Origin of the sequence: Mesorhizobium sp. B3-2-1, assembly GCF_006439515.1 — a bacterium.
GTDB lineage: Bacteria > Pseudomonadota > Alphaproteobacteria > Rhizobiales > Rhizobiaceae > Mesorhizobium.
The window spans coordinates 57,672-149,703 of sequence record NZ_VFTI01000017.1 but is presented as its reverse complement, the minus strand read 5'-3'; the positions used below and the strand labels follow the sequence as shown (position 1 = coordinate 149,703).

Annotated in this window: 74 protein-coding genes and 11 pseudogenes (1 of these 85 running past the window's edge); 27 read left to right on the top strand and 58 right to left on the bottom strand. The window is 61.9% G+C overall.

Going from position 1 to position 92,032, the window contains the following annotated elements; all coding sequences use genetic code 11:
- Positions 1 to 715: 715 nt before the first annotated feature.
- From FJW08_RS18955 to FJW08_RS18945, 3 genes are all read left to right on the top strand, one after another.
- Positions 716 to 889, top strand: a complete 174-nt coding sequence (locus FJW08_RS18955; protein ID WP_318013033.1) for a hypothetical protein — start codon at positions 716 to 718, stop codon at positions 887 to 889.
- Between the two features lie 1,270 nt (positions 890 to 2,159).
- Positions 2,160 to 2,294: a hypothetical protein gene (locus FJW08_RS33285; protein WP_263489404.1), complete on the top strand. Its 135-nt coding sequence runs from the start codon at positions 2,160 to 2,162 to the stop codon at positions 2,292 to 2,294.
- Positions 2,295 to 2,759: 465 nt separating this feature from the next.
- Complete coding sequence (locus FJW08_RS18945) at positions 2,760 to 4,790, top strand: HWE histidine kinase domain-containing protein (protein ID WP_140762613.1); 2,031 nt, start codon at positions 2,760 to 2,762, stop codon at positions 4,788 to 4,790.
- A gap of 1,075 nt (positions 4,791 to 5,865) precedes the next feature.
- Here the strand turns inward: FJW08_RS18945 and FJW08_RS18935 are convergent.
- On the bottom strand, positions 5,866 to 6,660 hold the full coding sequence (locus FJW08_RS18935; RefSeq protein WP_181182972.1) for a DUF2066 domain-containing protein: 795 nt from the start codon (positions 6,658 to 6,660) through the stop codon (positions 5,866 to 5,868).
- A gap of 107 nt (positions 6,661 to 6,767) precedes the next feature.
- On the opposite strand from FJW08_RS18935, the gene FJW08_RS32685 reads away from it, so the two are divergent.
- Positions 6,768 to 7,385 (top strand): CGNR zinc finger domain-containing protein, encoded by a 618-nt coding sequence (locus FJW08_RS32685; protein ID WP_210241199.1) that lies wholly within the window; start codon positions 6,768 to 6,770, stop codon positions 7,383 to 7,385.
- 724 nt (positions 7,386 to 8,109) lie between these two features.
- On the top strand, positions 8,110 to 8,328 hold the full coding sequence (locus FJW08_RS18925) for a hypothetical protein (protein ID WP_140762605.1): 219 nt from the start codon (positions 8,110 to 8,112) through the stop codon (positions 8,326 to 8,328).
- A gap of 325 nt (positions 8,329 to 8,653) precedes the next feature.
- Here the strand turns inward: FJW08_RS18925 and FJW08_RS32435 are convergent, their stop codons facing one another.
- A complete protein-coding gene (locus FJW08_RS32435) occupies positions 8,654 to 8,917 on the bottom strand; it encodes a hypothetical protein (protein WP_181182971.1) in 264 nt (87 codons plus the stop codon).
- A 904-nt stretch (positions 8,918 to 9,821) separates the two neighbouring features.
- Here FJW08_RS32435 and FJW08_RS33375 point away from each other — a divergent pair.
- Positions 9,822 to 10,151 carry a hypothetical protein gene (locus FJW08_RS33375; RefSeq protein ID WP_318013034.1) on the top strand — a complete coding sequence of 110 codons (330 nt, stop codon included), beginning with the start codon at positions 9,822 to 9,824 and terminating at the stop codon, positions 10,149 to 10,151.
- A gap of 555 nt (positions 10,152 to 10,706) precedes the next feature.
- Here FJW08_RS33375 and FJW08_RS18910 read toward each other — a convergent pair.
- The 3 genes and pseudogenes from FJW08_RS18910 to FJW08_RS18895 form a co-directional block, all read right to left on the bottom strand.
- Positions 10,707 to 11,183 carry a hypothetical protein gene (locus tag FJW08_RS18910; RefSeq protein ID WP_140811838.1) on the bottom strand — a complete coding sequence of 159 codons (477 nt, stop codon included), beginning with the start codon at positions 11,181 to 11,183 and terminating at the stop codon, positions 10,707 to 10,709.
- Between the two features lie 9 nt (positions 11,184 to 11,192).
- Positions 11,193 to 11,599: pseudogene (locus FJW08_RS18905) on the bottom strand (YidB family protein).
- A gap of 1,102 nt (positions 11,600 to 12,701) precedes the next feature.
- Positions 12,702 to 12,955, bottom strand: a pseudogene (locus FJW08_RS18895) (transposase); the annotation flags it as partial.
- 75 nt (positions 12,956 to 13,030) lie between these two features.
- Here FJW08_RS18895 and FJW08_RS18890 point away from each other — a divergent pair.
- Positions 13,031 to 14,053 (top strand): IS110 family transposase, encoded by a 1,023-nt coding sequence (locus FJW08_RS18890; protein ID WP_140811836.1) that lies wholly within the window; start codon positions 13,031 to 13,033, stop codon positions 14,051 to 14,053.
- Positions 14,054 to 14,313: 260 nt separating this feature from the next.
- On the opposite strand, the pseudogene FJW08_RS18885 reads toward FJW08_RS18890, so the two are convergent.
- From FJW08_RS18885 to FJW08_RS18875, 3 genes and pseudogenes are all read right to left on the bottom strand, one after another.
- Positions 14,314 to 15,000, bottom strand: a pseudogene (locus tag FJW08_RS18885) (IS630 family transposase); the annotation flags it as partial.
- Between the two features lie 88 nt (positions 15,001 to 15,088).
- Positions 15,089 to 16,240, bottom strand: a complete 1,152-nt coding sequence (locus FJW08_RS18880) for a PHB depolymerase family esterase (RefSeq protein ID WP_140811834.1) — start codon at positions 16,238 to 16,240, stop codon at positions 15,089 to 15,091.
- 213 nt (positions 16,241 to 16,453) lie between these two features.
- Complete coding sequence (locus FJW08_RS18875) at positions 16,454 to 18,346, bottom strand: AI-2E family transporter (protein WP_246682428.1); 1,893 nt, start codon at positions 18,344 to 18,346, stop codon at positions 16,454 to 16,456.
- Positions 18,347 to 18,743: 397 nt separating this feature from the next.
- On the opposite strand from FJW08_RS18875, the gene FJW08_RS18870 reads away from it, so the two are divergent.
- Positions 18,744 to 19,826 (top strand): histidine kinase dimerization/phosphoacceptor domain -containing protein, encoded by a 1,083-nt coding sequence (locus FJW08_RS18870; RefSeq protein WP_140762590.1) that lies wholly within the window; start codon positions 18,744 to 18,746, stop codon positions 19,824 to 19,826.
- A gap of 47 nt (positions 19,827 to 19,873) precedes the next feature.
- Here FJW08_RS18870 and FJW08_RS18865 read toward each other — a convergent pair whose 3' ends face one another.
- The 7 genes and pseudogenes from FJW08_RS18865 to FJW08_RS18840 form a co-directional block, all read right to left on the bottom strand.
- A complete protein-coding gene (locus FJW08_RS18865; RefSeq protein ID WP_140811832.1) occupies positions 19,874 to 20,710 on the bottom strand; it encodes a DUF3618 domain-containing protein in 837 nt (278 codons plus the stop codon).
- Positions 20,707 to 21,099: a phage holin family protein gene (locus tag FJW08_RS18860; RefSeq protein WP_140762585.1), complete on the bottom strand. Its 393-nt coding sequence runs from the start codon at positions 21,097 to 21,099 to the stop codon at positions 20,707 to 20,709. Before FJW08_RS18860 ends, FJW08_RS18865 begins: the two co-directional genes overlap by 4 nt.
- The gene (locus FJW08_RS18855; protein WP_140811831.1) at positions 21,096 to 21,707 is read right to left on the bottom strand and encodes a hypothetical protein; all 612 of its coding nucleotides are present in this window, start codon (positions 21,705 to 21,707) and stop codon (positions 21,096 to 21,098) included. Before FJW08_RS18855 ends, FJW08_RS18860 begins: the two co-directional genes overlap by 4 nt.
- A gap of 7 nt (positions 21,708 to 21,714) precedes the next feature.
- Positions 21,715 to 21,960, bottom strand: a complete 246-nt coding sequence (locus tag FJW08_RS18850; RefSeq protein ID WP_140811830.1) for a hypothetical protein — start codon at positions 21,958 to 21,960, stop codon at positions 21,715 to 21,717.
- Positions 21,961 to 22,087: 127 nt separating this feature from the next.
- Positions 22,088 to 22,297: a hypothetical protein gene (locus FJW08_RS32430; protein ID WP_181182968.1), complete on the bottom strand. Its 210-nt coding sequence runs from the start codon at positions 22,295 to 22,297 to the stop codon at positions 22,088 to 22,090.
- Between the two features lie 50 nt (positions 22,298 to 22,347).
- Positions 22,348 to 22,443: pseudogene (locus FJW08_RS32980) on the bottom strand (catalase); the annotation flags it as partial.
- A gap of 176 nt (positions 22,444 to 22,619) precedes the next feature.
- Entirely contained in the window at positions 22,620 to 23,606 is a 987-nt protein-coding gene (locus tag FJW08_RS18840) for a hypothetical protein (RefSeq protein WP_224616671.1), read from the bottom strand.
- Between the two features lie 277 nt (positions 23,607 to 23,883).
- Here FJW08_RS18840 and FJW08_RS18835 point away from each other — a divergent pair, with 277 nt between their 5' ends.
- Positions 23,884 to 25,056: a glycosyltransferase gene (locus FJW08_RS18835; protein WP_140811829.1), complete on the top strand. Its 1,173-nt coding sequence runs from the start codon at positions 23,884 to 23,886 to the stop codon at positions 25,054 to 25,056.
- A 2-nt stretch (positions 25,057 to 25,058) separates the two neighbouring features.
- Entirely contained in the window at positions 25,059 to 26,219 is a 1,161-nt protein-coding gene (gene glf, locus FJW08_RS18830; RefSeq protein WP_140811828.1) for a UDP-galactopyranose mutase, read from the top strand.
- 82 nt (positions 26,220 to 26,301) lie between these two features.
- Here glf and FJW08_RS18825 read toward each other — a convergent pair whose 3' ends face one another.
- Entirely contained in the window at positions 26,302 to 27,471 is a 1,170-nt protein-coding gene (locus FJW08_RS18825; protein ID WP_140762570.1) for a beta-glucosidase, read from the bottom strand.
- Between the two features lie 306 nt (positions 27,472 to 27,777).
- Between FJW08_RS18825 and FJW08_RS18820 the strand changes: the two are divergent.
- Positions 27,778 to 28,663, top strand: a pseudogene (locus FJW08_RS18820) (MBL fold metallo-hydrolase).
- A gap of 239 nt (positions 28,664 to 28,902) precedes the next feature.
- Complete coding sequence (locus FJW08_RS32975) at positions 28,903 to 29,352, top strand: YidB family protein (protein ID WP_318013020.1); 450 nt, start codon at positions 28,903 to 28,905, stop codon at positions 29,350 to 29,352.
- Between the two features lie 20 nt (positions 29,353 to 29,372).
- Here the strand turns inward: FJW08_RS32975 and FJW08_RS18810 are convergent.
- The 11 genes and pseudogenes from FJW08_RS18810 to FJW08_RS18765 form a co-directional block, all read right to left on the bottom strand.
- Positions 29,373 to 30,170: pseudogene (locus FJW08_RS18810) on the bottom strand (Tn3 family transposase); the annotation flags it as partial.
- A gap of 91 nt (positions 30,171 to 30,261) precedes the next feature.
- Positions 30,262 to 30,390 carry a hypothetical protein gene (locus tag FJW08_RS33280; RefSeq protein WP_263498875.1) on the bottom strand — a complete coding sequence of 43 codons (129 nt, stop codon included), beginning with the start codon at positions 30,388 to 30,390 and terminating at the stop codon, positions 30,262 to 30,264.
- Between the two features lie 193 nt (positions 30,391 to 30,583).
- A complete protein-coding gene (locus FJW08_RS18805; RefSeq protein ID WP_140811826.1) occupies positions 30,584 to 31,381 on the bottom strand; it encodes an ABC transporter permease subunit in 798 nt (265 codons plus the stop codon).
- Positions 31,382 to 31,384: 3 nt separating this feature from the next.
- Positions 31,385 to 32,245, bottom strand: coding sequence for a 2-aminoethylphosphonate ABC transporter permease subunit (locus FJW08_RS18800; protein WP_140811825.1), 861 nt, complete (start codon positions 32,243 to 32,245; stop codon positions 31,385 to 31,387).
- Positions 32,238 to 33,383 carry an ATP-binding cassette domain-containing protein gene (locus tag FJW08_RS18795; protein ID WP_140811824.1) on the bottom strand — a complete coding sequence of 382 codons (1,146 nt, stop codon included), beginning with the start codon at positions 33,381 to 33,383 and terminating at the stop codon, positions 32,238 to 32,240. The genes FJW08_RS18800 and FJW08_RS18795 overlap by 8 nt, the downstream gene beginning before the upstream one ends.
- A gap of 32 nt (positions 33,384 to 33,415) precedes the next feature.
- On the bottom strand, positions 33,416 to 34,444 hold the full coding sequence (locus tag FJW08_RS18790; protein WP_140811823.1) for a 2-aminoethylphosphonate ABC transporter substrate-binding protein: 1,029 nt from the start codon (positions 34,442 to 34,444) through the stop codon (positions 33,416 to 33,418).
- A 261-nt stretch (positions 34,445 to 34,705) separates the two neighbouring features.
- On the bottom strand, positions 34,706 to 35,716 hold the full coding sequence (locus FJW08_RS18785) for a C-terminal binding protein (RefSeq protein ID WP_140811822.1): 1,011 nt from the start codon (positions 35,714 to 35,716) through the stop codon (positions 34,706 to 34,708).
- 2 nt (positions 35,717 to 35,718) lie between these two features.
- Positions 35,719 to 37,077, bottom strand: a complete 1,359-nt coding sequence (locus FJW08_RS18780) for an aspartate aminotransferase family protein (protein WP_140811821.1) — start codon at positions 37,075 to 37,077, stop codon at positions 35,719 to 35,721.
- 71 nt (positions 37,078 to 37,148) lie between these two features.
- Positions 37,149 to 38,606 (bottom strand): phosphonoacetaldehyde dehydrogenase, encoded by a 1,458-nt coding sequence (gene phnY / locus FJW08_RS18775; RefSeq protein WP_140811820.1) that lies wholly within the window; start codon positions 38,604 to 38,606, stop codon positions 37,149 to 37,151.
- Between the two features lie 185 nt (positions 38,607 to 38,791).
- A complete protein-coding gene (gene phnA, locus FJW08_RS18770; protein WP_140811819.1) occupies positions 38,792 to 40,048 on the bottom strand; it encodes a phosphonoacetate hydrolase in 1,257 nt (418 codons plus the stop codon).
- A 24-nt stretch (positions 40,049 to 40,072) separates the two neighbouring features.
- Complete coding sequence (locus FJW08_RS18765) at positions 40,073 to 41,272, bottom strand: 2-aminoethylphosphonate--pyruvate transaminase (protein ID WP_140811818.1); 1,200 nt, start codon at positions 41,270 to 41,272, stop codon at positions 40,073 to 40,075.
- Positions 41,273 to 41,530: 258 nt separating this feature from the next.
- Between FJW08_RS18765 and FJW08_RS18760 the strand changes: the two genes are divergently transcribed.
- The gene (locus tag FJW08_RS18760; protein WP_140811817.1) at positions 41,531 to 42,400 is read left to right on the top strand and encodes a LysR substrate-binding domain-containing protein; all 870 of its coding nucleotides are present in this window, start codon (positions 41,531 to 41,533) and stop codon (positions 42,398 to 42,400) included.
- A gap of 48 nt (positions 42,401 to 42,448) precedes the next feature.
- Here the strand turns inward: FJW08_RS18760 and FJW08_RS18755 are convergent, their stop codons facing one another.
- Positions 42,449 to 44,923, bottom strand: a complete 2,475-nt coding sequence (locus FJW08_RS18755) for an FAD-dependent oxidoreductase (protein WP_140811816.1) — start codon at positions 44,921 to 44,923, stop codon at positions 42,449 to 42,451.
- An 84-nt stretch (positions 44,924 to 45,007) separates the two neighbouring features.
- Positions 45,008 to 45,796, bottom strand: coding sequence for a DeoR/GlpR family DNA-binding transcription regulator (locus tag FJW08_RS18750; RefSeq protein ID WP_140811815.1), 789 nt, complete (start codon positions 45,794 to 45,796; stop codon positions 45,008 to 45,010).
- A 1,373-nt stretch (positions 45,797 to 47,169) separates the two neighbouring features.
- Here FJW08_RS18750 and FJW08_RS18735 point away from each other — a divergent pair.
- Entirely contained in the window at positions 47,170 to 47,424 is a 255-nt protein-coding gene (locus FJW08_RS18735) for a helix-turn-helix domain-containing protein (RefSeq protein ID WP_140765258.1), read from the top strand.
- A complete protein-coding gene (locus FJW08_RS18730; RefSeq protein ID WP_140811813.1) occupies positions 47,424 to 48,734 on the top strand; it encodes a type II toxin-antitoxin system HipA family toxin in 1,311 nt (436 codons plus the stop codon). The genes FJW08_RS18735 and FJW08_RS18730 overlap by 1 nt, the downstream gene beginning before the upstream one ends.
- A gap of 205 nt (positions 48,735 to 48,939) precedes the next feature.
- Here FJW08_RS18730 and FJW08_RS18725 read toward each other — a convergent pair whose 3' ends face one another.
- The 12 genes and pseudogenes from FJW08_RS18725 to FJW08_RS18670 form a co-directional block, all read right to left on the bottom strand.
- Positions 48,940 to 49,380, bottom strand: coding sequence for a CopG family transcriptional regulator (locus FJW08_RS18725; protein ID WP_140811812.1), 441 nt, complete (start codon positions 49,378 to 49,380; stop codon positions 48,940 to 48,942).
- 5 nt (positions 49,381 to 49,385) lie between these two features.
- Complete coding sequence (locus FJW08_RS18720; protein ID WP_140811811.1) at positions 49,386 to 51,371, bottom strand: conjugal transfer protein TraG; 1,986 nt, start codon at positions 51,369 to 51,371, stop codon at positions 49,386 to 49,388.
- Positions 51,372 to 51,394: 23 nt separating this feature from the next.
- Positions 51,395 to 53,135 (bottom strand): annotated as a pseudogene (locus FJW08_RS18715) (DUF3363 domain-containing protein).
- Positions 53,136 to 53,378: 243 nt separating this feature from the next.
- The gene (locus tag FJW08_RS18710) at positions 53,379 to 54,074 is read right to left on the bottom strand and encodes a lytic transglycosylase domain-containing protein (RefSeq protein ID WP_246682426.1); all 696 of its coding nucleotides are present in this window, start codon (positions 54,072 to 54,074) and stop codon (positions 53,379 to 53,381) included.
- Between the two features lie 81 nt (positions 54,075 to 54,155).
- Positions 54,156 to 54,491, bottom strand: coding sequence for a DUF736 domain-containing protein (locus FJW08_RS18705; RefSeq protein ID WP_140765246.1), 336 nt, complete (start codon positions 54,489 to 54,491; stop codon positions 54,156 to 54,158).
- 68 nt (positions 54,492 to 54,559) lie between these two features.
- On the bottom strand, positions 54,560 to 55,105 hold the full coding sequence (locus FJW08_RS18700; RefSeq protein ID WP_140811809.1) for a S26 family signal peptidase: 546 nt from the start codon (positions 55,103 to 55,105) through the stop codon (positions 54,560 to 54,562).
- Positions 55,102 to 55,620: a DUF2840 domain-containing protein gene (locus FJW08_RS18695; RefSeq protein WP_140811808.1), complete on the bottom strand. Its 519-nt coding sequence runs from the start codon at positions 55,618 to 55,620 to the stop codon at positions 55,102 to 55,104. Before FJW08_RS18695 ends, FJW08_RS18700 begins: the two co-directional genes overlap by 4 nt.
- Before the next feature lie 97 nt (positions 55,621 to 55,717).
- A complete protein-coding gene (locus FJW08_RS18690) occupies positions 55,718 to 55,999 on the bottom strand; it encodes a helix-turn-helix domain-containing protein (protein WP_140811807.1) in 282 nt (93 codons plus the stop codon).
- Between the two features lie 129 nt (positions 56,000 to 56,128).
- A complete protein-coding gene (locus FJW08_RS18685; RefSeq protein ID WP_140811806.1) occupies positions 56,129 to 56,671 on the bottom strand; it encodes a DUF2285 domain-containing protein in 543 nt (180 codons plus the stop codon).
- Positions 56,553 to 56,894: a DUF6499 domain-containing protein gene (locus FJW08_RS32970; protein ID WP_224616667.1), complete on the bottom strand. Its 342-nt coding sequence runs from the start codon at positions 56,892 to 56,894 to the stop codon at positions 56,553 to 56,555. Before FJW08_RS32970 ends, FJW08_RS18685 begins: the two co-directional genes overlap by 119 nt.
- Positions 56,895 to 57,034: 140 nt before the next feature.
- The gene (locus FJW08_RS18675; protein ID WP_181182966.1) at positions 57,035 to 57,295 is read right to left on the bottom strand and encodes a DUF2285 domain-containing protein; all 261 of its coding nucleotides are present in this window, start codon (positions 57,293 to 57,295) and stop codon (positions 57,035 to 57,037) included.
- Between the two features lie 186 nt (positions 57,296 to 57,481).
- Positions 57,482 to 57,808, bottom strand: coding sequence for a DUF736 domain-containing protein (locus FJW08_RS18670; protein WP_140811804.1), 327 nt, complete (start codon positions 57,806 to 57,808; stop codon positions 57,482 to 57,484).
- Here FJW08_RS18670 and FJW08_RS32420 point away from each other — a divergent pair.
- The gene (locus FJW08_RS32420; RefSeq protein WP_181178824.1) at positions 57,807 to 57,956 is read left to right on the top strand and encodes a hypothetical protein; all 150 of its coding nucleotides are present in this window, start codon (positions 57,807 to 57,809) and stop codon (positions 57,954 to 57,956) included. The two genes, FJW08_RS18670 and FJW08_RS32420, sit on opposite strands and share 2 nt — an antisense overlap.
- A gap of 411 nt (positions 57,957 to 58,367) precedes the next feature.
- On the opposite strand, the pseudogene FJW08_RS33370 reads toward FJW08_RS32420, so the two are convergent.
- Positions 58,368 to 58,532: pseudogene (locus FJW08_RS33370) on the bottom strand (ornithine cyclodeaminase); the annotation flags it as partial.
- A gap of 28 nt (positions 58,533 to 58,560) precedes the next feature.
- A pseudogene (locus FJW08_RS18655) lies at positions 58,561 to 59,457 on the bottom strand (zincin-like metallopeptidase domain-containing protein); the annotation flags it as partial.
- Between the two features lie 688 nt (positions 59,458 to 60,145).
- Here FJW08_RS18655 and FJW08_RS32415 point away from each other — a divergent pair.
- The 5 genes from FJW08_RS32415 to FJW08_RS18630 all read left to right on the top strand — a co-directional run bounded on the left by FJW08_RS32415 (position 60,146) and on the right by FJW08_RS18630 (position 63,551).
- A complete protein-coding gene (locus FJW08_RS32415) occupies positions 60,146 to 60,799 on the top strand; it encodes a hypothetical protein (protein WP_181182965.1) in 654 nt (217 codons plus the stop codon).
- 1,079 nt (positions 60,800 to 61,878) lie between these two features.
- Complete coding sequence (locus tag FJW08_RS18645; RefSeq protein WP_140762970.1) at positions 61,879 to 62,160, top strand: hypothetical protein; 282 nt, start codon at positions 61,879 to 61,881, stop codon at positions 62,158 to 62,160.
- A gap of 248 nt (positions 62,161 to 62,408) precedes the next feature.
- Positions 62,409 to 62,627, top strand: a complete 219-nt coding sequence (locus FJW08_RS18640; RefSeq protein ID WP_181178760.1) for a hypothetical protein — start codon at positions 62,409 to 62,411, stop codon at positions 62,625 to 62,627.
- Between the two features lie 65 nt (positions 62,628 to 62,692).
- Positions 62,693 to 63,073 carry a hypothetical protein gene (locus tag FJW08_RS18635; RefSeq protein WP_246682425.1) on the top strand — a complete coding sequence of 127 codons (381 nt, stop codon included), beginning with the start codon at positions 62,693 to 62,695 and terminating at the stop codon, positions 63,071 to 63,073.
- 214 nt (positions 63,074 to 63,287) lie between these two features.
- Positions 63,288 to 63,551 carry a hypothetical protein gene (locus FJW08_RS18630; RefSeq protein ID WP_318013008.1) on the top strand — a complete coding sequence of 88 codons (264 nt, stop codon included), beginning with the start codon at positions 63,288 to 63,290 and terminating at the stop codon, positions 63,549 to 63,551.
- A gap of 28 nt (positions 63,552 to 63,579) precedes the next feature.
- On the opposite strand, the gene FJW08_RS18625 is transcribed toward FJW08_RS18630, so the two are convergent.
- The 4 genes from FJW08_RS18625 to FJW08_RS18610 form a co-directional block, all read right to left on the bottom strand.
- Positions 63,580 to 65,199, bottom strand: coding sequence for an ABC transporter ATP-binding protein (locus FJW08_RS18625; RefSeq protein ID WP_140811802.1), 1,620 nt, complete (start codon positions 65,197 to 65,199; stop codon positions 63,580 to 63,582).
- 17 nt (positions 65,200 to 65,216) lie between these two features.
- A complete protein-coding gene (locus FJW08_RS18620; RefSeq protein WP_140762982.1) occupies positions 65,217 to 66,338 on the bottom strand; it encodes an ABC transporter permease subunit in 1,122 nt (373 codons plus the stop codon).
- Positions 66,331 to 67,254: an ABC transporter permease subunit gene (locus FJW08_RS18615; RefSeq protein WP_140762985.1), complete on the bottom strand. Its 924-nt coding sequence runs from the start codon at positions 67,252 to 67,254 to the stop codon at positions 66,331 to 66,333. The genes FJW08_RS18620 and FJW08_RS18615 overlap by 8 nt, the downstream gene beginning before the upstream one ends.
- A 163-nt stretch (positions 67,255 to 67,417) precedes the next feature.
- Positions 67,418 to 69,010 carry a peptide ABC transporter substrate-binding protein gene (locus FJW08_RS18610; RefSeq protein WP_140762988.1) on the bottom strand — a complete coding sequence of 531 codons (1,593 nt, stop codon included), beginning with the start codon at positions 69,008 to 69,010 and terminating at the stop codon, positions 67,418 to 67,420.
- 281 nt (positions 69,011 to 69,291) lie between these two features.
- Here FJW08_RS18610 and FJW08_RS18605 point away from each other — a divergent pair.
- Positions 69,292 to 69,738 (top strand): annotated as a pseudogene (locus FJW08_RS18605) (TadE/TadG family type IV pilus assembly protein).
- Positions 69,739 to 71,492: pseudogene (locus tag FJW08_RS18600) on the top strand (hypothetical protein).
- 28 nt (positions 71,493 to 71,520) lie between these two features.
- Here FJW08_RS18600 and FJW08_RS18595 read toward each other — a convergent pair.
- The 10 genes from FJW08_RS18595 to FJW08_RS18550 form a co-directional block, all read right to left on the bottom strand.
- Positions 71,521 to 73,155, bottom strand: a complete 1,635-nt coding sequence (locus tag FJW08_RS18595) for an alpha-glucosidase family protein (protein ID WP_140811801.1) — start codon at positions 73,153 to 73,155, stop codon at positions 71,521 to 71,523.
- Positions 73,145 to 75,148 (bottom strand): glycogen debranching protein GlgX, encoded by a 2,004-nt coding sequence (glgX, locus tag FJW08_RS18590; protein WP_140811800.1) that lies wholly within the window; start codon positions 75,146 to 75,148, stop codon positions 73,145 to 73,147. Before glgX ends, FJW08_RS18595 begins: the two co-directional genes overlap by 11 nt.
- Before the next feature lie 55 nt (positions 75,149 to 75,203).
- A complete protein-coding gene (locus FJW08_RS18585; RefSeq protein ID WP_140811799.1) occupies positions 75,204 to 76,832 on the bottom strand; it encodes an alpha-D-glucose phosphate-specific phosphoglucomutase in 1,629 nt (542 codons plus the stop codon).
- A 3-nt stretch (positions 76,833 to 76,835) separates the two neighbouring features.
- Positions 76,836 to 78,281: a glycogen synthase GlgA gene (gene glgA, locus FJW08_RS18580; RefSeq protein WP_140811846.1), complete on the bottom strand. Its 1,446-nt coding sequence runs from the start codon at positions 78,279 to 78,281 to the stop codon at positions 76,836 to 76,838.
- Positions 78,282 to 78,359: 78 nt separating this feature from the next.
- The gene (gene glgC / locus FJW08_RS18575) at positions 78,360 to 79,625 is read right to left on the bottom strand and encodes a glucose-1-phosphate adenylyltransferase (protein WP_140763000.1); all 1,266 of its coding nucleotides are present in this window, start codon (positions 79,623 to 79,625) and stop codon (positions 78,360 to 78,362) included.
- A 51-nt stretch (positions 79,626 to 79,676) separates the two neighbouring features.
- The gene (glgB, locus tag FJW08_RS18570; RefSeq protein ID WP_140811798.1) at positions 79,677 to 81,890 is read right to left on the bottom strand and encodes a 1,4-alpha-glucan branching protein GlgB; all 2,214 of its coding nucleotides are present in this window, start codon (positions 81,888 to 81,890) and stop codon (positions 79,677 to 79,679) included.
- A gap of 69 nt (positions 81,891 to 81,959) precedes the next feature.
- Positions 81,960 to 84,422: a glycogen/starch/alpha-glucan phosphorylase gene (locus FJW08_RS18565; protein ID WP_140811797.1), complete on the bottom strand. Its 2,463-nt coding sequence runs from the start codon at positions 84,420 to 84,422 to the stop codon at positions 81,960 to 81,962.
- 132 nt (positions 84,423 to 84,554) lie between these two features.
- Positions 84,555 to 85,337, bottom strand: coding sequence for an ATP-binding cassette domain-containing protein (locus FJW08_RS18560; protein WP_015318692.1), 783 nt, complete (start codon positions 85,335 to 85,337; stop codon positions 84,555 to 84,557).
- Positions 85,334 to 86,395 (bottom strand): ABC transporter permease, encoded by a 1,062-nt coding sequence (locus FJW08_RS18555; RefSeq protein ID WP_140763009.1) that lies wholly within the window; start codon positions 86,393 to 86,395, stop codon positions 85,334 to 85,336. Before FJW08_RS18555 ends, FJW08_RS18560 begins: the two co-directional genes overlap by 4 nt.
- 155 nt (positions 86,396 to 86,550) lie before the next feature.
- Positions 86,551 to 87,567 carry a sugar ABC transporter substrate-binding protein gene (locus FJW08_RS18550; RefSeq protein WP_181178761.1) on the bottom strand — a complete coding sequence of 339 codons (1,017 nt, stop codon included), beginning with the start codon at positions 87,565 to 87,567 and terminating at the stop codon, positions 86,551 to 86,553.
- Positions 87,568 to 87,796: 229 nt separating this feature from the next.
- On the opposite strand from FJW08_RS18550, the gene FJW08_RS18545 reads away from it, so the two are divergent.
- The 4 genes from FJW08_RS18545 to FJW08_RS18530 all read left to right on the top strand — a co-directional run bounded on the left by FJW08_RS18545 (position 87,797) and on the right by FJW08_RS18530 (position 91,763).
- A complete protein-coding gene (locus tag FJW08_RS18545; RefSeq protein ID WP_140763015.1) occupies positions 87,797 to 89,023 on the top strand; it encodes an ROK family transcriptional regulator in 1,227 nt (408 codons plus the stop codon).
- Between the two features lies 1 nt (position 89,024).
- Entirely contained in the window at positions 89,025 to 89,471 is a 447-nt protein-coding gene (locus FJW08_RS18540) for an RbsD/FucU domain-containing protein (RefSeq protein WP_140763018.1), read from the top strand.
- A complete protein-coding gene (locus FJW08_RS18535) occupies positions 89,468 to 90,391 on the top strand; it encodes a carbohydrate kinase (protein ID WP_140811796.1) in 924 nt (307 codons plus the stop codon). Before FJW08_RS18540 ends, FJW08_RS18535 begins: the two co-directional genes overlap by 4 nt.
- Positions 90,392 to 90,620: 229 nt before the next feature.
- The gene (locus FJW08_RS18530; RefSeq protein WP_140811795.1) at positions 90,621 to 91,763 is read left to right on the top strand and encodes a DegT/DnrJ/EryC1/StrS aminotransferase family protein; all 1,143 of its coding nucleotides are present in this window, start codon (positions 90,621 to 90,623) and stop codon (positions 91,761 to 91,763) included.
- 71 nt (positions 91,764 to 91,834) lie between these two features.
- Here FJW08_RS18530 and FJW08_RS18525 read toward each other — a convergent pair whose 3' ends face one another.
- Positions 91,835 to 92,032: the 3' portion of an O-antigen ligase family protein gene (locus FJW08_RS18525; protein ID WP_140763027.1), read on the bottom strand. The gene runs 1,065 nt beyond the window's last position; 198 of the gene's 1,263 nt are visible here — the last part of the coding sequence; its start codon lies beyond the right edge, outside the window; the stop codon is at positions 91,835 to 91,837.

The following is a 92,032-nucleotide window of genomic DNA, read 5'->3' as shown; positions in this document are numbered from 1 at the left end:
TCTCCCTTGTTGAGATCTGCAACGACCTCATTCTGGCACATTGCGATGCCGTCGGGGGCCGTCCACCCCAACACGTAGGAGGGCATCAAGAGAACTGCTTGCCAGAGGCCGTCGCCAAAGGCGTAGAGTAGACGGCGCTGTTTCGTTAGCGTTGAGCGATGGTAGCCTTTCCGATTAGATCGTTGGGTGTGTTGGAACGGCCTCAGGCTTTAGCCTTTCGCTTCGTTAATCGGACTTTGGTCCCGGTTGCTTCCGACCGAAGCCCAGCATCCGGAACCTTCGATTTTGCGTGGAGTTGGGTCGCGGCCCGTAATTTCGTCACGTGTGATGCTGGTGGAAGATGGCACTCTCCCGACGATTGCTGATGTGCAAAATGACCCTCGACTGTCCCCATTGCGGTTTCGCTTTGAAGAGGGCAGGCAGTTGGTTTCAGGTCATTTCCTCGCATCGATGCGAGGGGTGCCAACGCCAGTTTCGGATCACCTATCCCGACAAACTCAGACTCTTCGCCAAGCATGAGCAACTGCCAGCACTCGAAGAGGCTCAGCGCTTAGCCCAGATTCCAGCAGAGTGATCTCGATCAAATCGCGGGCGTCCAGATCACAACTTCCGCCCCCCACACTGGCCTGCCAATCCAACGGATTATCGAACAATGCTAGATCGAACTGTCACATCCCGTGCCTTGGGTATGCGCGTCGCCAGCCTTCGAGCCAGAATGCAGGCGGCCGAGATCACTGAAGGCGAATTGATGACCTTCCAGAAGGTCGTCGCGATCATGGAGGACGGACTAGGTCGTATCGATGGCGACTATCTTATCGCGGCCTCCTTCGTCAACGACCTGGCGCCGGACAACGTGGCCGACCAGGCCGACACTCAGCAGACTTTTTGACTCCCGTGCCGAAGCAGCCAAAGCCGCAGGCGACCTTGTGGGAGCGGGAATTGCCCGCGTTCGGATCGCCGCTATCGGACCCTATCGCGACGAGTTGGCCGGCTTGGGGATCGCTCCAGCCGCCATTCTTACCGCGATGTTCAGCGGAAGCGCGCTTCTGGCCTTTGTGATCAACCCTCATGGCGCAGGGCTCTCGCCGACAGCCCTGGCGGGGCTCGCTTACGCCAGCTTGCTGGCGGGCTGATCGGATCGATGGCAGCTGCCGCGGTGAGGCCCGTGGATTTGGATCCGGTCGAAGGGATCGTCTTGGTGACCGCGCATGTCAATGACGCCGAACTGAGATCGCGCTGGCAGTGCTCGGCGTTCCCGCGACCTCATGCATGGCCGAAGCGGCATGATCCTGCCACCAGGCTGATAGCCCGCCCCGGCGTTTCCCGGCCCGGGCTTCCTCATCCGGTGCTGCATTGGATAATCGACGGATGCTCTTCAAGAGCGGTGATCGTACGGCGCTAGGGTGCGCTCCGCCGGAACAATTTACCTCCGCTAATGTTCAGGGGAAAACTTAGCGGAGCCTAATGTGAGATTCTTGCCCATTCAGGAACCATGCGACACGTGGGCGGTATTCGACACCGCGATCGACGAGCCGGCCGAGTTTGCAGGTGAGTGCCTCATTGGCCTCACAAAGGCTGCCGCTATTTTGCTCGCTGCCAGAGCTAACGAGGACGAAAGAAAAAACCGTTGCCGGTGTGAATCGAGCGTCAACGCAGGGGCTCCCGTTGGGGGTCTTCAGCAGCAATTGCGTGTCCAGTCGTGGGGATGATGAGTGACGAGGCCATGGCTGCTGTATTGGCTTCACGGGATTACGAAGTGCAGGTGCTCGGTATATTCGACGCGGCGAATAAGAAAGAAGTTGCCGTTGAACTTTGCCGTTTAGGGGAGGCAGTTCAGTTTAGCGCAAATGCGTCAGTGTTGGGCTCGGACGCCAGATCTTTGGATGCGGTCGACAGTGAGAGGTACGTGCTCTTGCCCGTGGGGGAGAAGAGTCATGCCTCAATCCACCGTTCGCAACTGTGTATTGAAAACTCTGACTCATGAAGATTTCGCCCTTCTACGGCTATGGATGCGTCGCGTCGCCCATCACGCCAGCTGGAGATCGTATCTCAGCCAATCGAGCTGATATATTTTCCTGAGATGGGAATCGCATCCGTGGTCGCCGCTATGCCCGGAGGGCGGCAAAGCGAAGTCGGCATCATCGACCACCGCTCTCCAAATGCTCGAATATCGGGGGCTGGTTCATGCCAAGCGCGGCGAGATCACGATTGGTGACCGCGCCGGAATGATCGCAATCACGAATGGTGCCTATGGCGAGGAGGAGCAACGTCACTTCGACATCACCACCGGCTGATTGTTCGGAATCGGACAGATTTGGGACGCTGATGACCGAAGCTACAATCCGGCGACAGCTTCAGGGTTCGCTACGCCGCGAGTGGTCCGATCAAGGGGTAAGGATCGTAGCTGAAGTGCCCAACGTCACGGTCTCGCGATGAAGAAACCCGCATAGCGCAAGGCGTCCTACACCGGGCAATGTGTCAGAGCCTGATCAACGGCACCGCCCTTCCTTCCGGCCTGCAGGATGACTGGTTCGGCAGCGACAACCCGACTACCGCAATCCGGGCTTGCCGAAATGGAGAGCACAGGCCGAGCTATTCCGGGCTGGCCCTGAAGGCCCGCGCAAGAGGGCAAGCGAGCCGGCAGCGCCCGCTTCGCCGACGAGGTGAACAAGGTACAACGGCACTATATTCACTTGAACTAACGCTTGCTGTTCCTGGCCCGCTGACTATGGTTGAGCATTCCTGAGGCGGCACGGGATATGGACTTGCCTCGTCGATCAGTTCGATCGCACCTGCTTGGTTTGATCGCCGCCGCGGTTATCCCGGTATGGCTGTTTGCCGGCTATTTGCTGGGCCAATATGCCCTGCATGAACGATATCGTTTCGAACAGGATGCCGTGCAAACGGCTCGACAGGTGTCGCTCGTTGTAGAAGGCGAGCTCGCAAATCTCCAAACCATCCTCGACGGCCTTTCCAAGTCCGCCGCGCTCGCCAATGGTGATCTACAAGCCTTCCACCACGAGGCACTTGATCTTGTCCAAGGGACGGACCGGATCATTGTCCTGCGCGACCTTGGCCGCAATCAGCTGGTGAACACCGAAATCGGCTACGGCGCCGCTTTGCCGTCCGTCGAACCGATAGCTGTAGCTGACCGCGAGAAACTCAACCGTTCCGGTGTTTTCCTCAGCGATGTCTTCGCCAAACGGTCAGGCGAATACCGGGTTGCTGTCGCCATTCGGGTGCCCGCCCCGAAGGGGGAGGACCTGCTTCTTTCGCTTTCTGTACCGACTGCCCGGATCCGCGATGTTTTGATGCCGGCCGTACCGGAAGGATGGATCGTGGGCGTCGGGGATCGCGACGGAAATTACGTGGCACGTTCCAAGTTGCACGACGAATGGACCGGAAAGCGCGGATTGCCGGGATACGTGGAAAAGATAGTTGGGCGCTCCGGCTCGTTTACGTCCCGCAACTTCGAAGGGGTGACGCTGCTGGCAGGCTACTATAGATCCCCGTACTCTGACTGGTTCTACACCGCAAACGTGCCTCTTTCAACTGCGCAGGCGCCGCTCTGGCGCTCGCTTGCCGCCATTTGCGGGATAGGTCTCCTGTCGCTCCTTGTTTCCGTTGCTCTCGGATATGTCGTCGGCAAGAGATTTACCCAGGCCGCCGCAGAACTGGCGACACGCGCCGAGGCGCTCGGTCATGGCCGCAGCGTCGAACCCCTGTCGACTTCGGTTACGGAGTTCGCCGCCATTGCCCAGGCGATGGTGGACGCAGAGCGTGCGATCGCCGAACGGCGGTACGAGCTGGAAGCGGTGTTGGAGACAGCGCCGGCGGCGGTCTGGTTTACATACGATCCGAAAGCCCTTCAGGTGATCCGCAATCGCTTCGCCGCCGAACTCATGGGCCTGCCAACGGATGCGCACAAGTCCTTCGGCAGGCCCGATCTGGTCATCGACACCGTGGCCGTCAAGGACGGCCACGTAGTGAGCCGCCAAGACCGCCCTCTTAGCCGCGCCATGCGCGGACAGCTGACCGATCATGAAGAGTTCGCCTACACGCTGCCTTCAGGTGTCGAGCGCTTTCTACTTTCCAGCGCACGTCCAATTCGCAATCCGGCCGGCGGCATTATAGGCGCCGTACAAATCAGTCTCGACATCACGGACCGCAAACGCGGTGAGGAGCAGCTCAAATTGTTGACCAATGAGCTGAACCATCGCGTGAAGAATATCCTTGCTGTGGTTCGGTCCATTGCCTCCCAGACACTGCGCAACGCCACAAGTTTGCCCGAGGCAGGGCGCACGCTCTCCAGCCGTCTCGTCTCGCTGGCCAAGGCAAACGACCTGTTGACCCAGCAGAACTGGAGTGGCGCCGACGTCAAGGATCTGATTGCCACATCAGTCAGCTCACACGCACCGATCGACCGCTTTAAGATTAGCGGCGAGTCGGTCTGGCTACCACCGAACGTCGCTCTTTCGGCCGCTCTGGCTTTTCATGAGCTTACGACGAATGCGCTGAAGTATGGAGCACTGTCAAACGAAACAGGCACGGTGTCGATTCGATGGAAGCTTCTCGGTCAAAAACAGCATCGCTGGCTCAACCTGGAATGGCGCGAACGGGGAGGTCCACCTGTTGAACCGATCGAGCGAAAGGGCTTCGGCACGCAGCTCCTCGAGCGCGTGTTTGCGTCCGGCACGTCAGGACGCGTCACTCTGAAGTTCCAGAAATCGGGACTGGTCTGCACCATGCGAGTGAATTTTGCGGCGGGCGATAGCAATTTAAGGCATTGAGCGCGCGGGCAAACCCGGTCTGTGTCCGGAGTGAGCGCGGACCTATGACCGCGGCGCCGGCTGGTCGAGGTTGGCAGATCGCAGGGGCTTTGCGGTGCTCTTTCCAGAACAGCAGCGCAGTGACAATGCCAATCTTTGTTTCAACTGGTTCATTCCAGATGACACCCGACGAGGCTCGGGTGAGGCACTTTCGATTCGTCAAATGATAGAGGCAGTGATGGTCGCTCAGGATTCGGACCGCACCAGGATCTTCGTTACCGGACTTTCCGCCGGCGGGGCAATGCCCGCCGCGATGCTGGCCACTTACCCGGAAGTCTTTGCGGGCGGGGCCATCCTAGCTGGTCTACCCTATGGCAGCGCCACTACCCTGCCGCAGGCATTCGACCGTATGTCATGGCGGCCCAACGGCGAAGCAATTTGGCTTCGGCAGTCAAGCAAGCAACCGGTTACTCCGGACCATGGCCGAAGCTCTTTGTCTGGCATGGAAGCGCCGACACGACGGTCAGCCCCGTCAATTCCAATCAACTCGTCGGGCAGTGGCTTGCACTTCATGGACAAAGTGAAGCTCGAGCCGACACCGAGGAGCGCCAGGCCTATCGCCGCGACGTTTGGAAGACTGCTGCGAATGAGGAGTCGTCGAATCCTACCTCATCTCAGGCATGGCGCACGGAACAGCTGTGGACTCGGCAGACGGCTTGAGTGACGGCGGACCTTTTATGATCGACACCGGCATATCGTCCACTTCGCTTATCTCCCGGTTTTGGGGACTAGCCGGCAACAGTCGCCGACCAGATTGGGGCGACATTCGTCTTTGGCGGTCGCGCACCCGCCGTTCGAACTGGCGGGCCGTAGGAAGTCCGGTGGCGAATGGATGGCTTCAGCCTTGTTGAGATCGGCACCGGTTTCGACCTCAATCCTGGGCCGCAACCTCACGCCCAAAAATCGGCCGGCTCTGGTTGGCTCGCTCTCTCCGTGGCCCAGGGGTTCATCTGTATAAGAATGGACGACAATTGCCGCGTCGCTCGAGTTAGGTGAGCGACGATGCAATCTCCCGCGCAATGTCATGGACCCCGCACTAATTGCTCGGCCGCATGCGCTTGGCTGCACCTCCGATCGCGTTGCGGAAGGCAGCATCGAAATTTACGCCGGCAACCTCCCACCTGGTGTCTTCTGTACTAAGCGGCATGCGCCAAACCGCATGCCAGCCCGGCTCGTTGGTTTCCCAATCGAGGTGCCCGACCAAGATCGCGTCAGCGCCCAATCTGGATTTCAGTCTGGCCAGGCTCTCATGAGACATAGCATCAAGCTGTTCCTGCGCGATCGCCGACAGATCGGCCTCTTTCGCGAATATGATCGGTATCGCAAAGCGCGCCGAAGCATCTTCAAAGCTTGCGCGCAGCTCCGATCCGTGGGCGCCGTCGGCGGCCAGCACATAGCTGCGCGCCATGTCGGTCACTTCGACGACGAGCGCCAGCTTTGGGCGCGCGCCTAGCCACGGCCTCTCTCCCAACACCCCCATTGCATGGTCCATCCGCTTCCGGTCAAACTGGAACGTGAGATCGAAAGGACGATCACGTGTGCCCTGCTCATCGTGAATTGGAGTGCCGAACATACGGTCATGGTAGGTGTAGGACCAAACCATGCCAGGTGCCCCGGTCGCCAGTGAAGAGAAGGCAGGATTTTGCCCGATGTCGGGATTTCCGGTCAGCTTTTGCGCTGCCAGTTCGAAACCCTGCGGGATGGCGGGGACGCGCGTTTCCTCGCGATCTCCGGTGACAATCATCTTTGAGCGATAAAGTACATCGTCGTCTGCATGCGCCGCGACCGCAAACGCAAACCAGGACAGGAACGTCAACAGTGCCTTCTTCATTGACCCGCCCTGCCCTCTTGAGTAACTGTTTATGAGGTTACATACTGGTGGTGATGGAATCAACCGAATCTGTCCGGACCTACCTCTCCCCGCATGGACACATGCGCATGCTGGGTGGCGCGCCCGCACTTGACATTGCCAACACATTGCACTGGCGAGATGGGGCCGAGATCGATTTCATTCCAACCTACCAAGACCTGCTGGACTTTTGCATTCCGGCCCTGTTGCTGTCGGAAAATGAAGGGCGGGTCCTCAAGCGTCTCTCCCTAAATCACCAAGGCGTCGCCCGCGATGTGCATCTCGAGGTGCTAAAGTTACGCGCAGCACTCAAATCGTGGCTCGATGCGACGGTGCAAAACCTTGACGGTGGTCTCGTCTCGAAACGCACCGCCTTGCGCGGCATTCATAAAGCGATAGCGCAAGCGGGCGGATCGGCAGGCCTTGGCGAAATCCTGAACCTCACATCCGCGTCGACACATCAAGCGATTTACCTGCCCCTGCGCCGGTCGGCCGCAGCCGCCGTCATGCTAGTCCTGTTCCCGTCAGGAAACGATATCCGGCAATGTGAGGCTGACAAATGCGGCGGCTTCTTCGTCAACGATAGCCGCTCAAAACCGAGACGCTGGTGCTCGATGAACAGTTGCGGCAACCGCGCCAAGGCGGCGCGCTATCGCCAGGCACATCGGAAAATGTTCCGGACCCGAATGGGTGACAAAGGAGTGTAAGCGCGGCAGGCCCCAAGCACAGTGCTGCCGTCGCCAGCCTCCTTCTCCGCCGATTTAAAGCTGACTAGACCTGCGACCGACGGCGCTTGTCGCCCAGCCGACCTCTGGGCCTCGCTGATAGCTTGCGCCTCGCCTTCCTCGGCCACCGCCTCCCAACTCTGACATTGAGCTGACGCGCCGCTATATGGGCTTGTCCAGTCATGCGCGTTTCACATACCTAAGGTTTGATTGGGTTCCAGATGAAGGAAAGCTGCGAGTGGCAGACCAGCAGCGTTGTAAGCCGGCTGGTGGGGGGCCTGGGCGAATTCCGCCAATGCGTGCTCGACACCACCTGACCGCAGCTCTTGTAAGCTCCATCTGCTGCAGAACCTGGTGGGTAAGCATTGCAAGCCTGGCGTCGCGGTATAACGCGCTGTGCTTCACAGTTCCGGTATAAGTCTCCGATCAGTGGCCCCTCCCGGGTCGTAGTTTCTCTGCGCCAATCTCCGGAGGCACGGTTAGTTCCGGCGGCCCAGACGACACGCGTGACGTAGATTGTTGGCCGGTTGAAAGACCGGACTTGATCTGAAGCTCGACCGACCTGGTGTTGTCTACCTGCTGATAGCAAGCGCGCCTCCCCTGTGGACATATAGCTAACCCTCCGACGGGAGGAACATTGGCCCGTACATGAAGTTCGGGAGCCGATTGGGATCCGATGTTTGATTGGATCCCGGAAGGAAATCCAATGACCGAAGATCTCTCACGCAGGCAGGAACGGCGTGGTACAGCTCGGATCTCCAGTTGGGCGGTGGCTCTGGCCGCCCTCATTTTTCTGGGCCTGCTCGCCTTTTTTATGTTCGCGCCGTTGTCAAACTCTTCGCGGCAAGCAACGCCGCTTAAGGTTGCCCCCGAGCAGAACCAAGGGGCCAACGCACGCGCGAACACTTCGCCTCCCCCAGACTGAAGCACCAGGCAGGGACGCGCCGTATCGACCCGAGTCCGAAGTTCGGGAGCCTCCCTGGCAAACGTCTTTCCCTCCTTGTGAGCTGCCGGCTGGCTCCATCCGGCAGGCGCTTGGTGAAACTGTTGAGGGAGTGCAAACTCAGAGGAGCCGCTGTCGATCCCCCGTCGAGGCGCCGGGTCGGTGTGGGAACAGCTTTCATGTCGAGCCCGCCGCCGTTCGCTGTCCGACGAACCGGAGGACGGCCAGCCAGCCACCCTCGATCGTGGTCGTGACCATCAAGATGCTTCCACATTGCTTCGTCGGGCGGCGGCCGAATGCCTGTCGATCATTGCCTGGCAAACACGCCCTGGTAGCTCTGGCCCGCGAGAGTGTAAGTTGCTGCCAAGGTCCCATCGGGCAGCATCAGGAAGCTGACGTCCGAGCCGTTCGGAAGGCGCCCGAGCTTCAACGTGGTCCCGAGGATTTTTCCCGTGCCCGCGGCCTCTCCCGGATTGTTGTCGCCCAGAATTCCCCATGCGTAGTTGACCGTGACCTTCCCGTTGGCCGAAACGGATTGAACATCGAGCCTGCCTTGGGATGTTCCCTGCAATTGCCCAATCCAAGTGCCCGTAAATGCAGCGTACCTTGGAGGGACGTCCTTCCCAGGAGGGACTATCGTGAGCGACTGATCCCCTGCTGCCGAGCCGGCTGGCACCGCGGCAGCACTCAAGGCGGGTTGGGGAGCAATGAAGGCGGGCGCGGCATGCCCCGCAGCGGCGGGTTGGTGCACTTCTTGGGCGGATTGGCATGCAACCAGGGCAAATGCTGCCAAAGCTGGCGTAAGGTTCCGCATCAAATCGTCCACTTCTCTAGGGAATGCCCAACAACGAACTTCCTCCACACGTTCGCGCCTCGAAGCGCCCTTCCCGGCGGATCAGCCTAAGCTTACCTCAGCAACAGCCCATCGAGGCATTATCAGTTCGCAATTAACTATGACAACCCCAGAACAAGCAGCGATGCTTCGCGTTGCTAGCGGGCGGCAGGCATTGTCAATGCCGGAACTGCGGAGTGGGCGGGACGTTGACCTGCGTCTGGCGCGCCCTTGTCCTTGAGACCATCGATGTTCACTTTCTCTTCGCCACCGGGATCGAGAACAGCGCTCCTACGATCAAGGAGGCCGGGAGCGGGTCGACGAAATGGAGAAATGCCGCTTCTACGAGCGATGGCGGACCGACTTCGAACTCGTCCAGGATCTGGGGCTTCGCTTCCTCCACTACGGCCCCCAATTCACAAGAGTGGTTGGGTGATGGGCACTACGACTGGACCTTCGCCGATGAGACCTTCGCTGACCTGAAGGCCAAGGACATTCTTCCGATCGTCGACCTCTGCCATTTCGGCGTCCCGGACTGGGTCGGCAATTTCAGAACCCGGACTTTCCGCGGCTATTCGAACGCTACGCTCACGACTGCGCAACCCGCTTTCCGTGGATCCAGCTCTATACGCCGGTCAATGAGATGTTCATCTGCGCCACCTTTTCCGCCCGCTGGGGATGGTGGAACGAGCAACTGAGCACCGACACTGCCTTCGTCACCGCCCTCAAGCACATCGTGAAGGCCAATGTGGTGGCTATGCGAGCGATCCTGCAGGCGCGGCCGGACGCGATCTTTATTCAGAGCGAATCCTCGGAGTACTTCCACGCCGACTCTCCCGAGGCGATCGGCAAGGCGGACCGCTTGAACAGCCAGCGTCTCCTATCGCTTGACCTCAACTGCGGACATTGGCGTCGATGCGCGCACTTATTGCTACCTGCTCTTTTGCATGTGGACCGGATGGGGCGGCTCTAGACCAAGGCAATGGCACTAGTCTAGCTCAGGTTCCGTTCGCGCCAATGCCGCTCTATGCGCGCCGGTGCCTGGGCCTCCGGTGCGCACCAAGCCGATGGTCAATGTCGGCAGGTCCTCTATTGTCGCGATCTCGCCATGACACGCGGCTTGACGGCAGCTTTAAGATGGCCGTCAGCGACCGGGCCGGACGTGGGCGCCTTCCCTCCACGATCCCGCCGCGCGTTCCAATCGCCCGTCCGGCGATCTAGGGTTAGCGGACGTCCGGCCAGACGCCTTAAACATGGCATGTCCCTGTCCGGTTTCAGAGATGTAATCGAAAAAGGTTCCAGCTCGGCAAATCTGGATTCCGGCCTTCGGGCGGCATCCGTCGCAAGCCGATAGTCTCTGGCAAGCAGTTCCCGCGACGCTACAGACTACGGCGTGTGTCTCCTCGTCCCGAGCACACGAGCGCGTGGCGGATGCTCCCATGCGGACAGAGCCGACTATAAGTCGATGAGGTGCCCTACGAGCAGGGCTGCAAGCTGCGCGATCTAGCCGGGTCGTATGCTGCCATGGTTAACAACCATCGGCCCTTAGCGATCTTACCATGCGAATGACAATCGGATCGTAGGGGATTTTTTCGTCGCGGCTATAACTGACCGTAAACAATGCAGCGCGGTCGCCGCAGACTTTGATGGCGCGAACATACAGGACCTGGCCGTCTTTCAGTCCTGAATAGCTGGCCCACTGCGGCGTCACTCGCTTATAAGTCAACTTCCAGCCGTCCTTCTCATTCACTGCCATGCGATGTTCAATCTCGGTGCGAAAACTTGGATTGCCGAGTTGCGCTCCCCAGACGGCAAGAAACGCCTTGTTTTTGCCCTCGAAGGCCGCCCCTTGATCGGAATGCTGAGTCAGCACAAACCCAGGTGGAACATCGAACACAAAGCCGAAGTGCCTGATTCCGAAGGCTTGCCATCCCTGAGCACCGAGCGGTGATGTGGGCATAATCCCGACAACCAAACTCAGCAGAATATGGGGAACATGCCTCATGAGTTGGTCCTATCGCGCCGGCACCCCGCGCCAGCTCTGTGGCACCACGTCGAGCAGCATCGGCTCGACCCAGACGTTGGTTTGGTGATCAGTTGGCAGGTTGCCGTTTGGGGTCTTCCGGTCAATGGCATCCGGCAGATCCCTGGTGATCCTTGCAATTAGCTCCTCGCGCGAAAGGCCGGTTGCCTGGAAAGCGCTTCCAGGATCTGCGCGTCTATAGCCGTTTCCACCTCGTGTGGCTTGATCGGCTCGTTCGGCCCAGCGCCAACCCAAGAGTCCGCCTTCGAGCCTGCACCTGCATTTCTGAAGCGGTCGAGAATATCGCCGAGCGCGGTGCCGGAAACGCCCTTGGTGACTTGGTCCAGAATCCCACCGTGGGGATTGTTTGAATCGCGCTCTCCCGCTCCACGGATCATCTCTGCGATGCCGCGGTTTTGATAGGCTAGGACCCCCAGCATAGCGATCGCAAGTCTTCCAAAATTGGCCACTCGTTCCTCCTCTGGTGTCGACTATGGAGAAGGTCGCGGCCTGCCAAAAGTTCCGCAATTGGCGAAGCAAATATTAGGCTGGCTTGGAAACTGACGACCCGTGGGTCATGACCATCACCTCATTGAACACCGGGAAGCCGGGCTGCGCGAGACCGCCAATCAGCGGGTGACGGTTGGTGAGGACGTCAGCGGCGTCGCGGCGTATCGCCGAGACCGAACCCGACGCAATGCTGGAAAGAGCCACAATCGGCCAGGACCGATCTAAAAATGGCTAGGAGACGCGCTGCGACTCGCTGTTGGACACGAGCCCTGGCGCGCAGGCGGCTGCTTCAAGGCGTCGACGTGAGCTTGCCTTTTCATGCGGTTTCGCTCGGCGCTTAGCAGCTCTTCCTCGCCCGTAAGGCCGTTCAAGAAAAGCTTGAGGACATGGGAAGCGAGTGTCTGTGCCTGGCGGCTGTTAAGCGGAACAGCCTCCTCTTTGCAGGCGGTCCGGCACACGCGGGCGAGCATCTCCAGTTCGTCGGGCATGACGACTTGACCAGGAAACAACATGGCTTCCTTTTCCTTCAGATGTGTATTTGATGGCAGAGCATGACTCCGCCGGCATATTGAGTCATTAAGAAATGACAGAGCAGCCGACTTAGTCCGAAATGGTACGGATTCTTGGCGGACGTTTGTGGGCTCGTGGACATTCGAAAGGCGAAACGACCAGTGGCGACCGAGCCCGCGCTGTTGCGACAAAGCGACTTGCCTTCACGAGCCTTGGCATCTCCGCCTTGTCAGCGCGACCGGACAGCGATTGCAGCAATGTTCCAATCGGTCAATCCAGTTTGAAAGGGCCTCGGAAGCTGAGCGGCAATGTCGCTGACCCGTGCGCCAATCGTTCGCCTGGCGCCGCTAAGCGCGTGGCGGCAATTTTTCTGATTTGATCAATCGCGTGGCTGGCTTGGGCCGGCTCCGCGCTGCTGCCGACCCGAATTCGGTTCCAGGCTTAAGCCTGCGATTGCCGTGCGCCTAGAGCGGGATGAGATTAGCTTTGGTCATAGCCTGAGTTTTCGAAGTAGTGTGAGCACTCTGTCGGTGTGACGCGGTCGAGGGTGTGGCCGATGGCGTCGCAAACGGCTTCGACGGTTCGGCTTGCTGCCTTTCTCAGCCAGTGCTTGAGCTTTGAGAAGAGCTGTTCGATCGGGTTGAGATCGGGTGAGTATTTCGGCAGGAAGAAGAGCCTAGCGCCGGCGGCGCGTATGACGCGGCGCACCGCCTGCCTTTGTGCGAGCCGAGATTGATGGGGTGGACGCCCCCTCACGGCATCGCTGTGCCAAAGTGGTGTCGTTGATCATCACTTGAACGGAGGCGTCCATGTTGGAAGTTAACACAATCGGATTGGACCTGGCGAAGAACGTGTTCCAAGCGCACGGCGCAGATGCATCGGGAACTGTGCTGTTTCGGAAGAAGCTTCGCCGCGACTACGTACTTCGGTTTCTTGCCGATCAGCCGGCCTGTACGGTTGCCATGGAAGCATGCGCCGGCGGCCACTATTGGGCGCGGGAGATTGCGAAGCTCGGGCATGAGGTCCGGCTGATAGCTCCAGGATACGTCAAGCCTTTTGTGAAGCGTCAGAAGAACGATGCGGCTGACGCCGAAGCGATCTGCGAAGCGCAGAGGCCGACCATGCGGTTCGTCACGGCGAAGAGCGAAGAGCAGCAGGCTGCGGCTATGGTGTTCCGCGTTCGCGATCTCGTGGTTCGTCAGCGGACCCAGACGATCAATGCGATACGGGGCCATCTTGCCGAATTCGGTCTTGTATCCGCACAGGGCCTCTTTCATGTTGCCAAGCTTGTCGCGGCGATTGAGAACAAAGATGCCGCCATCCCCGAAGCAGCCCGTCCGATCCTGTCTCTGCTGGTTGCGCAGTTGCGGTCGCTGGATGAGAGGGTGGCCGTGCTCGACCGCGAGATCGCCCGGCGCGCCCGGGAGGATGCAGAGGCCCGGCGCTTGATGACCATTCCCGGCATAGGTCCGATTACCGCAACGGCACTTGCTGCCCTGGCTCCATCGGCGTCAACCTTCAAGAGAGGCCGCGACTTCGCCGCATGGCTCGGCCTGACGCCGCTGCAAAGGTCTTCAGGCGGAAAGCAAAAGCTCGGCGAGACATCCCGCATGGGCGAACGAACCCTACGTCGCCTGCTGATCATTGGAGCGAGCGCGACCGTGCGCTGGGCCATGCGTAGAGGATCGGCGGCGGATCCCTGGCTTTCGCGGATGCTTGAGCGCAAGCCACCCATGCTGGTGATCGTCGCGCTAGCCAACAAGACGGCGCGCATCGTGTGGGCATTGATGGCCAACGGCGGAACCTATCGAACGCCGGCCATAGCAGGATAGTCCGCTCCCTGAGCGGGCTGCCATGGTGTGAGAAGGTCAAACGGAGAGTATGGCGCTACGGTCAAGAGACAGGATCGGGAAAACCAGATCATGGATACGCGCCTTGAGCGCGCCAGATTGTTTTGGACCCGCTCCGCGAACTCCCATACGGGCCCGCGGCATGTGATAGCCGCAACAGAGGCCGGACACATGTCAGCACCCGACCACACTCCGAGCTCTTCGAAAAGATTCTTCTTGCATCAACGGGGGCGTCCACACATGTCCATGACAACGATGTCGCCGGGGTGCAGGGTCGGGGCGAGAACTTTCTCGATATAGAGGAGGAACCTTTCGCCGTTGATCGGTCCATCGATCAGCCAAGGTGCCTCGACGCGATCATGGCGCAGCGCGGCCAGGAAGGTCATGGTCTTCCAGTGGCCATGCGGCACTTTGGCCTTGATGCGCTGTCCAACCGGCGCCCAGCCCCTGAGCGGCGCCATGTTGGTCTTGGTCCAGGTCTCGTCGATGAAGACCAGCCGCGCGGGATCGATCCGACCCCGATACTTCGTCCACTGCGCGCGTCGGCGCGCTACATCGGGGCGGTCCTGCTCGGCGGCGATCAGCGTCTTTTTTGTAACTGAGCTTCTCGGCGTGCACGAATTCCACACCGAGCGGTAATCGACTTTCAGGCCACGCTCGCCCAGTTCGGTCACAAGGCCACGCAAGGTGAAATCCTGGTCGCGGCAGCGCTCGATCAGCCAGTCGTGCCACGCGCCCGATAGCTTCTTCGGTTTGTAACCACCTATTTGGCCAGGCTCTACGCTGCCGGTCTCTTCCAGCCGCTTCAGCCACTCAATCGCCGCGCTGTAGCTTACCCCAAATCGCTTCGCAGCCCCGCGTCGCGAAAGTCCTTCAACCTTGACCGCGGCAACAACCCGATCGCGAAGATCCATCGAATAGACTGCCATCCATGCTGGCCTCCTGCTCCAGCATGAAGGTTGAATCAGAACCGCAGTGATTTGGGAATCCCACGAGTCCCATAAATCTCATCCCGCTCTAACGCATCAATCCCGCAGCCCGGAGGGCGTCCTCGATGATCGTCATCACCCCCGGTGCAGCCGGCTTCGTATGACGCGGGAACTGCTTGACGGCATTTGGGTCCGGAGACTGCTCCATATCTGGCAACGGTGTACGGATTAGCAGCCTCTCGCCGTCGACCACTTTCTGCCGCGATCTCGTGGACACGCTCTTTTCCGTTGCCACGATCCCCCAGAACCGAGCGGTCTCCCGTGTGGAAGAGATGCCGCTATCGAGCATGAATGGCCCTGGCGCGCTGAAACCGTCATTGGCCAGCGGGACTCCGTGGCCCATGCCGGCAATACTATTTATCTCAAGGGCCACTTCTCCCGCGGGGTCGAGCCAAAGACGCCTTGCATGCCGCCCTGACACCTCTGATCTTGTAGGTGTCTTTTCGAGGCCATGAACGCCTTGCCACTGCGCCGCGACTGCTTCCGCGTTGGAATGCGCAACCGTGCGGTCGGCGGTCCCGTGCCAGATCGATATCCTTGGCCAAGGTCCTCGATGATCGGATGCGCTGCGGAGAGCGCCTTGCAGATCCTTATCCGACCGGCCGCCATGGCCGCGCATGCGATCGAACGCCTCCGGAATGGTCGTCGCGCTGCCGTAGGGAAGCCCCGCAATGATCGCGCCGCCGGCGAACACGTCCGGATAGGTCGCGAGCATGGCAGCCGCCATTGCCCCTCCGGCCGAGAGACCCGTGATGAAGATGCGTTTTCGGTCGAGACCTTGGATGACCACCATCGTCTCGATCATCTGGCGGATCGAAAGCACCTCGCCCGAACCGCGCCTGACATCGGCAGGGAGAAACCAGTTGAAACAAAGGTTAGGATTGTTGGCGCGTTGCTGCTCGGGAAAGAGCAGCGCGAAGCCGGCTTCATCGGCGAGGCGGGACCAGCCGGAATGGTGGTCGTAGGCAGCCGCGTTCTGGGTGCAGCCGTGCAGCACGACGACGAGCGGCGCACCTTTTGGCAGACCCTTTGGAAGGTAGATCCTGGCGTTCAACGCGCCCGGGTTGGACCCGAAACCGGTGAGGTTCGAGAGGCGGTCGGAACGGAAATCCGGGAGAGGAGAAGGTTGCCGGGCGCGAATCGCCGCGCTGCGCGCAATCGTATCTGACACTTTCCGCATGAGGCCGTCCCTTGTTTTTGACGTCCGGGTTTAGACGGCACAGCGTGTAACGTCTTTGCAGCGATATCGTTGCTGTGATAACGCAGAAGCGAAGAGACGCTTGGCTGGTCACCGCCGCCGTGGCTGATGGACAGGTCTTGAGCACCCTTCTGCGACAGTCAGAGGGCTGATGGACAGGTAAAGATCGCCCGCGTCATGGCAATATTGTGGAGATCACTCGGTCGGAGTGGCCGAGAGGGCCCTCTTCCGACGAGGCGGAGGGCGACGGCGTTTCGCCGTTGATTTGAGCCCGACTGGCGCGGATTTGGAAAGCGCACCAAGCACAGCACTGATCATGCCATCCGCAACGAAATCGGCGTTGATGCCAGTGGCAAGCTTCTCGCATGCGTCGTTGTCGTCATTGCCTGGCCCGGACCACAACACCACGCCTACCCGTAGCGCCGCCTTTGCGCGCTTCAGGCGACGAACAAGGAAGCGAGCGTGTTTGACCGAATCCTGGTTGAGGAAATTGACGACAACGGTGTCGAAGCTGCCAAGTTCGAGGCGGCGAAGAGCGTTTGGCTCCAAATCGGCAAAGCTGGCCATTGATGCTTCCGCACCCTGGACTTCCAGCACCTGCATCAGCATGGCGGCCGCAGCGTCATCGAGTTCGCCACGCCCGCCTGCACACAGCACGGTGATATCGGTGCCATCAGGCAGTTCGATCTCATCCTCGCCGCCCTTGGTGTCGCTCGGTTCGGCGTCGTCGGCCAAGGCCGGTTGCTCTTCCTCGCTGGCCTCCTGCTGCGCGCTATCCACCAAGTTTGCCACCAGAGTCTGGGCGCTTGCCGCCACCTGACGTCTTTGCGGTTCGCCCATTACGCCGCGAACACGATCCTGCTCGCCTAGCAGCAAGGCTGGAATGGCCACTTTGTCGTAGAATTCGACCAGATAGCCCTCTTCAAGAAACTCCTCAGCATGGTCTGTGGCCTCTTCTGGGTCGCCGGCGAGCAGACGCTGATAAAGCCGCGCGTGGGGTTCAAGCATCGGCTCGTTGCCGAACAGCACGTCGAGGAACTCAAACTGCGGAACGTGCCGACCGAGCACGACTAGACAGACAGTTAGGGGCGTTGACAGGACCAGCCCGAGTGGCCCCCATAACCAGGTCCAGAAGATTGCAGCGACTATGATCGCCAGCGGCGACAAGCCTGTGCGCGACCCGTAAAGCCAAGGCTCTATGACATTGCCGGTGATCAGCTCCATCACGACGAACAGCGCCGCTGTCCACAACAGGAGCGACCATCCGGGAGCCACGGCGAGCGCTAGGAATAAAGGTAGGGAAGCACCGATGATCGGGCCGATATAGGGCACAAAGCGAAGTGCAAGTGCTAGCAAGCCCCAGAGCAAGGCGTTAGGGATGCCGAGTATCCAGAGCCCAATTGCAATTGGCACTGCATAGGCGACGTTGACCACCATCTGCATCAGCAGATAGCGACCGACTCGCCTTCCGGCATCCTGCAGTGCCTGAGTCGTTCGATGAAGGTCGCCGTAGCCCACGAGCCGGATGAAACGATCCCGTAGATCTTCCCGTTCTAAGAGCATGAAGACGACAACGACTATGATCAGACCGGCAGATGCCAGGGGACTGATCAAAGGGCCGACGATGCTCTGGAGCACCTCGAGCGGCCTTTCGCGCGCGACGATTTCGACTGGCACCGGTTCGCGCTTTGGCGTGTCTGCCGCTGAGGGCAGCGCAGGTTCCTGTCTATCAATCTCCTGGCCGACACGCTCGACCACATCGCTCAACCTGGCAATGATCCCTCCCCCCACGCCTCTTTCCTTCAGCAAGCGAACCTTGGTTAGAATGTTTGCCTGATAAAGCGATACATTGTGCGCCAATTCGTTGACCTGCGAGGCGACAATGAAGCTGAACAGAGCCAGCGCTGCGAAGGCGCCAAGGACGCTCAATACGACAGCCGCGACCCTGGGCACGCCGGCCCGTTTTAGCGCGGAAACCATCGGGGCGAGTGCGAAGGTCAACAGCAGGGCAATCGCTATCGGCAGGAAAACCTCGCGCCCGAAATACAGAGCGGCCACGGTGACTACGACCGTCGCGACGGTCGGCAACGCGGTGCGCCGATGTGCTACCGAAAGGGTACTTTGCAGTCCGGAGAAGGGATATCTGCCGTTACGATCAATCCCCACAATAACCCCTCCACCTTGCCCTTCAGTGATAGGGGCGCCTGGTCAGTTGGCCTGCAACGTTAGCAGAGACTAATGGTTGCAGTGGGTTTTTGCGAATGATGCAATCAGGACATCTTCTGCATCTGGTGGCCGGCAATGCAATGCCAGAATCAAGCTGAACTATCTTCGCGATGGCCTGCATTTCACCATGGCGCTGCCGTTGCGCGAGACCAGGCTGGTACCGGCCTACTCCTGATGCCGCTGAAAGTGCCGCTTTGGCGATAGCTCGCGCATCGCTTCACTGATATTGGTGCAGTCTAGAAAACTCTGGACGCAGCAGATGACATCGGATTCAGATATGGCGGAAACGGTCGGGCAGCTGCTGGAAACGCCGGACCTTGCCAGCGCGCTGGAAAGTGAACAGTTCAAGAAGTTTCTCGACCAAGTGCCGATTGCAATCGCCGTTTCGGATCTCGGTGGGCTGGAACGTGTGGTCTATGCCAATCCGGAGTTCGAGAAGCTCTCCGGCCTGAAGGCGGCCGCGCTCGCCCAGAAGCATTGGGCGGCACTTTCCGGTATTGGCCTCCACCAGCAGAAGGACCGCGCGCTGTCCGGTGCGGTGGTCGAAGAGACCGATTTCGTCGGTACGTTCCGGCTTGAGCGGGCCGAGGACAACCCCGCAATCGTCGACGTCTATTCCAACGTCATTGAGGATGACGGCGGCAAAGCCTGCTTCCGGCTGGTCGCACTGGTCGACGTCTCGGTCCATGGCGAGGCCGAAAGTGCGCGGACGATCGAAGAGCGCGTCCGCGAGAAGGACACGCTACTGCGGGAATTGCAGCACCGGGTGAAGAACAATCTGCAGATGATTACCGCCCTGATACGCCTCGAAACGCGCAATGCGACCGAGCCGGACCGCGAGCGCTTCGAAAGACTGGCCGGCCGCGTCGACGCCCTGGCTATTCTTTATAAGACGCTGTCGGGCGAGGAGCACAAGGAGGAAGTCGATCTCGGCGTCTATCTGAGCCAGATCGCGTCCGCCGTAATGGCGTCGCATGCTGTCGAGGGCATTCGCCTCGACATGAAGGTTGATACCTACCCGGTTTCGGTCAACGTTGCCATGCCTGCTGGCCTGGTGGTCAACGAACTGCTGACCAACGCGCTCAAACATGCATTTCGCGGGCGTGACAGCGGCACGATCACCCTGCACAGCGTCGTTAACGACGATGGCTGCCGTGTCGTCGTCGCCGATGACGGCATCGGGTTGCCGGAAGGCGAGAGCTGGCCCAAGCAGGGCAAGCTCGGCGCGCTCATCGCCCAATCGCTGACAGAGAACGCCAAGGCTGAGTTCGACGTGACTTCCAGCGCTGACGCGGGCACCCGAGTCACCATTGTGTTCAAGCGCTCTGCCGCGGCAGCATAGATTGCAACCCAAATGGTTCGTCTGCTCCCACGTGGGAACTAGAACACCTAGGATTTTTGCTCTGACGGAGAAATCCGTTCACGTACGGACCGCTCCGCCGAGTCAGCCGCGGATTGGACGACATCTCCAATTTGGTCGGCCACCGTGCCTGCTTGTGTGTCCTGCCGTCCAGCTTCCTGCTTGATCGTCTCGTAGGCCTCTGCGGCAACTTGCTTGGCCTGATCGAGGCCTTGCTCGAGCATGCCCTCCGAGGTGTCGCGAAGCTTCTCGCGATATCCGCCCAGTTGCTCATCCTCGATTGCGGTATGGGGCAACATGGCGCCTATCGCGGCGCCGATGGCGAGACCGACCGCCGCAACGGCCAGGGGCTGATCATTCAATAGCTCATGCGCCGAGCGGCTGGCTTTCGCAGCCATGTCGCCAGCCGCCGATCCTGCATCAGCGGCGTTGCTCGTCAGTCCCTCCGCGATGCCCTTTGCCCCGCTCGATATGGTGCTCCCAACGCTGCTTGCGGCTGACGAGACCGATCCAGCAGCGTCGGAGAGCGGGCTGCCCAAGCCGCCGCCCTCCGCCTCGTAGCGCCCACTGGGCGGTGTAGGCGTCGCATAACTGGCCGGGCGGTTGCTGCCGTTCGACGGACCACTGCCCAGCATCAGCCAAGCCAGGCCGGCGCCCACCATGGTCACGGGCAAAGGATTGTCCCGGACCTGGGTTCTCAGGTTGTTGAGCATGGCCGAACTCTCTCCTCCGGAGAAGATCCCGGTGAATTCATCCAGCAATTGTCCCGGTGTCATCTTGCCTCGAATGGATTCGGCGGTTTCCACCACCCTGGCGCGCGCGGCCTCCGCCTCGCGTTCAAGTTCGGCTGCGGATTTCTCGGTCATCTCACTTGTTCCTTGATCACATTCGCGTCGCGCCTGAGCTGTTCCTGCGTCCGGTCGGGAGTAAGTTCGGAAGGCGCCATGCTTGCCGTCCCCGTGCGCAGCAGGATAACGCCAAGAATCGCTACCACCACGCCGACCAGCAGTGAGGACCACCCGGCGCCCAGCCCTGCCCGAGTCAATGCGATGACCAGTGCTTGCAGCAGCACGATCAGAGCCGCGAGCAGGCAGATTGCTCCGCCCAGCACCTCGGCGGCGCCAGCTCCCGTCTTGGTGAGCTTTTCTGAAAGCTCCGCCCGCAGAAGCCTGGCTTCGGTTTGCACCAGCGTGGTGACGTTTTGGGCCAAGTCGGTCACCAGGGTCGCGAGGCTGGGATTGTCCTGCGTGTTCATCTGTCTTGCTCCGCGTGCTGCGTGGCCAGATCGTCATCGGGGCGGCCATATCCTCGGGAGCCGTCTGTCGACCGATCAGCAGATCGAACGGTCTGCGAGTTGGCTTCTCCCGAGGCACTCCGAGATGCCTCGGGGCTTGTCGGTGGGGAGGCTTTGATGAACCGTCCAAGCGCCAATCCAGCCAATACGGAGCCAGCGAGCAGGACACCGGGGTTTTGCCGGCCGAAGGACTGCACATCCTCAAGCACCTGCCCCAACGGTTTTTGTTTCAACGAGGAGGAAAGCCGCTCCAGTCCGCCAGCGGCCTCCAAGGCAAATTTCGATGCTGTCCTTTCATCATGGTTGGCTAGGTGATCGCTGGCCGCCCGTAGCGCGCCGCCCAACGCCGCCAAGCTCGACCCGATGTCGCGCTGCGTTTCCTCTGCCTTGTCCGACATGACCTGCGTGGCTTCTTTTGCGTAGCCGCCAGTCTTGCGGGTCAGTTCGTCGCGCGCATCGTGAAGCAACTCGCTCGCGCGCTCTTTTTCCCGGCCAACCCTGTCGGAAACGTCACTTGTCGCCTTGTCGAAATCTGCGGGTTTACGGCCCTGGCCGTCATTGCGTTGCATGGATCACCTAGTGAAAACCGAGGAAGGAGAGGACCGCGAGCACGACAACGACGAGGCCGATAAGATAGATGACACTGTTCATTGCACGTTCCTCCGTGCTGCCCAACTTCATGGAACCTGCGATGTTCCGTTGACGAAGAGCTTTTTGCGATTCAAGGGCGATGCAGGGGAAGCTTGGTCCGGACACCGCAGGCAAGAGCGGCGTTGCCGCGGGGCCTCGGTCCAGTTCTCCAGCACAGCTGCCGATCGCCAAGTAGATGAATCCTCGCTCGACATCGTCGCCGGCAGCACGCCATCGCGGAAAGACAGCGTGCGCTGGCTTCTCCAGCGAGCACTGGCCAACATACCGACCATCAACATCGATCCCTTGGGACGCATTATCACACGCCGCTCGAGTGACGCACGTCGGCTACTCGTTCGACGTCCTGCCGCAGCTCATTCGCGATGTCTTCGCCGGGCTTCGTCAGCCGGAGGCGTCTTGACGGGAGGCCGCCACCCTCGAGTGCGAACGGGACAAAGCGGAAGCGGTGGCTTTCGCCGCCGCTTCCTGCCTGCGATTTTACCCATTCGGCTGCCTTCCTGTCGAACATCTGCCCAATTTGCGCACCAGGGCTTGGCCGGGGCGGCGAGAGCATCGGCGCACTCCGTCTATGGCCTGCCGTAAGGCGGGAGCAAAGAGTGGGTTCGACGCCTCGACTCGAACCGGGAACTGCAATTTCTTGTCGGTGTGATACATGGCCGACTGTTTGTTTGCAGCTAGCCGAACCTCAGCCTGGACGCATTCCGCCCGGGCAGCCGTTTAATTCCGAAAGAACTGGCAGCGGATCGCCCCCCTGTCAGCAGAGCTCAATTGCCACGACGCGGGGCCGTGCCGGCCGGTCGAACGCGGTGGCGCTGACCGTCGGCCCGGGATTAGGCAACCTTGGAAAACAGAGCGACGTCACATCTGGCCAAGCCGTAACGCCACCGGTGATCGGTCGCGGCAACCCGGCTTTGGTAGAACAGTGAAAGTTGGCTGCCTTCTATCATCACTGTCGAATGACCATTCTCTCCGGGCTGGCCTGGTTCGAGCACCGGGCCGATCGACACGTAGGGTCCGGCGACGTCATCCGCGATGGCGAAAAATACGCGCTGACGGTTCCCACGAAGGCCATTTGGGAGAAAGCAAGTGGCGTTCAGAAGCACGCGGCCATCTGGTAACTCGACCAGCTGCGCACCCTCTATGCCCCATTCATAGTCGGGATCCTCTCTCGTATTGTGATGAGGAACATCAGCATGATCGAGTATCTTGCCTATCCGCTTCCAGGGACCGAACCACGAGTCGGACTGGCTGCGTGCGAGATAGATGTCGGGCTGCGGCACCCTGTTGAATTTTGGCATGGCAGAGTAAGCGAGATAGCGCTTGCCGCCGATGACCGCGGGGTGTGGATCGTAGATTCCATCCTCCTCCGTGTCGGGGATGGCGAGAATGGCCGGGGTGAGAACCACCCAATGGAAGCCGTCGTTGGAAACCGCATGCTCGCAACGGCCGCCGGATTTCATGAACTCGGTCTGGATGAACATGTGGAAGACGCCACTTTCGTGGATGACGCCCGGAGCCGCGACCCCCGTCCCGTTGATGGGAAGCTCGATCGCTTCGTGCTCGGTCCAAGGCCCATAAAGGTCGGGCGCCGTCGCGTGCAGGATTCTCCACGTCTCGGTCGTTACCGTCCCGCTTGAACCGAAGACATGCCACAGCCTGCCATCGAAGACGGGGCATGGGTCCTTGAGGTCATCCACGCTCTGCGGATGAAACAGCGGAAACACGTTGGTATCGAAGGTGATCTTCATCTCAGTCCCGGAATTTGCCTTGCCCTGGATCCCCAGCGATGCAGGCGAATCAATTTGGATGTCCCGCATATTTTATAGCCAGCGAGTTCAACACAAATACGGCAAGGGCGGTTCTCTACCAGCAAACCTGATCGGGAGCCTTCCGATGGCCCGTCCCCTCCGGCTGCCATTCTCCCCCGCGCAGCCAGCGCCCATCCAAAGCAGCGACCGAGGCTGTTTGTTTCAACTTGGAACAACTCACCTGCACGAAAGTTAGGAGCTGAAACCGAAGTTTAATTCTTCGTCATTCACGATTAACAAATGTTAGTCGCAACATAAACGACCGTCTATAAAAAGGAATATCTCAATGGAAGCAGCCTTGAGCAGGGCAACCGCTAGTAAACATGCTGGCAGGCAAAATCTTCTGGTTTGCTTCTCCCATTTAAGGTGGAATTTCGTTCATCAAAGACCGCAGCATATCCTCACTCTCGCGTCCATGCAGCAGAGAGTGGTCTACTTTGAAGAACCCCTTTTCGAAGAACTGCCGCAGCCGGTGATACGGAAAAGCGAGGCCTCGCCAAACATTCTGATTGTCACACCAGTGCTCCCGCTCGGCACGTCCGCCACGAAAGCAGATGCCGTGCAGCGGAGATTTGTTCAGCAGACAATCGCTTCTATGCCGCACAGCCGGCTTATCGCTTGGTATTACACACCAATGGCTCTTCGCTTCACGGAATACCTTGTGCCGGACGTATGCGTCTATGACTGCATGGACGAACTCTCCGCGTTCAAGAATGCACCACCCGAACTCGGCCAACTGGAAAAGGCACTTCTGCGCCGCGCCGATCGCGTTTTTACAGGCGGCCTAAGCCTGTTCGAGAACAAACGTCATCTGCATCATGCGATCTATCCCTTCCCGAGCAGCATCGATGTGAGCCACTTTCATAAGGCAAGGAAGCCGGGCAAGGACCCAGCCGATCAGACCGGAATCCCTCACCCGAGGGTAGGGTATTTCGGCGTAATCGACGAGCGGCTGGATGTCGATCTCGTGGCTCAAGCGGCGGAGACCATGCCGGACGTGCATTTCGTCATGCTCGGCCCGGTGGTCAAGATCGACCCCGCAGACCTGCCCCAGGCCGAGAATCTTCACTGGCTGGGCGGGAAAGGTTACCGCGATCTGCCCGACTACCTGCGCCATTGGGATGCGGGCTGGATGCCGTTCGCACTCAATGAAGCGACCCGGTTCATCAGCCCTACCAAGACGCCGGAGTTCCTGGCGGCGGGCCTGCCGGTGATCTCGACGGCGATCGTCGACGTGGTGCGCAGCTACGGCGCCGCTGGACTGGTGGAAATCGCCGACCCCGATGATCTGGAAATCAAGCTGCGCTCCGTTCTTTTACGGCCGCGTGAAATGCTTATGCAGCAAGTCGACGCCTACCTTGCGAACACCTCGTGGGAGCGAACATGGAACGCCATGGCAGCTCACATTGAGCGCGCCTATCAAGGCAAAAAGGTCGTCCCTCTTCGCAGGAGTGCTTAGCCATGTTCGATTGGCTGGTCGTCGGGGCGGGTTTTGCCGGCAGCGTGCTTGCCGAAAGAATAGCCTCGCAGCGTCACGAGAGCGTTCTGCTGGTCGATCGCCGCGGCCATGTCGGCGGCAACGCCTACGATTGCTACAACGAAGCCGGCATCCTCATCCACCGCTATGGTCCGCATATCTTTCACACGAACAGTCAGGCGATCGTGGGGTATCTGTCGCAGTTCACCGAATGGCGGTCATACGAGCACAGGGTGTTGGCGGCGGTGGACGGGAAGCTCGTTCCGATCCCGATCAATCTCGACACGATCAACCGCCTTTACGGTCTGGACCTGACCTCGGCACAGTTGGAGGATTTCTTTGCGTCCCGACGCGAGACTGTGGAGGATGTTCGCACGGCGGAGGACGTCGTCGTCAGTACCGTCGGACGCGAGCTCTACGAAAAATTCTTCCGTGGCTACACAAGGAAGCAATGGGGCGTCGATCCCAGCCAACTGAGTAAATCTGTGACAGCACGAGTGCCGACCAGGACCAACCATGACGACCGCTATTTCAGCGACAGCTTCCAGAAAATGCCGGCCGGCGGATACACAAGGATGTTCGAACGCATGCTCGATCACCCGAACATCAAGATCATGCTGCATGCCGATTTCCGCGAAATTCGTGAGAAGATTCCGTTCAGGCGCCTGATCTATACCGGACCAATCGATGAATATTTCGGGTGGCAGCTCGGGCATCTTCCCTATCGCTCGCTGCGTTTCGAGCACGTTACACTGGACTGCGAACAGTTTCAGCCGGTTGCCGTCGTCAATTATCCGCAGACGCAAGACTACACTCGCATCACGGAGTACAAACATCTCACCGGCCAGCAGAACTCGCGGACCAGCCTGACCTACGAATACCCCACGGATATCGGAGATCCGTACTACCCGGTGCCGCGGGCCGAAAACGAAGCGCTGTACAAGCGCTATGAAGCACTCTCCGCAACCTGTTCGGACGTGTGGTTTGTCGGACGCCTGGCAACATACCGCTACTACAACATGGATCAGGTGGTCGGACAGGCTCTGGCTACTTTCGATCGCATCCAAAAAAGCGTCCCGGAATGGGCAAGCCCGGGAAAGACGTTGGCGGACTTGGCAATAAGTTCCCCTGCACATAAGGGCTAAAGGCGGCTGGGGAACCGCAAAGAACTCATCCAGCACCGCGGGGCGGGCAGGCGCCCTCCCCTTGGTGTTGCCGGCCACACCTTCAGCGCGTCAGATTCGGCGCGAACAGATATTGCTGACGGACCAGTTCGTCCGCGATTGGCTGGCACAGACGTCGCGTGCCATCCGCCTGGATGACCGAAAACAGCCCCACCTCCGCATGTCGGGAATTATCCCACCCGGGGTAGGCGGTTATCGGGTACAGGCAAATACCCTCGATCGGCGCTTGGAGGCTCATCGCCGCACGCACCTCGTCGCAGACATAGTGGAGCCAGGCCGGCCCGCCGGATCCCTCCGACCCGGTCTCTGCGATGAACATCGGCTTGCCGTATCGATGAGCGGCCTCCATCAACATTTCCGACAGAGCACGGTACTCGTGGTGCCCCATCGGAATAGTCGGCCCATTTATGTACCATTGATTGTGCGGGTAGAAATTCAGGCCAACGGCGTCGACAACATCTTCGCTCCCGCCCAACTCAGGTTCGACGCGGCCCAGCAACATGTCGTAAGCCTCGAACTGTCCCAATCGGGCGTTTTCGGCCCGGCGCCTTTCGCCTCGGGTCCGGTCGCGTGGCGCGATATGGATGAGCGGCTCGGCCCAGACAAATCTGCATGCCGGGTCGACTTCCCGCATTGCACGAACACCCGCGATGGCGGCCTTGACGAGATGCCGCTTGAACCATCCCCGTTTGTTCGGCCCCACGCGCGGGAAATAGCTGACCTCAACAGCCCAGGCAAAGAAGGAGATCTCGTTGATTGGACACAACAGAGGCGATGTTCCGGTAATCGAGCGGTGCACCCTCACGGCCTCGGCCGCAAATGAGGCATAGGCATCGATGAAATGCTGCGACCCCTGATCGACGTGGTCTGGGGATCCGTAGTGGAAGATGTCCCAGATGACCTGGACACCTGCCGTTTGGGCTGCCTCGACCATAGGCGCCCAACTTGACCAGTCATAAGTTCCGGGAGCGGTTTCGATCAGGTGCCAGCGCAACCCGTCGCGGATGGTGCGAAGGCCGAGTTCGGCGCAGCCGCGGTAGTCGCCCAGGGCATGCAAATTATGCGAGGTCGCACGAATAAGGTCGAGGCGAACGCCGTCCTTGCGCCGATGCGAGGAGCATTCAAAGCCCGCCATGAAAAAACTGGCAAAGCGCCAAGCACCGGAAACCGAAGCATCCACCTCCTGGCCCTTCGTGCGTGCCGCCTCGTTCATTCGAAGTCTCCTTTGGTCAGTCGGCTTCGCACTCGGCCGGATTGTTCGGAGCGAGAACTGCCTTGGCGAAAACGCATCCGATCGGGCAAGCAGCATCCCCCTGCTCAGTTCGGCATACCCGTCATTCTTACATGACCGAGTAGTGCCGAACCGATTGGTCGTGTCTTTGTTCCGGTGGTCCACCGTCCGGTAGCTGAGTGGCGAAGGCAAATCAGGAACAAGGCGGCCGGAGCCAAGTTCGGGGATGTACCACCGGCATCGATCAGCTCGGCCGGATGCTCGCAAACAACAGAGGCACGGGATCATATGACCGTTCAAATTCGACTTTCCGATATCGACCGCGCCAGGCGGGAGGATCGTGGCGACGGCGCTTGGAGTATCGCACCAGATCTGGGCCATTTGCGATTGGCAATCGTCAATGTCGTGTTCTTCGGCGCACCGGGCAGCGGAGATCGCAAATGGGTGCTGCTCGATACAGGGTTGCCGACGTCCCGGAGCAGCATCCTTGCGGTCGCGGAAAGCGCTTTGGGACTGACACGCGGCCGGCCGCGATCATCTTGACTCACGGCCATTTCGACCATGTGGGAACGGTTCTGGACCTGCGAATACGTGGGACGTGCCTGTCTTCGCACACCCGCTCGAGCGTTATCTGGACGGAACCATGTTCTATCCGCCACCGGACCCCTGTGGGGGGTTGGACTGATGGCATTGCTTTCGCCGCTCTTTCCATGCGGCCCGATCCGATCTTGGCGACCGCTTGGTGTCCTTGCCTGCCGACGGATGGATCCCCGGGATGCCCGGATGGCAATGGCTGCACACGCCGGGACACGCCTCGGGGCATATCTCGCTCTGGCGGGAGGAAGACCGCTCGCTGATCGTGGGGGACGCTTTCATCACCACGGGTCAGGAGTCGGTCTATGAGGTCGCCGTTCAGGATCTCGAGATGCACGGTCCGCCACGCTATTTCACGCCCGACTGGGATGCGGCGGAAAGATCGGTGAAGCACATGGCCGCACTGAAGCCGCAGATGGTCATCAGCGGACACGGGACGGCGGCTGCGGGCGTGGGCATGCGTCAAGCTCTCGACAGCCTGGCTGATCGGTTCAGGCAGTTGGCCGTGCCGCCGAAAATGAAATTCGTGCGCGAGCCAGCGTCCCAGATAGCTAGGGCAACCGATCCGCCATCGTTCTGAAAATAGGTCAGATTGGGCCGACTCTATCTCTCGACCGGTAGAGTTTCCCGTCGAGTCGGGCGCCCCTGCATCGTTCACCGACAAACTCCGACAAGCGGAACAAACCCGGGAGGCGCCGGTTAGGAGGTTCGATCGACGCAGGGCGGCAGCCAAGCGCCGGAAGGACGCGTCCTCTCCGGCGGCGAGCCGACCGGCAGTTATTCGAGCCCGAACGCGTCGGCATTCGCCAAGACTCGCTCATGCCAAACCGCGGAGGAGACCAAATGGCAAATCTGGGAAGACTGGCGATCGCGATGCTTCGCGTTTTGGCATACCGAAGTCGCGACAAAGTCTGTGAATTGATTCCGGGAGCGGGGTATCTTAACCCAAACGATCCGCAACGCAGAATTCTGGCTCAGATAACTAATGGCGTGTCGAGGGCTGACCTTGGTCAGATCCTCGACCGATTCAGGGAGCTGGGCGCAGGATCTAAAGTCGACTCGTGGGTTGGCAACGGCCCAAACCAACCAATCGAGCCAAGGCTCGTCGAAGCGGCGATGGACGAAGGTACACTGATGTCCATGTCGGTGCAGACGGGTCTTTCGCGCGAGGAGCTAATCAGAAGGATTACGCGGGACCTACCCGAGACAGTCAACGAAATGACGCCGAATGGTGAATGGCTGCCTGAATCAACACAAGGCTTGGGATAAGTCGACCTTGCTCGACAATGTGTCCTAGGATGCGTGAATTGGTCGGCAAAACCAGTCCGATCGTGCACTTCCCTCAGGAGATCCGGCACCTCAACCATTGGATACATATCGCTGATCTCGGCATTCAGTTCCTCGGCGGCGGCAGGAACTTCGCCAGCGGTCGGTGTGACGATCAACGTCCCGGCTTCAAGGCGAACACCTTCGAGCTTCCCTGACCGTGCTCTGTGCGCCAGGCGCTTCAGATTGAAGTCGAGCATCTGCCGCGCTTCGGCGAGCCAAGCCGCGCCATCACGCTGGACGCCCAATCCGAGCCGATCCTCTTCCTTCATTGTGGTGAATGCCGACCGCGGCATCAGGGGCTCATCGATCGGCCGGAAGGATCGGCTGCCGTCGACCCAAATGTCTGCAGATCTAAGCCTGTCTCGCAAAGCCGCGAGCGTTGCAATCTCGTAGACACGGCGATCAGGCTTTCCCTGTTCGAAGATGAGCCGTAGATCGGCTTGGCTGAGGTGGGTGACTGGGACGCGATCCGGGAGCGTCCGACGCCTCTCGGCATACAGGCGTTTCAGCAGCGAAATTGCCGCAAGAAGCGGATCGTGTCGCCGCGCCGATTGGAATGTGAGCGTCCGCAGAAAAGCACCGGCATACTTGTGCACGGTTGCATACTGTTCGGCCGCCAGGGCCAAAGGTGCCGCCTCGTTGTCCTCGACCATCGACTCAAGCTCAGGCTTCATCCGCAGCAACCGGTGCCGTCCGACTTCCTGATCGAGTACCTCCAATGCGTTCTGGCCATAGTCATTGGCAGACTGCAGGGCGGTGAAGCGGCCGCGCTGCGCCTGCGCGATGTACATGTTCATGCGAACGTGGTGCTGGCCGGGGACCATTTCGGCCGGACCGCCGGCCCCTCGCCTATCCGGGTATGATCGAGCGCCCCGATGACCGCGTCGCGCGCTCGATCGTGCCGGCCTCGTTCACCGCCGCTTCCCACATCCTGATCGCCCGGTAATGGCCGGTGCAGCCGCTGCCTGCCGTCAACATCGCGCTGCCGGGGAACCGGTCGCTGTATCGCCGCAGGAGCGCGCGGCCAAACGGATCGTCGTCGAGGCACCTGTACAGGCCCTCGATCTGCTCGAACGGGGCAAGATTGAAGAAAATTCTCGTCGAAATAGGTGCAGATAGTCCGCTTCGACGGTTTGCTTCTCCCGATCGCAATCTCGCTGAATTCAATTTGCTACGAACCGGTGGCGCGTGCGGTGACGCGCTCGAGTCCGAGGAGCAGGACCAGCGTTGCCACCACCAGGATCATGGTCAGCGCCGCTCCGGCAAAGATGTCGCCGCGATCTGTGAGCGAGAAAATCGACACCGGCAGCGTCACCCAGCCTGGCGGATAGACCATCACGGTCGCGCCAAGCTCGCCCATGGAGAGCGCGAAGCTCAGCCCGAAGGCGGCGACAAGGTAAGGCGCGAGCAGAGGCAGCGTGACGTGCCAGAGCCGGTAGGCCGGCCGCGCGCCAAGGCTCGAGGCCACCTGTTCGAAGTCGGGCGATAGCCGTGCCAGACCGGCCGAGACATTGCCGAAGGTGAAGGCCGAGATCAGCACGAAATGGGCGATCATGACGATCGCGATCGTGCCGTTGAGCAGCAGCGGCGGATGACTGAAGGCAACCAGCAGGCCCAGCCCGACCGACACCGAAGGCACGGCGCTGGGGATGAAAAACAGCAGGCCGAGCAGCCGTTTCAAGGAGTGCCCCTGGAGGCGAAGCGACAGTGCCGCCCATGTGCCGCTGACCAATGCCAGCGCACCGGCCAGGAAGCCGGTGATCAGACTGGCCTTGACCGAGTTCCAGGCCGACCCTTTGACCACATCGGTGTAATGCTCCGTCGTCAGGCCATTGGGCAGCACGCCGTTCCACTGGTCGGCGAGACTGGACAGGAGGATGATCGCCAGCGGCGCCAGGAACAGCACGCCGAAGATCAGCGCGAAGAGCATCCACAGCACGATGCGACCAGGGCGCGACCAGACCAGCATTGGCTAGACCCCCAACCGGGCGGCGGCGAAACGGTAAAGGCCGAACAGGCCGAGCGACAGCGCGATGTTGACCACGGCGATGATGCAGGCGACTTGGTAGGCCGACTCCTGGATCGCCTTGCCGTAGATCAGCAACGGCAGCGTGATGACGCCCTTGGCGCCGATGAACAGCACGATGCCGAATTCGTTGACGGTCAACAGCAGGCACAGGCTGCCGCCGGCGATGAGCGCCGGAACCGCGGCCGGTAGGATGACCTGGTGCACGATGCGGAACGGCCTGGCGCCGAGCACGCTTGCCGCTTCGATCTGGCCGCGATCGACCAGGGAGAAGGCGGCAAGCAGCGGCCGCAGGATGAAGGGCGTGTAGACCGTGACCTCGGCCAGCACCACGCCCCATGTCGAATAGAGGAAATCGACGGGCGGCAGCGGCAGCGAGAAGGCCTCCATCAGCCCGGTGTTGAGCATGCCGGCGGACCCGTAGAGGAAGGTGAAGGCCAGCGTCACCAGGAAAGTCGGCAGCGCGATGAACGTGTCGATCAGCCGGGCGATGAAGCCGCTGCCGGGAAACGGCACGAAGGCCAGGATCAGCGCCAGCACGAGGCCGACGGCCAGGCATCCGGCTGTCGCCGCGACCGAGATCGTCACCGTGTTGATCAGCGCGTTGAGGAAGAACCGCGAATGCAGGACGCGAATGATCTCGGCGGCATTGGCGACGCCGCTATCGTCAAGGAATGCCTGCCGGGCAATAAGCGCCAGCGGATAGAAGAACAGCAGCGCCAGCAGGGCCGCCGGCGGCACGATCCAGAATTTGCCGGGTTCCCGCCTGCTGGTGGCCGGCGAACCGATGGCGATCGCCTCAGACACCGGCGTCTTCCGGCAGAAGCGAGGTATCGGCGGGAGCGAAGAACAGCGGCACCTGGGCGCCGGGCTCGGGCAAGGCGACCGGCAATCTCGTTGCCGAGACACGAACCGGTGTGCCCTCGACATCCAGCACGAGATGAGTGAGTTCGCCCTGCCAGTGCACTTCCATCAATGTGCCGACGATGCGGTTGGTATGCTCGCTGTCGGCGGTCAGGCTAAGGTGCTGCGGCCTGATGCAGAGCAGGCTCTTGTCGCCAGCCTTCTCGTCGCGGCCGGCACCCCTGAGCACCGCGTCGCCGTGCCTTGCCGTGGCAAGGCCCTTCGACCCGGCGCCCTCGGCGACCGTCACCGGCAGAAGGTTGGCGCGGCCGAGGAACTCGGCGGTGAACCGGTTCGGCGGACGGCGGTAGAGTTCCGTCGTCGGTCCGTGCGAACAGACCCAGCCGTCGCGCATGATGGCGATCTTGTCGGCAAGCGTCAGCGCCTCGGTCTGGTCGTGGGTGACATAGAGGATGGTCAGGCCCGGCAGGCTGCGGTGCAGGCGGGCAATCTCCTCGACCATGTTGCGGCGGATCTGCGCGTCGAGCGCCGACAGCGGCTCGTCGAGCAGCAGCACACGCGGCCGCACGGCCAATGCCCTGGCGATCGCCACGCGCTGTTGCTGGCCACCCGAGAGTTCGCGCGGATAACGCCGGGCAAAAGTCGCCATGCCGACAGTACCGAGCGCATCCTTGACCCGCTCGGCAATCAGCGCCTTGTCGGCGCCTTGGGCCCGCAGGCCAAAGGCGACGTTGTCCTCGACCCGCATATGCGGAAACAGCGCGTAATTCTGCACCACCATGCCGAGGCCACGTTCGTGGGGCGGCAGGTCGGTCACATCGGTGGCGCCGATGCGGATGCGGCCACTTGCCGGCCGCACGAAACCAGCAACGGCCCGCAAGGCGGTGGTCTTGCCCGAGCCGGAGGGGCCGATCAACGCCAGGATTTCACCGGGCGCGATATCCAGGGTCAGCGGGTGCAGGACGACATGCGCGCCGTAGGCGACGCTGACCTTGTCGAAATGGACGTTGGAGCCGGCGCCGCGAATTTTCGCGGCGTCGATGTCCATGACACTGGTACCAGTAAAGGCTGCGGCCGACATGGCATGGTCCTCCCGATTTCTGCCCTCGGGTGTCAGCTTCCGGTCGCCTCGTTCCACTTCCTGACGTAGTCGGGAAGCTTGCTCAGCGCCTCGTCCCAGTTCGGCGACCAGATGGTGACGCCCTTCATCGCCTCTTGTGCCTTGGCAAAGTTGGCATCATCGGGCTTTACGTCCTTTCGGGCCGGCATGCCGAGCGCAACCGAGCTTACAGTCGATTGTGCTTCCTTGGCGAGCAGGAAGTCGATCAGCTTCTTGCCGTTGTCGGCATTAGGCGCGCCGGCGACCAGCCCGATTTCGTAGGGCAAGGCGAAGGTGGAGCGGGTGCCGTCCGGACCAGCGGGCCAGAACACCTTGATGTTCGGATTGTCGGCCATCTGCGACATGTTCATCTGCAGATCGCCATTGGCGACATGCAGTTCGCCCTTGTTGACCAGCGCGGTCAGCTTGCCCGTGGAGGCGGACGGGCCGACATTATTGTCCTGCAGCTTCTTCATGAAGGCGAAGCCGGCGTCCTCGCCGCCAAAGGCATGGATGATCTGCAGCATGACGGCCGTGCCATCGCCGGCCTGGCCGGGGGTCGAATACTGGATCTTGCCCTTGAACTTCGGGTCGAGCAGGTCGTTGTAGGTCTTCGGCGCTTCCGACAGCACGGCGCTGTTGTAGATGAAGTCCATGTAGTTGTTGACCAGCGGCCGGTACTTGTCGGTGCCACCGTCGATCTGGGATGCGGCTTCGGGCTTGTAATCCTGCAGCAGGCCGTCTACGGCGGCGCGCTGGATGAAAGGCGGCAAGGTCACAAGCACGTCGGCCTGCGGGTTCGACTTCTCCTTGGCGACGCGCTCGACGACGCCGCCCGAGCCTGCCTCGATATACTGAACGGTGATGCCGGTGGCCTTTGTGAAGGCGGCGAATTCGGTTTCGTACCAGCTGCCATTGCCATCATGCAGGCCATCGGCGGAATAGATGGTGACGACGCCGTCGGCGAGGGCCGGTCCGACGAGAGCGGCCGAAGCGAGCAACGCGGCGAAGGCCGCGACCATGGTTGCGTTTCGTGATTTCATGACCAGTTCCCCTTTTGATTTAAGGCACATTCTGCGATGCACTAGGACCAATCGGCATCGGTCTCTGCCGGACGTTGAGCCGATTGGATGTCGTCGTTGTGACAACTCTGATGACTGGGGATCGATAAGTAAAATCTATTTATTTTATGACAGACAAACTTCCTCTGATATTTGTCACAGAACTGTCGCACGTCGTGGACGCATTTCGAGCCTTCGAGACTTATGCCAAGCAAGCTCCCGAACCCTAAAACGCTGGGATAATCAGGAGAATAAAACGCCTGCCGTCTGCGCCCGCAGACGAGGATCGAACGAGCGGACTGTCACCGGACGGCCGTCGAGGATTTCGAAGCAGCGGGCGAGCGTGTCTTCTTCAAGCCGGCGCATCGCTTCGTGCGTGAAGAATGTGAGATGCGGAAAGAGGATCACATTGTCGCGGCCGAACAATGCGCTCATCGGATGGCCCGACTTTGCCAAAGGCTCGACCGAATAGACGTCGAGCCCGACGCCGCCTATGCGTCCGGCAACGATCGCTTCGATCAGTGCCGTCTCGTCGATCAGCGCACCGCGTGAGACGTTGACGATGATGGCGGAAGGCTTGAGGCAAGCGAGTTCGGCTTGGCCGATCAGGCCGCGCGTGTTGTCGTTCAGCACACAATGGATGGAAACGAAGTCGCAGGTCCGCAGCATGGCTTGGAGATCGTCGACCTTTTCGATGCCGCCGGCGTGCATCGTCGCCGGATCGACGCAGGGATCGAAACCAAGAACCCGAGCGTCAAACCCCTGCCCGGCCATGCGCGCCATGCTGCGGCCAATCTTGCCGCAGCCAACCAGCCCCAATGTGGCGCCGGAAATGTCTCGCCCCAGCCAGCGCTGTTCGGGCCAGATCCAGCCGTCGCGCGACATTGCCTGCGTGATCGCCGGCAGCCGCTTGGCCAGCGCGATCATCAGCGCGAAGGCTCCTTCGGCAACGGTTTCCTCGGCATATTCGGGTACGTTGACCACGGGAACGCCGCGCCGCATCGCGGCGGGGATGTCGATGGCATCGATGCCGACGCCATATTTGACGATGCCCTTCAGCTTGGGAGCGGCATCGATCACCCGCGCGGTGATCGGCGTGTAGCACATCAAGAGAAGGTCGGCGTCGGCAACCGCCTCGATGAGCTCGGTTTCTGGAAGACCGTCCGGCAGCGTCACCAGGTCGACGCCCTTCGCCAGCAAGCCGACGTCAATGCCAGGACATTCGAGTTCCCGGTCTGTGCGGACGGCCTTCATGGTCAGGCCGCCAACACCGCGGCTTCGACGATGTCGAGTGCCCGGTCGAGATCGGTCTTCGAAATGACCAAAGGCGGCGAGAGTGTCAGCACATTGCCTTGGCTGACCTTGAAGCTCAGTCCCTGTTCCAGGCAGGCATAGAAGACACGTTCGGCGAGGTCGCGTGTCGGCTGGCGCGAGGCGCGGTCCTCGACGAGTTCGACCCCGACCATCAGTCCCCTGCCTCTGACATCGCCGACATGGGACGAACGCGCCATCAGGTCCTGCATCCGTCCAAGCATATGCCGGCCAAGCTCGGCCGAGCGCTCGACCAGTCCCTCCTCCAGGATGATGTCGATGGTGGTCAGCGCGGCACGCGTCGTCACCGGATTTTTCTCATGGGTGTAGTGACCGATGGCAAAGCCGCCGGTGACGTCGAGGTCGCGACGCGCGATGACGGCGGCGATCGGCAGGATGCCGCCGCCGAGCGATTTGCCGAGGACGACGATGTCGGGCGTCACACCGTCATGTTCGTGGGCGAAGAATTTTCCGGTCTTGCCGAGGCCAGTCGGAATCTCGTCGAAGATCAGGAGCGTGCCGTGCCGGTCGCAGGCCTCGCGCACCCGCTTCCAGAAGCCGGCCGGCGGCGGATTGGGCGTCGCGCGCATCGGCTCGGCAACGACCGCCGCCACATCCTGCTCGCGGCCGAGCACGTAAGCGATCATGTTGGCGCAGGCGAGCCCGGATCCTTCCAGCGAATCGTGGCCGTACGGGCACCGATAGCCGTCCCAGGGCGCGACGTGCTCGGTGCCGGTCATCATGGGTCCGGCGATGTGGGAGCGGAAGGTCGCCTCGCCGCCGACACTCGCCGCCCCGAAGCCGGCGCCGTGAAAGGCATCCCAGAACGATACTGTTTTGAAGCGGCCAGTCGCGGCGCGCGCGATCTTCAGCGCCACCTCAATGGCGTCCGAGCCACCAGTAGTAAACAGCACCTTGCCGAGATCACCGGGCGCAAGTGCTGCCAGCTTTTCGGCCAGTTCGACAGCGGGCTCGCAGGTGAAGCGGCGCGGCGCGAAGCAGAGCTCGTCGAGCTGCTTCTTGATCGCGGCGACCAACCTGGGATGGCCGTAACCAAGGTGATGCACGCTGTTGCCATGGAAATCCATGAAACGGTGACCGGCTGTGTCCTCGATCCAGATGCCTTCGGCCTTGGCGATCGTCGAAAGGCAGGGGCTGGACAGGCTCTGATGCATGAAGGCGGCCGCGTCGCGATCGAGCAGGCCGCGAATGCGGGGATCGTCCTGGCCGGCATCCCAGCGGCCGCGCGCCGCCGTGGTGTTGGAATCGCCTTCTGTATGCACAAGCTCGGATATCGCGGCCATAACCCTCTCCGAAACGCGAATGAGGGAGCGACGGCCGCTCCCCCTGTTTTCTGTTCGTCAGTCGCGCCTGGTCATGACCAGGGCAGCGAAAACGTCTTCACATTGGTATAGCTCTTCATCGCCTCGATGACGCCTTCCTTGTAGCCATTACCTGAATCCTTGATGCCGCCGAAGGGCGACATCTCGATGCGGTAGCCCGGCACTTCCCAGATGTTGACAGTGCCGACCTGCAGGCCGGCGATGTATTTCTGCATGCGGGGAAACGAGTTGGTGCAGACGCCCGACGACAGGCCAAAGGCGGTCGAGTTGGACAGCGCGATCAACGCCTCGTCATCGTCCGGCGCGCGCACGATCGGGATGATCGGCCCGAAGGTCTCTTCCATAACCAGTTCGGAAGTGTGCAGCACGCGATCAACAACGATCGGCGGCAGCAGCGCGCCCTGGCGGCCCGGATTGTAAAGGATTTCAGCCCCCTGCTCCGTAGCCATGTTGACGCGGGCTTCGAACAATGCCGCCGCCTTCTCGTGCACGACGGTGCCAAGGTCGGTCGAGCGGTCCATCGGGTCGCCGAAGCGGATTTTCTTCGCCCGCTCCAGCACCAACGGCACGAAGCGATCGGCGACACTCTCCTGGACCAGGATGCGCTTGACCGCCGTGCAGCGCTGGCCGGAGTTTTTGGTAGCACCCGCCACGGCGAGATCGGCGGCCCTGGCCAGATCCTCGTCGGAGAGATCGTTGAGGATGATCAGCGGATCGTTGCCGCCGAGTTCCAGTACCTGACGCTTGTAGCCGGCGGTGCGCGCGATCATCTTGCCAACCGGCACGCCGCCGGTGAAGGTGATGAGATCGATGTTGTCGTTTGTGATCATCTCGTTGCCGATATCGGCCGGCCAGCCGGTCACAACAGACAGCATTTCCGGCGGCAGGCCGGCTTCGTAAAGGATGTCGGCCAACAGCAATGCCGTCATCGGCGTCAGTTCGGTCGGCTTCACCACAACGCAATTGTTGGTGGCGATGGCAGGGGCCACCTTGTGCGAGACCATGTTGAGGGGATGGTTGAACGGCGTGATCGCCGAAATCGCCTTCAAGGGCTCGCGCGTGGTGAAGATCTTGCGCGCCTTGCCATGCGGAGTGAGGTCGCAGGAGAATATCTGGCCATCATCCTGGATGCACATCTGCGCCGAAAGCGTGAACACGTCATAGGCGCGGCCGACTTCGTAGAGCGAGTCGGTCTTGGAGATGCCGAGCTCGAGCGTAATCAGATCGGATATTTCTTCCCGGCGCGACGCCAGCGCTTCCGCTGTGCGGAACAGGATCTGCTGGCGCTCGTAGCGCGTCAGCTTCGACTTGTAGCCGGCGGCGATCTCGAACGCCTGGCGGGCATGCTCGGCACGGCCGGCCGGAACTGTGCCGATGACGGTGTCGTTCCAGGGGTAACGAACCTCGACCACGCTGTCGGCATCGACTTTCTTGCCGGCAATGCGCATCGGCTCGTGGCGAACTTTGATGGCAGGGTCAAGCTTGGTCATGTCGGTGTTTCCGGGCGCTCAGAGGGCCGTGTTGATTTTTCGGAGGCAGCGGCATCGCGCCTCGGCAATGGCTTCACCCACTCCGTCGCTTTGCGGCGCCACCTCCCCCCTCCGGAGGGAGAGGAAGGGAGCCAAGGCTGTCGAACTCGAAGCTCGATGGAGTGGGGGTCGACATCTGGCTCAGCCTAAGCCACCGCCGCCGCCATGGTCGCGTAGTAGAAAGCGTCGAAGTTGCGCAGCGTGGGTTCGTTCGGCAGGTCCGGCAGCACGCGGTTGACTATGAACGGCACTTCCTGCTCGGTCAGTCCGCCATGCGAGCGCAGCGGCTCGTTCAGCGCCGCGAGATCATGGCGGTGTTCGCTGGTGCCGATCGTCTTGTTCTTGGTCGAAATCAGCACGATGTCGCCGATGCGGTCGGCCGGCAGCTCGAAACGCTCGCAGGCATCAGGGCTGTCGACGACTAGCATGATGCCGTCGATCTTGGCCAACCGTGCCATGATGTCGGCCTGGTCGGCGCCATCAGGCAGATAGGCGGTGGCAAAGGAGCCGAGCGCGCCATGGTGCACGACATAGGGGTCGGTGATCGGCAGTATGACGCGCGCGGCGTCCTTGCCCAGCCATTCGTCGAGCAAGTCCTGGACATAAACAACGTCGGGCGAACCGTCCGCCTTGTGCTTGGGTTTCATGCCATGGTCGGCGGTGACGACGATCGCGGCGCCCAGCGCATCGAGCTCGGTCAGGTACTTGTCGAACATCTCGTAGAAGGCGTTGGCCTGGGGCACACCCGGTGCGTATTTGTGCTGCACATAATCGGTCGTCGTCAGGTACATGACGTCGGGGCGGAATTCCTTGAGCAGCTGGACGCCGGCGGCGAAGACGAATTCCGACAATTCGGCCGAATAGACCTCCGGCACCGGCAGGCCGAAATGCTTCGAGGCATTGTCGATGCCGTGCTCGGCCACGGTGGTGGTGTCCGACTTTTCGGCCGAGAAGCATAGCGCGCGGCCCTCGCCGAAGGCGAGGCCCTTGCCGAGCAGCGCACGCAGCTTGTCCTTGGCGGTGACCACGGCGACCTTGGCGCCGGCATCGTAGAAGGCCTGAAAAATGGTCGGCGCGCGCAGGAAGCGCGGGTCGTTCATCATCACTTCCTTGCCGGTCTCGCGCTCGTAGAGATAGTTGCCGCAGATGCCGTGCACCGATGGCGGGCGACCGGTGGCGATCGACAGGTTGTTGGGATTGGTGAAGCTCGGAATGACCGAGTGAGCAAAGCGCACCGTGCCCTTCTCCTTGATCCTGACCAGGGCCGGCATCAACCCGGCTTTGATCGCCTCGTTGAGATAGGCCGGCTCGCAGCCATCAAGGCAGATGGCGATGGCCGGCACGCGCGGCCAGGCGTAGGTGCGGCCGTTGACCGCGACGTTGATCGGAGACATCTGGTTCATCTGGTATCCTCGAAATCGGCCGCTTCAGGCGGCGAGTTTGGCACGCTCGGCGATTGCCGCGGCGGGTGGAGCGGCGGTGTCGACGCCCATTTCATCAAGCGATTGCGCTGCCGCCTCGACGACGCGGCGCATGACATGCTCGTCCATCTGGCCGATGCAGCCGACGCGGAAGGAATCCACGACCGTCAGCTTGCCGGGATAGATGATGAAGCCCTTGTCCTTCATCAACTCATAGAAGCGATCGAAGGCGAAGTTAGTGTGAGCGGGGTTGAAGAAGGTGACGATGATCGGCGACAGCCAGCGGTCCCGAAGCAGCGTCTCGAAGCCGAGTTCGCGCATGCCCGCCACCATGACGTCGCGGTTCCTGACATAACGGGCACCGCGGCCGGCGACGCCGCCTTCGGCCTCGTGCTGGCGCAAGGCTTCAAGGAAGGCGGCGACGACATGCGTCGGCGGCGTGTAGCGCCACTGGCCGGTCTTGTTCATGTGCGCCCATTGCGCGTGGACGTCGAGCGACAGCGAGTGGCTGCGCCCCTTGGCGGCTTCCAACTCGCTCTTGCGGGCGATGATGAAGCCGAAGCCTGGCACGCCCTCGATGCATTTATTGGCGGACGAGACCATTGCCTCGTAGCGGATCTCGTTGACGTCGAGCGCGACGGCGCCGAACGCGCTCATGGAATCGACGAGCAGCTTGCGACCCTTGGCATGGACGGCCTCGGCGATCTCTGCGACCGGGTTCAAAATGCCGGAGCTGGTCTCGCAATGAATGGCGATGACATGCGTGATCGCAGGATCGGCCTCGAGGGCGGCCGCCACCTCGTCACCGCGCGGCGGCAAGTAGTCGCCCTTGTCGATCAGCGTATAGTCGCGGCCAAGATACTGCATGGTCTGTGCGGCACGCAGCCCGTAGGCGCCGTTGGCTAGCACCAGTACCTTGCCATCCCTGGGCACGAACGAGCCCAGCATCGCCTCGACGCAGAACGAGCCGCTGCCTTGCATCGGCACGCAGTCGAACTCGCCTTTCCCGTCGCCGGTCAGCGCCAGCAGGCGGCGGCGCATGTCTGATGTCATGGCGCGGAAGTCGCCGTCCCACGATCCCCAATCGCGCAGCATCGCCTGCTTGACCGAATAGGCCGTGGTGAGCGGCCCGGGGGTCAAAAGATAAGGCTCTCCCAGGGCCGGCCTGGCCAGCGGCTCCGCGGCAAATTTCGTCTCGGCGAGCATGATGTCCTCCGACAGGTCTTTTGATGTGGCGCCATTGTTGGCCCAGACGACATATTTGTAAAATCGCTATTTTGTATCGATGTATCGATTGGAACGATAGACGCTGAGCGTATGGGCTTAGGCTGCATGCTGCTCATGACGCGGTTGTGAACATAGGAAGTTCATCCCAGGCATCAGGGGAATCGTTTATTCCGGCCTTTTGACTACCAAGGCTTATGATAAAGTGCAGGCGACTTCGCGACCCGAAAGGCACACAGGATGCGCTACGTTCAGCTGCGAGCTTTTCATCAGGTGGCGATCTCCGGTGGGTTTTCGCGGGCGGCCGAAGCGCTGTTCCTGACCCAGCCGGCGATATCGGACCAGGTGCGCAAGCTCGAGGAAGAGTATGACGTCCTGCTTTTCAACCGGAACAAGAAGCAGGTTACGCTGACCCATTCCGGCCAGAAACTGCTCGAAATAACCCACCGCATGTTCGATACCGAGCAGCAGGCGCTCGAGCTCCTGACCGAGTCACGCGCCCTGCGTTCCGGTACGCTGCGCATCGTGGCCGATGCAGCGCACCATCTGCTTCACATCCTCGGCAGCTTCCGGGCCCGCTATCCTGGCGTGCAGGTTTCGGTGCGCGCCGGCAACACCGAGACTGTGATCAGCAGCCTCTACAGCTACGATGCCGACATTGGCGTGCTGGGCGAAGTGCCTGCGGGGCGCGATTTCGAGGTGCTGAAACTGAACTCGACGCCGATCATCGCCTTCACCTCGATCGACCATCCGCTGTCGGGGAAGAAATCGCTGACGCTCAAACAGCTGGCGCAGGAATCACTGGTCATGCGCGAGCGTGGCTCGAAGACGCGCCAGAAGCTGGAAGACCTCGCCGCTGCGTCGAAGATCGAGCTCAGGCCGGTCATCGAGGCCGAGGGCCGCGAGGCCGTGCGCGAGATCGTCGCCTCCGGCGCCGGCATCGGCTTTGTCTCGGCGGCCGAATTCGGCCAGGATTCGCGGCTCGTCCCGATCACCATCGATGCGCCCGAGACCTTGATGGACGAGGCGCTGATCTGCCTGCGCGAGCGCAGCGGCGGCAAGCTCGTGCGCGCCTTTCTCGACATGGCGCGCTCGATGTCGGCGGATTAGTTGAGCATGATCTCGTCCGAAAACCGGTTCCCATTTTTCGGGATCACTTTAGGCCGCGACCTTGATCTCCACCGCATCGGCTTTCGCCCGCTCCGACTTCGGATCGTAGGGGCTGCGCAGATGCGCCGTGGCGGTGTGGCGCACGCCGGCCAGATCGATCTCAAAATGACCGCTGCTCAGGAACGAGGCGTCGACGCCCGCTTCGTGCTCGATCAGCCCGAGCGCCACCGAACGGCCGAGCGTATGGCCATAAGCGGCCGAGCGGACCTCGCCGACCGGTTTGCCGTCGCGCAGGATCAATTCGCCGCCCCACAGCATCGGCTCGGCATCGTCTGTTGTGAACAGCACGATGCGCCTGGTCGGTGCCGAGGACTTCGCGGCGGCGAGCGCATCACGCCCGATGAAACCGCCCGGCTTGTCCATCGCGACGGCAAAGCCAAGCCCCGCCTGCCAGGGGTTGATGTCAGGCGTCAGTTCGCGACCCCAGGCGCGAAAACCCTTTTCGATGCGCAAGGCGTCGAGCGCGTAATAGCCGGCGTCAGCCAAGCCGAATTCACGGCCGGCCTCATGCAGCGCCTCGTAGACGCCGACGGCGAATTCGGTCGGCACGATCAGTTCCCAGCCGAGCTCACCGACATAGGTCATGCGGTTGGCATAGGCGGTGGCGTAGCCGATATCGATTTCGCGAATGGTGGCGAAGGGGAAGCCGGTGTTGGAAAGATCCGCCGATGAAAGTTTGCCCAAGAGGTCGCGCGAACGCGGCCCCATCAAGGCGAGCACGGCATAGGCGGAGGTGACGTCGGTCAGGACGGCATGCGCGCCCGCCGGGATGTTCTTGACGATCCAGTCGGCGTCGTGGACTGCCTGCGCGGAACCGGTGACGATGAGGAACTTTTCCGCGCCAAGCCGCATCACGGTGAGATCGCTTTCGTAACCGCCGCGCACGTTGAGCACGCCCGTGTAGACCGACGTGCCGACCGGCACATCGATGTCGCCGGCGCATATGCGGTTCAGCACGGCGCAGGCGTCGCGGCCCTGGACAAGAAGCTTGGCGAAGGAGGTCTGGTCGAAGACAGCGACGGCTTCACGCGTCGCCTTCATCTCGCGCCGCACCGCCTCGTGCCAATTCTGGCGGCCGAAGGCATAGTCGTTCGCGGCCTTCTCTCCTGGTGCCGCGAACCAATTGGCGCGCTCCCACCCCATCTTGGAGCCGAAGCAGGCACCCTTAGCGGCAAGCCGGTCGTAAAGCGGAGAGCGGCGGAAGGGCCGCGCGGTGTCCAATTCGCGGTTCGGCCATGGCATGGCGTAGTGCAGGCCGAGCGTCTCTTCGACGCGGTCATGCAGCCAGCGTGGATTGTTGTTGAACGAGGCAAAGCGCCTGATGTCGACCGGCCATAAATCCATGGTCGGCGCGCCGTTGACGATCCACTCGGCCAGCGCCTTGCCGGCGCCCCCGGCACTGGCAATGCCCATCGAATTGAACCCGGCGCCGACATAGAAATTCTTCAACTCCGGCGCCTCGCCGAGGAGGAAATTATTGTCGGGCGTGAAGCTCTCGGGACCGTTATAGAATTTCTTGACTTCGGCCTGCGCCAGTTGCGGCACGCGCACCAGCGCGTTTTCCATTAAGATCTCGAACTGGTCCCAATCGTCGGGCAGCAGCGCGAATTCGAAATTCTCCGGAATGCCCTTCATGCCCCACGGCTTGGCATGCGGCTCAAAGCCGCCCATGACCAGGCCGCCAACCTCTTCCTTGAAGTAGATGAAGCCATCGGGGTCGCGCATGACGGGCAGATCCGGATGCACGCCTTCGATCCGGCCGGTGACGATGTACATGTGCTCGGCCGAATGCAGCGGCACCGAGACGCCGCACATCAGCCCGACCTTGCGCGCCCATTGGCCGGCGCAATTGACGACGATCTCGGCGGCGACGTCGCCATGGTCGGTCTCGACACCGCAGGCGACGGCGTTCCTGACACTGATGCCGGTGACCTTGACCCGCTCGAATATCTTGGCGCCACCATGGCGCGCGCCTTTGGCAAGCGATTGCGTGAGATCGGTCGGATTGGCCTTGCCGTCTCCGGGCAGCCAGACGGCGCCGACGAGGTCGTCGACAGCCATGACCGGCCACAGCTCGGCGGCTTCGCGGGGCGAAATGACATCGATCTCGACCCCTTGGGCACGCGCCGACGCGGCCGTGCGCTTTAACACCGTCATGCGGTCGGCGGTGCGCGCCACCGACAACGAGCCGCAATTCTTCCAGCCCGTGGCAAGACCGGTCTCGGCCTCCAGTTCGCTGTAGAGCTGCGTGGAATATCGGATCAGGCTGGTCATGTTGGAATGGCTGCGCAGCTGGCCGACAAGACCAGCCGCGTGCCAGGTGGTGCCGCCGCTGAGCTGCCCCTGCTCGAGCAGCACCACATCGCTCCAGCCCAGTTTGGTCAGATGATAGGCGACCGAACAACCGATGATGCCGCCGCCGACGATGACGATTCGAGCCTGAATCGGGAATTCCTGCGCCACGATGAAACGATCTCCCAAAGGTGATGGGGGTCAACATAACGAAAGTGGCACAGATATCAACACAAAATGCAACAAATAATCACATTAAGTGCCGACTATGAGCTTTGGCCCTTTGCGCTCCAGCGCCTCGATGGTGGAGGAGGGCGGCGGTACATCAACGATGACGCCTGCCGCCAGTTCGAAGCGTGGAATGCGCAGCGGCGTCAGACGCCCGAATTTCGAATTGTCGAGCACGAAATAAGCCTTACTGGCCGTGGCCACCATGCGCGAGCGCTGCTCGGCGCCGTTGCGCGTGAAGTCGGTGACCTCGCCGTCAGGCGACAGCCCGCCGCCACCAAGAAATGCTACGTCAACACGAAAGCGGCTGATCGCCTCCAGCGCATCGATACCGATGGCCGCTTCTTCGGCCGGGTCGATCTCACCGCCCAGCATATGAACGCGCACATTGGGCTGGCGACACATATGCAGCGCGATCGACAAGCTGGTCGTGCAGATCGTCAGGCTTTGCCGGCGGTGCAGCGCGTGCGCAACGGCGAGTGTGGTGGTGCCTGAATCGAGGAAGACCACCATGCCATCCTCGACAAGGCCGGCCGCGGTCCGACCAATCACGGCCTTGCCGGCCGCATTCTCCTGGCTGCGTTCGTTGAGCGCCGGTTCGGTCGCCTCGAACAGCGTGGCCCCGCCATGGACGATGTCGAGCTGACCTCGATCGGCCAGATGTTTCAGGTCGCGGCGGATCGTCTCCCGCGACACGTGGAAGAAATTGGCAAGATCGGTGATCCCGACCGAGCCGACTGCAGCGAGACGTCTCAGGATTTCATCGTGGCGGCGCGGCGCAAGTGCGCGCCCCGCTGCAGATTGCGATACCGACATGGCGCCACTTTGACGGAGGGACGGCCATGTTGCAAGATGTGGCGTTGCGCGCGAGTTACCTTCGGGGCGGATGCTGCCGAATGTTCCATCACAATGCCATACACGTCCGCGCACTGCTGGATCGGCTCCCTAAGCAATAGCCTGGTCGTGTTTCGGCCGCAACGATGGTATTCGGTAACAAGCAGGCGATCGTTATCGGACCGACGTCACCAGGGCTTCGATGACACCGTGATGGCGAGGCTTCCGACTGAACGTCAGAATTCCACACTGCCTTTTTATGCGACTTTCGAGGTACAAAGGGCGAACCTGGAGTGGCGGCTTTTGTGTTTCGTCGTCAACAGCTCCGGGCCAGTCGGCGACGGTCGGCCATTGTATATGGTTGGAAGGGGGGTCGTTTACTGCCCGGCAGCAGCGATCCGGAAACGGCGTCTTCACTGAGCAGCGAAAAGATCACATCACCGGCGCCCTTGGCGCAATTTTGGCGCGATGGCGATGAGTCTTTCCGCACCCAGCCTCGCTGTCATTCGTCATTGAGGGACGGTCAATTCTTCCCCGATCGCAGTGATCAGGGCAGATAACCTGGCGCGTACCCGTGGAGGCAGTAGTATGAAACGTAAGATCAGCCGCTGACCTTCTGAGCTGGCAATGAAGCCAATGCGCTCATCGGGTGGCAGAGGGGAAGCCTCACAGTCGGTCTCGCCATCCTCCGAAAGACCTTCGAAAAAGCGACTGGCGGGGACGCCCAGCGACTTGCCAATCTCGTAATCATGGACGCACTGACGCGATTCCTTGCGTTCTCGTATTTTTGTAGCTGTTGGACGCTGACGCCTATCGATCGGGCAAGCTGAGCCTGCGATACGTCCGACAGTACTCGAACTGCCGCGATCTGTCTGCCGACGTGAAGATCAGCAGGGTGAGGGTCACGCCCGATCTTTGGCTTTGGCGCTACACTAAAAGGGCTCGAGCGTTTCGGGTTCAACAATGCTTTCGATGCTCCAAAAGACCATTCTCCGTGCATGGCCTTAGCGTGGCGTACAAATACAGGAGAACGGCGGTGCCGCTATCGCCCTCCTGAGAACGCCTCTGCGGTCGAGTCGGTGAGTTGAGAGGAGACAGGCATGAGCCGTTGGGCGGGTGAGGGACACCCAAGCCCACCCTTGACCGGCTGGCTACAACGGCTGTCGCGCGCCTCGCTCATTCTTCCTATTCAAGGGGACCGCCGCAAGGCGGCTCTATGAGAGTCGTTGTCGAACACCACACGCGATCGCGTATATCTATATTTTATACGGTAGCGCGTATATCCTTGCTTTAAACGCGATCGCGTATATTGACATTTTATACGCCATCGCGTATGCAGGTGCTTGGAGGCTACAATGACCGACCAGATCGCTCGCAATGAAAAGCAACTCGGCGCCATCCTGCGTCGCGCCCGCAGGCAAGCCGATCTCACGCAAGGGGCGCTTGGCAACCAGATTCACCTGCGCCAAGGCACGGTGTCCCGCCTCGAAGCCGGCGAGCCGGCGGTGCAGCTCCGCACGTTGATGGCGGCTCTCTCCGCTCTCGATCTTGAGCTCGTCGTTCGCGCGCGCAGCAAAGGCAGCGCCGCTGACATCGAGGATCTGTTCTGATGGCGCGGCGGCCGGTGCACGCACCGCTGAATGTCTTTCTGAACGGGCGCCTGGTGGGCGTGCTGCGCAGAGAACCGACGGGCGCAATAGACTTCCAATACGCCGGCGAATGGCTGGACTGGCGCAGCACCTTCCCAGTGTCGCTCTCGCTCCCTTTGCGCGAGGACCGCTATATCGGCGCGCCTGTGATCAATGTCTTCGACAACCTGCTTCCCGACAATGAAGCCATCCGCAAGCGCGTTGCCGAACGCGTCGGCGCGGAAGGCACTGACGCCTACAGCATGCTCGCCGCCGTCGGTCATGACTGCGTCGGCGCGCTGCAGTTTCTGCCCGATGGCATCGATCCCGGCAATACCGGCAGCAGCGATGGCAAGCCGGTCAGCAACAGAGAGATCGCCGAGATGATCAAGAACCTCGCTGCCGCTCCTCTCGGTCTTGGCGAGGACGAGGATTTCCGCATCTCGATCGCAGGTGCCCAGGAAAAGACGGCGCTCTTGCACACTGACGGACGCTGGTTCAAGCCGATAGGCACGGCCGCGACCACCCACATCCTGAAACCGCAGATCGGCCGGTTGCCCAACGGCATCGACCTATCCAATAGCGTTGAGAACGAGTATCTGTGCCTCAAGCTGCTCGAGGCGTTCGGCGTTCCTGCGGCCCGGGCAGAGATCGCTGATTTCGGGGAGCGCCGCACGCTGATCGTCGAGCGCTTCGACAGGCTGTGGGCCCGTGACGGCCGCCTCCTGCGCCTGCCGCAGGAGGATATCTGCCAAGCGCTATCAGTGCCGCCCACGCGCAAATATCAGTCCGAGGGCGGTCCTGGCATCGCTCAGATTGTCGAGCTTCTGAAGGGCAGTGACACGCCTGAAGACGACATCGCCGTCTTCTTGCGCGCTTGCATAATATTCTGGCTGATTGGCGCAACCGACGGCCATGCCAAGAACTTCAGTATCTTTCTCAGCCCTGGCGGACGGTTTCGCATGACGCCCCTCTACGACGTACTGACAGCGCAGCCCAGCCTTGATGCCGGACAGATTCCCCGCAAGAAATTCAAGCTGGCAATGTCAGTCGGCAAGAGCCGGCACTATTCGGTGCATGAGATTATGCCCCGCCACTTCATGCAGACCGCTGACGTTGCGGGCGTGGGGACGCCCGTCATGCGCAGGATTTTCGAAGACATTGCCGCAAACGCGGAGAAGCAGACCGAGGCCGTGATCTCCAAATTGCGGCGCGGCTTTCCCGAACAGCTTGTCGGGTCAGTCAGGTCGGCAATAGGCAAGCGAGCGCTTTTGCTTGCTGACGCAAGTTGATCAAGTCGGCAAAGAAGAAATGCAAAGCGACCGAACGCCTCAATCCACGTAGATACAATCATCGTTGATGGCGTGACGATGACCAAAGGCGTCACGGCTGCGAGCTTTGCTCATCGTTGTGCTGATCATCATCATCGGCATCGTCGCCGACGTTGCCCTTCGCGGTGCCGGCCGCCATGATGATGACGAAGACACCCATCGCCCTTCATTGCATGCCATTATCGTCGATCGGATTGACGTCCTCCGAAATCTCCTGGCGCAGTTTCGGGCCCTTCGCCAGGCGCCTGCCCAAGGCCGTGACGAAGGCTTCGTAGCGTTCGGCCACCTTGGCGCGGGCCGCCTGGGCGGCGGGTTCCGGCAAGGCTGGCGTGGTCGCGAGCCAGAAGCGGACGAACACGGCGAGTGTCTCGACCGCGATGCCGATATCGCGCTCCTGCCGGGCGACCCGCCTGTCGACCTGGTCGAGGCGCTTGACGATCGCCGCCTCGCGACGCTCATCGGCATCCGGCGACAGGAATGACGCGATGGCGGCCTCCGCAATCATGGACTGGGACTGTTCACGCCGCGCCGCGTAGTCCGCAAGCATCCCCATGACCGCCTGATCGAGATAGACAGAGATCTGCACTTTCTTCTTTCGACTGGTCATGGCGCCTACAAATCCATGCCGTCATCGGGATCGAGCGAAACCTGCCGCGCCACGCCCTGCATGAGGCGAGCCAGGCGTCGATTGCGGACAGCTTCGTCTTCGTCGCTGTCGTCGGGCGGCTCGACCTCGAACTCATTGTCGATCGGAGCCATTTTTTCTACTGGACGCGAACGATTGAGTTCGGGTTGCAGTCGCCGCTCGGACTCCGTTGGATCTCCGTCGTCCTGCGGGGGCGTTCCTGCACTTTCGGCAACCTCTGTGCTGGTTGGGGCCGGCAATCGGGTCCAGTCGTCAAGATCGCCCTTTTCGGATCGGGCCAGTTCGGGTGGCGGCAAGACGCGGTCCCGAAAACGGGGATCTTCGTAGTAACGTGCCTTCTTCGCCCGGATCGGCGGAGTGCCCGCCACCATCACGATCTCGTCGGTCGGGGCAAGCTGCATGATCTCTCCAGGGGTCAGCAACTGGCGGGCCGTCTCCTGCCGCGACACCATGAGATGTCCGAGCCAGGGCGACAGCCGATGGCCGGCATAGTTCTTCATCGCCCGCATTTCGGTTGCCGTACCGAGCGCGTCGGACACACGCTTGGCTGTCCGTTCATCGTTGGTGGCAAAGCTCACACGAACATGGCAGTTGTCGAGGATCGAGTTGTTCGGGCCGTAGGCCTTCTCGATCTGGTTCAGCGACTGCGCGATGAGGAAGCTCTTCAGCCCGTAGCCTGCCATGAAGGCCAAGGCCGACTCGAAGAAGTCGAGGCGGCCAAGTGCCGGAAACTCGTCCAGCATGAGCAGCAACCGGTGACGGCTGGTCTTCGTATGCAGGTCCTCGGTCAGGCGACGCCCGATCTGGTTGAGGATAAGACGAATGAGCGGCTTGGTCCGATTGATGTCCGAGGGAGGCACGACAAGATAGAGCGTTGCCGGTTGTTTGCCGCCCACGATGTCGCTGATCCGCCAGTCGCAGCGCCGGGTCACCTCTGCCACGACAGGGTCACGGTAGAGACCGAGGAAGGACATCGCGGTGGAAAGCACGCCGGAGCGTTCGTTGTCGGATTTGTTGAGTAGTTCGCGCGCCGCACTCGCAATGACCGGATGTGGACCCGCCTCGCCGAGAGGCGTCTTCATCATTGCCGCCAGCGTAGTCTCAATCGGGCGTTTCGGATCAGAGAGGAAGGCGGCGACACCGGCCAGGGTCTTGTCCTTCTCGGCGTAAAGAACGTGAAGGATCGCGCCGACCAAAAGCGCGTGGCTGGTCTTTTCCCAGTGGTTGCGCTTCTCAAGGCTGCCTTCCGGATCAACCAGAATGTCGGCAATGTTCTGGACGTCGCGAACCTCCCATTCGCCGCGGCGAACTTCCAGGAGAGGATTGTAGGCCGACGATCTCGAATTGGTCGGATCGAAAAGCAGCACACGACCGTGCACGGCGCGGAAGCCGGCGGTGAGTTGCCAGTTCTCACCCTTGATGTCGTGGACGATCGCCGACCCCGGCCAGGTTAGCAGCGAAGGCACCACTAGGCCGACACCCTTCCCCGACCGGGTCGGAGCGAAGCACAGCACATGCTCGGGCCCATCGTGGCGGAGGTAGTGGCGGTCATAGCGCCCGAGCACCACCCCGTCGGCGCCGAGCAGCCCTGCAGTCTCCACCTCCTTCCTGTCCGCCCACCGCGCCGAACCATAGGTCTGGACATTCTTGGCTTCGCGTGCGCGCCACACCGACATGGCGATCGCGACAATGATCGAAAGGAAGCCGCCGGACACGGCAATCAACCCGCCTTCCACGAAGATGTCAGCGGCGTAGGCATCGTAGAAATACCACCACCAGAACAGAGCGGGTGGATAGTACACGGGCCAACCGGCGAGCTCGAACCAGGGCGGACCGAGTTGGGCCTGGAAGCCCAGCCTCCATGCCGTCCATTGCGTCGCCGTCCAGATCGTCAACAGCACTATCAAGCAGACAGTGAGTATCTGGCCCCAAAGGATTTTCGTGGCGGACATGGCAGGGTCCTTTCTTGGATGCGTTAGAGGCCGAGTCCCCTTTTGCGACCAAAGTTCCAGTCGATGCCGCCGTCATCGCGAGCGACACCGGAGACATGCTGGCCGAGATGCTTTTCGAGCGAGGGCGTCCACGGCACGAGCTGGAAGCCGAGGCCGTCGTCGAGCATGGCGAAGCGGCCCGAGGCCAGGACGATCCGCTGGCGATAGGCGCCCGCTACATAGTCACCGCCGGCGGCGCGATTGAAGGGCTGGCCGGTCTCGGCTGCAAGTTTCTCACCAACCCGTTCGAGTTCCCTGCGGCGCAGCGTCTCGATCAGGTCGCGGCTGAAAACGACGCGCCCGCCGAGACGTTTCGCAAAGCCTTCGCCGGCCAGGTAATCGGCCCGCTGTTCCATGGCTTGATGAACCTCGGCGCCGAAGCCGGCTGCGCTCAAGGCGGCAGGCTCGCGCGCGATGGCCTGGCGATCGAGCCAGGTTGCTCCTGTTGCCGTGATTTGTTCTTGCACACCAAGATCGGAGCGGACGGCGAGCGCGACCCGCCGCTGGCCTCTCGCATCCTCGAACGTGCGCAGTTCGACGATCGACCCCGGCGGCCCGTCGCCGGTTGCCTCCAGATCGCCAAGTCTGATGTGGTGCGTGCGTCCGTCAACGCTGTCGACCACGGCATAAGCAGTGCCGCTCAACTCGTCGTCGAGACCGCGATCGAGCAGCCTACCGACAATGGGTGTATCGAGGCTTTCGGCGGCCAAAACATAATTGCCCGAACCACGCTCGATCCCGCGCTCGGTCAACGCGCGATGCATTCGCTTTATGATGTCGCCGCGCTCGCCGAGCTCACGCAAAGTCGTCTCGGCCCGTTCGTCAATCACCCATTGGCCTGGCGCGAGCTGATCGGCAAGTCCAAGGGCTTGGAGCTTGCGCAGGCGGCCGATCTTCTGCACGTGATACTCGTCGGGTGGCCTATGAGCATATGGGGCAAGATCGATGAAGCCGGTGTGGGAAAGGTCGCGGAGCAGCTGCCGGTCAAGCTGGGTCCAGCGTTCGGCTTCGATCTGCCGCTGCAAATTGCGGCGGATGTCGAGATCGGAACGCGGCCCAAGTTCCTGCGTAACGAGATCGGCAGCGCGCGCGCGCATGCCTTCCTTGATATAGTCGCGTGAGATTACCAGATCCCGCCCGTCATCGGCGCGGCCACGCAAGATGACATGGATATGGGGATTGTCGGTGTTCCAGTGGTCTGCCGCGACCCAATCGAGCTTCGAGCCGAGATCCTTCTCCATCTGCCTCATCAGGTCGCGGCTGAAGGATTTGAGATCAGCCATTTCCGTGGCGTCCTCCGGCGAGACGATGAAGCGGAAATGGTGGCGATCGCCATCGCAGCGCTCGGCAAATTCCTTGACGTTCGCGTCATCGGTCTCGGGGCCGAACATGCGGGGCTGTTCCCTCTCACGGGTCACGCCCTCGCGCCGCAGCGTAGCTGAGATGCGCGGTCAGCGGCACGGAGCGTGCGGAGTGACGAACCACCCGGGTCTTGATGACTGTCACGCGCGAGCGGCCGGTCAACAAACGGTTGGCCTGGACGTTGGCGATCCGGCCTCGGCCGAAGCGAGATCGATTGCCAGGACTGATTTGACCGCTGCGGGAGATGCTTCCACCGGCCTTCTTCGCCGCAGCCAGTGCCTGTGCGATGAACGGTCTCGCAGCTTGACCGCGGTTGGAACGAATGCGTCCGGGTCGAATGCGAAGCTCGCGCTCATCGGCCATGCCGCTATCCTGCAACGTGGAAAAGAGGATGAGGATACAAAGTGTTGGGCGTTCGATGCACATTGCGCCGAACGGTCGCAATGTGCGCATGGCACTTGAAAATCCCCCAAAAACAACCGACCGGCCGGTGCACAATGTGCGGGCTTTTATCTTGCCATCCCTCGGTCGTGTTGCCTGCATCTTCCCTCCCCGCGCGCCATGGCACTCTGGAGCACAAAATGGTGCGAAGCGCGTTGAGGAAGCTCACTGCGCGGACCTTTCGCTCGCTTGCGGCGCGAACAGACCGGTCGATCGCGGCGTAGCGTCAGCCAATCCTTCTGTAGGCACAGCCTTCGAAGGATCATTGCGGGAACGCTCCAGCTGCATCGAACCATCGTCCGGCTTGCTGACAGGCTGCACGGCGAAGAGCGGAGCGTCCTTCCAGCCGTGCTGCGCTGTGGCTGCCGGACTGAGAGCTTTCGGTGCACCGTCGTTGAGTATGGCGGATGCAACGACGGCAACGTAAGCACGCGTCTCGCGAGGCAGCCACCTGCCCCGCAGCGACGCCTCGTAGCGGCCTGGGCCGGCATTATACGCAGCAATCCAGCCGGGCGATCCATAGCGATCAACCAACTCGCGGATATAGGCCGAGCCCGCGATGATGTTGTCGTGCGGATCGTAGTGATCGCGGCCAAGGCGATACCGTGCGCGCAGGTCGGACCAGGTGTTGGGCACAATCTGCATCAGACCCATGGCACCCTTGCGCGATGTGGCGCGTTGATCGCCGGCGCTCTCGGCGCCAAGCACGGCACGGATCCAGGCCGCTGGAAGGCGGAAGCGGCGCGCCGCTTCCGCTATGTGGGTCTCGTAGGGACCGCGCGCCGTCGACGTGGCGACTGGCGGGCTGTGCGCCGGTGCAATTGCGGGAACGACGCAGTTGAAGCAGAGCCCGGCAAGCACTAACAGAGCTGAACGTCGGATAGCGCGAGTCAACACAGGCGTTCGCAATTGGCTCGTCGGCCGACGGCGCGCCAACATCGCCTAGTCCTTCTCGACGCGGTCACGCAGACGCGACCACTGCAAAGACCAAGATTTTTTGTCAGCGCCGTTTTGGAACAGATAGGCGCGGATGGGCTGCGCGAAAGTCGGGTCGTCTATCTGCAGCGATATGAACTCTCCCGCCTTTTCGCTGGAGTGTTTCCAACCGGCGCCGATTGCGATGCCGTCTTCGCCACCGGCGTGCACACGATAGTCGGGCGCATTGTCTGTCTCGTTCGCTTCGGCCGCGACGATCGCAATCTCGAGGTTCAGGCTGAGCGTGCGGATTCGTCCCGAATACCCGGTCTGATGGCTGATGAACTCGCCGATCTGTGGCATTTCTTGTCTCCTGTCTTTGTTGTCGCGGCGACGATCAGACGGCACCGAGGGCACCGCCAGTGGCGCGCTCACCGCGCTGGCGCACGCCATTGGAAGCGGCCGTCGTTCTGCTCGTCCGTCCACAGCGGAACCGCGCGGCCGATGATGTGATCGGTGGGAAGGAGGCCGAAATAGCGTCCGTCGAAGCTGTCGCGGACATGGCTGTTCATCAGGAAAACGGCGCCGACGGGAATGCGCCGGCAGCCATGCCAATCCGGCAGATCGCGACCGGCGCGATCGCGTTTGAGCGCCATACCGACGTCGGTGCCATCGACTGAAATGACCAGCTCTTTCCGGCACACGGTTTGGCCTGAAACCGCAAGGATGTGCTTGATGAGCGGCACGCCCTTCGGCAAATAGCCACGGTCGGCAAGCAATGTTGCGAGCGGTTCGGGCGGCTCAACGGCAACGAGATCGTTCGCCGAAAGCGGCACCCCGCCTTCGATCATGTACAGGCCGATTGGCGTGCTGGCTGAAGCGTTCCAGATGAGCCTTGGCGACACCGCGGTGAACGCGGGACAGAGCATGGCCGTCGTCGCCAGCACCGTCGCGAGGAAGATTGCGGGCCGCGTCATGGCTGGACCCGCCGCCGGAGCAAGTGGGCGCGGTGAAGATCCAACGTATAGGCGCGTGGCTCCTGTCCCGCAGTCAATCGGTTGTGGACATGGCGCCAGTGATCAGTCGAGACCGCTTCCGGATCGATGCCGAGTTGCTCGATGCCATCGATCATCTGCAACACCCGCTCCACCCTGGGCCAGCCCTCAGACCTGAGCAGGATGTCGCCGCCAGGTCGCACGAAAGGCAGCGTCTGGTGTGCTTCGCCTTCGGCAACAGCGCGCACGATGTCGATGCGGGAAATGATCCTACCGAAGTCGTTCGCGGCCCAGCGAACGAAGGCAAAAACGGTGCCAGAATGAAACGAGACAATGCGCCGGTGGCGGTCGAGAATCTTCTCCTGGGCGACCGAACCGAAGCGGATCCAGTACTCGATCTTCTTCTTGACCCACGTCAATTCGACGTGGGTCAAGCCGTCTTCGTCGATCGCGCTGATCACCGATCGGCCTGAACGGAAGTCGACGACAGGGCCCATTTGGCTGTCTCCTGATTTCGCGGGGAAGAGCCGCGTGATGCGGTTGCTGAAGTGATGCCGGCGTGGTGGACCCGCGGCGCCTTCGCGCCGGCTCAGGTCAGCGCCCAAACCGTCCGGCAGGCGTTGGCGCCGCTGATGGATGGCGCTTGGCCGGAAGCACAGATCCGCGTGGGTCCGAAGTGGAGATCACCGCGCCGCGCTCAGCCCAGGCCTGGAGATCGTCCACGGCGTAGACGACACGGCCGCCGAGCTTGCGATAGCCAGGACCGGTGCCGTAAGTACGGTGTTTCTCAAGCATGCGGGACGACAGGCTGAGGAAGTCGGCAGCTTCCTTGGTGCGCAGAAAGCGCGGCGGCAAAACGGCTAGGTCTGGTCGCATGTATCGAGCCTCCGTAGGGTTTTGAGAACCGCTGGTGTTCAGCGGTGGGCGGCGACCACTGTGGCGGAAGGGCGGCTTCGCAGGGGATGGGGAAGATCGGGGGGCGCAATATTCCCACCCCCGAGAGCGCTAGGAGCGCTTGCGATGGCGCAGCAATTGCAGATAGCCGCCGGCGATCATGGCTTTTCCGCCCTTGACCAGACCGATCACGGCGCTGCGAAGCGACGAGGTTTTCCAGGGATTGGAGGCAACACGCCCCATCCCATAGAAAGCGCTCGCGATTTCACGATAGCTGGCGCCGTTCGTGCTACCGTCGGCGGCCCGCATCATCAAGCGCAGACGGCGCCTCTGCTGAACAGTCATTCGCGTATCGCGTGGCACAGGCCGCCTGCTATAGCCGCGCCAGAAACGGACCAGAGCCTCGACCCGCCCCAAGGTCTCGGAATCCAGCGGTATCAAAGCCGCGCGGGGACAACTCGCTTCGCCGCCTGGAAAGAGGAGAAGCTGTGTTGCGATGCAACTGTCATGGATGGCGTGCGACCCCTGCGGACTGTCATGGCGAGCACTGATCCCTGTGAGCGCCATGGGAGGGTCGGATGACAGGAAATCCGGTGAAGGCACCAGGGCCAGCACCGCGGGGTCGGCAAGAGGCGACCACAGAACGTCTTGCATCAATGCGGACAGGTCGGGGCGAGCTGCGAAATCGCAACCCCCAGCGTTTCTGCGCTTCTGTTGGAAACGGCTGCGTCTCTGCTCCCGAACGGGCCAGCGCCACGTAGAACCGTTGATACGAATTCCAACGGCGCAGACACTCCCAGGCCAGCCCTTCGACTGGTAAGCTGTCGAAGAAGTCGTAGCTGGTGTTGTCCCGCCAACGCGACGTATCCGGCTTCATCGTGCGGTCCTCATCAGGCTGCAAGTCGTGCCTGAATCGATTCCGGGCGATTGCGATTAGCGGAAGACTCTGGAGAGGCATCGCGTGATGCTTTTTCAGCATCACCCGGGCGACAATGTTCCCTAGGTGTCGGTGTTCCCTTAGGTGTCGGTCTTGCGCAGGAGATGGCGGTAGCCGGTTCTGGTCATCCAGCGCGCCCGCGCCAGATGGCTGTCATGAACCTGTCGCGCGCGCCGCGGCTCCTCTTTCGGATCGATCCCGAAGAGGATCCTGACCACCTCGCGCCAATCGGCGCCGTCGGAGTCGGCGTCAAACAAGCGCATGTAGAGCTTGATGTGGCGGCGATCGTAGTCGGTGAGTTCGTCGCCCGTTGGCGCGGTGTCGTCGAACGGCTCAATCATGATGTGCACTCCCCCACCGGCGAGACGTAAAACACAATTCTTACAGATGTCACTGTGGCTGCGGAGCCGCTACGAGAGCATCACACGATGCTATGCCGGCATCGCCGCCGCCCGGGTCTCCGCGGCTTTGATTTGGCGGGTGAGGTTCCGCCCGGACGGTCCGGGCGGAACCTCTGATGGGGGTCCCTATTCCGCGTTGCGGCGGCTTGGGCGGGACCAGATCAGGCTGAAGCCCTCACCGTCCTCGTCATTGAAGAGGTTGGCGAAGATCGGGGCGGTGAAGCTCGGATCGTCGAGCTTGAGGCCGAGATAGTCGCGGCCCTCGTTGGACTGCTTGGACCAGGCGGCGCCTATCTCGGCACGGCCGACGAAGACGCGGTGGCTGGGGGCGTTTTCGCCGTTGGCGCGGGTTTCGGGGACAATGCGGACGCCTCGGGCCTGGACGCTGAGGGTGATGATTTCGCCGGTGAACTCGTTGTTGCCGGACTTCTTGAAGGTGCCGATGGTAGCCATGATAGTTCTCCTTGATCCTGTCTGCTTCGAGCCGCACCATTGCGGTCTCGATGGTGGTCGCAAGGCCGAAGGCGATCGCCGGCGCACCAAGGGCCGAAGCGAAGCGGAGGACGGCACGGGAGCGACTTTGTTGTTGCGCGAGGAATGACGGCGCAGCCGGCAGGGGAAGAAAGTCGCGATGTGCCGTTGCGTCACAGGCGACCGAGGCGAAGCCGTCCTTCAGACCAGAAACACCAATCGAAGAGACCGCTATCGGTGTTGCTCGTAACGACAGGATTGGGCGAGGAGATAAGGCTGCCTTGGGTCCGACTTCAGAGAGAAAGCCACGTGAGCGCAATCGGCATCAACCACGGGAAGCTTCCACGCCTCCTAGTCGGATTTGCCAGTGACGCGCCGAGCGCCTCGCCGCAATCTCTGCGATCTCGTCGCCCGTTGCGATCAAGCCGCTCTTTGACCAAGCGGGCATTAGGAGATGACGATGGGCGGCTTGAGCGGCAATAAATCGACGAAGCTGGCCCTACCACCGAGCGAGCGATTGACCTTGCCTATAGGACGCTGCTCAAGCCGCCGGCTGCATCGCTGCTCTGAGCAGCATGCCGAACAGGTCGCGCGGCTCGTCGGGATCGGCGAGCAGGTCGAACTCCTCGTAGAGGCCGGTCGCCTGGAACTGGTCGCGGACATAGCGCAGCGCCGAAAAATCCTCGGTGGCGAAGCCGACGGAATCTCGGCAGCACGGTATCCTCGGTCAAATGGCCGAGAAGCCAGTCGGCCGCCTTGCTGGCCTGGCTGGCGGCGCGCACGATGGCGCGATTGTCTTCGCGCAGCACCTCGAGCCAGGAGCCGATGTAGTCAGCATGCCGTACCGTGGGCACGATGCCGAGCGCGGCGCAGCAGAAAGCTGCGTTGATCTCGGCAACGAGTTCCTCGAACGCATATTTCTTCGTCCCAAAGGAGCCGGAGAAATCGCGGGCGAGGCGTGAGGCATGACCTGTGGCATGACCAAGCTCATGCAGCGCTGTGCGATGCCAGTTGATCGGCTCGAAATAGGCTTGCGGGGGCGGCACCTGAACGTAGTCTCTTGCCGGCACATAAAAGGCATTGTTCCCGCCGATACGGAATTCGATGCCGGTGCCTTTGATCAGCGCCTTGAGCCGAGGCTCGATCAATCCGGCGTCCGGGAGTGGCGGCAAAACTTCCACTTCCTCGGACAAACCTTCACATTGCTCGATGTTGAAGACAGTGAAGCGCCTGAGGAATGGAACCGCCCTGGCATCCTCGCCGGTCTCGCCAGCGCGCTTCTTCTCATCGTTCGGGATAAAGCGATCCGCATAGACGATAGTGGTGCCATGCTCGCCTTTCCGGACATTCCCACCGAGCACTTGTGCCTGTCGGAAGGTCAGCCAGCTTTGCGTCCGATAGGCGCGCTCGATGACGGCGCCCCAGAGGATGAGCACGTTGATCCCACTATAGGCTCTGCCGGTGCTGGCGTTCTTCGGCAAACACAGCGGCGCCTTCGCGGCGGCGGTCCCCCACGGCTGGACCCAAGGGAAACGACCTGCCTCCAACTCGGCGATAATCTTGTTGGTGATGTCGTCATAGAGGTTGGTCCGGTCGGCAACGACGCGGGCTCGATTGCTTTGATAGGACATCGCGGTTCTCCGCGACGGGCGTCGGAGGCCTCTCCTCCGGCTCTCTACCCGTCACGAAAAAACCGCTCGCACTCTCACTCTCGATTTTCGAAGATCGGGAATCCCCAGCAGGAGGGGAGCCCACCCCGAGGCACCTCATGAGGCCGGAGGCCTGAGTGCCGGCACTCGTCGCATCGCGAGACTGCCCGCACATCATGGTGGATCCCGCCGTTTTTAACGCCAGAGGGTCCCAATCACCGCACGAGCGATTTGATCCCGTTCACAGATCGCTCTCATGCCCTTACATTTCCGGTCAGATAATCGCCTCGCGGTGAGAAGTCGTCTCGGACCGGTCCCTTCGCCAAAGGGTCGAGAGCGATTGTCCAATGGTCGGGGTCGACTGCCGGCCAGATCGCGCGATCGAGCGGCTTACTGATCGGTGTCGGATCCATCGCAGAGGCATAGTCCTCAACAGTTGCGCGCAGCTTAATTCTTCTGCGCGTGCGGAAAGGCAAGCCATGACGATCCAAGAGCAGTTGGACGACGACACGCCGCTACGGCTCAACATAGCTGCCGATATCGCCTTTCCGGACGGCTCTATGGGGGCGGCAGGTCTGCGAAAAGAACGAGATGCTGGCCGTCTTCAGACAGAGTTGATCGCAGGCAAGGAATACGTCACTTTGGCGGCGATCGCAAAAATGAGAGAGCTATGCCGCGGACGTCGAAAGGGGCGCGCCTCGTCTGGCGTGCCGAAAGCAGAAGGGCGGACGGAAAGCTGCGCAACGCAGCCGGCTGGTTCATCCGCGATGGCGCAACCTTCATCAGCGCTTGTGGCGGCACTGGCGACCGCGAACGCGCTGAAAAGCGGCTCGCCAGTCACATCACGGAAAAATATCGGCCGGCCCGCGAGCGCGGTCGTGATCCCGCCACGGTCCCGGTAGCTGACGCCGTAAGTGTATACCTTACCGACGTCGCGCCGTCGCACGCCAAGCCGAAAGAAACCGCCGACCGGCTGATCGTTGTGCTAACGTGGTTTGGCGACACAAAAATCGGTGACATCGATGGCAAGATGTGCCGCGATTACGCCAAGGCACACGGCAACGGCGCTGCCGCCAGGCGTCAGCTGGAGGATTTGAGAGCGGCGCTGAACAATTATCATCGGGAGGGCTATGTAAGTTCTGCGCCAGCAATTGTGCTGCCCGCGAAAGCAGCACCGCGCGACCGCTGGCTGACCCGTGACGAGGCAGCCGCCCTGCTTCGCGCCGCGTGGCGCATGCGCCAGTCGTGGAAGGGAAGGCCAAGCGATCGTCGCACCGCACGCCACGTCGCGCGCTTCATCCTGGTCGCTCTCACCGCACGGTAGCGTCCGGTGCGTCTTCCGCACCGATATCACCCCGCACGTGTTCCGCCACACGGCGGCTACCTGGCTAATGCAGCAGGGTTCCGACCCCTGGGCGGCGGCCGGATACCTCGGCATGAGCGTTCAAGTGCTCATTCAGACTTATGGCCATCATCACCCCGATTTTCAGGCCCAAGCCGCCGAGGCAATCGTCTCCAAGTCGCGGTTGCGAAACCTGCCCAAAACCACAGGCAGAATGCTCACAGCACAGAAGGAGAACGTTTCCGCCTACCCCACAGTTACCCCACAGATATACCGGAAATAAACGTGAACATTGGCCTTCGGACGCCATCAGAAATGGCGGAAATCCGGGCTTTTGCTGGTCAACCCGCCCGTTCGGGACGAGGGGGTCGCAGGTTCAAATCCTGCCACTCCGACCAGAAAATACAATGTGTTAGCGCATCCCGACTGGCGCCACCCTAGATTCACCTGAGATAGAGCTCTGGTCCGGGCTGATGCCTGTTCCTTCGGGACAGGAAACGGACACGAAATCCCTTTCCTCTCACGACGCATGGGCAACGAAGTTCCTCCCATCGTGCCGGTCAATCCGCGGGGGCGTTCGCTGTCACTGATCACACTCCGACGGGGCGCGCGGTGTGCGTCGTCGCCTAGCGGAGGCCGAAAAAGCTCAATATCGCTATCACGATGACCACCGCTCCCACGAGCCAAATTATATTGTTCATGATCTCTCTCCTGTTGCTCGATGAGCCCGCGCCTCTGGCCGAGGACGCGGGCCGATCAGCCTTTGCCTGCTGATCTTCAGCGGACCTCAAACCGTGATGCCTGCTGTCGAGATAAAACCATTAGTTTTACCTAATGTTCCGCCGCTGACAGGATTTCGAAATGGCGCGATCATCCCTGAGCTAGGAACCGCAGGAGTCTACCGCCGAATATTGCGATTTTTCTCCAGGTCTGGTCGCGCGATGCGATGGCCGGCCCTTCGCGTTGCCCCAGGTCCCGGTTGTCCCGCGAAACCCGGAACCAAAGAGATCAGCAGCAGTTGTATCCAACGAAGGGCTAATCAAGGCATTGGAGAAATTGCAATGAAAACAATGATCATTTGCGCTTTGGCGCTTTCGGTGGGATTGCCCACCCTGGCTTCGGCCGCCGAGGCTGACGTTGTCATCAGGACCCATCATCGACATCATAACCACGTCAGGATCATCAATGAGGAGGGCCAGCGGCTCCATCACCGTCACCACGGAACCATCGCCTTCTACGACCAGGGGCGTAGGCATCATCGTCGAGATACCGTCGTTGTCACCGGCTCCGTCTCCACTCACCGCCACCATCGTCCGGTGGTAATGGAAAACGGCGGTTACTGATCGCCGCCTGGTGGCTCGGCTCTCGATCAAGCCTGGCCACCAGACGACTTTTCCCTGGCACGCTACACGCGCACGCTTCATGCGCGGTCCGGGCTCCGCGCCGGCAAGCACCTTGCGTCTTGCTGCAAGACTTAAGTCCCTCGTCCCACCAGACCGAAGCCCATCCCTGGAACGTTTGCTCGCGCCCCAAGTTCGGTTGATTGGGCGCGAGGGCCATCAAAACGAAGCGGAAATGGATGACCACCACAATCTCGAATCGTGACAACGCAAGATCCGATGCCTTGCAGCTGCGAGTGGCAGATCTCAGGAGCAGGATGCGCGACGCGCGCATCACCGAGGGCGAAATCCAGACCTTCCAAAAGGTCGCGGCCGTAATGGAGGACGGTCAGGGCCGGATCGATGGCGACGATCTGATCGCCGCATCCTTCGTCATCGACGTGCTGACGGACACGACACGCCCTGAATGACCATGCCAACAATCAGCAGGCTTTTTGACTCCCATTCCGAAGCAGCCCGGATCGCCGGCAACCTTTTGGCGGCCGGGGTTCCTCGCGTACAGATCGTCATCATCGGGCCCTACCACGACGAAATCCGTGTCCTGAAGTCTCCCGCCGTCATGCTTGGCGCTGCCGCCGGGCTGCTGGCATGCCTGGCCGCTTTTGCTGTCCACGGCATCAATCCTTTTACGACCGGCCTGTCGGCGATAGCCCTGACAGGCACGTTCTGCGGCTGCGTCCTCGGCGGGTTGCTCGGAGCCTGGCTCGCGGCCGCCGGAAGGCCTGAGCGTCGAAGCGTCGGCGAAGGGATTGTGCTGGTGACGGCCCATGTCGACGAGAACGCGACCGATATTGCCCAAATGGTGCTCGGCGGCGGTTGTGTCCCCGTGAACGGATTGGCCGCCGAAGCAGCATAATAATTTCGATGACATTGAATAGAATAGACGGCCGAGCGCGAGCACTGGCCGGCCGTTCAAACTTTGACGAAATGGGCATCGGCCCTAGTTTGATCGATGAATATGAGGGAGCCGGTAAAACGGCGAACCGGACGCGGACATGAATTTGATCTCGACGACAGGGTCGGCACCGGTTCTTCTGGCTGCGATGTCTCTTGTTGCCGGATGCTCATCGATGGGCAGGGCGGCCGATCCGGCCAAATACGAGAGCATGACCTGCACGGAGCTCAACAGCGCCGTGGGAAGCAACGCGAGCGACATCTCGCAAGCCGCGATCACCCGCGGCAAGGTCGCCAACACCAGCGTGCCGCGTTGGCTGCTTGGCGGAACGAGCGTGAAGATGGCGGTCGCCAATCGTGAAACGGCCAGGATCGACCAGTTGAAGCGACAGCAGGATGCCGCTGTCGCCGTACGCGCACGCAAGTGCGCGGCCGGCTGAGCGAACAGGCCTCACCTACAGTGGCTTATCACGCGCTCAACCGGAATCGCGTGACGTCGATCGCGGCATTCATCAGCGTCTGCGTATAAGGCGCTTGCGGGTTGCTGAAGATGGCCTCGGTCGGCCCCTCCTCGACGATCTTGCCTTGCTTCATGACGATGATGTAATCGGCCATGGCGCGCACCACCGCCAGGTCGTGGCTGATGAACAGGTAAGACAGTTCGTGGTCGGCCTGAAGCTTGCGCAGCAGTTCCACGATCTGTTTCTGCACCGAGCGGTCGAGCGCCGAGGTCGGCTCGTCCAGCACCACCATCTTCGGCTTCAGGATCATGGCGCGGGCAATGGCGATGCGTTGCCGTTGTCCGCCGGAAAATTCGTGCGGGTAGCGGTTGCGGGCGTTGGGGTCGAGCCCGACTTCGCGCAGGGCCTCGACCGCACGCTGGTCGCGCTGCTTTCCCGAAAGGTTCGGCTCATGCACCAGCAGCCCTTCGGTGATGACCTGGCCGACGGTCATGCGTGGCGACAGCGAACCGAAGGGATCCTGGAAGACGAGCTGCATCTGGCGCCGCAGCGGCCGCATCTGCTGCCGGTCGGCCGTGGAAATGTCGCGATCGCCGAACCGAATGAGCCCATCGCTCGGCAACAGCCGCAGCAAGGCGCGGCCGAGCGTCGATTTGCCCGAGCCGGATTCGCCGACGATGCCGATGGTCTGGTTGCGTTGCAACCGGATCGAGATGTGATCGACCGCACGCAGCATCAGCGGTTCACCGGCGAGAAACCCGCCGCCGATCCTGAATGTGACTTCGACATTCCTGCCTTCGAGCACCACGGGCGCGTTGGCTGGCGGAGGCGCCTTGGTTCCCGTCGGCTCGGCCGCCAGCAGCATCTTGGTGTAGGCATGCTGGGGGTTGGCGAAGATCGCTTCCGCCTCGCCTTCCTCGACGACCTCGCCCTGGCGCATGACGTAGACCCGGTCGGCGAAGCGCCGAACGATGCCAAGATCGTGGGTGATGAAGACGATCGCCATGCCGAGCTTGCGCTGCAGCTCGGCCAGAAGCATCAGGATCTGTGCCTGGATGGTCACGTCGAGCGCCGTCGTCGGCTCGTCGGCGATCAGGATGTCGGGGTCGTTGGCGAGAGCCATGGCGATCATCACGCGCTGGCGCTGGCCGCCGGACATCTCGTGCGGATAGGATTTCATCCGCCGTTCCGGATCGGGAATATGGACGAGCCGCAGCAGCTTGAGCGCCTCTTCATGCGCCTCTGTGGCGCTCAGGCCCCGATGCCGGCGGATCGGCTCGATCAGCTGGTTGCCGATCGAATAGAGCGGATCGAGCGAGGTCATCGGTTCCTGGAAGATCATGCTGATCTTGCGGCCGCGGACCTTATTCAGCTCGGATTTGCTCATTGTGAGCAAGTTTCGGCCGCGATAGTCGACATGGCCCGACGCTTCGCCGTTGGAGGCCAGCAGGCTCATCGCCGCCATCATCGTCTGGCTCTTGCCGGAGCCGGATTCGCCGACGACGGCAACGGTTTCGCCCGCGTTGACGTGGATGTTGATGCCCTTCACCGCCTCGACCGCGCCATCGAGCGTGCGGAAGCGGACGCGCAGGTCCTTGACGCTGAGGATCGTTTCGGGAGTGGCCATGTCAGCGATCCCCATCTTTATCGATCCCTCGGGTCGAGTGCGTCGCGCAGGCCGTCGCCGACGAAGTTCAGGGCGAACAGCGTCGAGACGAGGAAGAAGGCGGGAAACAGGAGCAGCCAGTTGGCAGTGCCGATGTTCTTGGCGCCGACCGAGATCAGCACGCCCCAGCTGGTCATCGGCTCCTGGATGCCGAGACCGAGGAACGACAGGAAACTTTCCAGGATGATGACCTGCGGCACCAGCAGCGTCATGTAGATCACCACGGGGCCAAGCAGGTTGGGGATGACATGGCGCAGCAGGATGCCGCGCTGGCCGATCCCCATGGCTTCCGCCGCCTGGACATATTCCTGCCGGCGAATCGACAGCGCCTGCCCGCGCACGATGCGCGCCATGTCCAGCCACAGCACCGCACCGACCGCCAGGAACATCAGCACGAAGTTGCGGCCGAAGAACACCACCAGCATGATGACGAAGAAGATGAACGGCAAGGAATAGAGCACATCGACGATGCGCATCATCACCTCGTCGACCTTGCCGCCGGAAAAGCCAGCGGCGGCGCCATAGATCACACCAATCACCACCGCCACGACGCCCGCGAGCAGGCCGATGGCAAGCGAGATGCGCCCGGCCATCAGCGTGCGCGACAAGAGATCGCGGCCGGTGTTGTCGGTTCCGAACAGGAAATACTGCTGCTTGACCGATGCGCTCATCGTCACTTCGAGGCCGTCCGGCGACTTGCTCTCGATCTTGGTGTCGTCGAAGGCATCGGACCGGTCGAGGTAGCGGATGTTGCGGTCGTCGATCGGCTTGGTCGACTTGACCGTGACGAAGACCTGATTGCCCTCCTGATGCCACTCCTTGATGTCGACCCGCATACGTTTGATCGCTTCGGTGAGCGCCGTCTCGATCATATCGGGCTTCGGGTAGGCCGACAGGCTTGGCGGCATGCGCACATAGTCGGCGTAGATGGTCGTGTATTGATGCGGCACGAACCAGGGGCCGAAGACGCTGACGAACCCGATCAGAACGAGGTAGTAGAGACTGAACATGGCGGCGCGGTTGGCCTTGAGGCGCGCCCAGGCATCGCCCCAAAGCGAACGACCAACGATGGCGGGAGCCGTGGCTGCGATGTCAGTCATAGCGCACCCTCGGGTCGACGACCGCGTACATGACGTCGACGATCAGGTTGAAGACGATGGTGAAAATGGCGATCACCACCACCGTTCCCATCACCAGCGTGTAATCGCGGTTGAGCGCAGCGTCGACGAAATAGCGGCCGACGCCCGGAATGGAGAAGATCGTCTCGACGATGACCGAGCCGGTCAGCAGTGCCGCCGCCGCCGGGCCGGTGAAGGACACGATCGGCAGGATGGCGCCGCGCAGCGCGTGCTTGACCACCACCGACCAGTCGGAGAGGCCGAGCGCGCGGGCCGTTCGGATATGATGGGATCGCAGCGATTCGATCATCGAGCCGCGCATCAGGCGGGCAACGATGGCGATCTGCGGCAAAGCAAGCGTCAGCACCGGACCGATCTTGTTGATGAAGGCGCCGTCGCCCCATCCCCCGATCGGCAACAGCCTCCAGGTCAGCCCGAAGACGAGTTGGATCACCGGCGCGATAACGAAGGTGGGGATGGTGCTGCCAGCGGTCGCCAGGGCGATCACCGTATAGTCGCCAAGCTTGTTCTGGTTGAGCGCGGCAATGGTGCCGAGCACGCTGCCGAGCAGCAGCGCCAGGATCAGCGCCGAGGAGCCGAGTTGGACGGAAATGGGCAGGCCCTTGGCAAACAGTTCGGTGACGGTGAAGTCCGGCATGTTGTAGCTCGGGCCGAAATTGCCGCGTAAGAGATTGCCGAGATAGTGGACATATTGCAGCCAGAGCGGATCGTTGAGGCCGAACTGGGCTTCAAGATTGGCCTTGATCTCGGGGCTCAGACCCCGCTCCTGGTTGAACGGACCGCCTGGCGCGACGCGCATCAGGAAGAACGCCAGCGTCACGATGACGAACAGCGTCGGAATGGCGGTCAAAAGCCGCCGGAATACGTATCGCAGCATCGGTGCCCCGCTTGATCCGGAGCACGCCCGTCCACTCGGACGATTGCGCTCCAGCCTTCAAATCTCGCACCGAACCTTCCGAAAATCGATTCCGCTTCCCGGGCCGATGCGATGGCAAACCAGCGCCGCCGCGCATTCGGTTGCGCGGCGGCTTGGCCAGGGATCAGTCCTTGCTGATGAAGCGTGACGGATGCACGTCCATGACATTGTCGACGAAGCCATGCAGCTTCGAGGAAACGATGTCGTGGTAGCTGTAGTAGAGAAGCGGGATCTGGCCGACATCGTCGATGAGGATGCGCTCAGCCTCGGCGAGGTCCTTCATGCGCTCTTCTGGCTTGCCGCCGGCGGCCGCGGCCTTGTCCATTGCCGCTTCGTATGCGGGGCTGTTGTAGTTCGAATAGTTGTTGCCGCTGGCCTTGCGTGTGATGCCGAGGAAGGTTTCCGGATCCTTGTAGTCAGCAATCCAGGCGGCACGCGCCACGTCATAGTCGCCCTTCTGCTCGAGGAAGGAGTAGTGGGTCTTGGTGTCGGTGTTGAGCAGCGTGACGTCGACGCCAAGCGGCTTCAATTGCTCCTGGATCGCCACTGCCGTGTTCTTGTGGTTTTCCGAGGTGTTGTAGCGGATCTCCATCTTCAGCGGATGCTCGGGCGTGTAGCCAAGCTTCTCGAAGATCTTCTTGGCTGCGTCCTCGCGGTCGATCTGGGGCATGTCGGCGTATTTGGCCATTGCGGGCGTGTAGCCCTCGATGCCGGGGGGCACCATCGAATAGCCGGGCAGCATCGAGTTCTGCCAGACCTTTTCGGCGATGAAGTCACGGTCGATCGCCATCGAGATGGCATTGCGCAGTTCCGGATTGTTCCACGGCGCCTTGTCGGTCTTGATCGCATAATAGTAGGTGCCGAGATACGGCCCGACATGGATCTGGTCGCCGAACTTGGTCTTGAGGTCGGCGAGCTGTTCGGTCGGCAGATCGTCATAGCTGTCGAGTTCGCCGGCCTCGAAGCGCTTCATCGCCGATGAACGATCCTCGGTCGGGATGTAGTTGACGACGTCGAACTTGACGGTCGCGGCGTCCCAGAATTTCGGATTCTTGACCAGTTTCATGTGGTCGTTGGGAACCCATTCGGCCAGCGTATAGGCGCCGTTCGAAACCAGATTGCCGGGCTTGATCCAGTCGGCGCCGAGCTTTTCAATCGAGGCCTTGCTGACCGGATAGGTCGCCTGATGGGTCAGCATCTCCAGGAAGTACGGCGTCGGCGCCTTCAGCGTCACTTCCAGGGTGTTGGCGTCGATCGCCTTGACGCCCATGTCCTCCGGCTTGCCCTTCTTGGTGTTGACGTCCTCCGCGCCCTTCACCGGATACAGCATCGAGGCGTATTCGGCGCCGGTCGCCGGATCCTCGAGCCGGTGGAAGGAGTAGACGAAGTCGTCCGCCGTCACCGGGCTGCCATCCGACCACATGCCGTCTTTGCGCAGCTTGAAGGTGTAGACCGTGCCGTCATCCGACACTGTCCAGCTTTCGGCGGCGCCCGGAATGAGATTGGCCTTCTCATCCTGCATGACCAGCCCCTGGAACAGGTCACGCAGCACGTTGGCTTCATAGACCGTCGAGGTCTTGTGTGGGTCGACCGACTCCGATTCAGCGGAGGTGCCCCTGTTATAGACGGTCTCCGCAAAGGCTGGCGTCAAGAACGTACCGGCAGCCAAGGTCATGGTCGTGGCGAATACCGTCGCCTTCAGCATGTTTTTCAGCATGAAGTTCTCCCTGTCGGCGCTGCCATCGGCGCGCCTTTACGTGTTGACGCCCCGGAACCGATGTCTGGTCCTTTGAGCGCGCCGCCGGTTCCCTCCGACGGCTGGTGGCAGGAGACTAGACAGGAGGTAAGCTCTTTTCAACCGAGTACTGATTGACCCTAAGTCAATCCTCATTATCGCAGAAGCAACGGCTAAATTAGAGAGGCGTTTCAATCGAGCGCATCCTTTGGTTGCACCCGGAGTTTCCGCTTTCTGCATGCGAACTTGAGCATGCTGGTGCCATGGTTCACAACCTCATTTCCAGGGTCCGAAGGCGCGAGTTCCGAACAGACGATTCGGGAACTTCAGCGGTCGAGTTCGCCCTGCTGTCACCGCTTTTCATCCTTATTTTGCTCGGAATGGTTGCATACGGCATCTATTTTGGCGCCGCTAACTCGATCCAGCAAATTGCAGCCGACGCCGCCCGGACGGCCATTGCCGGGGTGAACCAGACCGAGCGGCAGACGCTCGTGGCCAGCTATCTCGCCAACAACGCTGGCGGCTACCCCTTCGTGGACGCCAGCAAACTGACCTACCAGGCCAATGACAGCGTGGCCGACGGAAGCCAATTCGTGGTGTCCGTCTCGTAGGATGCCCGCAACCTGCCGATCTGGAATCTGTTCCCGGGCATAGCCATGCCAGGGACGACCATCAACCGTCAGTCAACGATCAGGGTCGGGGGTATCTGAATGCTGCAGCGGGCGGGCAAGGGCATCGGCCGGCTTGCACGGTCGATGATGGGAGACAGGAAGGCGAACTTCGCCGTCATGACCGCATTGAGCGCGCCGGTAGCATTGGCGCTGGCAGCTGTGGCCATAGATGAAGCCTCCATCTACACCGAGCGCCGGGAAGCCCAGGCGATGGTCGACCTGGCGGCGATCACCGCCGCCTCGAACATCAACAACGTCAACACAGCGGTCGTCACCACGCTCACCGACAACGGCATGCCGGGCGTCGTCGTTCAAGGCTCGGGCCAGACCATCCCAGCAGCCGCCGGGAAGACGGTGGTGACGGTTACGCAGGGCCGATATGCGTCATCGACCGCCAATGTCGGCCAGCGCTTCCAGGCGGGCGTGACGCCTTACAATGCCGTCCGGGTCACCTTGGCGAAGATCCCCAAGCGCTACTTCGCAAGCTCGCTGATTCCCACTCCGGTCATCGGCACCCAAGCCACCGCCAGCATGACGCCGCAGGCGACATTCTCGGTCGGGTCGAGATTGCTCAGCGTCAATGGCGGCATCCTCAACGCACTTTTGAGCGGACTTCTCGGCGGCAACATCTCGCTCAGCGTCATGGATTACAACGGGCTGATCTCGGCCGATGTCAGCGTGCTTTCCTTCGTCAGTGCGCTCGGCACACAACTGAACATCACGGCCGGCACCTATTCCGACGTTCTGGCCTCGAAGGCGACCGTCGGCCAGATCGCCACGGCCATGGCCAATGTTCCTGGCCTCGGCAACACCGCCAAGGTCGCCCTGCAGACTATCGCCACCAAGTCGACCAGCACCGTCAAGATCCCGCTCAGCAGTCTTGTCGACCTTGGTTCCGTCGGCAGCCTGGGCCTTGGGCAACAGCCATCCGGCCTTGGCGTGGACGCAAGCGCCATGGGGATGCTGACGGCGGCCGTTCTCGCCAACGGCACCAACCAGGCCGCGGTCGATCTCGGCGCCACCATCCCGGGACTGCTCTCCACCAAGCTCAACGTCGCCATCGGGGAGCCGATGCAATCCTCGCCCTGGCTGGCGCTCGATGGTATCGGCACTGTCGTGCGGACCGCCCAGACCCGTATCAAACTGACGGCCTCCGTCGGTATCGGCACGCCCGGCCTGGCCGGCGGCATCAGCCTGCTCGCCGTCAATCTGCCGCTCAACGTGGAAGTCGCCTATGCCGAGGCCAAGCTGACCGACATCACGTGCCCGACAGGCCCGTCCAGCATCAGCGTTTCCATCGCCGCGCACCCCGGCATTGCCCAGTTGAACCTGGCCAACAGCAACAATCCCTCGGGCTTCGCCGATTTCAGCCGCCGCAGACCTTTACGAACGCGGACATCGCCGATGTTAAGCTGCTGTTGATGCCGTTGATTCAGGTGATGGGTTCGGCCGCGACCGCGATCACCAACAACAGCCCGCAGACCCTGACCTTCAACGCGACCGACATCGCCAACAAGACGGTGAAGACCGTTTCGACGCGAAACATCTCGCAGCCGCTCACCACGTCGCTGGTCAACAACCTGTCGCTTTCGGCCAATGTGCTTGGCCTTGGGATCGATGTGACTGCCCTGCTCGGAACTGTCAAACCGGCAGTGGTGGCCCTGCTCAACACTGTGACGGCGCCCGTCGACGACCTGCTCTACAATGTGTTGTCAGCCCTGGGCGTCGGTGTCGGCCAGGCCGACGTGCGCGTCACCGGTGCGACCTGCGGACGGGCAGTGCTCGTTCAGTAGGACCGCTTGGCCACAACCGAAGCGCCAATCAGTCGAGCCGACCGAGGAAGCAGCCGAGAGCCGGCAGCGAGAGCGCGTTTTCCTCGACGGAAGTGGTCCCGCCCAGGACGGCCGCGACAGTTCCGATATCCTCAGGCAACGGCCAAGTCGCCGGCTCTCCGGCGAAATTGAAGACACAGAGCAGCCTTTCTCCGCCACCCTCGCGGATGAAGGCGAGCACGTCGCCCTCGGTGTCGAGAAAGCTGATCGATCCACCGACCAGCGCAGGGTGCTGTTTACGCAAAGCGAGCGCCGAGCGGTAGGCCGACAGCACCGATTGCTCCTCGCCGTTCTGCACATCGACCGCGCGGGCGCGATGGCTTGCCGGCACAGGCAGCCAGGGTTTTGCGGTGGAAAAGCCCGCATTGTCGGCCCCTGCCTCCCAGACCATCGGCGTGCGGCAGCCATCCCTGCCCTTCACGCCGGGCCAGAAACGGATGCCGACGGGGTCGCGCAGATCCTGGTAGGCAAGCTCCGCTTCCTCAAGGCCGAGCTCCTCGCCCTGATAGAGGCAGATCGAACCGCGCAGGCAGGCGAGCAGCATGATCGAGAATCTGGCCATAAGGTCGGGATCGCCACCTGGGCGCATCCAGCGGCTGACATGGCGCACCACGTCATGGTTGGAGAATGCCCAGCAGACCCAGCCGTCGGCAACCGCGCTTTCGAAGGCCTCGACACAGCCGCGTACATGCGCCGCCGAAAACTGCGAACCGAGCAGGTCGAAAGTGTAGCTCATCTGAAGCTTGTCGCCGCCGGAGGTGTAGGCGGCGAGCGTCTGCAGCGAGCGGCCTTCATCGCCGATCTCGCCGACGGCGGCGCGGTCGCCATATTCGTCGAGCAGCGCCCGGAAACGCTTGAGGAACGCCAGGTTTTCCGGCTGCGTCTTGTCGAACAGATGCTCCTGATAGAGGTAGGTATTGGTCTCCGTATTGGTGCCGGCAACGCTCGAAGCCAAGGGCGGATTGCTGCGCAGCCAGCGGTCGTGGACATAATAATTGACCGTGTCGAGCCGGAAGCCGTCGACACCGCGCTCCAGCCAGAACCGCACCGTGTCCAGCAACGCCTCCCGAACTTCCGGGTTGTGGAAATTGAGGTCCGGCTGCGAGGCGAGGAAATTGTGCATGTAGTATTGCCGGCGGGTCGCGTCCCACTCCCAGGACGGTCCCCCGAAAACCGACAGCCAATTGTTGGGCGCGCCGCCGTCCGGCCTGGCGTCGGCCCAGACGTACCAGTCGGCCTTGGCATTATCGCGGCTGGCGCGGCTTTCGATGAACCATTCATGCTTGTCGGATGAATGCGACAGCACCTGGTCGATGACGATCTTCAGGCCGAGCCTGTGCGCTTCGGCAACCAGCGCGTCGAAATCCGCCAACGTGCCGAACATCGGGTCGACGTCGCGATAGTCCGATACATCATAGCCCATGTCGGCCATCGGCGACTTGAAAAAGGGCGACAGCCAGACGGCATCGACGCCGAGCGAAGCGATATGGGCGAGCCTCGACGTGATGCCGCCGAGATCGCCGCTACCATCGCCGGTGGTGTCCTGGAAAGAGCGCGGATAGACTTGGTAGATGACGCACCCTCGCCACCACTCGGCTCCCTGCTCCACATTCTCACCGGTCATCAAAAACCCTCCTTGCGCCGCCGTTTCCGGTCCGGCGCTCGATCATGAAATTGACGCTGCGGCCCGGCAGCGGGCGCAGGAGGTCGATCGCCTGCGTCTCGATTGCCGGGCGCCACCGGAAGCCATCCCGCGCCGGCAAAGTGAAGACGCATTGGCGGCGGTCGCCATTGATCATGACGGCAAGCCTGCCATCCTCGCCGCCAAGCAGCATGACGAGGCGATGCCGGCTGGAGTCGTTCCAGCCGCTCTCGTTGAGCGGCGCACCGATCTCGGTCAGCCAGGCGACGTCGGGAACGCCCGAAGCCTCGGGTTCTCCGGTCAGGAAACGTGTGTCCGACAGTGCCGGCACCGCCTGTCGAAGTGCCGCGAGCGCCGACGCGTAACGCTCCAGTGCCTGGTCGCGGCCTGCCCAGTCGAGCCAGGTGATGGCATTGTCCTGCGCATAGGCGTTGTTGTTGCCCTTCTGGGTGCGGCCGAATTCATCGCCTGCGGTCAGCATGATGGTGCCGCGCGAGGCGAACAGCGTGGCGAGCAAGGCGCACTGGTCGTCGAAACGGGCCTCGATGATTGCCGCGTCGTCCGTCTCGCCTTCGGCGCCATCGTTCCAGGACAGGTTTTCATTATGGCCGTCGCGGTTCTGCTCGCCATTCGCCCCATTGTGCTTGCGCTCATAGGCGACGATATCAGCCAGCGCCATGCCGTCGTGGGCGGCGATGAAGTTCACGCTGCGGCTTGCCGGTTCCCCTGCTCCTTTGAACACATCGGACGAACCGGCTAGGCGCGTGGCGAGAGCACCGACCATGCCGGCATCGCCGCGCCAGAAACGTCTGACATCGTCCCGGTAGCGATCGTTCCACTCGAGGAATGGGGGCCGGAAATTGCCCAGTTGATAGCCGTTTGCCCCGATATCCCAAGGCTCGGCGATCAGCACGCGATCGCAAAGCAGCGGATCATGGGTGATGGCCCGCAGCAGCGGCGCTTCCGGATCGAAGGCGCCATCGACCCGGCCCAGCACCGGGGCCAGATCGAACCGGAAGCCGCCGACGCCGGCCTGGCGCACGAAATGACGGAGTGTGTCGAGCACCATTTCCCGCACCATCGGATGGTCGCAGGCGATGGTGTTGCCGGTCCCAGTATCATTGACCAACCCACCATCCGGCCGGTGCCGATAGTAGGCCTGGTTGTCGAGGCCGCGTAGCGAGAGCGTCGGCCCCAGCCTGTCGCTTTCGCCGGTGTGGTTGAAGACGAGGTCGAGAATGGTGGCGATGCCGGCCCGGCGCAGCGCGGCGACCGTGTCCTGCAATTCCGTCAGGCCGCCGGGCGCGAGGCGTGGGTCGAGTGCCATGAAGGTGACGGGATTGTAGCCCCAGGCGTTGCTCAAGCCCAGCGGCGGCAGATGCCGCTCGTCGATCGAAGCCGTCACCGGCATCAGTTCAACGGCGGAGACGCAGAGCCTTTGCAGATGCTCGATGATGGCCGGATGGGCAAGTGCGGCGATCGTACCGCGCTGTTCTTCCGGCACATCCGGGTGGAGCTTGGTGAAGGCGCGGACATTCAGTTCGTAGATCAGACCGCCCGGACGAAACAGCGGCGGCAGGATCGGTGGAGCCGTGGGCAAGGCCCTGGCCACGGTCTTGGGCATCAGCGACGCGGTGTCGGCGCCCTCATAGCGCCGCGCGGCCAGCCGCCAGTGATAGGCGTAGGGCCGGTCGATTTCGACGGCGTAAGGATCGGTCAGCAGCTTGTCGGGGTCGAACCACAGCCCACGCTCGGGTGCATAGTCGCCATCGGCACGCAGGCCATAGCGCACGCCCGCGGTCAGGCCGGAGACGAAGAGTGCGTGCACGCCGTCGCCTTCCGGCTTCAGCTCCAGGCGATCGTGTTCGCGATTTCCGTGCTCGTCGAAGATCGAAACCCAGAGGCGACGGGCCGACGAGGACCATGCGGCGAAGCGGATGCCTTCGGGGGTGATGGTGGCGCCGAGCGACGTCATGCGCGCGCCTTCCCTTCTCCCGTTGTGGGAGAAGGGAAGGCCTCATCCACCGCTCTCAAGTAATCACGCTGGGCTTGTTGCGGCCGGTGTGGCCCTTGATCCCGGCAATGTCGTCGGCGGCGGCGATGAGATCGGCGAGCGCCTCCTGTGTGTCGAGATCGTGCCTCGACTTATCCGGCTCGTAGCGCTCGATGTAGACGCGCAGGGTCGCGCCTGACGTACCGGTGCCCGAAAGCCGGAAGACGACGCGTGAGCCGCCTTCGAACAACACCCTTATGCCCTGGTGCTCGCTCGTCGAGCCGTCGACCGGGTCGTGATAGGCAAAATCGTCGGCGTTGGCGATCTTCAGGCCACGAACGCTGGTTCCCGGCAGCGAGCCGAGCTTGGCCCTGAGGTCGTCGACCAGCGCATTGGCGCGCTCACTCTCGACCTCCTCATAGTCGTGCCGCGAATAGTAGTTGCGCCCATAGGCCGCCCAGTGCTCGGTGACGACCTGCTTGCAGCTTTCGCCGCGTGCGGCCAGGATGTTGAGCCACAGGAGCACCGCCCACAGACCGTCCTTTTCGCGGACATGGTTGGAGCCGGTGCCGGCACTCTCTTCGCCGCAGATCGTCGCCATGCCGGCGTCGAGCAAATTGCCGAAGAACTTCCAGCCGGTCGGCGTCTCGTACATGCCGATACCGAGCTTGTGGGCAACGCGGTCGGCGGCACCGCTGGTCGGCATCGAACGGGCGATGCCTTTCAGCCCGTCCTTGTAGCCCGGCGCCAGGTGGGCATTGGCGGCGAGCATGGCGACCGAATCCGACGGGGTGACGAAAATACCCTTGCCGATGATCAAGTTGCGGTCGCCGTCACCATCGGATGCAGCGCCGAAATCCGGCGCATCCGGTCCCATCATCTCGTCATAGAGGTGCTTGGCATGGACCAGGTTGGGATCGGGGTGATGACCGCCGAAATCCGGCAACGGCTTGAAATTGCGGCAGGTGCCGTTCGGTGCGCCGAGGCGGTTCTCGAGGATTTCCTTGGCGTAGGGTCCGGTCACCGCATGCATGGCGTCGAAGCGCATGCGAAAGCCCGACTTGAACAGTTTGCGCAGCGCATCGAAATCGAACAGGCTCTCCATCAGCTCGGCATAGTCGGTGACCGGATCGATGATCTCGACGGTCATGCCCGCAGCCTTGACGGTCCCGACCGTATCGATGTCGATCGGATCGATGTCGGCGATCTTGAAACTCGATATCGCCTTGGTCTTGGCGAAGATGGCGTCGGTCAGCTTTTCAGGCGCCGGGCCGCCATTGCCGGCATTGTACTTGATGCCGAAGTCCTCATGCGGGCCGCCGGGATTGTGGCTGGCCGACAGGATGATGCCGCCGAAGGTCTTGTATTTGCGGATGACATGCGAAGCGGCCGGCGTCGACAGGATCCCGCCCTGCCCGACCATCACCTTGCCGAAACCGTTGGCTGCGGCCATGGCAATGGCCTTCTGGATGACCTCGCGGTTGTAGTAGCGGCCGTCGCCGCCGATCACCAGGGTCTTGCCGGCAAATCCGTCGAGCGCGTCGAAGATCGACTGGATGAAGTTCTCGGCATAGTGCTCCTGCTGGAACACCGGCACCTTCTTGCGCAGTCCCGACGTGCCGGGCTTCTGGTCGGAATAGGGCTTGGTGGGGACGGTGCGTATCATGCTTCAGGCAACCCTTTTCGAAAGCAGCAGGCGATAGAGTTCGACGTATTTTTCGGCGCTTCGATCCCACGACACATCGCTCTTCATGCCTTGGCGCTGGATGGTCTCGAAGGTTGCTGAACTGCCGTAGGCGTCGGCCAGCCGGCGGATGGCGTGGAGCAGCGCGCCGCCATTGTTGGGCGCAAACTGGAACCCGGTCGCCACGCCGGCGCCAAACGCTGCTTCATTGGCATCGATGATGGTGTCGGCGAGGCCGCCGGTGCGGGCGACGACCGGCACGCAGCCATAGCGCAGGCCGTAAAGCTGAGTCAGTCCGCAAGGTTCGAAGCGCGAGGGAATAACGATGGCGTCGCACCCGCCCTGCATGATGTGCGACAGCCCCTCATCATAGCCGACGACCACGCCGATGCGGCCACGGTGGCGTGCGGCCGCGGCCAGCAGCGCGCCTTCGAGGCCGGCGTCGCCCGAGCCGAGGATTGCCAGCCTGGCACCAGTCGCGACGATGCCGTCGACGACCGTCGCCAATATGTCCATGCCCTTCTGCCAGGTCAGCCGGCTGACGACACAGACAATCGGGCTGCCGTCGCGGTCGAGGCCGAAACGGTCCTCGACGGCGGCCCTGTTGGGCGCGCGAGCCTTCAACGTTTCGGCCGTATAGGTCGATACCAGATGCTTGTCGGTTGCCGGATCCCAGATGGCGGTGTCGATGCCATTGACGATGCCATGGAGATCGCTTGAACGCATGTTGATGAGACCGTCGAGGCCCATGCCGAATTCCGGCGAACGGATTTCCTGCGCATAGGTCGGGCTCACGGTGGTGATCGCCCAGGCGGCCTGCAGGCCAGCCTTGAGGAAGCCGACACCGCCATAATATTCGACGCCGTCGAGTGCCATCGCCGCGGCCGGCAGGCCGAGCTCGCCGAAGATGCCGGCGCCGAACTGGCCCTGGAAGGCGAGATTGTGGACGGTCATCATCGACGGTATGCCAACGGCTTTGCCGTAGCGCATATAAGCCAGCGTCATCGCCGACTGCCAGTCATGGGCATGGACGATGTCAGGCAGGTAGCCCGATATGGCGCCGCCGGCGATATCGGCGCCTGCCTGGCTCAGCGCCGCGAAGCGCCGCCAATTGTCCGGCCAATCGGCGCCCGAGGCGTTGCCATAGGGACCGCCGGGGCGGTCGAACAGATGCGGCGCGTCGAGCACGAACAGGTCGAGCCCGGCGACCTCGACGGCATGGACCGAGGCCTTGCCGCCCTGCAGCAATGGGTACTGGTAGACGGCCTTCTTTTTCTTGAAGGCGCCCATCACCATGGGAAAGCCCGGAACGAGCGTGCGCATGGTCACGCCCTTGGCCGCGAGGGCGATGGGCAGCGCGCCGGTTACGTCGGCAAGCCCGCCGGTCTTGATCAGCGGGAAGATTTCGGGCGTGACCGACAGAACATGCATGCGCTTAACGATCCGCTCCTGGTCCATGTCGCCCGGAACCGCGCAGCGGCTTTGGGACTGCGACATGCACAAAACACCCTAAAGTGACAGCTTGTTGATCATGTCCTGTGTGATCAGGCAGATACCCTTTTCCGAAACGCGGAAGCGCTTGGCATCGAGCGCGGGATCTTCGCCGACCACCAGCCCCTCCGGTATCCTTACACCGTGGTCGATGACGACGCGCTTCAACTTTGCGTTCCGGCCGACATGAACGTCGGGCAGCATGACAACCTCTTCCAGCGTCGAATAGGAATTGATGCGCGCGCCGGTGAAGATCAGGCTCTTCTTCAGCGAGGCGCCCGAGACGATGCAATCGCCCGAAACCAGTGACGACACGGCGGAACCGCGCCTGCCGTCCTCGTCATGGACGAACTTTGCCGGCGGCTTCAGTTCGGCATAGGTCCAGATCGGCCAGTCGCGGTCGTAGAGGTCGAGTTCGGGCGTCACGTCGGTCAGATCGATATTGGCCTCCCAGTAGGCATCGACCGTGCCGACATCGCGCCAGTAGGCCTCGTTCTCGGCCGTAGAACGCACGCAGGACTTGGTGAAGCGGTGCGCGATCGCCTTACCGTGCGTGACGATATAGGGGATGATGTCCTTGCCGAAATCGCGGCTGGAGCCCGGCTCGGCGGCGTCGCGGCGCAACTGTTCCATCAGGAACTTGGTCTTGAAGACGTAGATGCCCATCGAGGCCAAGGCGAATTCCGGATTACCCGGAATGCCGGGCGGATCGGCGGGCTTTTCGACGAAGGCGATGATGTTGTCCTTGGCATCGACATGCATGACGCCGAAGCCGGTCGCTTCCATGCGCGGCACTTCGAGGCAGCCGACCGTGACATCGGCGCCGGCATCGACATGCTGGCGCAGCATCATCTCGTAATCCATCTTGTAGATGTGATCGCCGGCCAGGATGACCATGTATTCGGGGCCATAGGCCTCGATGATGTCGATGTTCTGGTAGACGGCGTCCGCCGTGCCTTCATACCACTGCGTTTCCGACACGCGCTGGCTGGCCGGCAGGATGTCGAAGCTCTCGTTTCGTTCGGGCCGCAGGAAGTTCCAGCCGCGCTGCAGGTGGCGGATCAGCGAATGCGCCTTGTACTGGGTGGCGACGCCGAGGCGGCGGATGCCGGAGTTCAATGCATTGGAGAGCGCGAAATCGATGATGCGCGTCTTGCCGCCGAAGTAGACCGCCGGCTTGGCGCGCCGGTCGGTCAGTTCCTTGAGGCGGCTGCCGCGCCCGCCCGCCAACACATAGGCCATGGCGTCGCGGGCCAGCGGCTGGGTTCTTTTCAAGTCTGCCATTTATACCCTCCCAAGTTACTCGTCTTTATGCGTTGACCAGCCTTAACGAGTTCAGTCGGCGGCGAGTTCGAGCATGATCGTCGACAGCGGCGGCAGAAGCATCGTTGCCGAGATGCTCTTGCCCTCCGCCCTTGCCTCGACCATGCCGCCATTGCCCATGCCGGAGCCACCATATTCGGTAGCGTCGGTGTTGATGATCTCGCGCCACTTGCCGGCTGTCGGCAGCGGCACACGATAATTGTCGCGCGGCACCGGTGTGAAATTGGAGATGACGGCGACCGGATTGCCGCCGGGAGCGCTGCGCACCCAGGCGAAAACCGAGTTCTGGCTGTCGTCGACGATCAGCCAGGAAAACCCTTCCGCCTCGCAATCGCGGCCATGCAGGGCCGGTCGTGAACGGTAGAGATAGTTGAGATCGCGCACCGTCTGCCAGACGCCGCGATGCGGGCGGAAATCGAGCAGGTTCCAATCGAGCGCGCGCGCTTCGCTCCATTCGCGGCGCTGCGCGAATTCCTGGCCCATGAACAGCAGCTTCTTGCCGGGATAACCCCACATGAAGCCATAATAGGCACGCAAGGTCGCGAATTTCTGCCAGTCGTCGCCGGCCATCTTGCCCAGCAGCGTGCCTTTGCCGTGCACGACCTCGTCATGCGAGAGCGGCAGCACGAAATTCTCCGAGAAGGCGTAGGTCAGGCCGAAGGTGAGCTCATTGTGGTGGTGCTTGCGGAAAATCGGCTCCTTGGAAAAATACTCCAGCGTGTCGTGCATGAAGCCCATGTTCCACTTGAAGCCGAAGCCCAGCCCGCCTTCATGGACAGGCGCCGAGACCTTTGGCCATGAAGTCGATTCCTCGGCGATGGTCATGACGCCGGGATGGTGTCCGTAGAGCTCCTTGTTCATCTTCTGCAGGAAGCTGACCGCCTCGAGGTTTTCGCGCCCACCCTTTTCGTTGGGAATCCATTCACCCTGCTTGCGCGAATAGTCGAGGTAGAGCATCGAGGCGACCGCGTCGACGCGAAGACCGTCGACATGGTACTTTTCCGCCCAGAATAGCGCGTTGTTGACGAGAAACGACACCACCTCGCGGCGGCCGAAATTGTAGATCGCGGTGTTCCAGTCCGGGTGGAAGCCCTTGCGCGGGTCGGCATGCTCGTAGAGCGCGGTGCCGTCGAAATGGACCAGACCGTGCTCGTCTACAGGAAAATGCGCCGGCACCCAGTCGAGGATGACGCCGACGCCGGCACGGTGGGCGCCATCGACGAAGCGGGCAAAGCCGTCCGGATCGCCGAAGCGGGCCGATGGCGCGTAGAGGCCGGTGGTCTGGTAGCCCCAGGACGGGTCATAGGGATGCTCGGAGATCGGCAGGAATTCGATGTGGGTGAAACCGGTCTCGACCACATAGGGGATCAGCCGGTCGGCCAGTTCATCCCATGACAGGAAGGTGCCGTCGTCTCGAAGCTGCCACGAACCGGCGTGGACCTCGTAGATCGAGATGGCTTCGCGCCGAGGGTCGGCGTTGCGCCAGTAATTGCGATGTGCCTCGTCACCCCATGCATGCGCCGGCGGCACCGCGGTCACCGAGGCGGTTGCCGGGCGCAGTTCCGACTTGAAGGCGAACGGATCGGCCTTCAGCGGCAATCTCACGCCATCTGGACCTATGATCTCGTATTTATAGGGCCGGCCGGCACCGATATCGGGAATGAACAGCTCCCAGATGCCGGTGTCGCGGCGGTCGCGCATCGTATGCCGGCGTCCGTCCCAATCGTTGAAATCGCCGACCACCGAGACGCGCCTGGCATTTGGGGCCCACACCGCGAAATGCACGCCGGTGGCGCCCTCGTGCTCGATGACATGCGCGCCAAGCTTGTCGAACAGCCTGAGATGGGAACCCTCGGCGATGTAGTAATCGTCCATCGGCCCGAGCACCGGACCGAACGAATAGGGATCGGTCAGCCACCAGTCGCCGCCGGCATTGCGCGCGTGATAGCGGAGCGGCTGGCGCTTCCTGATCGACAGCTTGCCCTCGAAGAAACCGGCTTCGTCGCGCCTGGTCAATTCGCCTGCCTCGATGCCGGTCAGCGTGTAGGCGGTGACCGACTGCGCGTGCGGAACGAAGCAGCGCGCGAATAGGCTCTTGCCGGCTTCCTGGACACCGAGAACCGCAAAGGGATTGCCGTGCGTACCGGCGACAATCGCCTCAACATCGCTGGCTGGCGCCAGTCCGTCCGGCCCGCTTGTCGCAGCGGTCGCGCGCGGCTTCCTCATCAGGCGGTCGCCCTCCCCGGGCACCAAGTGTTTGTTTTTGCAGCCATCGTTGTGGCCTATGCAATCACATCAGACGGGCACGTTCCAGATTTCTTTCGCGTATTGGCGGATCGTGCGATCGGAGGAGAACCAGCCGACGCGGGCGACGTTGCGGATGGCGCGGGCGTACCAGTCCGGGCTGTTGCGCCAGACGGCGTCGACGTCGCGCTGGCAGGCGGCATAGGCGTCGAAATCCGCCGCGACCATGAACCAGTCGGTGTCGTAGAGGCCATTGATGAGGTCGCGGTAGCGATTGGGATCATCGGGCGAGAAGACGCCCGACGAAACCGCCGCGACCGCCTGCGCCAGTTCGGAGGATGCTTCGATGACGCCGCGCGGATTGTAGCCATTGTTGCGCCGCCCGGCGACCTCTTCGGTGGTCAGGCCGAAGATGAAGATGTTGTCGTCGCCGACATGCTCCTTGATCTCGACATTGGCACCGTCGAGCGTGCCGATGGTCAGCGCGCCGTTGAGCGCGAACTTCATGTTGCCGGTCCCCGACGCTTCCATGCCGGCAGTCGAGATCTGCTCGGACAGATCAGCGGCCGGCATCAGCACCTCGGCCAGGCTGACATTATAGTTCGGTACGAACACGACCTTCAGCAGGCCACGCACCGAAGGGTCACTGTTGATCACCCTGGCGACATCGTTGGCCAGTTTGATGATCAGCTTGGCGTTGTGGTAGCTGGGCGCGGCCTTGCCGCCGAAGAATTTCACGCGTGGCATCCAGTCGCGCTCGGGATGCGAGCGGATCTGGTCATAGAGCGCGATCGCTTCCAGGATGTTGAGGAGCTGGCGCTTGTATTCGTGGATGCGCTTGACCTGGATGTCGAAGAGCGCCGAAGGGTCGAGCCTGATGCCGAGGCGATCGGCGACCAGATTGGCAAGCCTCACCTTGTTCTGGCGCTTCACGGCGGCGAATTTTTCGCGGAAGGCAGAGTCGTCGGCGAGAGGATCGAGCCCCTTGATCGCCTCGATGTCATCCATGAAGCGGTCGCCGATCGCCTCGCGGGCAAGCGCGGTGAGGCCCGGATTGCACTGGATGAGCCAGCGCCGCGGCGTGATGCCGTTGGTCTTGTTGTTGATGCGGTCGGGATAGAGTTTGTGGAGGTCGGCGAAGACCGTCTCCTTCATCAACTCGGTGTGCAGCGCCGACACGCCGTTGATCGAATGCGAACCGACAAAGGCCAAATTGCCCATGCGCACCCGGCGGTCGCCATTCTCCTGGATCAACGAGATACGGCTGATCTGCTCGTCCGAGAACTGATCGGTGGCGCGGGCTTCGAGCAGCACCTGCGCGTTGATGGCGTAGACGATCTGCATGTGGCGCGGCAGGAGCCGCTCGAACAGCGGCACCGGCCAGCTTTCCAGCGCCTCGGGCAGCAGCGTGTGGTTGGTGTAACCGAAGGTGCGCTTCGTGATGTCCCAGGCGAGGTCGAAATCCATGCCGTGGACATCCATCAAGAGCCGCATAAGCTCTGGCACGGCGATCGCCGGATGGGTGTCGTTGAGGTGGATCGCCGCCTTGTCGGGCAGCGACCTGAGATCGCCATATTGGCTGAGATGCCGCTGCAGGATGTCCTGCAGCGAAGCGGTGGAGAAGAAATACTCCTGGCGCAGCCTTAGCTCCTGCCCCGCCATGTGGGAATCGGCTGGATAGAGCACCCGCGACAGCGCATCGGCCTTGTTGCTTTCGGCCAGCGCGCCGATGTGGTCGCCAGCGTTGAACTTGTCGAGCAGGATCGGGTCGATCGGCATGCCCGACCAAAGGCGCAGCGTGTTGACGCGCTTGGCCCGCCAGCCGGCCACGGGCGTGTCGTAGGCGACCGCCAGAACATGCTCCCTCGGTTTCCAGACGTGGCGTTCGAGGCGACCTTCCCTGGAGGTGATCGATTCGACCGAACCACCGAAGCCGACTTCGAAGGAGCGCTCGCGCCGCTCGAACTCCCACGGATTGCCGTGATCAAGCCAGGTCTCGGGCAGTTCGACCTGCCAGCCGTCATGGATTTCCTGACGGAACATGCCGTTGGCATAGCGGATGCCGTAGCCATGCGCGGGGATGTCGACGGTCGCCATGCTTTCCATGAAACAGGCGGCGAGCCGGCCAAGGCCGCCATTGCCAAGGGCGGCGTCCGGCTCGAGCGCCGCGATCAGGTCGAGATCGACGCCGAGCGACGACAGCGCCTCACGCATGTTCTCCATCAGGCCGAGATTGGAAAAGGCGTCGCGCATCAGACGCCCGATCAGGAATTCGAGCGAGAGGTAATAAACGCGCTTTTCCTTCTGGTCGTAGGCTTCCTTGGTCGCCTGCATCCAATGGTCGACGACGCGGTCGCGCACGACCTTGATCGAGGCGGTCAGCCAGTCGTACTGGGTCGCGACGGTGGTGTCCTTGCCGACCCGGTATTTGAGCGACATCAAGACTTCTTCGGCGAGCGTCTTGGGATCGGGATTGTCGAGAGCGGGGGCTTCGATCGTCATGCCGGATGTCATATCGCCTCTCGTTCGGTTAGCCTGATCATACCGGCTTTCACCGTTTCTCCCAGCCCATCCTAGTGCATTGCAGCATGTTTTCAATCGATTAGAGCACACCCCTGCCTGCTTACCCTGCGGCAACTTGGCAGTTCAGGCCGCCAATGCTGCCTCCGGGGGCGTTTTTGCCCCGGTCATGAAGGCAACGGCATCGGACATCGTGTATTGCTTGGGGTCGATGACGCACAGGCGACGGCCCAGACGGTGGATGTGGATACGGTCAGCCACCTCGAAGACGTGCGGCATGTTGTGCGAGATCAGCACGATCGGCAGGCCGCGCTTCTTCACGTCGAGGATCAGTTCGAGCACGCGGCGGCTCTCCTTGACCCCGAGTGCCGCCGTCGGTTCGTCCATGATGACCATTTTCGAGCCGAAAGCGGCGGCGCGGGCCACCGCCACGCCCTGGCGTTGGCCGCCCGACAGCGTCTCCACCGCCTGGCTGATGTTCTGGATGGTCATCAAGCCGAGTTCGGTGAGCTTGTCGCGGGCGCGCTTTTCCATTGCCGGACGGTCGAGCATGCGAAGCCACTGGCCGACGAAGCCGGGTTTTCGGATCTCGCGGCCGAGGAACATGTTGTCGGCGATCGACAGCGCCGGCGACAACGCGAGATTCTGGTAGACGGTTTCGATGCCGGCTTCGCGCGCTTCCATTGGCGATTTGAAGGAGACGGGTTTGCCTTCAAGCCGGATTTCGCCTTCGTCCGGCACGGCCGCGCCGGAAATCGCCTTGATGAGCGACGACTTGCCGGCGCCGTTGTCGCCGATGACGGCAAGGATTTCGCCGGGGTAAAGGTCGAAATCGGCATTGTCGAGAGCGGTGACGCGGCCATAGCGCTTGACCAGACCGCGCGCGGTGAGGATGGGTTCCTGGGTCATGCCGAAACCTTTCTGATCCATTGGTCGATGGCGACGGCGCCGATGATCAGCACGCCGGTGAGCAGCACTTTCCATTGCGGATCGGCGCCCAACATGTTGAGGCCCATCGAGACGACGCCGACGATCATCGCGCCGAACAAGGTGCCGAGGATGGAGCCGCGGCCGCCGAAGAGAGAAATACCGCCGATCACCGTCGCGGTGATGGCCTGCAGATTGTAGTCGGTGACGGCGGCGGACGGCGAGATCGAGCCGTTGCGGCCGATGGAGACCCAGGCCGCGAAAGCGGCGATCAGCCCGGCAAGGGCGTAGACCGTCATCAGCACCTTCTTGGTTTGGATGCCCGACAGCTTCGCCGCCTCCTGGTCGTCGCCGACGGCGTAGACATGACGGCCCCATGCGGTGTGGTTGAGCACGTACCAAAGAACCAGCACGAGCACGACCGTGGCAATGACACCGAGCGTCAGCACCGCGGTGCCGACCTTGAAGCTCAGGGCAAACAGATGCAGGAGCGGCGCCTGATTGTCGACGTCGGTGTCGCGGATCGTCTCATTGGCCGAATAGATGAAGTTCGTGGCCATGACGATGTTCCAGGTGCCAAGCGTCACGATGAAGGGCGGCAGTTTCATATAGGCGACCAGCAGCCCGTTCAGCAGCCCGCAAGCCGCACCGGCGGCGAGCCCGATCGCCACGGCGAGCACGCTCGGCATGCCGTAGCTGACCGCGCAATTGCCCATGATCACCGCCGAAATCACCATGATCACCCCGATCGACAGGTCGATGCCGGCAGTCAGGATGACCAGCGTCTGCGCGGCCCCGAGAATGCCGACGATGGCGATCTGCTGCAGGATCAGCGTCAGCGTGTAGGACGAGAAGAACCGTCCTCCAATCGCGATGCCGAAGATGATGACCGACAGAAGCAGCACGATCAGCGGCACCGCGGCCGGCGTCGAATGCAGAAAATGCTGGATGCGCTTGACGGCTGATTTGTGATCGTCGAAAGCGGCTACGCTTGTATCGCTGGCCGAGAGAACCTTCTCGAATTCTTGAGCTTGAGCCATGTTTCCTCCCCGTAGGGCTTCAGCCACGCGCTGACGCCGTCCACGCCTTCCGGTCTGCCGCCGGGATTATTCGCGTTTACAGTGATGCATCGTCCTCCCGATGCGGCCGGGGATCAAGCCCCCGGCCGATCGGTTTTGTTCCGGTCAGGCCAGTATCAGCCCCAGCACTTGGCGAGGCCTTCCTTGGTGTCGATGGACTTGACGCCCTTGGCCGGCTTGTCGGTGACGAGGTTGACGCCGGTGTCGAAGAAGTTCTTGCCCTCGGTCGGCTTCGGCTTGGTGCCGTCCTTGGCGAAGGCGGCGATCGCCTCGATGCCGAGTGCGGCCATCTGCAGCGGATATTGCTGCGAGGTGGCGCCGATGACGCCTTCGGCGACCGACTTCACGCCGGGGCAACCGCCGTCGACCGAGACGATCAGCACCTGGCTTTCGAGGCCGACGGCCTTGAGCGCCTGGTAGGCGCCGACCGCGGCCGGCTCGTTGATGGTGTGGATGACGTTGATGGTGTTGTCCTTCTGGAGAAGGTTTTCCATCGCCTTGCGGCCGCCTTCCTCGTTGCCGTTCGTCACATCATGACCGACGATGCGCGGATCGGTCTCATCGCCGATCTTGTTGGGGTCCTTCACGTCGATGCCGTAGCCCATCATGAAGCCCTGGTCGCGCAGAACGTCCACGGTCGGCTGCGAGGGGGTCAGGTCGAGGAAGCCGATCTTGGCGTCCTTAGCCTTGTCGCCCAGTGTAGCGGCCGCCCAGGCGCCAATCAGCTTGCCGGCCTCCAGATTGTCGGTGGCGAAGGTCGCGTCGGCGGCGTCGACCGGATCGAGCGGCGTATCCAGCGCAATCACAAGCAGGCCGGCATCGCGCGCCTTCTTCACCGTCGGCACGATGCCCTTGGTGTCGGAGGCGGTGATCAGAATACCCTTGGCGCCGTCGGCGATGCAGCTTTCGATCGCCGCCACCTGGCTCTCGCTGTCACCGTCGATCTTGCCGGCATAGGTCTTGAGATCGACGCCAAGTTCCTTGGCCTTGGCGGTCGCGCCCTCTTTCATCTTGACGAAGAACGGATTGGTGTCGGTCTTGGTGATCAGGCAGGCGCCGACGCCAGCGGCGGATGCGGACGAAGCGAACGCCATCAGACCCAGCGCGGCCGCCGCAAAAACGGTGGACTTCAACAATTTTGTATTGGTCACGATTTCCTCCCAGTGGAACATTTTCGAATGCCGGCCAACCGGCACCGTACGACATCCAAGCGACTTCTCCCAGCGCGGATGCCCGATCAAACAGACACCAGACCAAGGCATCTGTCAATAATTAAATCACTCTTATTTATTATTGACAGCCTTGCGTGCTTCACTCATTCTGGCCCAAAAGCATTGCCGGGGAAACGACGGGAGGAACAGGGTGGAGACCGCCACTGCGAGGCATGGTTCGCCCGAAGCGAATGAGAGCCTCATTCACCGCGGGACCAACCAGAGCGGCATGCGCGACCATAACGAGCGCCTGGTGCTTTCGCTGGTGCGCCAGCATGGCAGTCTGGCGAAGTCCGACATCGCCCGCATGACCGGACTTTCGGCGCAGACGGTCTCGGTCATCATGCGCGAACTGGAGGAAGAGAGCCTGCTCGTGCGCCAGGCGCCTTTGCGCGGCAAGATCGGCCAGCCCTCGATCCCCATGGCGCTCAACCCCGAAGGCGCCTTCTTCATCGGTCTCAAGATCGGCCGCCGCAGCGCCGAACTCGTGCTGATCGATTTCCTCGGGCAGGTGCGCGCGATGCTGCAGCATTCCTACCGCTACCCTGCCCCACGCGAGACGGTCGAGTTCGTCACAGCGGGCATGAAGACGATGCGTGGCGAGTTGACACCGACGCAGGACAAGCGCATTGCCGGACTCGGCATCGCCATGCCATTCGAACTGTGGAACTGGGCCGACACGGCCGGCGCGCCTCGCGACGTCATGGACGAATGGCGCCACCGCGACATCAGGGGCGACATCCAGGCGCAGTGCGATTTTCCGGTCTATCTGCAGAACGATGCCACCTCCGCCTGCGGCGCCGAACTGGTCTTCGGCCAGACGGGCGCGGCACGGGACTTCGTCTATTTCTACATCGGCGCCTTTGCCGGCGGCGGCATCGTGCTCAACGGCCGGCTCTTCGGCGGCCCCACCGGCAATGCCGGCGCGCTCGGCTCCATGCCCGTGCCCGGGCCAGATGGAAAGCCGACCCAGCTGATCGACGTGGCCTCGATCGCCATGCTCGAAAAAACACTCAACGCGCGTGGCGTCGAGGCGTCTTATCTGTGGACCTCACCCGAGGATTGGGGTGAGATCGGCGCCGAACTCGACGAGTGGATCGCCAGCGCCTCGCAGGCGCTTGCTTACGCCATCGTCGCAGCGTCCTCGGTCATCGATTTCGAGGCCGCGGTGATCGACGGCTGGATGCCGAAGGCCGTGCGCCACAGGCTGGTCGAGGCGGTGGTGACGGCAATCGCCGCGATCGACGGCGAAGGGCTGAAACTTCCGGCTGTCCGCGAGGGAAGCGTGGGCATCCATGCCCGGGCGCTCGGCGGCGCCAGCCTGCCGCTTTCCGAACGCTTCCTGATCGGTTCGACGACGATCTCCAGGAGCGCCTGAAATGCTGATCGGGATTCCGGCGCTGCTTGGTCCGGAGCTTCTGGCAACATTGCGCGCCATGGGCCATGGTGACGAGATTGCCCTCGTCGACGGGAACTATCCGGCGCAGGACCAGGCAAGGCGCCTCATCCGGACCGACGGCCATGCCCTCATTCCCGTACTCGACGCGGTACTTACGCTGCTTCCGGTCGACGATGTCGTTCCGGAGGCGCTGTTTCGCGCCTCGGTGAAAGGCGATCCGTCGCTTGCCGATCCTGTCCATCGTGAAATGGAGGCGATCTGCGCCAAACGCGCGCCGGGCCGCAAGGTGGTTGCGCTGGCCGGCGCCGACTTCTATGCACGGGTCAAATCTGCGCATGCCATCGTCGCGACAAGCGAGCCGCGGCTTTACGCCAACATCATCATCCGCAAGGGCGTGATCTATCCGCCGGAGACCAAGAAGCCATGATCCTCTGCTGCGGCGAAGCCTTGATCGACATGCTGCCGCGCACCACCACGCAGGGTGAGCCGGCCTTTGCTCCCTATGTCGGCGGCGCTGTCTTCAACACGGCGATCGCGCTCGGCCGGCTCGGCGCGCCGGCCGGCTTCTTCTCGGGCCTGTCGTCGGACCTGTTCGGCGGTCAGTTCAGGGAGGCGCTCGGGGCAAGCAAGGTCAGTTCAACCTACGCGCACACCTCGCCCCGGCCGACGACACTGGCCTTCGTGCGGCTGAACAACGGCCAGGCGACCTACACCTTCTATGACGAGAACACCGCCGGGCGCATGCTGACCATCGATGACCTGCCGCAACTCGGCGGCGAGATCGAGGCGATGCTGTTCGGCGCCATCAGCCTGATCTCGGAGCCGGCTGGCTCGGCCTATGAGGAATTCATGCGGCGCGAGCATGAGGCCCGAGTGATGATGCTCGATCCCAACATCCGGCCGAACTTCATCCCCGACAAGGCCAAGCACCTCGGACGCATCCGGGAGATGATGGCGATGGCCGACATCGTCAAACTGTCGGACGAAGACCTAAACTGGTTCGGCGAAGCCGGTTCGCACGAGGATGTCGTGCGCAATTGGCTCGACCGCGGCCCGAAGCTGATCGTCGTCACGCATGGCAGCGAAGGTGCCGTTGGCTACAGCAAGCAACACCGTGTCACAGTCATGCCGGAGACGGTGAAGGTGGTGGACACCGTCGGCGCCGGAGACACGTTCAACGCCGGCATCCTTGCCTCCCTGCATGAGCAAGGCCTGTTGACGAAGGCCGCGATTTCCGGCCTGTCCGAAGATGCCATCCGCAAGGCCTTGGCGCTCGGCGCCAAGGCGGCGGCCGTGACGGTATCACGAGCCGGCGCCAATCCGCCCTGGCGGCACGAGATCGGCTGATCGACTCTCCAGCGCGATCACTTTATGTTTCGATGCGCCGGAAAACCGCGATAAAAATGGCCTGAATTGCACCGCCAATCCCGGATTCCGGGCTTTTTGGGGCAATGCGCCGGCGAAACACGGTAACGGGCTGCGACACTTGCACCCGATGCCCGGTCCGCAGCCGGCTTTTTCAGCCGCGCCAAGTCTGGTACCAGCGGGCCGGTTATTGGCAGGTATTGAGGCCGACATGCAGTTCATCGATCTTGGCGCGCAGCGCGAACGAATCCGCGACCGGCTGAAAGCCGCGATCGACCACGTCGTCGAGGATGGCCGCTACATCCTTGGCCCCCAGGTCGCCGAATTCGAGAAGAAGCTCGCCGCCTATGTCGGCGTCAAGCACGTGGTTGCCTGCGCCAACGGCACCGACGCACTGCTTTTGCCGCTGTTTGCCGCCGGCATCGGCCCAGGTGACGCAGTGTTCGTGCCGAGCTTCACCTTCGCCGCCACGGCAGAAGTGGTGGCGCTGGCCAAGGCCGAGCCGGTTTTCGTCGATGTCGATCCGAAGACCTACAACATCGACATCGCCAGCCTCGAGGCGGCGATCGCGGCCATCAAGAAGGAAGGCCGACTGAAGCCGAAGGCGATCATCCCCGTCGACCTGTTCGGTCTTGCCGCCGACTATGAGGCGATCATGGCTATCGCCAATCGCGAAGGCTTGTTGGTGATCGAGGATGCCGCCCAGTCCATGGGTGGCTCGCTAGAAGGCAGGATGTGCGGCGCGTTCGGCCATGTCAGCTCGACCAGCTTCTATCCGGCCAAGCCGCTCGGCTGCTATGGCGACGGCGGCGCGATGTTCACCAATGACGATGCTCTGGCCGACGCGCTGCGTTCCTTTGCTTTCCACGGCAAGGGCGAGACGCAGTACGACAACATCCGCGTCGGCATCAATTCACGGCTCGACACGCTGCAGGCGGCAATCCTGATCGAGAAGCTCGCTATCCTCGAGGAAGAAATGGTGGCGCGGCAGGTGGTAGCCCAGCGCTACGCAGAAGGCCTCGGCGACATCGTCACCGCCGCCCGCAACCTGGATGGCAGCCGCTCGGCCTGGGCGCAATACGCGATCGAAACGCCCAAACGCGACGGCCTTAGAGCGCATCTGAGCGAAAAGGGCATCCCGTCTGTCATCTACTACGTCAAGCCGCTGCATGAGCAGATCGCCTATCGCGACTATCCGCGCACACCGACCGGTCTTGCCGTTTCGGAGGACCTGCCGAAACGTATCCTCTGCCTGCCGATGCATCCCTATCTCAGCGAGACCGACCAAGACCGGATCATCGAAACGATCCGCAACTATATCGGCTCGAACTCGGCGCAGGCCGCGGCCGAATAGGCGTCGGATACCAGAAGGCCGACACCTCGTCGGCACAGGGTGGCGGGGCGCAGGACGTGCGCTTCGCGCCGTTATTTTGAGAAGCTCGCCGCGCGTCTTGCGATCCGGTCTTCCATTCCCGGCCGGGTCACGGAACGGCACTGCAATATGCAGATGCCCGCTGTGAAGACCAAAGTGCCCAGCACCCATGACAACCAGATCCGATGGTCGACCGACAGTTCGACCACAGCTATGATCAGGTAGCTGCTGGCTATGAAATGTCCGGGGCC

Coding starts and splice junctions, on each gene's coding strand:
- FJW08_RS18955 (WP_318013033.1), top strand. CDS start 716: ATGCAGGCGGCCGAGATCACTGAAGGCGAATTGATGACCTTCCAGAAG.
- FJW08_RS33285 (WP_263489404.1), top strand. CDS start 2,160: ATGCTCGAATATCGGGGGCTGGTTCATGCCAAGCGCGGCGAGATCACG.
- FJW08_RS18945 (WP_140762613.1), top strand. CDS start 2,760: ATGGACTTGCCTCGTCGATCAGTTCGATCGCACCTGCTTGGTTTGATC.
- FJW08_RS18935 (WP_181182972.1), bottom strand. CDS start 6,660: ATGAAGAAGGCACTGTTGACGTTCCTGTCCTGGTTTGCGTTTGCGGTC.
- FJW08_RS32685 (WP_210241199.1), top strand. CDS start 6,768: ATGCTGGGTGGCGCGCCCGCACTTGACATTGCCAACACATTGCACTGG.
- FJW08_RS18925 (WP_140762605.1), top strand. CDS start 8,110: ATGACCGAAGATCTCTCACGCAGGCAGGAACGGCGTGGTACAGCTCGG.
- FJW08_RS33375 (WP_318013034.1), top strand. CDS start 9,822: ATGTTCATCTGCGCCACCTTTTCCGCCCGCTGGGGATGGTGGAACGAG.
- FJW08_RS18910 (WP_140811838.1), bottom strand. CDS start 11,183: ATGAGGCATGTTCCCCATATTCTGCTGAGTTTGGTTGTCGGGATTATG.
- FJW08_RS18890 (WP_140811836.1), top strand. CDS start 13,031: ATGTTGGAAGTTAACACAATCGGATTGGACCTGGCGAAGAACGTGTTC.
- FJW08_RS18880 (WP_140811834.1), bottom strand. CDS start 16,240: ATGCGGAAAGTGTCAGATACGATTGCGCGCAGCGCGGCGATTCGCGCC.
- FJW08_RS18870 (WP_140762590.1), top strand. CDS start 18,744: ATGACATCGGATTCAGATATGGCGGAAACGGTCGGGCAGCTGCTGGAA.
- FJW08_RS18865 (WP_140811832.1), bottom strand. CDS start 20,710: ATGACCGAGAAATCCGCAGCCGAACTTGAACGCGAGGCGGAGGCCGCG.
- FJW08_RS18860 (WP_140762585.1), bottom strand. CDS start 21,099: ATGAACACGCAGGACAATCCCAGCCTCGCGACCCTGGTGACCGACTTG.
- FJW08_RS18855 (WP_140811831.1), bottom strand. CDS start 21,707: ATGCAACGCAATGACGGCCAGGGCCGTAAACCCGCAGATTTCGACAAG.
- FJW08_RS32430 (WP_181182968.1), bottom strand. CDS start 22,297: ATGTTCGACAGGAAGGCAGCCGAATGGGTAAAATCGCAGGCAGGAAGC.
- FJW08_RS18840 (WP_224616671.1), bottom strand. CDS start 23,606: ATGCGGGACATCCAAATTGATTCGCCTGCATCGCTGGGGATCCAGGGC.
- FJW08_RS18835 (WP_140811829.1), top strand. CDS start 23,884: ATGGAAGCAGCCTTGAGCAGGGCAACCGCTAGTAAACATGCTGGCAGG.
- glf (WP_140811828.1), top strand. CDS start 25,059: ATGTTCGATTGGCTGGTCGTCGGGGCGGGTTTTGCCGGCAGCGTGCTT.
- FJW08_RS18825 (WP_140762570.1), bottom strand. CDS start 27,471: ATGAACGAGGCGGCACGCACGAAGGGCCAGGAGGTGGATGCTTCGGTT.
- FJW08_RS32975 (WP_318013020.1), top strand. CDS start 28,903: ATGCCAAACCGCGGAGGAGACCAAATGGCAAATCTGGGAAGACTGGCG.
- FJW08_RS33280 (WP_263498875.1), bottom strand. CDS start 30,390: ATGTTGACGGCAGGCAGCGGCTGCACCGGCCATTACCGGGCGATCAGG.
- FJW08_RS18805 (WP_140811826.1), bottom strand. CDS start 31,381: ATGCTGGTCTGGTCGCGCCCTGGTCGCATCGTGCTGTGGATGCTCTTC.
- FJW08_RS18795 (WP_140811824.1), bottom strand. CDS start 33,383: ATGTCGGCCGCAGCCTTTACTGGTACCAGTGTCATGGACATCGACGCC.
- FJW08_RS18790 (WP_140811823.1), bottom strand. CDS start 34,444: ATGAAATCACGAAACGCAACCATGGTCGCGGCCTTCGCCGCGTTGCTC.
- FJW08_RS18785 (WP_140811822.1), bottom strand. CDS start 35,716: ATGAAGGCCGTCCGCACAGACCGGGAACTCGAATGTCCTGGCATTGAC.
- FJW08_RS18780 (WP_140811821.1), bottom strand. CDS start 37,077: ATGGCCGCGATATCCGAGCTTGTGCATACAGAAGGCGATTCCAACACC.
- phnY (WP_140811820.1), bottom strand. CDS start 38,606: ATGACCAAGCTTGACCCTGCCATCAAAGTTCGCCACGAGCCGATGCGC.
- phnA (WP_140811819.1), bottom strand. CDS start 40,048: ATGAACCAGATGTCTCCGATCAACGTCGCGGTCAACGGCCGCACCTAC.
- FJW08_RS18765 (WP_140811818.1), bottom strand. CDS start 41,272: ATGCTCGCCGAGACGAAATTTGCCGCGGAGCCGCTGGCCAGGCCGGCC.
- FJW08_RS18760 (WP_140811817.1), top strand. CDS start 41,531: ATGCGCTACGTTCAGCTGCGAGCTTTTCATCAGGTGGCGATCTCCGGT.
- FJW08_RS18750 (WP_140811815.1), bottom strand. CDS start 45,796: ATGTCGGTATCGCAATCTGCAGCGGGGCGCGCACTTGCGCCGCGCCGC.
- FJW08_RS18735 (WP_140765258.1), top strand. CDS start 47,170: ATGACCGACCAGATCGCTCGCAATGAAAAGCAACTCGGCGCCATCCTG.
- FJW08_RS18730 (WP_140811813.1), top strand. CDS start 47,424: ATGGCGCGGCGGCCGGTGCACGCACCGCTGAATGTCTTTCTGAACGGG.
- FJW08_RS18725 (WP_140811812.1), bottom strand. CDS start 49,380: ATGACCAGTCGAAAGAAGAAAGTGCAGATCTCTGTCTATCTCGATCAG.
- FJW08_RS18720 (WP_140811811.1), bottom strand. CDS start 51,371: ATGTCCGCCACGAAAATCCTTTGGGGCCAGATACTCACTGTCTGCTTG.
- FJW08_RS18705 (WP_140765246.1), bottom strand. CDS start 54,491: ATGCCACAGATCGGCGAGTTCATCAGCCATCAGACCGGGTATTCGGGA.
- FJW08_RS18700 (WP_140811809.1), bottom strand. CDS start 55,105: ATGACGCGGCCCGCAATCTTCCTCGCGACGGTGCTGGCGACGACGGCC.
- FJW08_RS18695 (WP_140811808.1), bottom strand. CDS start 55,620: ATGGGCCCTGTCGTCGACTTCCGTTCAGGCCGATCGGTGATCAGCGCG.
- FJW08_RS18690 (WP_140811807.1), bottom strand. CDS start 55,999: ATGCGACCAGACCTAGCCGTTTTGCCGCCGCGCTTTCTGCGCACCAAG.
- FJW08_RS18685 (WP_140811806.1), bottom strand. CDS start 56,671: ATGCAAGACGTTCTGTGGTCGCCTCTTGCCGACCCCGCGGTGCTGGCC.
- FJW08_RS32970 (WP_224616667.1), bottom strand. CDS start 56,894: ATGAAGCCGGATACGTCGCGTTGGCGGGACAACACCAGCTACGACTTC.
- FJW08_RS18675 (WP_181182966.1), bottom strand. CDS start 57,295: ATGATTGAGCCGTTCGACGACACCGCGCCAACGGGCGACGAACTCACC.
- FJW08_RS32420 (WP_181178824.1), top strand. CDS start 57,807: ATGATAGTTCTCCTTGATCCTGTCTGCTTCGAGCCGCACCATTGCGGT.
- FJW08_RS18670 (WP_140811804.1), bottom strand. CDS start 57,808: ATGGCTACCATCGGCACCTTCAAGAAGTCCGGCAACAACGAGTTCACC.
- FJW08_RS32415 (WP_181182965.1), top strand. CDS start 60,146: ATGCCGCGGACGTCGAAAGGGGCGCGCCTCGTCTGGCGTGCCGAAAGC.
- FJW08_RS18645 (WP_140762970.1), top strand. CDS start 61,879: ATGAAAACAATGATCATTTGCGCTTTGGCGCTTTCGGTGGGATTGCCC.
- FJW08_RS18630 (WP_318013008.1), top strand. CDS start 63,288: ATGGGCAGGGCGGCCGATCCGGCCAAATACGAGAGCATGACCTGCACG.
- FJW08_RS18625 (WP_140811802.1), bottom strand. CDS start 65,199: ATGGCCACTCCCGAAACGATCCTCAGCGTCAAGGACCTGCGCGTCCGC.
- FJW08_RS18620 (WP_140762982.1), bottom strand. CDS start 66,338: ATGACTGACATCGCAGCCACGGCTCCCGCCATCGTTGGTCGTTCGCTT.
- FJW08_RS18615 (WP_140762985.1), bottom strand. CDS start 67,254: ATGCTGCGATACGTATTCCGGCGGCTTTTGACCGCCATTCCGACGCTG.
- FJW08_RS18610 (WP_140762988.1), bottom strand. CDS start 69,010: ATGCTGAAAAACATGCTGAAGGCGACGGTATTCGCCACGACCATGACC.
- FJW08_RS18595 (WP_140811801.1), bottom strand. CDS start 73,155: ATGACCGGTGAGAATGTGGAGCAGGGAGCCGAGTGGTGGCGAGGGTGC.
- glgX (WP_140811800.1), bottom strand. CDS start 75,148: ATGACGTCGCTCGGCGCCACCATCACCCCCGAAGGCATCCGCTTCGCC.
- FJW08_RS18585 (WP_140811799.1), bottom strand. CDS start 76,832: ATGATACGCACCGTCCCCACCAAGCCCTATTCCGACCAGAAGCCCGGC.
- glgA (WP_140811846.1), bottom strand. CDS start 78,281: ATGCATGTTCTGTCGGTCACGCCCGAAATCTTCCCGCTGATCAAGACC.
- glgC (WP_140763000.1), bottom strand. CDS start 79,625: ATGGCAGACTTGAAAAGAACCCAGCCGCTGGCCCGCGACGCCATGGCC.
- glgB (WP_140811798.1), bottom strand. CDS start 81,890: ATGAGGAAGCCGCGCGCGACCGCTGCGACAAGCGGGCCGGACGGACTG.
- FJW08_RS18565 (WP_140811797.1), bottom strand. CDS start 84,422: ATGACATCCGGCATGACGATCGAAGCCCCCGCTCTCGACAATCCCGAT.
- FJW08_RS18560 (WP_015318692.1), bottom strand. CDS start 85,337: ATGACCCAGGAACCCATCCTCACCGCGCGCGGTCTGGTCAAGCGCTAT.
- FJW08_RS18555 (WP_140763009.1), bottom strand. CDS start 86,395: ATGGCTCAAGCTCAAGAATTCGAGAAGGTTCTCTCGGCCAGCGATACA.
- FJW08_RS18540 (WP_140763018.1), top strand. CDS start 89,025: ATGCTGATCGGGATTCCGGCGCTGCTTGGTCCGGAGCTTCTGGCAACA.
- FJW08_RS18535 (WP_140811796.1), top strand. CDS start 89,468: ATGATCCTCTGCTGCGGCGAAGCCTTGATCGACATGCTGCCGCGCACC.
- FJW08_RS18530 (WP_140811795.1), top strand. CDS start 90,621: ATGCAGTTCATCGATCTTGGCGCGCAGCGCGAACGAATCCGCGACCGG.